We start from the raw sequence: 110,792 nt of genomic DNA, 5'->3' as shown, positions 1-110,792 counted from the left end.
GGCGGCCAGCCGCAGCCCGAAGCCGCGCAGCCAGCCGCGGTCGGGGATGGTCTCGACCAGTGCGACGAAGCAGCGGTCCCAGTAGCGGCCCACCGGGTTCATCACGCCGACCTGGCGCTGCACGCGCGCCGCGACCGCCATCCACACCTCGTTGAGGCCGGCCGCGCCCACCTGCGTGGCGATGCGCTCGGCGTCGAACACGGTCACGGCCAGCATGGCGCCTTCGCGCCGCGTGCGCAGCCGGCGCTGCTGCGACTGCACCAGGCGCTGCACCAGCGCCGCGCTGCTGTGCAGCCGGGTGACCGGGTCCACCGCCGGGGCGCTGCCCGTCTCGCGGGTGCGCCACACGTGGCGCTCGCGCTGCCACAGCATGCGGCCGGTGAGCGCGTTGCCCAGGGTGACGGCCAGCGCGACGACCCCCTGTGCGACGGGCCACCACACGCCCGGGTGCATGGCGATGGCGTACAGGCCGCCCAGGGCCGGCAGCGCGAGCAGGCAGCCGGCCGTCATGACCAGGGCCAAGCGGTCGCCGTGCATCCAGGCACGGAAGGCCAGCCAGCAGGTCACGCCGCTGCCGGCCAGCGACAGCGCCAGCGCCATGGGCAACTGCAGTTCCTGCGGCACCACCCACGGCACGGCGAGCGCGAGCAGCGGCAGGGCGAAGGCGGAGCAGCGCAGCACGCCGGCCATGAGCCGATCGCGTTGCGCCGCTGCGAGCCAGCCGTGGATCCAGAAGTTGGCGAGGCCCACGCACACCGGGCCGGCCAGCACCTGCAGCGCCTGCAGCCAGCGGGCGCCCGGGTGCACCGCCTGGCGCAGCACCCCGCTGAGCACGAGCACCAGCAGGAACACGCTCAGGTGGTAGCCGACCGCCCGCAGCTTGGCCAGGCTGGGGCGGGCCGCCAGGTCGCCCATGCGGGCGAGCGCCACCGCGCCGATCGCGCCCAGGGCCATGCACCACAGCATCAGCATCAGCGTGTCCATCGCGGCTCCTTGCAGGAGGCGCGATGTTCGCGCCGTCCCGCGCGCGGCGCCGTAGCAGAATGCGGCCTGAACCTTGTGACCTTTCCCCCATGACGCACCGGAGCGACCTGCTGCAAGCCTTCGACACCCTGCTGGCGCCGGAGCGCTTCAAGGACTACGGCCCCAACGGGCTGCAGGTCGAGGGCCGCGAACAGGTGGGCCGCATCGTCTCGGGGGTCACCGCCAGCCGGGCGCTGATCGAGGCGGCCATCGCGCGCGAGGCGGACGCGATCTTCGTGCACCACGGCCTCTTCTGGCGCGGCCAGGACGGGCGCGTCACCGGCTGGATGAAGCAGCGGCTGGCGCTGCTGCTGGCGCACGACATCAACCTGTACGCCTACCACCTGCCGCTCGATGCGCATCCCGAGCTGGGCAACAACGCGCAGCTCGGCCGGCAGCTCGGGCTGGCGGCGAGCGCGCGCTTCGGCGAGCAGGACCTCGGCTTCCTCGGTGAGCGCAGCGACGGCGGGGCCTTCGCGGACAACGAGGCGCTGGCCCGGCATGTCGGCGCGGCACTCGGCCGCTCGGTCACCTGCGTGGCCGGCGCGCCCGGGCCGCTGCGGCGCATCGCCTGGTGCACGGGCGGTGCGCAGTCGTACTTCGAGGCGGCCATCGCCGCCGGCGCGCAGGCCTTCCTCACCGGCGAGATCTCCGAGCCGCAGGCGCACTACGCGCGCGAATGCGGCGTGACCTTCATCGCCTGCGGCCACCATGCGAGCGAGCGCTATGGCGCGCCGGCGGTGGCGGCGCACGTCGCGCGGCAGTTCGGGATCGCGCACGAGTTCGTCGACATCGGGAATCCCGCGTGAAGCCGCTCGCGATCACGATCGGCGATCCGGCGGGCATAGGCCCGGAGATCATTGCCAAGGCTTTCGCGGAACAGGCGCTCACTGCAGGCTGTTTCGTCGCCGGCGACGTGGCCTGCATGCGCCGCGGCGCAGCCGCGATCGCGGGCGGGGGCCCGCCGCTGCCCATCGCGCTGATCGCTTCCGTGCCCGAGGCTGCGCAGGTGCCGCCGCGTTGCATCCCGGTGCTGCAGGTCGGTGCGCCGCTCGATCCGCTGCCCGCCTGGGGCGTCGTGAGCGAAGCCGCCGGGCGCGTGGCGGCGAAGGCGGTGCTGTGGGCCGCGAGCGCGGCGCTGCGCGGCGAGATCGCCGGAGTGGTCACGGCGCCGCTGCACAAGGAGGCGCTGGCGGCCGCGGGCCTGCCGTACCCGGGGCACACCGAGCTGCTGCAGGCCGAGGCGGCCGCCCATGCCGGCGTCGGGCTGGACCGGATGCCGGTGCGCATGATGCTGGCCAACGATGAACTGCGCACGGTGCTGGTGAGCATCCACGTGGCGCTGCGCGCTGCGCTCGAGGCCGTGACCTTCGCCAACGTGCGCGAGACGCTGCGCATCACCGATGCGGCGCTCGCGGCCATGCTGGGCCGGCGTCCGCGCATCGCCGTTGCCGGCCTCAATCCGCACGCGGGCGAAGGCGGTCTGTTCGGCCGCGAGGAGATCGAGGTGATCGTGCCGGCGATGCGCGATGCGCAGGCCGCCGGCCTCGATGTCCACGGCCCTTTCGCACCCGACACGGTGTTCATGCGCGCGCGCCGCGGCGAGTTCGACGTCGTGGTCGCGATGTACCACGACCAGGGCCTGATCCCGGTGAAGTACCTGGGGGTGGAGAAGGGCGTGAACGTGACGCTGGGGCTGCCGCTGGTGCGCACGAGCCCGGATCACGGCACGGCGTTCGACATCGCGGGCACGGGCACGGCGGATGCGGCGAGCCTGTGCGCGGCGATCGGGATGGCGCGGAGGCTGGCGGGGAATTCGTGACTGCGTGATGGGGTGATTGCGTAGGCTGGCGGTGAGCGCGCGCGCAGCGCGCCGCGAACCCCAGCGCTTCGCGCCATCGCTGGGGTTCGCGCGCTGCGCGGCTCACCGCCAGCCTACGCGCACCGCCAGCCCGTGCGAGCCGCTCCAGCCTACACCCGCACCCTCAAGCTGTCCCGGATCTCCCGCAGCAGCAGCACGTCCTCCGGCGGCGGCGCCGGTTCCTCCGCCGGGGCGGGCGCGGCCTCGCCGGTGTGCAGGCGCCGCAGCCGGTTGATCTGCTTGACCATCAGGAAGATCACGAACGCCAGGATCAGGAAGTTCAGCGCCACGGTGATGAAGTTGCCCCAGGCCAGCACGGGGACGCCGGCCTTCTTCAGCGCGTCCAGCGTCATCGGCGTGCCTGCGGGCACGTCCCCCAGCAGGAAGAAGCGATTCGAGAAATCCAGGCGGCCGATGATCCGGCTGATGACCGGCATGATCACGTCGCCGACCAGCGAGTCCACGATCTTGCTGAACGCGGCGCCGATGATGACGCCGACGGCCAGGTCGACCACGTTGCCCTTGACCGCGAACTCGCGGAACTCGTTCAGCAGCTTCATGGAGGCTCCTCGCGTTGTCATGGGACGCGAGTATGCGTCAACCCGGTGCGCTGTCAGCGTGGTGCAAGTGTCGGGCGCCGGCGGGGGCCTTGACACGCTCCGCTACAATCGCGGGTTGACCCTTAAACAGCAAAAGATCCTCGAGGACCCCATGAGCAACTCCACGGTGGACGCCAGCAAACGGACGTGGCTGATCGCGTCCAGCTGCGTCGGGGCGGTGGGCGCAGGTTTCACTGCGGTGCCCTTCGTCAGCAGCTTCCAGCCCTCCGAACGCGCCAAGGCTGCCGGCGCCCCCGTCGAAGTCGACATCTCGGCGCTGCAACCCGGCCAGAAGATGACCGTGGAATGGCGCGGCAAGCCGGTGTGGATCGTGCGCCGCACCCCCGAGCAGATCGCCGGCCTGAAGAAACTGGACAGCGAGGTCGCCGACCCCGAGTCCAAGCGCACGGCCTACCCGATCCCCGACTATGCCAAGAACGAAGGGCGTTCGATCAAGCCCGAGTACCTGGTGGTGGTCGGCATCTGCACGCACCTCGGGTGCTCGCCGACCGACAAGTTCCAGCCCGGCCCGCAGCCCTCGCTGCCGGACGACTGGCAGGGCGGCTTCCTGTGCCCGTGCCACGGCTCCACCTTCGACCTGGCCGGCCGCGTCTTCAAGAACAAGCCCGCGCCGGACAACCTCGAAGTGCCTCCGCACATGTACCTGTCGGACTCGCGCATCGTGATCGGCGAAGACAAGAAGAGTGCCTGAAGCCATGGCTGCTGAATTCAAGGAAATCTCCCCGAACGCCAGCGTCGGCCAGAAGGTCAACAACTGGCTGCACAACCGCTTCCCGACCGCGTACGACTCGTACAAGGTCCACATGTCGGAGTACTACGCTCCGAAGAACTTCAACTTCTGGTACTTCTTCGGCTCGCTGGCGCTGCTGGTGCTGGTGATCCAGATCGTCACCGGCATCTTCCTGGTGATGCACTACAAGCCGGACGCGGCGCTCGCCTTCGCGTCGGTCGAGTACATCATGCGCGACGTGCCGTGGGGCTGGTTGATCCGCTACATGCACTCCACCGGGGCGTCGGCGTTCTTCATCGTCGTGTACCTGCACATGTTCAAGGCGCTGATCTACGGCAGCTACCGCAAGCCGCGCGAGCTGGTCTGGATCTTCGGCTGCACCATCTTCCTGATGCTGATGGCCGAAGCCTTCATGGGCTACCTGCTGCCCTGGGGCCAGATGTCCTACTGGGGCGCGCAAGTGATCGTGAACCTGTTCTCCGCCGTTCCCTTCATCGGCCCCGACCTGGCGCTGATGATCCGCGGCGACTACGTGGTCTCCGACGCGACGCTGAACCGCTTCTTCAGCTTCCACGTCATCGCGGTCCCGCTCGTGCTCCTGGGCCTGGTGGTCGCGCACCTGCTGGCGCTGCATGACGTCGGCTCGAACAACCCCGACGGCATCGACATCAAGGGACCGAACTATCCGAAGGACGCGCAGGGCCACTCGGTCGACGGCATCCCCTTCCACCCGTACTACAGCGTGCACGACATGGTCGGCGTGGCGGTGTTCCTGATGGTGTTCAGCGCGATCGTCTTCTTCGCGCCGGAACTCGGTGGCTATTTCCTCGAGTACAACAACTTCATCCCGGCCGACCCGCTGAAGACCCCGCCGCACATCGCACCGGTGTGGTACTTCACGCCCTTCTACTCGATGCTGCGGGCCACGACCGACCCGATGGTCAACGTGTTCGCGATCGTCATCGCGCTGGCCGCGGTCTGGGCCTTCTTCCGCAGCCGCATGTCCTTCATGGCGAAGATCGTGACGGTCGTGGTCGCCGCGATCGCGATCGTGCTGCTCAAGACCTTCGACGCCAAGTTCTGGGGCGTGGTCGTGATGGGCGGCGCCGTCATCATCCTGTTCTTCCTGCCCTGGCTGGACCACGCGCCGGTGCGCTCGATCCGCTACCGCCCGCGCTGGAACTACTGGCTGTACGGCGTCTTCGTCGTCTTCTTCGTGATCCTCGCGTACCTCGGCATCCAGCCTCCGTCGGAAGGCAAGACGCTGCTGGCGCAGGTCGGCACGATGTACTACTTCGGCTTCTTCCTGCTGATGCCGTGGTGGAGCCGCCTCGGCGAGTTCCGCCCGGAGCCCGAGCGCATCACCTTCGCGCACTGAGAGGCCGAGCGGAGTCCAACATGAAAAAAATCATCCTGACCCTGATGCTGGCGCTGGGCTGCGTGTACGGCGCCCACGCCGCCGAAGGCGGCGAGGTCGCCTGGGACAAGGCGCCCAGCCGCACCAACGACCTGCCGGCCCTGCAGAACGGCGCCAAGCTGTTCGTCAACTACTGCCTGAACTGCCATTCGGCGGCCTTCATGCGCTTCAACCGCCTGCAGGACATCGGCCTGTCGGAGCAGCAGATCAAGGACAACCTGCTGTTCGTGGGCGACAAGGTCGGCGACACGATGAAGTCGCCGATCGACCCGAAGGAAGCCAAGGAATGGTTCGGCGCGGTGCCGCCGGACCTGACGCTGGTCGCGCGCTCGCGCGCGGGCCACGGCGGCACGGGCGCGGACTACCTGTACACGTACATGCGCTCGTTCTACCGCGACGACACCCGGCCCACGGGCTGGAACAACCTGGTGTTCCCCAACGTCGGCATGCCGCACGTGCTGTGGGAACTGCAGGGCGACCGCGAGCCGCAGTTCGAGAAGACCGAGGCCCACGGCCACGAGCTCGAGGTGTTCAAGGGCTGGAAGCAGGTCACGCCGGGGCAGATGAGCTCCGTGCAGTACGACGAGGCCGTCGGCGACCTGGTGGGCTACCTGCAATGGATGGCCGAGCCGGCCCAGAACCACCGCGTGCGCGTCGGTGCCTGGGTCATGCTCTTCCTGGGCCTGCTGCTGGTCGTCGTGTGGCGGCTCAACGCCGCCTTCTGGAAAGATATCCACTAGGAAGCGGCGGTCCGGCCTACTGCCGGACGCGCGCCCTGGGGTTAGAGTGGGTTGCCTTCGCACCCACTCTTTTTGGTTTTAGAGGACTTTCAAAATGATGGTGCTGTACTCGGGAACGACCTGCCCCTTCTCGCATCGATGCCGCTTCGTGCTGTTCGAAAAGGGAATGGATTTCGAGATCCGTGACGTCGACCTGTACAACAAGCCGGAAGACATCAACGTGATGAACCCGTACGGCCAGGTTCCCATCCTGGTCGAGCGCGACCTCATCCTGTACGAGTCGAACATCATCAACGAGTACATCGACGAGCGCTTCCCGCACCCGCAGCTGATGCCCGGGGACCCGGTCGACCGCGCCCGCGTGCGCCTGTTCCTGCTCAATTTCGAGAAGGAACTGTTCGTGCACGTCTCCACGCTGGAGTCGCGCGCGGCCAAGAGCAACGAGAAGGCGCTGGAGAAGGCCCGCTCGCACATCCGCGACCGCCTGACGCAGCTCGCGCCCGTGTTCCTGAAGAACAAGTACATGCTGGGCGAGAACTTCTCGATGCTCGACGTCGCCATCGCGCCGCTGCTCTGGCGCCTGGACTACTACGGCATCGAGCTGTCGAAGAACGCGGCGCCCCTGCTGAAGTATGCCGAGCGCATCTTCTCGCGGCCGGCCTACATCGAGGCGCTGACACCCTCCGAAAAGGTGATGCGCAAGTAGCGCATACTTGTCGGGCTGAAGTACACGCCCCACGCATGAACGCACTGGAATCGACGTCCACCCGCCCGTACCTGATCCGGGCCCTTTACGAATGGTGCACCGACAACGGCTTCACGCCGTACGTGGCGGTGCTGGTCGACGACACGGTGCAGGTGCCGCGCGAGTACGTGAAGAACGGCGAGATCGTCCTGAACATCAGCTACGACGCGACGAGCTCGCTGAAGCTGGGCAACGACTTCATCGAGTTCAAGGCCCGCTTCGCCGGCAGCGCGCGCGAGATCATGGTCCCGGTGAACCGGGTGATCGCGATCTACGCGCGCGAGAACGGCCAGGGCATGGCCTTCCCGGTCCCGGTGCCCGGCGCCCCGCCGGAGGAGACCAAGCCGTCGCCTCTGACGAGCGTGCCCGCCGCGGCGGAAGGCGAGAGCAAGGTGGTGCAACTGGTGCCCGAGCCCGGTGCGCCCACCCCGCCCGAGGAGCCGCCGCGCCCGCCCAGTGGGCCACGGCCGGCGCTCAAGCGCGTGAAGTGATCGCGCCTAGAATCGTCCCCGGGCCGATTTAGCTCAGTCGGTAGAGCAACTGTCTTGTAAACAGTAGGTCGTCCGTTCGATTCGGACAATCGGCACCATCTCCCGCCTTCCCTTCAACGGTCGCGGAACAGCGCATTCAGCTCGGCGCCGGATGCTGCTGCGGCGAAGCCGTCGAACTTCCCTTCGCTGGCAATCATCTGTGCGGCCCGCATGAAGCCGCCCCACGCGCTGCGCGCCAGCGCACCACCCACGCTGACGCGCCGCACACCCAGCGCCGCCATGTCGGCCAGCGTGAGCTCGGAGGCGAAGCCGACCAGCAGGTTGACGGGCTTGGGCGCCACGGCCGCCACCACGGCGGCGATCTGCTCACGGGTGCGGATGCCCGGCGCATAGAGGCAATCGGCACCGGCTTGCGCATAGGCCTGCAGCCGCCGGATCGTGTCTTCGAGGTCCGGCCGGCCGACATAGAAGTTCTCCGCCCGCCCGACCAGCAAGGTCTCGCCGCCGGCCTCGTCGATGGCCGCGCGGGCGGCCCGCATGCGCTCGACGCTGCTGGCGATGTCCCGCAAGGGGTCGTCCGGGTTGCCGGTGGAATCCTCGATGGAGAGCCCGGCCACGCCGGTCTCCAGCGCCAGGCGCACGTTGCGGGCCACGCCGGCCGGATCGTCCGCGTAGCCGGCTTCGAAGTCCGCATTCACCGGCAGCATGGTGGCTTCGACGATCTCGCGCAGGTGCACCAGCACTTCCTCCAGCGTCATGCGGCCGTCGGCCTTCGCGTGCCGCCAGGCGGCGCCGGAGCTGGTGGAAGCCAATGCCTTGAACCCGAGCTGCGCGAGGTACCTGGCACTGCCGGGATCCCACGGGTTCGGGATCACGAAGCAGCCGGAGGCATGGAGCTGGCGGAAGGTGCGCCTGCGGTCGGACACGTCTTCGGGTGAGGGCATGCGGGCTCCGTGCGGCAAAGGAAGCCGCCATTCTGCGACCTTGCCGGCCGGCTGTCTGCATTGCCTGCGCCGCCCCGGAGCCCGGCGTAGCATCCGCCCATGGACGGCGCGGATCGCACCACCCAGTGCTGCATCGCGGGCGGCGGGCCGGCGGGCATCATGCTCGGCTACCTGCTCGCGCGGGCCGGCGTGCGCGTCACGGTGCTGGAAAAGCACGACGACTTCCTGCGCGACTTCCGCGGCGACACGATCCATCCTTCCACGCTCACGATCCTGGAAGACGTCGGCCTGCTGGAAGCCTTCCTCGCGCTGCCGCACCAGGAGATCGCGGAACTCGGCGGCGACGTGTACGGGCAGCTCGTCACGCTTGCCGACTTCCGCCACCTGCCCGCGGCGCGACCCTTCCTGGTGCTGATTCCGCAGTGGGACTTCCTGGACTTCCTGGCCCGCGAGGCGCGGCGCTTCCCGGGCTTCACTCTGTGCATGGGCGCGCGCGCCAGCGCCGTGATCGAGGAGGCGGGGCGCGTGGTGGGCGTGCAGGTGGAGTCGCGGGTCGGCAAGGCGCCTCTGCGTGCCAACCTGGTCGTCGCTGCTGACGGGCGTCACTCGTCGATCCGGCCGGACGCCGGGCTGGAGAGCGTGGACACCGGCGCGCCGATCGACGTGCTCTGGTTCCGGCTGCCCCGCGACGCGGCAGGCGATCCGGCGCGCACCGGCGGCATCATCCGCCCGGGCGTGATGCTGGTCACGCTGAACCGCGACACCTACTGGCAATGCGCGTTCGTGATCCCCAAGGGCTCGCTGGAACGCCTGCAGCAGGAGGGCATCGCAGCCTTCCGCGAACGCATTGCGGCCACCGCGGAGTTCCTCGCCGACAGCGTGGCCACGCTGCGCAGCTGGGACGAGGTCAAGCTCCTGAGCGTGCAGATCAGCCATCTGACGCGCTGGTGGCGCGACGGCCTGCTGTGCATCGGCGATGCAGCGCACGCGATGTCGCCGGTGGGCGGGGTCGGCATCAACCTGGCCATCCAGGATGCCGTGGCTGCGGCGAACCTGCTCGCCGGGCCGCTGCGCGCAGGCACATTGCGCGCCGAGCACCTGCAGGCGGTGCAGCGCCGGCGCGAGTGGCCGGCGCGCGTGACGCAGCGGGTGCAGGTCGCGATCCAGAACGAAGTGCTGTCCCCCGTGCTCGCGCGCAGCAGCGCGCCGGCGGAAACGCCGCTACCGGTGAAGCTGCTGCAGCGCATCCCGCTGCTGCGGCGCCTGCCCGCGCGGCTCGTGGGCATCGGCGTGCGGCCGGAACGCGTGCGCACCGGCCAGTGAAAGGCGCCCGGTCGCCTCAGGGCCGCCGCAGCTCCACGCCGTAGCGCCCGTAGATCTGCGCCAGGGTGCCGTCGGCGGCGAGCTGCGACAACGCCGTGTTCACCGCTTCCAGCAGCGCTTCGTCGCTGCGCCGCAGGGCGACGGCGAGGTTCCAGTGCAGTTCGGGCTCGCTGTCGTAGGCGTGCGTGTAGTGCAGGCCGGACTCGGGGTGCTGGTGGATGTACCAGGCCACGCTGGCGGGCGACACGGCGCAGGCATCGAGCTCGCCCTTGGCGAGGTCCGCCACCATGTCCGCCTCGAACGCGTAGGGCACGGTGCGCAGCCCGCGCTGGTTGAGCGAGCGGCTGGCCAGCGAGTTGATCATCACGCCGACGCGCGTGTTGGCGGCGAGGTCGTCGAAGCGCTGGGCCTGCAGGCCGCGGCGCAGGGCCAGGGCCACGCCGCTCTTCTGGTAGGGCTGCGTCAGGCGGATGGGGCCGCGCTGCGCCGCCGGGTCGGAGATGGTGTCGAGCAGCATGTCGCAGTCGACCAGGTTGGCGCGCAGGCGCGGGATGATCCACAGCACCTGCAGCTTCACGCCCAGGCGCTGCGCCAGCGCGCGGCCGATCTCGACCTGGAAACCGGGCAGGTCGGCCTTGTCGCTGGCGTAGGGCAGGGCGTCGGGGTTGGCGCACAGCGAGAGTTCGCCGCGCGACTTGATCTCCGCCAGCGGCCTCGCGTGGGCCGCGGGGAACAGCGCCGGCAGCACTGCCAGCAGGACGCCGGCGGCGATCGCCCGCCCCCGGGTGCGCGCCGCGTCGCTCATGGGGATCCTCCTTCGGGCTTCAGGCCGCGGATGTAGTGCACGATGGCCTGGAGCTGGTCTTCGTTGAAGGCCGTGGAGAAGGCCGGCATCGCCCCCAACTTGCCGTTGCGGATGCGGGCGATGATCTCCGCGTCGGTGAGCTTCGTTTCCATCAGCTTGGGGCCGCGGCCCGCCACGCGCCCGCCGCTGCTGTGGCACCAGCCGCAGGTGGTGGCGAACAGCCGGTTGACGTCGAAGGCCTGCGCCGCGGCCGCCGGCGCGGCACCGGCGGCAGCCGCGTTCGCCGGGGGGGCGCTCGCGGCCGGCGCGCTCGCAGCGGGCTGCGGCGTCGACGACATCGGCCCGTTCAGGTCGGCCGCGGCGGCGGCCAGCGCCAGCCAGCCTGCCAGCGCCGAACCCACCGCCCCTTGCAGCCGCATCGTCGCCTACAGCCCGAACACCACGAGCGCGCCCTGGTCCGTCGGCATGCTCGCGAAGGGCTCGCCGTACAGCACCTTGTAGTCGTCGCCCGCCAGGCCGCCCCAGCCGGTGGCCACGGCGATGTACTGCCGGCCCTTGGCCATGTAGCTGATGATGCCGCCGTTGTGGCCCTGGCCGTTGTTGTGCTTCCAGAGCTCCTTGCCGGTGCGGGCGTCGAGCGCGCGCAGGTAGCCGCGCGCATCGGGCACGAACACCAGGTTCCCCTTGGTGGAGAGCAGGCTGGCGAGCGGCGGCTCCGTGTAGTCGACCTGCCACTTGATCGCGCCGGTGAGCGGATCGCGGGCCGTGACGTGGCCGCGCGCCTTGCCGCCGTCGGGCGTGGTCTTGAGCACGGTGAAGTTGGAGCCGATGTTCAGCTGCGCCATCGGTTCCAGCACCGGCGTGGTCTTGATCACCTCGAGGTCCATGCACCATTCGTTGCCGACCTTGTAGTACAGGCCGGTGTTCGGGTTGTAGGTGCCCGCGTTCCAGCTGTACCCGCCCGCGATGTACGGGCACAGGGCCTGGTGCTTGCCCTCGGCCATGTCGCGCCGGCCGATCAGCTCGCCGGTCTTCGGGTCGATGTTCTGCACGAAGTTGATGTTCTTGACGCCGCGCCAGACGTTCTGGATCTTCAGGTTGCGGTCGTACACGAACACGAAGCCGCCCTTGTTCGGGTGGACGATGTATTCCTTGCCGCCGCGCTCGAGCATCACGAACTCGCCGACGGCGCTGTCGAAGTCCCAGGCGTCGTGCGGCAGTTCCTGGTGGTAGGACTTGAGCTTGCCGGTCTCGGGGTCGAGCGCGATCACCGAGGTGGTGTAGAGGTTGTCGCCGGGCCGCGCGCCCTTGGTCTTCCACTCGGAGCCGCCCCAGTCGTACAGCGGCGCGGGGTTGGCGGTGCCCCAGTACACGGTGTTGGTCTTCGGGTCGTAGCCGCCGGCCATCCAGCCGCCGCCGCCGCCGGTCTTGAGCGAGTCGCCGCCCCAGGTCTGCCGCGCCGGATCGTTCTCGTCGTTGCCGCCGACGGTCAGGAAGGTCCAGGCCAGCTTGCCGGTGGCGGCGTCGACGCCGAAGATCGGGCCGCGGTACGGCCATTCGCCGCCCTGCGAGCCGATGATCACCTTGCCGTTGACGAACAGCGGCGCACCGGTGAAGCCGACGGTGAGCTTCTTCGAGTCGACCAGCGGGGTCTCCCATTTGAGCTGGCCGGTGCGGGCGTCGACGGCGATCAGCTTGCCGTCGAGCGTGCCCATGTAGATGTTGCCCATGCCCAGCGCGATGCCGCGGTTGTAGGGCGAGTGCGTCTGCTTGGAGACCAGGTCGTCGTCGAGCTTCTGCTTGAAGGACCAGATCAGGTCGCCGCTGGCGCCGTCGAGCGCGAACAGCTGGTTGTACGCGCCCGAGTAGTAGAGGATCCCATCCGCCACCAGCGGGAAGGTCTGCAGTCCGCGCGTCGACTTGGGCGTGGCATGCGACCAGGCGACCTTGAGCTTGCCCACGTTGGACGCATTGATCTGGTCGAGCCCGCTGTAATGCCAGGACTTGTAGGTACCGTGGTACGTCAGCCAGTCGGCGGGCGTCTTGTCGGCGTCCACCAGGCGGCGGTTGTCGACGTCCGCTGCGCGGGCCGCCGGCGCGAGCAGCGCCGAGGCCACCAGGGCCAGGCCTGCCAGACCGGACATCTTCATCTTCGACATGGTCATCTCCTCGTCATCGTGATCCTGGGCGAATCCGCCCGGAAGATCGTCGCGATCGCCCCGCGACGTGGGGCACAGGCGCTGCGCCACCGCGCGCCCGGCAGGCCACGCGACAGCGCGAAGGCGCGAAAGGAGTTCCAGGGCGCGCCGCAACGGCGGCGCGCCAGTGGCGAGCATCGGCGCGCAAGGCGCGATCCCGCCGGCCCACGACGGCATGACTGCGGACGCGGCCCAGGCCCGGCCTGTGGTGGTGGTCCGCTTGCCCTCGGCGCGGGTGCACGCGCGTAGGCAGGTTTGTTGGTGGGCCGGAGGCTATTCCCGCGTCTGCCCCTTGTCAACAACGGTGGCACGGGCCCGGCATCGGTGCTTCACCGCGCGGCCTTAGGGATCTTTCTGCCTGGGCGCCGGCGCGCCGCTGCTAACCGCGTGCGCGGGCGGGCGGGCGGGCCGGCACGCTAATGCACAACTAAGACGACGGTGCTAGTGTGCGGGCCAGGAGTGGCGAACATGCGCGTGCTGCTGGTCGAGGACGACGAGATGATCGGCCATAGCCTGAAGGAGGCGCTGTCCTCCCAGGGCTGGTCGGTCGACTGGGTGAAGGATGGCCTGCTGGCGCAAAGCGCCTGGGCCGATGGCGACTACGCCTGCGTGCTGCTGGACCTGGGCCTGCCCAAGCGCGATGGCGTCGAGGTGCTGCGGCATGCGCGCAGCCGCGGCGACGCCACGCCCGTGCTCGTGCTCACGGCCCGCGATGGCGTCGACGACCGCGTCAACGGCCTCGACCTCGGCGCCGACGACTACCTGCTCAAGCCCTACGAGATGCGCGAACTGGTGGCCCGCATGCGCGCCGTGATCCGCCGCCGCGACGGCAGCGCGCATTCGCTGATCGGCAATGCGGCACTGCAACTGGACCTGACCACGCGCGAGGTGATGGTGCAGGGCGAGCGCTCGCAACTCTCGGCCCGCGAGTTCGCGCTGCTGCATGCGCTGCTCGAACGCCCGGGCGCCATCCTCTCGCGCGAGCAGTTGGAGAACCGCATCTACGGCTGGGGCGAGGAAGTCACCAGCAACGCGGTCGACGTCCTGATCCACGGCATGCGCCGCAAGCTCGGGCCGGACAGCATCCGCAACGTGCGCGGGCTGGGCTGGCGCGTGACGACCGGCGCGCAGGGGCAGGCATGAAATACCACGTGTTCCCCCGCATGTGCTCGCTGCGCCGGGCCCTGCTGCTGTGGCTGCTGCCGCTGTTCCTGGTGGTGGGCGCCGTGGGCGCGGTGATCTCCTACTGGTCCTATGCGCGCATGGTCAGCACCTTCATGGACGACCAGATGCAGCAGCTGGCCTCCGTCGTCGCCGACAACAGCGCGATCCAGCCGATGCCGCAGAACGCCGAGCGCGTCTTCAAGTGGGGCGCCTACGTGGTGCAGACCTTCGAGGGCGGCGCGCTGAAGGTGACCTCGTGGCCGGACCTGAAGCTGGGGCTGCAGCCGCGCGCGGGCTTCCACGACGTCGAGGGCGGCGGGCAGTCGTGGCGCGTCTACACCTTGCCGGCCGCCACGCCCGGTGGCCACGCGGTGCAGGTGGTGCAGAGCGGCAGCTTCCGCTCCACCCTGGCGGCGGAGCGCGCGGGTGCGGCGGCGCTTCCCATCCTGCTGCTGCTGCCGCTGTCGATGCTGGCGCTGTGGGGCGTGGCGCGGGCCATGTCGGCCGCGCTGCGGGACATCGGCCGCCAGACCTTGCAGCAGGACGAGCACAACATCGCGGAGCTGTCCCTCACCAACGTGCCGGCGGAGATCGCGCCGCTGGTGCACTCGTTCAATGCGCTGCTGCGCCGCCTGCGCGATGCGTTCACCACGCAGCGGCGGTTCGTGCAGGACGCCGCCCACGAACTGCGCACGCCGATCACGGCCATCGGGCTGCAGCTGGAAAACATGCGGCAGGACGTCAACTGCGTGGCCAGCGCGAGTCGCTTCGCGCAGCTCGAAGCCGGCGTGAAGCGGGCGCAGCGGCTGGTGGACCAGTTGCTGCGCCTGTCGCGCCAGGAGGCCGCGGGCGCCGACGGGCCCGCGATCATCGACTTGCAGGTGCAGCTGCGCGAAAGCATCAACACGCTGATCGGGCTGGCCGACCAGCGCAACATCGACCTGGGCCTGGTCGGCCCGGCCAGGCCCGCCGGTCCCATCACGCTGCACTGCGCGCAGGGCGACCTGCGCAGCCTGGTGGACAACCTGATCGAGAACGCGCTGCGCTACACGCCCGAGGGCGGCATGGTGGACGTGCGCGTGCTGCAGGAGGAACCGGGGCGCGTGGCCGTCGAAGTGGTGGACACCGGCCCGGGGATTCCGCAGGAACTCCTGCCGCGCGTGTTCGACCGCTTCTTCCGCGTGCCGGGCAACGGCGCCAACGGCAGCGGCCTGGGCCTGTCGATCGCGCAGGCGGCGGCGCGGCGCGCGGGTCTCCTGCTCACGCTGCGCAATCGCGAGGACCGCAGCGGCCTGATCGCGCGGATCGAATCGGTGTGAACCTGCGCGCGCTCACGGCCAGCTAAGAAAGCGCTCAGGCTCACCTAAAGAGGCCTGCCTACAGTGAGAGCACGGTTGACGCGGAGGAGAAAAGGCCCTCCGCGGCGGCCGGCGAACCCTGTCCCCTGCTCACTGTTCGAAAGGTCCGTCATGAACGCCAAGCTCCTGTTTGCCGCCACTGCCCTCGCCGCCATCGCTGCTGCCGCCTCCGGCATCGCGCAAGCCGACGAAGCCGATGGTTCCCAGTTCGCGCTGCGCATCGACGGCAGCCGCACGCGCGCGGAAGTCGCTGCCGAAGCCGCGCGGGTGCCGCTGACGCGCAGCCAGGAACCGGCCGGTTCGCGCGTGCTTGCGCCGCTGCGGTCCGACCTGCAGACGCAATCGGTGCGCGCGCAGGCCATCGATGCGCTGCGCCTGGGCAAGATCCCGTCCGGCGAGCGCAGCCTGTAATCGGCGGCGCTGTTTTTCTTGCTCGAAGGGCTGCAGTCATGCAGCCCTTTCCGTTTGTTCGTCGCCGATCGTTTGGGAGCCCTCTTCGGAGGGCGGGGTCTGTCGCGGCAGGCGCTGCGCCTTCGAGCGTCCCAGGGGGCAGCCGTCTCCCACCGGCACGTTGCAGGACCAGGACGGGTCCCTGTCCGACTCGGCGACATAAAGGGGGAGGCGCGGGCGCAACATCAGCACGGGCCACGCGGCTCACCCGCGCCGGAGGACAGTCGCTGAGGCGGACAGGGACCCGTCCTGGTCCGGTCCGGAGGCCACTGCCTGCGATGCGCTTTCCGCGACAACACTTTTCTGCCATCGCACGCCCGCCACCACGCGCTCGTTTCGTGCACTTTCCCCGCCCTCCGGACAACCGGCTCTTGACGCAGGACAAGCGGGCGCCCGGTTACGCCTTGTGGCTTCCGAGCTTCAGCCGGATCGCGGTAACCTGCCATCCGCTGCTGTTGAGCCGCGATTGAAGAACAGGCAACAACTGCCGGAGCTTCGCGGCAGCGGCGCTGCTGTCCACCAGCAGGCACCAGGTGGTCCCGTCGATGGGGCCGGGGCGCACGGAGGCGCGCAGCGGTGCAGGGATGCACGGCTGGATCGCCTTCAGGCGTTCGCCGGATTCGCGCGCCAGCTGCGCGAGTCGCGCCAAGGTCGGCGCTTCCTCGGCGGCCTGGTGCACGTGCACCGGGTGGTGGCGGCGGTTCATGACAAGTGGAGGAGGGGAAACAAGTGCATTTGATTATCACGGATGGGTGGCTGGCGAAGAGTCGCGCGGTCCACCTGAGCGGAACGAAGATGGTCCTGGCCTTCGTCGCCGCATCGCTCGCGCTGATGCTGATGGCGGCCGGCCTGTACCACTGGGTGTTCCTCAAGGGCGCCCGCGAAGGCTGGCCGGTGATCGGCAGCGTGGTGCGGCTGATGGTGCAGGACGAATTCGAGCAGCGTGACCGCTTCATGCGCGAGAACATCGATGCGATGGCGAAGCGCCTGGGACAGATGCAGGCCCGCATGCTGCAGGTGGAGGCGCTCAGCGAGCGCGTCTCGGGCCTGGCGGGCGTCAATCCCAACGACCTGAAGCTGGCCGGCGGCCGCGGCGGCGCGCTGGTCGAGGGCCGGCCGCTCACGCTGGAGGAACTGCAGGCCACGCTGAACGACCTGGAGCAACTCACCGGCGAGCGGACCGACCTGCTCACCGTCATGGAGTCGCGCCTGCTCGATCAGCGCCTCAAGACGATGATGATCCCCACCCAGCAGCCGCTGCCGGGGCATGGGGTCGGCTCGCGTTTCGGCTGGCGCATCGATCCGTTCACCGGGCGCCAGGCGCTGCACACGGGCCTGGACTTCCAGGGCGGCATCGGCACGCCGATCCTCGCGGCCGCGGGCGGCGTGGTGGTCACGGCCGAACTGCACCCGGCGTACGGCAACATGGTCGAAGTGGACCACGGCAACAACCTCGTCACCCGCTATGCCCACTCCTCGAAGCTGCTGGTGAAGAAGGGCGACCTGGTCAAGCGCGGCCAGCGCCTGGCCCTGGTGGGCACCACCGGGCGCTCGACGGGCCCCCACCTGCATTTCGAGGTGCTGGTGCAGGGCGTGCCGCAGGATCCGCACAAGTTCCTGGCGGCGGCGCGGGGCAATGAGCAGCTGGCGGCGGCGAGCCATTGAGGAAGGGTTCCCCCGCACGGGCGGGAGTCGGAAAAGCCCCGCTGAGCGGGGCTTTTCGCATCCGGAAGCCCTGGATTCCCGCCTCCGCGGGAATGACGGCAGGGCCTCCGCGGGAATGACGGAACGCCGGCGTGTGAAGGACGGCTCAGGGAGACTGCCGAAAAGCTAAAATCCGGGGCTTTGGCTGCCGCGCTGGCCTTGTTCGGGCGCGCGGCGCCTCCACCTGCTGAAACGAAAAGGACTGCGCCGTCCGGCGCGCCGCAAGGTGCACCGTGACCTCCACCGCGCCCATGGCCACCACTTTCCTGACCAAGATCTTCGGCTCCCGCAACGACCGCCTGCTCAAGCAGTACCGCCGTACCGTGGAGCAAATCAATGCGCTCGAGCCCCCGCTCGAGAAGCTCTCCGACGAGCAGTTGCGCGCCAAGACCCAGGAATTCCGCGAGCGCGTGGAAAAGGGGGAGTCCCTCGACGACCTGCTGCCCGAAGCCTTCGCCGTCGTGCGCGAGGGCTCCAAGCGCATCATGAAGATGCGCCACTTCGACGTCCAGCTGATGGGCGGCATCGCGCTGCACCAGGGCAAGATCGCCGAGATGCGCACCGGCGAGGGCAAGACGCTCACCGCCACGCTGCCCGTGTACCTCAATGCCCTCAGCGGCAAGGGCGTGCACGTCGTGACGGTCAACGACTACCTGGCCAATCGCGACGCCCTCTGGATGGGCAAGCTGTACAACTTCCTGGGCATGTCGGTCGGCGTGAACCTGCCGCAGATGCCCAAGGACCAGAAGCAGGCCGCCTACGGGTCCGACATCACGTACGGCACCAACAACGAGTACGGCTTCGACTACCTGCGCGACAACATGGTCTACGAGACCGGGGACCGCGTGCAGCGCCACCTGAACTACGCGATCGTCGACGAGGTGGACTCGATCCTGATCGACGAGGCGCGCACGCCGCTGATCATCAGCGGCCAGGCCGAGGACCACACCGAGCTGTACATCACGATGAACAAGGTCGTGCCCCTGCTGACGAAGCAGGAAGGCGAGGCCGATCCGCGCACCGGCGAGGGCGTGACCAAGCCGGGCGACTTCACGGTGGACGAGAAGACGCACCAGGTGTTCCTCACCGAGCAGGGCCACGAGCGGGCCGAGAAGGTGCTGGCCAACCTGGGCCTGATCGCCGAGGGCGCGACGCTGTACGACCCGGCCAACATCGCGCTGATGCACCACCTGAACGCGGCGCTGCGGGCCAACCACCTGTACCACCGCGACCAGCACTACGTGGTGCAGAACGGCGAGATCATCATCGTCGACGAGTTCACCGGCCGCCTGATGCAGGGCCGCCGCTGGAGCGACGGCCTGCACCAGGCGGTGGAGGCCAAGGAAGGCGTGGAGATCCAGGCCGAGAACCAGACGCTCGCCTCGATCACCTTCCAGAACTACTTCCGCCTGTACGGCAAGCTGGCCGGCATGACGGGCACGGCCGACACCGAAGCCTACGAATTCCAGGAGATCTACGGCCTCGAGACCGTGGTGATCCCGCCCAACAAGCCGAGCCGCCGCGACGACCAGCTCGATCGCGTCTACAAGACCACCAAGGAAAAGTACGACGCGGCGATCGAGGACATCCGCGAATGCTTCGAGCGCGGCCAGCCGGTGCTGGTGGGCACGACCTCGATCGAGAACTCGGAACTGATCTCCAACCTGCTGCAGCAGCACGACCTGCCGCACCAGGTGCTCAACGCCAAGCAGCACGCGCGCGAGGCGGACATCGTGGCGCAGGCCGGCCGGCCGAAGATGATCACGATTGCCACCAACATGGCGGGCCGCGGCACCGACATCGTGCTGGGCGGCAACGTGGAGAAGGCGATCGAGGCCATGGAGGCCGACGAGGCGATCGACCCGGCCACCAAGCAGCAGCGCGCGACCGAACTGCGCGCGCAATGGCAGCAGGACCACGAGAGGGTCGTGGGGCTGGGCGGCCTGCGCATCATCGCCACCGAGCGCCACGAGTCGCGCCGCATCGACAACCAGCTGCGCGGCCGCTCCGGCCGCCAGGGCGACCCGGGCTCCTCGCGCTTCTACCTGTCGCTGGACGATCCGCTGATGCGCATCTTCGCGGGCGACCGCGTGCGCGCGATCATGGACCGCCTGAAGATGCCGGAAGGCGAGGCGATCGAGGCCGGCATCGTCACGCGCTCGATCGAGAGCGCGCAGCGCAAGGTCGAAGGCCGCAACTTCGACGTGCGCAAGCAGCTGCTGGAATACGACGACGTCGCCAACGACCAGCGCAAGGTGATCTACCAGCAGCGCAACGACATCCTCGACGCGAAGGACCTGTCGGCGCAGATCGCCTCGCTGCGCGAAGGCTGCTTCACGGACCTGGTGCACCAGTTCGTGCCGCCGGAATCGGTGGAGGAGCAATGGGACCTGGCCGGCCTCGAGAAGGTGCTCTCCGACGAGTGGAACATCGTCGTGCCGCTGCGCCAGGAGGTGGAGGCCGCCACCGCGATCACCGACGAGGACATCGTCGAGCGCGTGGTCGCCGAGGCGCACAAGGCCTTCAAGGCCAAGGTCGACATGGTCGGCGAGGAGAACTTCACCCAGTTCGAGCGCATGGTGCTGCTGCAAAGCATCGACTCGCACTGGCGCGAGCACCTCGCGGCGCTGGACTACCTGCGCCAGGGCATCCACCTGCGCGGCTACGCGCAGAAGCAGCCCAAGCAGGAATACAAGCGCGAGGCCTTCGAGCTGTTCGGGCAGATGCTCGACGCGGTCAAGAACCAGGTGACGCGGGTCCTCACCACGGTGAAGGTGCAGTCCAGCGAGCAGATCGAGGAAGCCGCCGAGGAGATGGAGCAGCGCGCCGAGCGCGTCGCCAACGTCACCTACACCGGGCCCACCGACACCGGCGAGGTGGAAAGCACGCTGGACACCGCCACCGCGCAGGCCGCCCAGCGCCGGCCGATGGCCGGCGCCATGGCCGCTGCCGTCCCGCGGGTGGGCCGCAACGACCCGTGCCCCTGCGGCAGCGGCAAGAAGTACAAGCACTGCCACGGCCAATTGAGCTGAGCCGAGGCTCCGCCGGCCCCCTATAGGCCGGTGGTTGTCACCCGTTGTGGTGATATCGTCACAGCTCGTCACAAGCCCCTGTCAGAAATGACAGGGGGTGGTTGGCCAGGCTCTAGTCCTGCACGTGCCGCCGCGGTTGCCGGGCCAGCCAGCGGCTGTAGCTGTTGTCCGGGTCCGGGCCGTTGGGCGCGTCGACCGGGAACACGGCGCCGAGCAGGGCGCCGCCCTCGCCGATCGGGAAGGCATTGACCAGGGCCGGCGACTGGCCCGAGGAAAGCGCCTGGCGCAGCTCGATGTCGGCCAGGCGCAGGCCCTTGCGGATGTCCTCGACGCCGGCTGCGGGCACGCCCGCCACCTCCGCCAGTTCGGCCAGCGCCGGCAGGCCCTGGGGCGTTTCGAGCTGGAGCCAGCCGATCTTGCCGGCGGCATCCATGCCCAGCACGCCGAACGGGGCGCCGATCGCCACGTGCTCGACCCAGTTCTTGGCGCAGAAGCTGGCCAGCCAGCCGTCGACGCCGGGTGCGCGCAGCAGTGCGCTCTGTTCCTGGGTGAGCGTGGTGCGCCAGATCTGGGCGTGCCGCGAGTGCGACGTGAACAGCAGGTGCTCCACGGCCTCGATCAGGCGGCGCGAGATGTCCTGCGTCTGCTTGGCGATGAACTGGTCGATCAGCCCGCGGTTGAAGGCCCGCACGGCGACCTGCTCGTCGGCCTGGCCCGTGAGCAGCACGCGCGCGCCCGGCCAGTCGCCCAGCTCGGACAGCACCTGCAGGCCGTCCATGCCCGGCATCGAGAAGTCCACCACGCAGACGCGCGAGAGCGCGTAGCGCTCGGTGTAGCGCGACCAGTAGGCGAGGATCTGCGGGATCAGCGGCTTGCCTTCGCGCCACAGTGCGATCAGCTGCTGCTGGTTCCATGCGTCCGCTTCCCAGAAGGGCGGTTCCTGCAGCAGGTGGGCGATGCAGTCCGTCGGCCGCAGGAACAGCTTCAGGTGCCACTGCCGGGGCAGCACCAGTGCCAGCATCTCCAGGTAGTCTGGATCGTCATCCAGGAAGACGACGGTGCCGGGGCGGTGGAACAGGGGAAAGGTCATGGATGGGTTGGTGCCTGCGGCATTGTGCTACGCCACCGGCAGTTCGACCGTGAAGACCGCGCCGTGGTGGCGGGCGGACTTCACGCGGATCGTGCCTTGCGCGGCCTGGACCACGCGCTGGCAGAAGGCCAGGCCGAGGCCGTGGCCCGTCCCGCGGTCCGTGGAGAAGAAGGGTTGGAAGATGCGCGCCTGCAATTCGGGTTCCATGCCGACGCCATTGTCGGTGAAGACGATGCGGCCCCGCGCGCCATGGGCGCCGATCTCGATCAGCAGGTCGCCCGGCCGAGTGGCCGAAAAGGCCGCCGCGAGGGAGCGCAGCGCGTTCTTGGTCAGATTGTCGATCACCTGCAGGAACAGGCGCTCCGAGCCGACGAAGTGGAAGTCGCCGTAGACGCGGATCACCACGCACTGGCGCTCGCGCGAGCTGCGGAACGGATAGTTGGTGATCGCCCGCTGCACCAGTTCGGCCGCCGAGAGGCGTTCGGCATGCGCGGCCAGCCGCATCAGGCGCGCATTGGTCATCTGCATGTCGATCTGGTGGTTCATGTTGCGCACCAGGTTGTGCACGCGCTGGGCGAGCTGCTCGAGCCGCTCGCCGGCTTCGCCGGGATGCGCCGGCGCCTCGTTGCGCAGCGCCTCGCCGATCAGCTGCATGGTGGCCAGCGGCGTGCGCAGCTCGTGCGCCATGATGCCCATGGTGTCCAGCGTCGAATTGAGCTGCTCGCGCCGCACGTTGGAGGTGGACACGCCCAGGATGATGCTCATGAACCAGCAGAAGGCGAGCACCACCGTGTTGGCCGCATCGGAGGGTACGGGCGGCACGCTGGGGCCGAAGTTGGCGAACGCCAGCCACGCCAGGAGCACGCCGCCGGCAGCGCCCACGGTGGCCAGGCGCCAGTCGGTGAGCTGGTAGTAGATCAGGAGCATGGCGGCCATGCTGGCCAGCCAGACCGCATTGCCGCTGTTGCAGAAATACATCCAGGTGAAGAACCAGGGCAGCGTGAGCCAGAAGATCCCCGATAGCGCGATGCCGGCGGCGCGACTGGGCGGGGAGTGGGTCATCATCGCGATCGCCAGCAGGGCGGCGCCGCCCACGGCCATCAGCAGGCGCAACCAAAGGTTCTCATAAGGCTGGGGCAGCCAGAACGCCCAGATCCCGTAGAACAGCGGATGTCCCACCAGGGTGCAGAAGCCCAGGGCGCGGATGCGCCAGTGCGACGGATGCAGGATCGAATCCGCAATGGGGGCCAGCACCTCCGCGGTCGCCCACTTCCGCAGGCGATAGCGCAGGTTGTCGAACACTGCGCGCGCGGGCGTCGGGCTGAAGCTGGGCCGGTGCAGGTCCTCGTTCATGGATGATGGTCGGTTGATGCTATTGTCACAGCCCGGCGGTGCCACCAACCAAGACCCATGGGGATCCCTGCTAACTTTGACAGTGTCGGCCTCGATGGGATCCTCAGCGACTGGGTGGCGGCGCTGCGGGAATTCTCCGTCGAGGCCGTGGTCGTGCTCGGGCCCGACCCTTTCGGCGGCAGTGACGACCGCCAGGTGGTCGCCGCGCACCCGCCCCTCGTGGCCGAAGCGGCCAACGCCCTGGCCGAAAGCAGCGACTTCGGCGCCCGCTGGCGCGACTCCGACGCGCCGCTGGTGGCCTGGCAGACCATCGCCAAATCGGACCCGCAGCGCGCCAGCCGCTGGCGCCTGCTCTGGCTGGCGCACGGCTACCAGACCATGGTGCGGGTCGAATTCTCCCTGCCCGCAGGCCGCGCCTTCGAATGTTTCATGTTCAGCCCGCGCGAGCTGACCGACCGCGCCGAGGCGGCGCTCATGGCGTGGTCGGCCCTGAACATCTGGCCGCTGGTGAAACGCTCGATCGCCAGTGCACGCTCCATGCTCAGCCCGCGCGAGCTCGAATGCCTGGAACTGGCGTTCCGCGGCCTCACGGCCCGCGAGACCGCGCAGACGCTGCAGTGCTCCGAGCGCACGGTCAACTACCACCTGGCCAATGCCATGAACAAGCTGCGGGTGGACAACAAGCTGGCGGCGATCCAGCGGGCGTGCTGGCTCGGTGCGCTCTAGGTCCGGGTTTATAGTCGCGAACCAACTCATCCTCGCATGACCTTCCTCGCGGTCGACATCGGCAACACGCGCCTGAAATGGGCGGTCTACCCGCACGCGCACCAGGGCGCGCAGCCCATCGCCGGCGGCGCCGAATTCCTGGAGAACATCGACAAGCTGTCCGACGGCGAATGGTCGCGGCTCAGCCCGCCGGAACGCATGCTCGGGTGCTGCGTGGCCGCCGACGCGGTGAAGCGCCGCGTCGAGGAGCAGATGGAGGAACTGTGGGTCGCGCCCGCGCACTGGGTGGTGGCGAGCGCCGCCGAGGCGGGGGTGATCAACGGCTACGACCACCCGACGCGCCTGGGCGCGGACCGCTGGGTGGCCATGATCGGCGCGCGCCATCGCATGCTGGCGGCCGGCCCGGCGCGGCCGATGGTGGTCGTGATGGTGGGCACCGCCGTCACCGTGGAAGCGGTCGACCCGCACGGGCGCTTCCTTGGCGGCTTCATCGTGCCGGGGCACGGCATCATGCTGCGCGCCCTGGAAAGCGGCACGGCGGGCCTGCACGTGCCCACCGGCGACGTGCGCGAGTTCCCGACCAACACCAGCGACGCGCTCACCAGCGGCGGCACCTTCGCCATCGCCGGCGCGATCGAGCGCATGGTGCAGCACGTGCGCCGCCGCTGCGGCAGCGAGCCGGCCTGCTACATGACGGGCGGCGCGGGCTGGAAGATGGCGCCGCACATGCTGGAGCACTTCGAGCTGGTGGAGAGCCTGATCTTCGATGGGTTGCTGGTGATTGCGAGTACGCGCGCGGCGGCTTTGTAAGCGCTGGGGTTCGCGCTTCGCGGCTCACCGCCAGCCTACGGAAACCCGCTGGCGCTGAATGGCGCGGCCTCTTGTAGGCTGGCGGTGAACGGCGAAGCCCGTGAACCCCAGCGTTCTAAGCGCCCAGACCCTCCACCGCCTGCAGCAACGCCTCGCGCGCCTGCGCCACCACCTGCTCGCGCCAGGCATCCGTGTCCGTATAGAACGCCTCGAACACCTGCCGCCGGATCGCATCCTTCTGCGCCTGGGATGCCTCCGGGTGCCGGCGCAGCCACTGCTCCGCCCGCAGCGCCTGGAAGGTCTCCAGCACCGGCACGGTGCCGTACTCCAGCGCAATGCCGGTGTACTCCGCCTGCGGGCACTCGTCGTACGCCGCGCCGAACATCAGTCCGGTGAGGAAGGCCGACGTCGACGAGCCGTCATAGATCGAGGTCACCGGCGTGCGGCCGCCGCCGCTCCACCACGCCCCCGCGCGCGCCTTGCACGCCTCGTCGTCGCGCGCGGCCAGGATGCGCTCGCCGACGCCGCTCGGGCCCAGCCCGGTGTGGATGTCGATCCACGCGATGCGGCCCGCGCGCCGGCCGTGCGTGCGCAGCACTTCGCGCAGGGCGAGGTTGCTCCAGCACGGCGCCACGCCGCCGTAGAAGAGGCCGTCGGGATACTCGTACTGGCCGCGCGACATCACGGCCTGGTAGTAGGCGACGCCGCGTTCGGCGACGTACTGGCCGATCGCGCGCTGGTTGTCCGGGCCGGGCGGCCAGGTGGCCGGCACCAGGATCTCGTGCAGCTCGCGGTAGGGCTCGTTCACGGGCAGCGGCTGCGCGAAGTCGTGGAAATTGCGGTTCAGGTCGACGTTCTCGTGCGTCGTGCGGCCCACGTGCGAGAAGCCGTAGGGATTGAGCGCGTGCACGTACAGGAGGGCGACGCCCGCTTCGGCGGCCCGCCGGCGCAGTTCGGCGTCGCGCAGGGCGGCCACCTGCACGCCGCTGCCGCAGAAACCTTCGACGCCATGGCAGGCGCTGGTGAGGATCAGGAGCCGCGCGGCATCGGGGTGGCCGTCGCGCGCCACGTCCATGGCCAGCGGCTCGCCGTGCAGGCCGGGTTCCGGATGCAGCTTGGCTTCCACGGGCAGGCCGGCCTGCGCCGCCGCGGCCAGGAACTTCTGCCGTGCCTCGGCATAGCTGTTCGCGAAGGCGTCCTTCATGCCGCCGCCTTCGCCAGCCACTCCTCCGCCAGCCGCACCCAGTAGGTCGCGCCCAGCGGGATCAGTTCGTCGTTGAAGTCGTAGCTCGGGTTGTGCAGGGTGCAGGGTCCCATGCCGTGGCCGGCGGCGCGATGGCTGCCGTCGCCGTTGTAGAGGAAGGCGTAGGCGCCGGGCCTGGCCTGCAGCATGTACGCGAAGTCCTCCGCGCCCATGGTGGGTTCCTGCACCAGGAGGTTGTCCTCGCCGACGATGGAGGCCATCACCCTGCGGGCGAATTCGGCCTCGCGCGGCGAGTTGACGGTGGGCGGGTAGTTGCGCACGAATTCGAATTCGCACTGCGCCTCGTGCGCCGCGCACACGTGCTGCGCCACCTGGCGCATGCGCCGCTCGATCAGGTCCAGCACCTCGATGGTGAAGGTGCGCACGGTGCCCTGCAGCTCGCAGACGTCGGGCACCACGTTGGTCGCCTCGCCGGCGTGGATCATGGTCACGGAGATCACGCCGGGGTCGATCGGCTTGCGGTTGCGGCTGATGATGGTCTGGAAGGCCTGCACCATCTCGCAGGCGATCGGCACCGGGTCGATGCCGAGGTTGGGCATGGCGCCGTGGCTGCCCTTGCCGCGGATGACGATCCTGAACTCGTTGGTCGACGCCATCACCGGCCCGGGACTCACGGCGAACTTGCCGGCCGCGGCGCCCGGCCAGTTGTGCATGCCGAACACGGCTTCCATCGGGAAGCGCTCGAACAGGCCGTCGCGGATCATCTCCTGCGCGCCGGCCCCCTTTTCTTCGGCGGGCTGGAAGATCACGTACACGGTGCCGTCGAAGTTGCCGTGCTGCGCCAGGTGGCGCGCGGCGGCCAGCAGCATCGTCGTGTGGCCGTCGTGGCCGCAGGCGTGCATCTTGCCGGGGTTGCGGCTCGCATGCGGGAAGGTGTTGGCCTCCGGCACGGGCAGGGCGTCCATGTCGGCGCGCAGGCCGATGGTGCGCGTCGACGTGCCCTTGCGGATGGTACCGACCACTCCGGTCTTGCCGAGACCGCGGTGGATCGGGATGCCCCATTCGGTGAGGCGCTGCGCCACCAGGTCGGAAGTGCGCGTCTCCTGGAACGAGAGTTCGGGATGGGCGTGCAGGTCGTGGCGCACGGCCACCATCGAGGCGGCTTGGGTGACGATGGAATCCAGGAGCTTCATGGCGACTGACTGCGGGATGGGAAAACGAGTCTAGCCGGCTGGCGCGCCGCTTGCATGCGGGATATCCGGGACAATGCGGCGCATGCCTGTTCCCTCCGCGACACCGCGCGCCCTGGAGTTCGCGCGCACCTTGGTCGGCTTCAACACCGTGAGCGCCAACTCCAACCTGGCGCTCATCCACTGCATCCGCGACGAGCTGGCGCGCCTGGGCGTCCCAAGCCGGCTGAGCTGGAACGCCGAGCGCACCAAGGCCAACCTCTTCGCCACCTTGGGCGAAGGCAAGCCCGCCGGGCTGATCCTGTCCGGCCACACCGACACCGTGCCCTGGGACGGGCAGGACTGGTCGGTGGACCCGCTGGGCGGCGTGGTGCGCGACGGCCGCCTCTACGGCCGCGGCTCGGCGGACATGAAGGGCTTCATCGCCACGGCCGTGGCGCATGCGCCGCTGTTCCTCGAAGCGGACCTGCCGTTCGCGATCCACCTGGCCTTCAGCTACGACGAGGAGGTGGGCTGCTTCGGCGTGCGCGAGCTGATCGCCGACCTGCGCGAAGCCGGCGTCGCGCCGCTGGCCTGCATCGTGGGGGAGCCGACCAGCATGGTGCCCGCCATCGCGCACAAGGGCGTCTACCGCTACCGCTGCTGCGTGCGCGGCAAGGAGGCGCATTCCTCGCTCACGCCGCAGTCGGTCAACGCGATCGAGATGGCGGCGCGCGTGGTCGGGCGGGTGCGCGACATGGCGGAGGCCTTCGAGCGCGAGGAGCCGCCGTATGCCGGCTTCGACGTGCCCTTCTCCACCGCCAGCGTCGGCCAGTTCCACGGCGGTATCGCCGACAACGTGGTGCCGCGCGACGCCGAATTCCGCTACGAGTTCCGCGACCTGCCCACGGCGGACGCGCGCGGGATGCAGGAGCAGGTGGTGGCGTATGCCCGCTCGCTGGAACCCGCCATGCGCAAGGTGGCGCCGGAGACGGGCTTCCGCTTCGAGACGATCTGCGAGATCCCCAGCTTCCTGGGCTCCGCCGACGAGCCGGTGACGCGGCTGGCGCTGCGGCTGGCCGGCGAGGATCGCACGACGCTGGTGGCCTTCGGCACCGAGGCCGGCCTGTTCAAGAACGCCGGCATCCGCACCGTGGTCTGCGGGCCCGGGAGCATCGTGCAGGCGCACCAGCCGGACGAATACGTGACGCTGGAGCAGTTGCTGCGCTGCCAGGCCTTCATGGAGGGGCTGGCGCAGGTGCGTTCGCTGGGGTAAATGCCTCGCGCTGCTTCAGGAAAAAACAATACGGACGCAGAGGTCGGGAAGGGTACGCAGAGGACGCAAAAGGTTCAGGAGAAAAGGACAAAGGGTAGAAGAGGGACACCTGTTCTCCTCGTCGTTCCTTTCCTTTGTTATTTTTTGCGTCCTCTGCGTACCCTTTGCGCCCTCTGCGTCCGGCTGTCCGGCTTCCGACTCCTACGTCCGCACCCGCCCGTCCCCCGTGAGCATCGACAGCTCCACGAACTTCGAGGCGACGTGGTCGGTGGGGGAGAAGCTGATGTTGAAGCCGCCGAAGTTCTCGCTGCCGATCGCCTCGAGGCCGGCGATCAGGCCCTCGCGCGTGGGTCGCGCGGGGCCCCGTTTCAAGCCTTCCACGAACACCCGCGCGGCGAGGTAGCCCTCCATGCTGGAGAAGTTGGCCTGGTAGTCGGCGCCGCCCTTCTTCACCGCTTCGAGGAACTCGCGCACGATCGCCTTCGTCGTGGTGTAGGGCGAGGGCATCACCTGCGAGACGACCACGCCCGCGCCGTCCTTGCCGAGTTCGTCGGCGAGCGCCTGCGTGCCCACGAAGGACACGTTGTAGAAGGTGCCGCCGTAGCCCGCCGCCCGCGCCGCGCGGATGAAGGCGGCGCAGGACTTGTACGCGCTGATCTGCACCACGGCATCCGGCTTGGCGGCCACCAGCGTCTTCACCGCCTGCGCCACGTTGACGGAGTTGCGTTCCACGGTGGCCTGCGCCACGGGCTTGAGGTTCTGCGCCCCCAGGGCCAGTTCCACGCCGTCCAGGCCGGCCTTGCCGTAGGCATCGTTCTGCCAGAAGACGGCGATCCGGTTCAGGCCCAGCGAGGTGAGCTGCCGGACGATCAGCGCCGTCTCGTCGTTGTACGAGGCGCGCAGGTGGAAGGCGTAGCGGTTGAAGGGCTGGCGCAGGCCCATCGCCCCGGTGAAGGGCGCGAAGAAGGGCGCCTTGGCCGCGGTGGCCAGCGGCAGGGCGGCCAGGCTGGTCGGCGTGCCGATGTAGCCGAACAGGGCGAGCGGGTCGTCGCCCAGCAGCTTCTTCGTGTTCTCGACGCAGCGATCGGGCTCGTAGCCGTCGTCCAGGCGGACCAGCTCGATGGGGCGGCGGTTGGCGCCGCCATGGGCGTTGACCTGCTCGAACACGAGCCTGGCGCCCTGGTGGAACTGGATCCCGAGTTGGGCGGCCGGGCCGGTGAAGGGGGCGGACTGGGCCAGCAGGATGCGATCGGCCTGCGCGCGCAGGCCGGGCGCCACGACCAGGGCCGCCGCGCCGGCCAGGGTGCGGTGGAAAGTACGACGGTTGAGCATTCCCCGATTCTCCCGGCCAGCGCCTGCCGAACGACTGTCCCTGGGGCGTGAATCGCTAATGCATTTCCCTAAAACCTCGCGGTGCGTGTCGCGCGCCGGCGGCACGCCGTGACGCAGTGCACGAAAATCGACCCCATGGATGCTTCCTCGCCCGTTCCCGTTCCGGCCCGGCAGGTCCGGGGCGCCTGCCCCCACGACTGCCCGGATACCTGCGCGCTGATCACCACCGTGCAGGACGGCGTGGCACTCCGCGTCCAGGGCAACCCGGAGCACGCGGCGACCGCGGGCGTGCTGTGCAACAAGGTCTCCCACTACCCGGAGCGCACCTACCACCCCGAACGACTGCTGCAGCCGATGCGCAGGGTGGGGCCCAAGGGCTCCGGCCGCTTCGAGCGGGTGGCCTGGGACACGGCGCTAGCCGACATCGCCGCGCGGCTGAAAGCGATCGCGGCGCGCGACCCGCAGGCCATCCTCCCCTACAGCTACTGCGGCACGATGGGCCTGGTGCAGGGCGAGAGCATGGCGGGGCGCTTCTTCCACCAGCTCGGCGCCTCGCTGCTCGATCGCACCATCTGCGCGTCGGCCGGGGCGGAGGCGCTCACGTACACGCTGGGCGGCAAGGTCGGCATGAAGGTGGAGTTCTTCGCCGAGGCCAAGCTGATCCTCGTGTGGGGCAGCAACTCGATCGCCAGCAACCTGCATTTCTGGCGCCTGGCGCAGGAGGCGAAGCGCAACGGCGCCAGGCTGGTCTGCATCGACCCGCGCCGCAGCGAGACCGCCGAGAAGTGCCACGAACACGTGCAGCTGCTGCCCGGCACCGATGCCGCGCTGGCGCTCGCGCTGATGCACGAGCTGATTGCCAACGACTGGCTGGACCACGAGTACATCGCCAGCCACACCGTGGGCTTCGAGGCGCTGCGCGAGCGGGCCCAGCGCTGGAGCCCGGAGCGCACCGCCGCCGTCTGCGGCGTTCCGGCGCAGCAGATCCGCGACCTGGCGCGCGCCTACGGCACGACGCAGCCGGCGGCCATCCGCCTGAACTACGGCATGCAGCGCGTGCGTGGCGGCGGCAACGCGGTGCGCGCCGTGGCCTGCCTGCCGGCATTGACCGGCGCCTGGCGCCATCGTGCCGGCGGCGTGCTGCTTTCCAGCGGCGGCTTCTATCCCGCGGACCGGGCGGCGCTGCAGCGGCCGGACCTGCTGGCGGGCCGCACGCCGCGCACCATCAACATGGTGCAGATCGGCGATGCGCTGCTGCACGCCGGCTCGGCGCAGTTCGGCCCGCGCATCGACGCGGTGGTGGTCTACAACAGCAACCCGGTCGCGGTGGCGCCCGAATCGGGCCGGGTGGTGCGCGGCTTCGCGCGCGAGGACCTGTTCACCGTCGTGATCGAGCAGTTCCGCACCGACACCGCCGACTACGCAGACTACCTGCTGCCCGCCACCACGCAGCTCGAACACTGGGACATCCATGCGTCCTACGGCCACACCGACGTGCTGCTGAACCGGCCGGCGATCGCGCCGCTCGGCGAGGCCCGGACCAATACGCAGGTGTTCCGCGACCTGGCGGCGCGCATGGGCTTCGACGATCCGCTGTTCCGCGAGAGCGACGAGAGCCTGTGCCGGCTCGCCTTCGGGGACCAGGTCGATTTCGACGTGCTGCTGCAGCAAGGCTTCGCCAGCCTGCGCGTGCCGGATGCGCCCTTTGCCGAAGGCCGCTTCCCCTCGCCCTCGGGCCGCTGCGAATTCTTCAGCGAGCGGCTGGCGCGCCAGGGCCTCGACGGCCTGCCGGACCACGTGCCGAATCACGAGGTGCCGGGCAGCTCCGCGCACTACCCGCTGGCCATGATCTCGCCGCCGGCGCGCAATTTCCTCAACTCCACCTTCGTCAACGTGCAAAGCCTGCGCGACATCGAGGGCGAGCCGATCCTGGAGATGCACGCCAGCGACGCGGCCGCGCGCGGCATCCAGGATGCGCAGGTGGTGTGCGTGTTCAACGACCGGGGCGAATACGTCTGCAAGGTCCGCGTCTCGCCGCGGGCGCGCCCGGGGGTGGTCAACGGGCTGGGCATCTGGTGGCGCAAGGCGGGCCTGGCCGGGACCAACGTCAACCAGCTCACCAGCCAGAAGCTCACCGACATGGGCCGCGCGCCCGTGTTCTACGACTGCCTGGTCGAAGTCCGGCCGGCGTGAGGAAGAAGGCACTCCTGATGGGCGTTGCGGCAGTGGCGGGGGTGGCGGTGGCGGCGACGCTGTGCCTCTCCGGTTGTGCGAACCTGGGCTACTACTGGCAGTCGGTCACCGGCCACCTGAAGATCATGGGGGCGGCGCAGCCGGTCGAGGAACTCGTGACGGAGCCGCAACTTGCGCCGCGGCTGCGCGAGAGGCTGCTGCTGTCGCAGCGCATCCGCCAATACGCCAGTCGCGAGCTGAAGCTGCCGGACAACCCGAGCTACACGCGCTACGCCGACCTGCATCGAAGCGCTGCGATCTTCAACGTGACGGCCGCGCCGATCTATTCGCTGGACCTGAAGACCTGGTGCTTCCCGATCACCGGCTGCATCGGCTACCGCGGCTACTACGACGAAGGCAAGGCGCGGGCGGAAGCCGCGGAGCTCTCGCAACAGGGCTACGAGGTCAACGTCTATCCGGTGACGGCCTATTCCACGCTGGGCTACATGAACTGGGCCGGCGGCGACCCGCTGCTCAACACCTTCGTGAACTATCCGGAGGGCGAACTGGCCCGCCTGATCTTCCACGAGCTGGCGCACCAGGTGGTCTACGCGAAGAATGACACGACCTTCAACGAGTCCTTCGCCACGGCCGTCGAGCGCCTGGGCGGCGCGCGCTGGCTGCAGACGCACGCGACGGAACAGGCGCGCCAGGAATACGCGGACTTCGATGCGCGGCGCCGCATGTTCCGCGAGCTCTCGCGCACGGTGCGCGAGCGGCTGAAGGCGCTGTACGAAACGCCGGGCCTGTCGCCCGACGCCAAGGCCGACGGCAAGCGGCGGATCATGGAGCAGTTCCGCGCCGACTACGAGGCCATGAAGGCGCGCTCCGGCTTCGATGCGGCGCGCTGGCGCGGCTACGACCGCTGGGTGCGCGAGGCGAACAACGCGTTCTTCGGTGCCCAGGCCGCCTACGACGAACTGGTGCCCGGGCTCGAGGCGCTGTTCCATGCGAACGGCGACGACTGGCAACGGTTCTATGATGCCGCCCGGCAGCTGGCCAGGCTGCCCAAGGAAGAACGGCACCGCAAACTCAAGGAGATCTCGGTTGGCTGACATCCACATCGTCCGCGAGCACGCGCTCGGCCTCGAAGCGGCGCGCAAGCTCGCGTTCCGCTGGGCCGAGGTCGCGGAGAAGAAGCTGGACATGGATTGCACCTACGTCGAGGGCGACAGCGCCGACGTGGTGCGCTTTCGCCGTCCCGGCGCGCACGGCGAGCTGAAGGTGGGGGCGGAGCGCTTCCAACTGGATGCGCGCCTGGGCCTGTTGCTGGGCGTGTTCAAGCACAGGATCGAAACCGAGATCGTGAAGAACCTCGACCAGCTGCTCGCCCACGCCGATCCGCTGCATGCCTTCGAGCAGGGGCTGGCGAAGCACGAAGGCCGGCACGCGGCGAAGCACGCGCCCAAGCACGCCAAGCCGCACCACGAGGCGCCCAAGCCGGCGACCCGGCCGGTGGCCAAGTCCAAGGCGGCGCCGGCGAAGAAGGCGAAGTAGGGGAGCCCGTCGGGGGGCGCCGAAGCGCTTCCCGTCATTCCCGCGGAGGCGAGTAGCCGTCATTCCCGCGGAGGCGGGAATCCAGGGCTTTCGAAGCGACGCGCTGCGCGCGTTCCCTGGGTCCCCGCCTGCGCGGGGATGACGGGAATCAACTCAGCGAGTTGATCAGGTCCACGTACTGCTGCTTGGCATCCTCGCTCGAGGTCCCCTTGCAGGCCGCCCACGCGTCCCATTTCGCCCGGCCCACCATGTCGCCGAAGCCCGGCTTCTTCTCGGTGTTGTCGCCCGCCGTGGCCTGCTTGTACAAGCCGTAGATCTTCAGCAGCGTGGCGTTGTCCGGACGCTGGGACAGTTTCCTGGAATTCGCGACGGCGGCTTCGAAGTCCGCGTTCAGATCGGCCATGGATGCTCCCTGGGTTGAATCCGGTTATCTTAAGCGGCGGACAACGAGGAGAGGCGATGGAGCTGGCCGGCGAGAGCATGTCCAAGGTCGATACCGCGTGGCTGCGCATGGATTCGGCCAGCAACCTGATGATGATCCTGGGCGTGTGGACGCTGCGCCCGGGGATCCGCTGGGGCGCGCTGTGCCGCCGCGTCGAGGAAAGGCTGCTGCCCTACGACCGCTTCCGCCAGCGCGTCGAGGAGCACGCGGGTGCCCCGCGCTGGGTGGACCACGACGTCGACATCGCGCAGCACGTGGTGCGCGAGAAGCTGGCCCGCACGAAGGGCGGCGCCCAGGTCGCCTTGCAGCAGCGCATCGGCGAACTCGCGATGCAGCCCCTGGACCCCGGCCGGCCCCTGTGGCAGATCCACCTGGTGGAGAACTACGAGGGCGGCAGCGCGCTGATCTTTCGCATCCACCACTGCATCGCCGACGGCATCGCCCTGATCCGCGTGACGCTCTCGCTCGTGGATGGCGGGGAGCCGCCGCCGGCGAACCGCGCGCACGGGGGCGGCAACGAGGCGCCGGAGTGGCTGAGCGAGACGCTGTTCAAGCCGTTCGCCGGCCTGGTGCTCCGGATGTTCGAAGCCGCGGGCGACGGCGCGGCGCGCTCGCTGGCGCTGCTGCAGCAGCCCACCCGCGGCGTGAAGGGTTCGCTCGATCTCGCGCACGACGCGTGGCAGCTCGTTGCCGACGCGGCGGCACTGCTGCTGATGCCGGACGATTCGCCCACGCGGCTCAAGGGCCGGCCCGCGGGCAGCAAGCGCGTGGCCTGGTGCCCGCCGCTGCCGCTGGCGGAGGTCAAGGCGATCGGCAAGGCGTTGAACTGCTCGATCAACGACGTGCTCCTGAGCTGCGTCGCGGGAGCGATCGCGCAGTACCTGAAATCGCAGGGCGACGACGTGGCCGGCGTGGAGATGCGGGCGATGGTGCCGGTCAACCTGCGCCCACCCGCGCAGTCGCAGGCGCTGGGCAACCACTTCGGCCTGGCGCCGCTGGTCCTGCCGGTGGGCGTGGAGAACCCGATCGAGCGCGTCTACGCGGTGCGCCAGCGCATGGATGCATTGAAGGGCAGCAGCCAGCCGCTGCTGGCCTTCGCGGTGCTGGCGCTGGCGGGCCTGTTGATCAAGCCGGCGCAGGACGCGATCATGGACCTGTTCCGCAGCAAGACGACGGCGGTGATGACCAATGTCCCGGGGCCGAACGGCCAGCTGGCCTTCCTGGGCTCCGCCATCGAGCAGATCATGTTCTGGGTGCCGCAGTCGGGCGACATCGGCCTGGGCGTGTCGATCCTGAGCTATGGCGGCAAGGTGCAGTTCGGCGTGATGGCCGACACGCAGCTGTGTCCCGACCCGCAAGCGATCATCGAGCACTTCGCGCCCGAATTCGCGAAGCTGTCGCTGGTGACGCTGATGCTGCCTTGGGGGGAGGAGGGGTAGGAATACCGAACGCGGACAGCCGAACGCAGAAGCCGCGAAAGTAACGCAAAGACCGCAAAAGAACATCCTTCAGCTTGATATTCCTTTCGCGGCTTTTGCGTAACCTTTGCGGCTTTTGCGTTCTGGAAGTCCTTGTCTTCCTTAGGCCTCCTGCTTGATCCGCAGCGTGGTGAATTCCGCCTCGTAGTCCTTCGCGAGCTGCAGCTTCTGGTCGTCGTTCAGCACCTCGCCGGCCTGGGGGAAGAACTTCTGTTCTTCCTCGTCCAGGTGGTGCTCGATCTTGTCGCACAGCTTCTGGCAGCACTCCTGCCATTCCGCCGCGTGCGGGTCCACCTGCTCCAGGTGTTCGATCATTTCGTCCATCACGTGGTGTTCGGCGATGGCGTGCCGCGACAGGTCGACGGATTCGTCGTGCTGCATCAGCGGGATGTAGAAGCAGCGTTCCTCGGCGGTCTCGTGCGCGGCCAGTTCCGATTTCAGTTCCTCGAACACGTGCTGCCGCTCCTCGGTGGCCGGCTTGCTCGCGAGCAGGCGGGCGTACAGCTCGCGCTGCGTGCGATGGCTCACCAGCAGGGCCTGGAAGATGTTCATGGGGTCCATGGCCGCGATTGTTGCGGCAGCCCATGGTCGAGCGTGTAGTCCTAGGTCGCCAGTTCGGCGCGCGCGAGTTCCACGTCCAGTCGCTCCATCGCGTCGCAGGGCTCCAGGGCCGCGGCCTGTTCGTAGAGCCGGGTCGCTTCCTTCAGCTTGCCCTCGCCCTCCAGCATGACGAGCCCGTTGGCGTATTCGATCAGTGCGATCGGCGAGCGCGGGTGCAGGTGCAGCGCCTGCTGGAACATCTTCAGGCCGGTGTCCTTCTTCGCGCCATAGGTCATGCCGCCGATCAGGCCGCCGACCTTGTCGATCACTTCGGCGTGGAAGGCGCCCAGGGCGATGTGCGCGTCGGCATGGCGCGGCTGCAGCGCGATCGTGCGCTCCAGGGCCTCCTTCACCCGGCTGCCCAGTCCCTGCGCCAGCGCCTTGGCCACGCTGATGCCCTGGCTGTAGCGACCGAGCGCGTACGCCTGCCAGTACCACGCGGCGGGATCGTCCGGGTGCTCCGCCGCGCGCAGGTGGGCGCGTTGCGCGGCTTCCTGGAAGATGGCCAGCCGCACCTTTTCCTTCTTCTCCAGGTAGTTCGCGTAGATGCAGGCCGCCTTGTTGGCGACGTTGATGCCGGTGTCCCCGGCGGCCAGCCCCGCCTCCACGGCGTGCTCGAATTCACCGTTGTGGAACAGCACCCATGCCTGCAGCACGCGTGCATCGGACGGCAGGGGCTCCGCGTCCCCTGCATGGAGGCGATGCCACTCCCGCGCGACGCTGGCCGCGTCGAACTGGTATTCGCCCAGTCGCGGGAAGGCCGTCCACTTGGCCATCTTTTGTCTCCCGTGCCCGCGCTCAGCTCCCGGGTGCGGTGCCGGCCTGGTAGGCCCCGGCCAGGTGCAGCAGGTGCTCCCGCTGCGCAGGTTCCAGATAGGGTACCAGCAGATGCAGCACGTGGTGCGCTCCGCGCAGCAAGGCTTGCTGCGCGCCCTCGGGTTCGAGCGCGCGGCGCGGATCGCGGACGTACTCGAAGCTCAGCCAGTAGGCCAGCAACACCACCATGCTGGTGGCGGTGGCCTCGACCTGGCGCGAATCGATCTCGATCGCGCCGGAGCGGCTCATGCCAGCTAGCATCGCGCGGATCGCTCGCGTCTTGTTCTTCAGGACCGTCTGGAATTCGGTCTCGAGGCGACGATTGCGCGAGAGCAGGTCGTTGAGATCGCGGTACAGGAAACGGTACTGCCAGATCAGCTCGAACAGCGTGTGCAGGAAGAACCAGGCGTCCTCCACGTCGCGCACGCCGCCGGCGGCGCCCAGCAACTCGGCGAGCGATTTCTCGTAGCGATCGAACAAGGCGTTGATCAGCTCGTCTTTCGCCGGGTAGTGGTAGTACAGGTTGCCCGGGCTGATGTTCAGCTCGGAAGAAATCAGCGTGGTGGAGACGTTGGGTTCGCCGAAACGGTTGAACAGCTCGAGCGTCACTTCGAGGATGCGTTCGGCCGTCCGGCGCGGGGCCTTCTTCCTGGCTGCGGTCATGCGCGCTGCAGCGTGGAGTCGAGCATGTCGAGCACGCCGCGCAGCCGGGCGAGGGCGGGCGACAGTCGCCGCGGCGGCGTCAGGGCGACCAGCTGGCGGTCGGCATCGTGCAGGACGTCCAGTCGCAAACCCAGGCCGTGCCTGGCCAGCGCGGCGGCGAGCTGCGGCGCCTGCGCACGCAGCCAGCTGCGCGTGCGCTGGTAAGCGTGCTCGGCGAGCATGCGGCGCTGCGCGTAGCCGAAAGGGTGCGCCTGCTGCAGCACGGTGTCGTGCGGCTCGGGCTCGAGCAGCACGATGTCGGTGTGCGGATAGGCCTGTGCGTAGTGGCGCATGCCGAGCGCCAGGCGCGAATGGATCATCGTGCGGATCGCCTGCCCGAGCAGCGCCGGCAGGCCGGCCGCGACGGTGCCGGGCAGCTCGAAGGGGACCAGCGGATGGAGGCACAGCATCAGGTCCACGCCCTCGTCCAGCGCCACCGAGGCATGCAGGGTCTTGGTCAGCGCGCCGTCGACGAACAGGCGGCCTTCGATCTCCACCGGCGGGAACAGGCCGGGCAGGGCGCAGGTGGCCTGCACCCCACGCGAGATCGGGACGTGGTCCCAGCCGGGGCCGCCGAAGGCCACGGCGCGCCCCCGTTCGACCTCGGTGGCGACCAGGGTGAGCCGGGTCCCCAGGCTGCGGAAATGGTTGCTGCGGCCCGGGCGCGAGAACACCTGCGACAGCCGACGATGGATTTCCTCGGAGGAGAACAGGCCCGCGGGCAGCGCGCCCGCCAGCGGCTCCAGGGCGTGCAGCAGCGGCTCGCGTCGCACGGCTGCACGCCAGGCGCTGGTTGCCGCCAGCCAGGGCAGGCGCGCCGCGCGGCGCAGGTATTCGCCCCAGGCGGGCACCGTGAGCCAGGCCGGATCGAACACGTCACCGGGATCGCCGCGGTTCTCGATGAAGGCGGCACACAGAGCGCGGGGCGCGATGCCGTTGGCCAGGCCCGCCGCGATGAAGCCGCCGGCGGAGACCCCCACGTAGTGATCCAGCCGCGTGAGCTCGATGCCCTCGAGGGCCTCCTCCAGTGCGCAGAGGGCGCCGATCTCCCAGATCGCGCCCAGCGGGCCGCCCCCGGCGAGCGCGAGCGCGATGCGCGGCGCGCGGGCGGGAGTCACTGGCTGCCGGTCTTGCGCCCCGGCGCGCGCTTGCGCACCGCCTTCGCGACCGGCCGCTTCACGGCTTCGGTGCGCGCCGCCGACTTGCGCGCTGCCTTGCGCGCGGCCACCTGGCCGCCGCCCAGGGCCGCGACGGTGCGATTCAGTTCCTCGATGCGCGACACCAGCTCCTCGATCTCGCGCGAGGTGGGCACGCCCAGCTTCTTCAGTGCGCGCGCCACGCGTTCCTCGAAGATCGTTTCCAGCTTGTCCCACTGGCCCGAGGCCTTGTTCGACAGGTCGCTGGCCATCGAGGCCATGCGGCTGGTCGCGTCCGTGAGTTTCTCGCCGGCCGCGACCTGGGTGCGCTTCTGGATGGTGAGGCCTTCCTTGACCAGGGTCTGGAACACCTTGCCGCCTTCGGCCTGCGCCTTGGAGAAGGCGCCGAGGCCGGCCAGCCAGATCTGCTGCGCCGATTCCTTCACCGTGCCAGCCAGGTCGGACGCTTCGCCCGGCGCCGTGGCCTGCTCTTCGCCGGTCTTCCGCAGTTTCGTGACCATTGCATCTCCTTTGCGTGCCTTCGAAGCTACTTTAGCTCCGCCGCAGCGTTTTTGTAGACGAACTGCACTAAACGGAGGAGCCGGTTCGCAGGTGCGTCCATGCAGGTCGCTGATGCAGAATCGCCTGCAGACACGAACCGGAAGGAGGACAGGCATGCACTACTTCGTCACGGGCGCGACCGGGTTCATCGGCCGCCGGCTGGTGAAGAAGCTGCTGGAACGCGAAGGCGCGGTGGTCCACTTCCTCGTTCGCCCCGACAGCGCAGCCAAGGTGGAAGCGCTGCGCGAAGGCTGGGGCGCCGGCGCCGCGCGCGCCGTCCCGGTGTTCGGCGACCTCACGCAGGAGAACCTGGGCGTGGCGGCCGAAGACCTCGCACAGCTGCGCGGCGTGGTGCGGCACTTCTACCACCTGGCCGCCGTGTACGACCTCGGCGCCGATGCGCAAACGCAGCTGCAGGTCAACGTCGACGGCACCCGCAACGCGGTGGAATTCGCGCAGGCGATTGCCGCCGGCCACTTCCACCACGTGTCCTCGATCGCTGCGGCGGGCCTGTACGAAGGCGTGTTCCGCGAGGACATGTTCGAGGAAGCCGAGAACTTCGACCATCCCTACTTCCTGACCAAGCACGAAAGCGAGAAGGTCGTGCGCGGCGCCTGGGGGCTGCCGTGGACGGTGTACCGGCCCGCCATGGTGGTGGGCGACAGCCGCACCGGCGAGATGGACAAGATCGACGGACCCTACTACTTCTTCAAGTTGATCCAGCGCATGCGGCAGGTGCTGCCGCCGTGGATGCCTTCGATCGGCATCGAGGGCGGGCGCATCAACATCGTGCCGGTGGACTATGTCGTCGACGCGCTGGACCACATCAGTCACCAGGACGCGATCGGCGGCCGCTGCTTCCACCTGGTGGACCCGCACGGCTTGCGCGTCGGCGACGTGCTGGACATCTTCAGCCGCGCGGCCCACGCGCCCCGCATCGGCCTGTTCGTGAATGCGGCCTTGCTCGGTTTCATTCCGCGCGGGATCCGCAAGAGCCTGCTCGCGCTGGCGCCCCTGCGGCGCATCCGCGCTGCGGTGATGAAGGACCTGGGGCTGCCGGACGACATCCTGGAGTTCGTCAACTACCCCACGCGCTTCGACGATCGCGAGGCCCGTGCCTTGCTGAAAGGCAGCGGCATCGCCTGCCCGGACCTGAAGGACTATGCGTGGCGCCTGTGGGATTACTGGGAACGCCACCTCGACCCGGAACTGCACACGGACCGCACGCTGCGCGGCACCGTCGCCGGCAAGGTGGTGCTGGTCACCGGTGGCTCCTCGGGCATCGGCCTGGCCGCGGCCCACAGGTTTGCCGAAGCGGGCGCCACCACCATCATCTGCGGGCGCGACCCGGGCAAGCTGGACGAAGCCTGCGCGCAGGCGCAGGCGCGCGGCCACGCCTTCATTGCGTATCCGGCGGACCTGGCCGACATGGCGGACTGCGAGCGCCTCGTGCAACTCCTGCTCGAAAAGCATGGCGGCGTGGATTTCCTGATCAACAACGCGGGCCGCTCGATCCGCCGCGCGATCGAGGCGAGCTACGACCGCTTCCACGACTTCGAGCGCACGATGCAGCTCAATTACTTCGGCGCGCTGCGCATCACGATGGGGCTGCTGCCCTCGATGGCGGCGCGGCGCGGCGGCCATGTGGTGAACATCAGCTCGATCGGCGTGCTGACCAACGCGCCGCGCTTTTCCGCCTACGTCGCGTCGAAGGCGGCGCTCGACGCCTGGACGCGCTGCGCCGCCAGCGAGTTCCAGGACCAGGGCATCACCTTCACCACCATCCACATGCCGCTGGTGCGCACGCCCATGATCGCCCCCACCAGCCTCTACAACAACGTGCCGACGCTCTCGCCCGAGGAGGCTGCCGAGCTCGTGGCGCGGGCCTGCGTGGAAAAGCCGGTGCGCATCGCGACCCGGCTGGGGACCTTCGGCGAGGTGCTGCACGCGCTGCTGCCGCGCGTGGCGCAGATCGGGATGAACACCACGTTCCGGATGTTCCCGGATTCGGCGGCGGCGGCAGGGGCACGCGAGGCGGGCAAGCCGCAGTTGTCGGCCGAGGCGGTTGCCGTGCAGCAGATGCTGCGGGGGCTGCACTTCTAGCCGGGGCGGCGCGGAGCTTGTCCCTGTCGTCGGCGGCTCAGGTCGCGATGCGATAATCGCCGGCTTGCCGCAGGCTGCTGGTGCGGCCGCGGGCACTGGAGCTTGCTGCATGATTCTCGTGACGGGAGGGGCCGGTTTCATCGGCTCGAATTTCGTGTTGGACTGGATCGCCGCGACCGGCGAGCCGGTGATCAACCTGGACAAGCTCACCTACGCGGGCAACCTGGAGAACCTGCGCTCGCTGCAGGGCGACGAGCGCCACCAGTTCGTGCACGGCGACATCGGCGACGGTGCGCTGGTCGAATCGCTGCTGGCGCGCCACCGCCCGCGCGCGGTGCTGAACTTCGCCGCCGAATCGCACGTGGACCGCTCCATCCACGCGCCCGGCACCTTCATCGAGACCAACGTGGTCGGCACCTTCCGCCTGCTGGAGGCGGTGCGCGCGTACTGGGGCGGCCTGCAGGGCGCCGAGCGCGAAGGCTTCCGCTTCCTGCACGTCTCCACCGACGAGGTCTACGGCTCGCTCGCGCCCGCCGAAGCGGCGTTCACCGAGGAGCATCGCTACGAGCCCAACAGCCCTTACTCGGCCAGCAAGGCGGCCAGCGACCACCTGGTGCGGGCCTACCACCACACCTACGGGCTGCCGGTGCTGACCACCAACTGCTCCAACAACTACGGGCCCTACCACTTCCCCGAGAAGCTGATCCCGCTGATCATCGTGAATGCGCTGGCGGGCAAGCCGCTGCCCGTGTACGGCGACGGCCAGCAGGTCCGCGACTGGCTCTACGTGGGCGACCACTGCAGCGCCATCCGGCGCGTACTGGAGGCCGGGCGCCTGGGCGAGACCTACAACGTGGGCGGCTGGAACGAGAAGGCCAACCTGGACGTGGTGCACACCGTGTGTGCGCTGCTCGACGAACTCGCGCCGCGTGCCGCGGGCGGCAGCTACAGCGGGCAGATCACTTTCGTGAAGGACCGCCCGGGGCACGACCGCCGCTACGCCATCGATGCGCGCAAGCTCGAACGCGAACTGGGCTGGAAGCCGGCCGAAACCTTCGAGACCGGCTTGCGCAAGACGGTGCAGTGGTACCTGGCCAACGGCGAGTGGGTGCAGCACGTGCAAAGCGGCGCCTACCGCGAGTGGATCGCCACGCAGTACGCGCCGGCGGCCTGAATACCGTGAAGATCCTGCTGTTCGGCGCCAACGGGCAAGTCGGCTGGGAACTGCGCCGCAGCCTGGCTCCGCTGGGAGAAGTCGTGGCGCTTGGCTCTGCGGGCGAGGGCGCGCTGGCCGGCGATTTCCGCGATCCGCAGGCCGTCGCCGCGTCGGTGCTGCAGGTACGGCCCGACCTGGTGGTCAATGCTGCCGCCTACACGGCCGTCGACAAGGCGGAAAGCGATTCCGAGTCAGCGCGTACCGTCAACGCACTCGCGCCGGAGGCGATCGCCCGTGCGGCCCGCGCAGTCGACGCGCCGGTGATCCATTACTCCACCGACTACGTCTTCGACGGCAGCGGCAGCCGGCCCTGGCGCGAGGACGACGCCACCGGCCCCTTGAGCGTCTATGGCCGCACCAAGCTGGAAGGCGAACAACGCCTGGCCGCCGCGCAGCCGCAGCACCTGATCCTGCGCACCAGCTGGGTCTATGCCGCACGGGGCGGCAATTTCGCCAGGACCATGCTGCGGCTGGCGGGCGAACGCGAGCGCCTCACCGTGATCGACGACCAGTTCGGCGCGCCAACGGGGGCAGACCTGCTGGCCGACGTGACCGCGCACGCTGCGCGCGCGCTGCTGCGCGATCCCGCACTGGCGGGCACCTACCACGTGGCCGCGAGCGGCGAGACTTCTTGGCACGGCTACGCCCGCTTCGTCGTGGGCAAAGCGCAGCAACTCGGGGAAGAATTCAAGGCTGGGCCATCGGCAATCGCTCCGGTGCCCACCTCCGCCTTTCCGACCCCGGCGCGCCGTCCCCATAATTCCCGGCTGGACACCGAGCGCTTCCGCACCGCCTTCGGCCTGGCGCTGCCCCCATGGGAATGGGGCGTGGCCCGCATGCTTCAAGAAATCCTGGAACGTTCATGACCCGACGCAAAGGCATCATCCTCGCCGGCGGCGCCGGCACGCGCCTGCATCCCGCGACCATCGCGGTGAGCAAGCAGCTGCTGCCCGTCTACGACAAGCCGATGATCTATTACCCGCTGGGCACGCTGATGCTGGCGGGCATCCGCGACATCCTGGTGATCAGCACGCCGCAGGACACGCCGCGCTTCCAGCAACTGCTGGCCGACGGCCGCCAGTGGGGCCTGAACATCCAGTACGCCGTGCAGCCCAGCCCCGACGGTCTGGCGCAGGCCTTCATCATCGGCGACAGGTTCGTGGGCAACGATCCCAGTGCGCTGGTGCTGGGCGACAACATCTTCTACGGCCACGACCTCGGTCCGCTGATGCAGTCGGCCGATGCGCAGCCCTCGGGCGCCACCGTGTTCGCCTACCACGTGCAGGATCCGCAGCGCTATGGCGTGGTGGCCTTCGACGCCCAGGGGCGCGCCACCAGCATCGAGGAAAAGCCCGCGCAGCCCAAGAGCCACTACGCGGTGACCGGCCTGTACTTCTACGACAACCAGGTGGTGGACATCGCCAAGGCCGTCAAGCCCAGCGCACGCGGCGAGCTGGAGATCACCGCCGTGAACCAGGCCTACCTGGAGCGCGGCCAGCTGGAGGTGCGCATCATGCAGCGCGGCTACGCCTGGCTGGACACCGGCACCCACGACAGCCTGCTGGAAGCCGGCCAGTTCATCGCCACGCTGGAACACCGCCAGGGCCTGAAGATCGCCTGCCCGGAGGAGATCGCCTGGCGCGCCGGCTTCATCGACGACGGCCAACTGGAACGGCTGGCACAGCCGCTGCAGAAGAACGGCTACGGCCAGTACCTGCTGCACGTGCTGCGCGAGGGAAGGAAGGCAGCATGAAGGTCACGCCCACGGCGATCCCCGACGTGCTGGTGCTGGAGCCGAAGGTCTTCGGCGATGCGCGCGGCTTCTTCCTGGAAAGCTTCAACGCCAAGGTCTTCCGCGAGGCGACGGGCATAACCACCGAGTTCGTGCAGGACAACCATTCACGATCGGCCAAGGGCGTGCTGCGCGGGCTGCACTACCAGATCAGGCAGCCGCAGGGCAAGCTCGTGCGGGTGGTGCGCGGCGCCGTATTCGACGTGGCCGTGGACGTGCGACGTTCCTCGCCGACCTTCGGCAAGTGGGTCGGCGAGGTCCTGAGCGAGGAGAACCAGCGCCAGTTGTGGATTCCGCCGGGGTTCGCGCACGGGTTCGTCGTGCTCACCGAACTGGCCGATTTTCTTTACAAGGCGACGGATTACTACGCGCCGGAGCATGAGCGGTGCATCGTGTGGAACGACGCGGAGATCGGCGTCGACTGGGGCTTGGCGGCAGCGGGGATCCAGGAGCTCAGGCTTTCCGGCAAGGACTTGCAAGGAAGTCCCCTGGCCGGCGCGGAATTGTTTCCGTAAGCAAAGCAGGTCGAGCGCAGGCCGGGGACGCTAAAATGCAGGGTTTTCCCGGCTACCTCTTCTGACGCTCCGGGATCGCGCGCCCGCTTCCTCTGGCGGGCCTCCTGCGCGTCGCTATCCATTGATTCCAGACGGCAGGCTCGTGAGGGCCGGCGCGTTTCCAGCATGACCAGAAAAGTTGCTTTGATCACCGGTGTGACCGGCCAGGACGGTGCCTATCTTGCCGAGCTCCTGCTTGACAAGGGCTACGAGGTGCACGGAATCAAGCGCCGCACGTCGCTGTTCAACACCGACCGCATCGACCACCTGTTCCAGGATCCGCACGTCTCCGATGGCCGTTTCGTGCTGCACCACGGCGACATGACGGATTCGTCCAGCCTCATCCACATCATCGCCAAGGTGCGCCCCGACGAGATCTACAACCTCGCGGCCCAGAGCCATGTGGCCGTGTCGTTCGAGGAGCCGGAATACACGGCCAATTCGGATGCCCTGGGGCCCCTGCGGATGCTGGAGGCGATCCGCATCCTCGGGCTGGAGAAGAAGACGCGCTTCTACCAGGCCTCCACCTCCGAGCTGTATGGCCTGGTGCAGGAAGTGCCGCAGAAGGAAACCACGCCCTTCTACCCGCGCAGCCCCTATGCGGTGGCCAAGCTGTACGCGTACTGGATCACGGTGAACTACCGTGAGGCCTACGGCCTCTACGCCTGCAACGGCATCCTGTTCAACCACGAGTCGCCGGTGCGGGGGGAGACCTTCGTCACCCGCAAGATCACGCAAGCGCTGGCGCGCATCAAGCTGGGGCTGCAGGAGCGGCTGTACCTGGGCAACCTGGGCGCACTGCGCGACTGGGGGCATGCGCGCGACTATGTGGAGATGCAATGGCTGATGCTGCAGCAGGACCGGCCGGAGGATTTCGTCATCGCCACCGGGGTGCAGTACAGCGTGCGCGAATTCGTCGACGCGACGGCCGCCGTGCTGGGCATGAAGCTGGAGTGGAAGGGCGAAGGCGTGGATGAAAAGGCGTTCGATCCTGCCGGCCGCTGCGTGGTGGAGGTCGATCCCCGCTACTTCCGTCCGACGGAAGTCCAGACCCTGCTGGGCGATGCGAGCAAGGCGCGGCAGAAGCTCGGATGGACTCCGCGTACCCCCTTCAAGGAACTCGTGCGCGAGATGGCGGAGGCCGACCTGAAGGCTGCCCAGTTCGACCTCGAGGTCCAGGCCCGCGGCCACAAGGCGCTGCGCAACCAGGGTTGAACGCGATGAACAGGCAGAGAGGGACCGTCCTGCTGACGGGCGGCAGTGGCATGGTGGGTCGCAACGTCCTGGAATTCCCGGCCGCCAGCCACTGGAACGTCGTCGCGCCGAGCAGCCGGGAACTCGACTTGCGCGATGCGCGGGCGACAGCGGATTTCATTCGCAAGCTGCAACCGGAGATCGTGATCCACGCGGCCGGCCGGGTCGGCGGCATCCAGGCCAACATTGCAGCGCCGGTGGATTTCCTCGTCACGAACCTCGACCTGGGCCGCAACATCGTGATGGCCGCCCGCGAGGCCGGCGTGCCGCGGCTGCTGAACCTCGGCAGTTCCTGCATGTACCCGCGCGAAGCGCACAACCCGCTGACGGAAAGCGCGGTCCTGCAGGGGGAACTGGAGCCCACCAACGAGGGCTACGCGCTGGCCAAGATCGCTGTGGCGCGGCTGTGCCAGTACGTCGGCCGCGAACGCCCCGAGCTCTCGTACAAGACCCTGATCCCCTGCAACCTGTACGGTCCGCACGACAAGTTCGATCCGAAGCACTCGCACCTCGTGCCCGCCATCATCCACAAGGTCCACACCGCCAAGGTACAGGGCCGGGCGGAAGTGGAGATCTGGGGCGATGGCAGCGCGCGCCGCGAGTTCATGTTTGCGCCCGACCTCGCGGACGCGATCTGGCGCGCGGTAGGCGCCTTCGACCCGCTGCCGCAGATGATGAACGTGGGCGTCGGCCGTGACCACTCGGTAAACGACTACTACCGGATCGCGGCTGAGGTGATCGGCTGGGACGGCCGCTTCGTGCACGACACGAGCAAGCCGGCCGGCATGAAGCAGAAGCTGGTCTCCACCGAGCTTCAAGCGGCCTGGGGATGGGCTCCGGCCACGAGCCTGGAAGACGGCATCCGGGCCACCTACAACCACTACCTGAGCCTTGACGGGGTCGCACGATGAACAAACCGTATCCGCTGGCAACGACCACCTGGGACCAGCAGGAGATCGATGCGATCCAGTCGGTGATCGCCTCGGGCATGTATTCCATGGGGCCGCGCGTCGCCGACTTCGAGCGCCAGTTCGCCGAGTACGTGGGCAGCCGCTACTGCGTGATGGCGAACTCCGGCTCCTCGGCCAACCTGCTGATGGTCGCGGCGCTGCGCTTTCGCAAGGACAGACCGCTGCTGCCGGGTGACGAAATCATCGTGCCGGCCGTCTCCTGGAGCACCACCTACCACCCGCTGCAGCAGTACGGGCTGAAGCTGAAGTTCGTCGACGTCGACCGCGAGACGCTGAACTACGACCTCGAGGCGCTGCAGGGCGCCGTGGGCGCGGCGACCCGCGCCATCATGGCGGTGAACCTGCTGGGGAACCCGAACGACTTCGAACGCATCGAGCGCATCGTCGCCGGGCGGGACATCGTCGTGATCGAGGACAACTGCGAGTCGCTCGGCGCGCGCCTGGGGGGCAGGCAAGCCGGTACCTTCGGCGCGATGGGCAGCTACAGCGCCTTCTTCAGCCACCACATCTCCACGATGGAAGGCGGCATGGTCGTCACCGACGACGAGGAGCTGTACCACCTGATGCTGTCCTTGCGCGCCCACGGCTGGACGCGCAACCTGCCGAAACACAACAAGGTCACCGGAACCAAGAGCGACGACGCCTTCGTCGAGTCGTTCAAGTTCGTTCTGCCCGGCTACAACCTGCGGCCGCTGGAGATGAGCGGCGCGATCGGCACGCAGCAGCTGCGCAAGCTGCCCGCGATGGTGGAGGCGCGCCGGCGCAATGCTGCCCGCTTCCTGGACCTGTTGGCCCGCTACCCGCAGTTGCGCACGCAGCGCGAGATCGGGGAGAGCAGCTGGTTCGGCTTCAGCATGATCGTGCAGCCGGACGCGCCTTTCACGCGGGCCGACGTGGTGCGTGTCTTTACCGCACACGGCATCGACTGCCGGCCCATCGTCGCCGGCAACTTCGCCAAGAACGAGGTGCTGCGCTGGTTCGACTACAGCATCCACGGCACGCTGGCGAACGCGGACGACCTGGACGCCAGCGGCCTGTTCATCGGCAACCATCATTACCCCCTTGACGACGAGTTCCGGACCTTGCGTGCGGCGCTGGACGAGCTGACCGGGCGATGAACGATCACGTGATCCCGAGCACGGAGGCGACCCCGGTGCCGGCGGCGGGCGCCGCGCCGGACCAGCGCCCGGTCGTCACCATCACGTCCGAACCGGACGGCACCCAGTACTGGCGCGAACTCTGGGCCAGCCGGGAACTGCTCGGGATGATCGTCTGGCGCGATGTCGTGGTCCGCTACCGGCAGACGGTCATGGGCCTGAGCTGGGCGCTGCTGCGTCCGCTGGCGACCATGCTGGTGTTCACGTTCATCTTCGGCCGGCTCGCCAACATGCCGTCCAACGGCGCGCCTTACGCGCTGCTGGTGTTCGCCGGCCTGCTGCCCTGGTTGTTCTTCTCCGCCAGCTTCTCGGATGCCAGCAACAGCGTCATCGGCAACGCGAACATCGTCTCCAAGGTGTACTTCCCGCGGCTGATCATCCCGGTCAGTTCGGTGCTGGTGGGACTGGTGGACTTCCTGATCGCCATGGTGGTGTACGTGGTGATGTCGCTGGTGTTCCGCCACTCACCGGGGCCGCAGGTCCTGTTGCTGCCGCTGTTCCTGGCGCAACTGTGCCTGCTGATCCTCGCCTGCGGCCTGTGGGTCTCCGCTCTGGGGGTTTGGTACCGCGACTTCCGCCACCTGCTGCCGGTGGTGCTGCAGCTGGGCGCCTACCTGTCGCCGGTCGGATTCGCGAGCACCGTCGTGACGGGCAAGTGGGCCCTGGTCTACGCGCTCAATCCCATGGTGGGCATCATCGACGGATTCCGCTGGTGCCTGCTCGGCGACTCCCAGCCGCTGCGCTGGCCCGCAGTGGCCCTGTCGGTGTGCATCACCTTCCTGCTTCTGCTGCCCGGCCTGCGCTTCTTCCGCCGCAGCGAGCACCATTTCGCCGATGCCCTGTAAATCGTGAGCAAATCCGTCGTCGTCGAAGGCATTTCCAAGAAGTTCACCCTCCACCACGAGAAGGAGCGGGCGAACGGCGGACGCGGGCCGCTCGGTCGTCTCACGGGCCTGCTGCGCAAGCAGACCACCGAGGCGCCCGACGAGGTGTTCTGGGCGCTGCGCGACGTCAACTTCGAAGTGGAAGAGGGCGAGCGCCTGGCCATCGTCGGCCGCAACGGTGCCGGCAAGTCCACGCTGCTGAAGATCCTGTCGCGGGTGATGAGCCCCAGCGAAGGCCGCATCCAGATCCGCGGCCGCATGAGCAGCCTGCTGGAGGTCGGCACCGGCTTCCATCCGGAGCTCACCGGGCGCGAGAACATCTACCTGAACGGCGCCGTGATGGGCATGTCGCGCTCCGAAGTCCGCCGGAAATTCGACGCCATCGTCGATTTCGCGGAGGTGGAACGCTTCCTCGATACGCCCGTGAAGCATTACTCCAGCGGGATGTACGTGCGCCTTGCGTTCGCGGTGTCCGCCTTCCTGGAGCCCGACATCGTTGTCCTCGACGAGGTGCTCTCGGTTGGCGACGCGGGGTTCCAGCAGAAGTCGTACGCGAAGATGCGCGAGCTGGCGGCGCAGGGCCGCACGGTGCTGTTCGTCAGCCACAGCATGGGCGCGGTGAAGGAACTGTGCGAAACCGCGATCCTGATGGAAAAAGGGCGCATCCAGGAAAAGACCAGGGTGGAGCAGGTGGTCGGCGACTACATGCGCCACGTCGTGCGGTCCCAGGGCGCGAACTTCCCGATCCACACGGACGAAGTCGACCTGCTGGGGATCACGATCAGCCAGGGTGGCGAGCCCACGCGCACGTTCACCGTCGACGGGGGCGCGGCGGTCGACCTCGATCTGGTGTACCACGTGCACGAGCCACTCTCCAATTTCCGCTTCGGCTTCTATGTCAAGACGATCACCGGCGAGATCGTCACCCGCGCACTGCTCGCCGATCGTGCGCCGCAGCGCGAGCACGTCGAGCGCGGCACGTACCGTGCGGCGGCTTCCTTGCCGGCCGAGTTCCTGGTCGCCGGCGACTATGTGCTGGAGGTCCACTGCAGCGAATTCGGGGTGCGCGATTTCTTCGGCAGCCGTGCAGTGCAGCCGTTCCGTGTCAGCCGGCCCGCTCTGTACAACGTGCAGCACGCGCGCGAGCAGTCCTTCGGCTACGTGTACCTCGATCCCGCCTGGCGGGTGGAGCGGCTGGCGAACTGAGATGCTGAACGTGAGGATCACCACCTGCGCGCCCCACTGGCCGTGGGCGCGCCAGACCCCCGGCGGCACGCTGGTGTGGGGCGACCTGCGCTTCCATGTGGACACCGAGGTGGAGCGCTGCGACGCCTGGATCGTCTTCGAATCGATGGCGGCACCGCAGCAGTCGGTCTGTTCGCCGGAGCGCACGGTCTTCATCAGCGGCGAGCCGGATGGCATCGGTCGCTACGAAGAACGTTTCCTGGCGCAGTTCGCCCGCGTGGTGAGCGCCCGCCAGGACATCACCCATCCCGGGCTGGTGCGGCGGCAGCAGGGCCATCCCTGGTTCGTCGAGAAGAGCTACGACGAACTGCTGTCGCTTGCGCCACCGGCCAAGCGCGCCGACGTCTGCCTGATCACGTCCGACAAGGTCTTCACGCCGGGCCATCGCGAGCGCCTGCAGTTCGCGCTGGGCCTGAAGGCGCGACTCGGCTCGCGCGTGGACGTCTGGGGCCGGGGGCTGCGCGATTTTTCCTCCAGCTGGGACCTGTTGTCCCGCTACCGCTATGCGGTGGTGCTGGAGAACCATCGCTCGGCCGACTGGCTGACGGAGAAGCTGCCCGACGCACTGCTCGCGTGGTGCGTTCCGCTGTACCACGGCTGCACGAATGTCGCCGAGTACCTCCCGGAGGGGGGCTGGATCGACCTCCCGGGGCTGGATGCGGGTGCCGCCGCCGAACGCATCGAGGCGCTGCTCGCGGATCCCGGCGACTACGAGGCACGCCTGCCGGCGATCGGACGGGCCCGGCGCCACTATCTCGATCATCTCCAGTTCTTCGCCAACGCGGAGCAGATCGTGCGCGAACTCGTCACGCAACCCGCTTCGGCCGCCCGGATGCTGCGTCTCTATCCTGACGGCGCCGTGCCCGAACCGGCGCCGGCAGTGGAAGCTTCGCCGCCGGTTCCGGTTGCGACGGCGCCGCTTTCGGAAGAGCGCCCGAAAGGGGTGGGACGGCTCGTCGCGGGCGCGCTGCGCGTTTCCGGCTGGGGCCTGCTGGAGTTCGCGGACGGTTTGAGCCCCCTCCCACCGCCACCGCCGCCGCGTCCTCCGCCACCGCCCCCACCACCCCCGCCGCCCCCCCCGTTGCCGACGCTCAAGCAGGTCGCGCATGGCAGCTGGGTACGCGCCAACGGCGACCACACGCTGCGCCTGGACTACGCCATTGCTCCCGGCGAGGTCGTGCTGGACGTCGGCGGCTTCGAAGGGCAGTGGGCCAGCGACATCTTCGGCCGCTACCTGTGCAAGGTCCATGTGTTCGAGCCGGTGCCGCACTTCGCCGAGGCGATCCGCCGGCGCTTCGCGGGCAATCCGAACGTCCAGGTGCACGAGGCTGCGCTCGGCGCCGCCGACGGCACGATCACCATCTCGGTCGACGGCGACGCCTCCTCCACGCTCGTTTCAGCGGCGCAGAGCGTGCCGGCGCGCGTCCAGGGCTTGCGGCACGTGATCGAGGAGAACGGCTGGAACGAAATCGCCCTGATGAAGGTGAACATCGAGGGGGGCGAATATGAATTGCTCGACCACCTGCTCGATTGCGGCCTGGCCGGGCGCGTGCGCAACCTGCAGGTCCAGTTCCATGACTTCGTTCCGGACGCGCGCGAGCGGATGCTGAAGATCCAGGAGCGGCTGCGCGCCACCCACGACCAGACCTACTACTTCCCCTTCATCTGGGAAAACTGGCAACGCAAGGACCCCGCGTCATGATCGTCTCCCGTCTCATCGGCGGTCTCGGCAACCAGATGTTCCAGTACGCCGCCGGCCGGGCCCTGGCCCTGCGCCGCGGGGCGCCGTTGCGCATCGACCGGCGGGCCTTCGCCGAGTACAAGACGCACGCCTTCGGCCTGGACAGCTTCCGCGCTGAACTGGTCGATGCACCGGCCGACCAACTGCCCGGCGCGGTCAACGAAAGCCGGCTGAACCGCCTCCTCAGGCCCTTCATGCGCACGCCGCTGCGCCTGGTGACCGAGCGCGCGTTCACCTTCGACCCCGAGATCGCCTCCCTGCCGGACGGCGTGTACCTCGATGGGTATTGGCAGAGCGAGAAGTACTTCGCGCATTGCGCGGAGGCCATCCGCCAGGACTTCACCGTGCGCCACGCGCCGAGCGCGGAGAACGCGCGCTGGCTGGAGCGCATCGCCGCCACTCCCTCGGTCTCGCTGCACGTGCGCCGCGGCGACTACGTGACCAATCCTTCCGCCAACGCGGTGCACGGCACCTGCGACCTGGGCTACTACCGGCGCGCCGTGGAGCACGTTCGGCAAGCGCTCGGCACTGAGCCGGTATTGTTCGTGTTCTCCGACGATCCCGATTGGGTGGCGGCCAACCTGCGCCTCGGCTGCGAGATGCACCTGGTGCGCAACAACGACGCGGCCACCAACTACGAAGACCTGCGCCTCATGAGCGCATGCCGCCACCACGTGATCGCCAACAGCTCCTTCAGCTGGTGGGGTGCGTGGCTCGATGCCAGGCCGGGCGCGATCACGGTCGCGCCGCAGCGCTGGTTCGCTGCCGGCACGCCCGACGCGCGCGACCTGGTCCCCGAACGATGGGTGCGACTGTGACGCAGCAAACATCGACCCCGGCGCTCAGCGTCGTGGTGCCCACCTACAACGCTGCCCGCTACGTGCAGGAGGCGCTGGCGAGCGTGCTCGCCCAGGACTTCGACGACTTCGAGCTGCTGGTGGTCGACGATGGGTCGACCGACGAGACCGCGCGCCTGCTCGAACCTCTGGCGCAGGACCCGCGCGTGCGGCTGCTGCGCAACGAGCGCAACATGGGCCTGATCGCGACGCTGCACCGCGCGTACGCCCAGTGCCGCGCGCCGCTGATCGCGCGGATGGACGCCGACGACGTCTGCGAACCGACGCGCTTTCGCCGCCAGGTGGAATTCCTGCGCGCCCATCCGCTCGTCGGCATCGTCGGCGGCGCGATCCGCTTCTTCGGCAACATTCCGCAGCCGAACGTTTTCCGTTTCCCGCAGGCGCACGAGGGCATCCGCCCCGCGATGCTGTTCTATTGCCCGCTGGCGCATCCCGCACTGATGTTCCGCCGCGAACTGGTGGACCAGGGGCTGTTCCGTTACGACGATGCGTTCAAGCATGCCGAGGACTACCACCTGTGGAGCCGGCTGCTGCTGCAGGTCCGGGCGGCCAACCTGCCGGACGTGGTCCTCGACTACCGGCTTCATCCGCAGCAGGTCAGCTCCGATTCTTCGGCGAGGCAGTACGAGGCCTCGCTGCGCGTGCGGCGCCAGATGCTGCAGGAGGCCGGCATCGACCCGACGCCGGAGGACGTCGCCCTGCACGAAAGCGTCATCCTGGAGCGACCGCTGCCGCGCGCGGACTACCTCGCAGCCCTGGCTGACTGGCTGGGGCGGCTCGAGGACGCCAACGCGGGCACCGCCTACTGGGATGCCGGCGAGCTGCACCAACTCCTGCGCGGCAAGTTCCGCGAAGCGGCGCAGCGGGTCGGTGCCGACCTGGGCGCACTGGCCGCCGCACAAGCCAGCGCGCGCTACGTTGCGCCCGGCGAGGCGGCAGCGGCCGCCGCGCCGGGCGCGACCGGCTTGCGGGCGCGGCTGAAGCGCCGGCTCAAGCCCTTGCTGTGGCGGCTGTCGATGATGAGGGGGCGTTGATGGATACGGGTGTGCCCGTCACCCTGGTGATGCGGACGGTCGGGGGGCGGCCGCGCGAGATCCGGCGTGCTCTCGGCAGCGCGGCCGCGAACACCTGGCGACCACTGGAAGTCGTCGTGGTGTACCAGGGCCCCGAAGGCGCCGACTGGGACGACATGCAGCGGCTGCCCGGCGAATTCGCGCGGCTGCCGGTGCGCGTGCTGCGCAATCCCGGCTGCGGCGACCGCCGTGCCGAAAACCTGAACATCGGCTGGGCGGCGGGGCGGGGGCGCTATCTCGGTTTCCTCGACGACGACGACTCGCTGGAACCGGAGCACCTGCGCCTGCTGGTCCAGGCGATGCAGTCCACGGGGTCGGCCTGGGCGTATGGCCAGGCGGTGCTGCGCAAGGAGGACGATGCGCTGGCAACGGTCAGCGAGAGCCGTCCCTTCCGGCGCCATCGCTTCTCGCTGCAGTCCTTGTGGAACGAGAATTTCCTGCCGATCCACAGCGTGCTGATCGACCGGGAGCGCCTCGTGCCCGCCTTGCGCGAGCGGCCCTTCTGCGAAGACCTGGACCGGTCGGAAGACTGGGACTTCCTGCTGCGCCTGGCGTTCCATCATGAGCCGGCCGTGGTCGAGGAGTTCACCTGCACGTACCACGTGAGCACCGGCGCGCGCAACACGAACCTCTCGCTCATGGGCGGCGAGGGAGAAGGGGAGCGCCAGCGCCGCAACCGCGAGGCGTGGGCCCGCTGCAAGTCGCTGGTCGAACAGCGCAAGGCCGAACTGCTGGCGTCGCTGTGGTGGGCGCGTGAGCACTTCGGCGTGGTTCCGGCGCAGGCCGGCGAGACGCCGGCCGCGCCCGCGCCCGCCCTGGTCACGCCCCCTGCGGGATTGCGGCAGCGCGCAGTGCGCAAGGTCATCCGGGTGTTGGAGCGCATGCTGTGAAGGTCTCGATCTGCATTCCTGCGTACCGCCAGGTGGAGTACCTGCGCGAGACGCTGCGCAGCGTCGCCGAACAGGAATTCCAGGACTATGAGCTGATCGTCAGCGACGATTCGCCCGACGACAGCGTGCGTGCGCTGCTGTCGGAGTTCGATTTCGGAGATCGGCTGACCTATGTGCGCAACGAGCCGGCGCTCGGTTCGCCGGAGAACTGGAACGCCTCGATCCGGCTTGCGCGGGGCGAGTACGTGAAGATCCTGCACCACGACGACCACTTCACGCGGCCGGATGCGCTGCGGCGCTTCGTCGAACTGCTCGACGCCGATCCTGAGGCGGATTTCGCTTTTGCCGGCAGTCGCGTCGTGCACGTGGACTCGGGCGTGCAACGCGTTCACGCCGCCAGCGCGCAACAACTGGCGGACCTGCGTGCGGACCCCGCTACGCTGTTCCTGGGCAACTGCATCGGTGCGCCGAGCGCGACGATCTGCCGGCGGCGGGTCGGCATCGACTATGACCGCCGCATGAAGTGGCTGGTGGATGTCGACTACTACTACCGCCTGCTGATGCGCAATGGCCGCTTCGCCTGCACGGGCGATGCCCTGATCAGCACGCCGACCAATGCGTCGCACCAGGTCACGCAGGTGTGCCGTGACGACGCGCGGGTGGAGCTTGGCGAAGCCCTCATGATGTTCGCCAAGTTCACTCCGGCGCAACGCGAGCTGCCGCAGGTGCGACGCGGCTGGCACCACCTGTTCCGGCGGTTCCGGATTCGCCAGGTGGGGGACTTCGTGCGCTACGGGGTCGCGCTGCCGGCCGATCCTACCTGCCTGGAGGAGATGCTTCGGCGTGCCCCTCACGGCTGGCGCCTGCTGCTTGCGCGCGTGCGCGCCCATCCGCCCAAGCAGCTGGCCCTGAAGGCGTTCTACCGCCTCTACCCGCATGTGCCCGCGGCCATCCGGCAACCACTCAAGCGCATCGCGAGGTCCCTCGGCTACCTCGGGGGGCAGCGATGAACCGGCCGACCATCTCCGTGTTGCTGCCGGTGCGCAACGGCATGCCTTACCTCCGCGATGCACTTCTCTCGCTCCTGGGGCAGACCTTCGGTGACTTCGAGGTCCTGGTGCTCGACGACGGCTCCGATGATGGCGGCCCCGCAATGGCGCGCACTCTCGGAGACGGGCGCATCCAGGTGCACGAGGATGCCCGGCGGATCGGGCTTGCCGCGCGGCTGAACCAGGGCGTGCGGCTCGCGCGTGGCGAGCTCATCGCGCGGATGGATGCCGACGACATCTGCCTGCCGCGGCGCTTCGAAGTGCAGAGCACGTACCTCTCGGCGCACCCGGAGGTGGACCTCGTGGGCTGCCGCGCCGCGGTCTTCCGGCAAGCTGGCGAGGTCCTCGGCTTGCTTCCCTTTGCCGCCTCGCACGAGGCGCTGTGCGCCCGCCCCTGGCACACCATTCCGCTGCCGCATCCGACGTGGCTCGGCAGGCGCGAGTGGTTCATGCGGAATCCGTACCGCATCCCGGAGGTGGTCCGGGCCGAAGACCAGGAACTGCTGGTGCGGGCGAGCGTCACGAGCCGCTATGCCTGCGTGCCCGAAGTCCTGTTGGCGTATCGGTTGGCCGCGCCGGACCTGCGCAAGCTGCTGGTGGCGCGGCGTTCGCAGTTGCTGGCGCAGGTGCGGCTGCTCGCGCTGCGGCGGGAGTGGAGCGGGGTCATGCTGGCGCTGGCCTGCGGCGCCCTGAAGTCCGGTCGCGACGTCGCCGCCGCGGCGGGGCGGCGCTCCGGCTACCGTGTGCATCCCCACCACGCGCAGCTCGATCCGGCGACGCTGCGGGAACTCGCCCTGGCCCTGGAGGGACGCGCATGAACCGGCCCCCTCGCAAGCTGCTGTTCCTCGTCGTCGAGGACGCCTTCTTCTATTCGCATTTCCTGCCGCGGGCCCGCGCTGCGCGCGACGCCGGGCTGGAGGTGGTGGTCGTGACCAACATCCGCCAGCACGGCGCGCGCATCCGTGCCGAAGGTTTCCGCGTGCTGCCCCTCAACATGGCGCGCGGCAGCCTTCACTGGCTCGAGGAGCTCGCCTCGCTGGCCCGCATCCGCGCCATCTACAAGCGCGAGAAGCCGGACATCGTGCACCAGATCGCGATGAAGCCGGTGCTGTACGGCGGGTTCCTGGCGCACACGCTGCCGCCCATGCACGTCGTCAACGCGCTGGTGGGCATGGGCTGGGTGTTCACGTCGAACCAGCTCAAGGCACGCCTGCTGCGTCCGCTGGTGAAGGCGGTGCTGCGTTTCACACTCCAGGTCGGAGACGGCATGGCGGTGTTCGAAAACCCCGACGACCTGCGCCATTTCGTGGCCACCGGCGCGGTGGACCCCGAGCGGGCGGTGCTGATCCGCGGCGCAGGCGTCGATGTGCGCCACTTCCGGCCGGTGCCGCCGAAGCCACGCACGCCCGTGGTGTCCCTGGTGGCGCGCATGCTGTACGACAAGGGCGTGGCCGAATTCGTCGAGGCTGCGCGCCTGCTGCGCGCGCGCGGCGTGCCGGCGCACTTCCGGCTGGTGGGCGGGCTCGATGCGGTGAATCCTTCGTGCGTGCCGGAGGCCGTGCTGCGGGAATGGATGCGCGAAGGCCTCATCGAGTGGCTCGGCCACCAGCAGGACATCCTGCGCGTCTGGCAGGACACCGACATCGCGTGCCTGCCGTCCTACCGCGAAGGACTGCCGAAGTCCTCGCTGGAGGCGCTGGCCTGCGGGCTGCCACTGGTCACCACCGATGTCCCCGGCTGCCGTGAAACGGTCACGCACGAGGAGAACGGCTTGCTGGTGCCACCCAAGGACGCCGTAGCCCTCGCGAACGCGCTGGAACGCCTGGTGCGGGACGCTGCGCTGCGTCGTCGCTTCGGGCAGCGGGGGCGCGAACGCGCCGTTCGGGAGTTCTCCGACGACGTCGTGATTGCCGCGACGCTCAAGGTCTACCACGTGCCTGCGCCCAGCGCATCTCCTGCCCCGCCGCCGTCGCAGAAACGGCGCGAACTGGCGCCGCCCACCCCATGACCCTCGTCCTCATCCTCTGCGCCGCCGCGGCAGCGCTCTGCTGCGGCCTGGTGATCCGACTCGGCGAGGAGAACGGCCGACGCTACAGCGAGTGGATGCCGCAGCGCTTCCACAGCGGCCACGTGCCGCGCCTGGGCGGTGCGGCCATGTTCCTCGCCTGCAGCATGGGCTGGGCCTGGCTGGCGCTGGCGCAGCCGCTGTTCGGCGTCGACCACGGCATTCCGTTCGACGGCGGGCTCGCGGGCTCCTGGTGGATCGTGGCGCTCGCGGGCTGCGCCTCCGGCGTGGTGGAAGACCTCACGCACCGCCTGCCGGCGCGCCTGCGCTTCGTCAGCACCGGGCTGGCCGCCTTGCTCGCGGTGCTGCTGTTCGGACTGCTGGTGCCGCGCACCGGGCTGCCGGTGCTCGATGGCCTCTGGGCGCAGGCGCACTGGCTGCAGGTGGCCGTCGCCGTGCTGGCGCTCGCGGGACTGCCGCACGCCTTCAACCTGATCGACGGCTACAACGGGCTGGCCGGCACGGTGGCCCTGATCTGCTGCGCCGCGCTGGTGCACATCGCGATGCAGCTCGGGGACCGGCAGCTGGCCGCCAGCGTGACGGTGCTGGCCGGCGTCACCCTGGGCTTCCTGGTGTGGAACTACCCGCACGGGATGATCTTCGCCGGCGACGGCGGCGCCTACCTGTGGGGGCTGGTGCTGGGCATCTCGGGCGTGCAGCTGGTGCAGCGTCATCCGGAGGTCTCGCCCTGGTTCCCGATCCTGCTTCTGATCTACCCGATCTGGGAAGCGATCTTCTCGATCTACCGCAAGGTGGTGCGCGGGCAGTCGCCCAGCCTGGCGGACGCATTGCATTTCCACCAGCTGATCTACCGCCGCCTGGTGCGCCAGGTGTTCCACGACGACGCGTCGCGCCGCATGCTGATGCGCAACAACCGCACCTCGCCCTACCTGTGGGGCTTCACCCTGCTGACGGTGCTGCCGGCGATCCTGTTCTGGCGCCACACCGCCGTCCTCGCGGGCTTCACGCTGCTTTTCATCGTGAGCTATCTCTGGGCGTACCACAGCATCGTGCGTTTTCGCATGCAGCGCTGGCTGCGCCGCATCCGCATGCTGTACCCGCGCTGACAGGCTGCCGCGCCGCATCGGGCAAAATCGGGGATTCCGAGCCGCCCGCCCATGAACGACGTCCTCCACATCGCACCCCGTGACAAGGCCGAGATCCTGGCCCAGGCGCTGCCTTACATCCGCCGCTTCCATGGCAAGACCATGGTGATCAAGTACGGCGGCAACGCCATGACGGATCCGGCCCTGCAGGCGGACTTCGCCGAGGACGTGGTGCTGCTCAAGCTGGTGGGCATCAACCCCGTGGTGGTCCACGGCGGCGGGCCGCAGATCGAGCAGGCCCTCAAGCGCCTGGGCAAGCAGGGCCAGTTCATCCAGGGCATGCGCGTCACCGACGCCGAGACGATGGAAGTGGTCGAATGGGTGCTGGCCGGCGAGGTGCAGCAGGACATCGTCGGCTTCATCCACTCCGCCGGCGGCCAGGCCGTGGGGCTCACCGGCCGCGACGGCGGGCTGATCCGCGCGCGCAAGCTCAAGATGGTCGACAACAAGGACCCGAACATCGAGCACGACGTGGGCCAGGTGGGCGACATCGTGGAGATCAACCCCGGCGTGGTGAAGGCGCTGCTGGAAGACAACTTCATCCCCGTGGTCAGCCCGATCGGCTTCGGCGACGAGAACGAAAGCTACAACATCAACGCCGACGTGGTGGCGAGCAAGCTGGCGCAGACGCTGCAGGCGGAAAAGCTGGTGCTGCTGACGAACACGCCCGGCGTCCTGGACAAGTCGGGCCAGCTGCTGACCGACCTCACGGCCAAGGAGATCGACGGCCTGTTCGCGGACGGCACGATCTCCGGCGGCATGCTGCCGAAGATCGCCGGCGCGCTGGAAGCCGCGCGCTCGGGCGTGAATGCGGTCCACATCATCGACGGCCGCGTGCCGCACGCCATGCTGCTGGAGATCCTCACGGACCAGGCCTACGGCACCATGATCCGGTCCCACTGAAGAACCCATGCGATTGCTCCTCGTCGAAGACGATGTGATGGTGGCCAGCGGCATCAAGCTGGGGCTGGCCAATGCCGGTTACGCGGTCGACTGGGTCGGCAGCGGCGAGCGCGCCGAGGAAGTGCTGCGCACCGAGTTGTTCGACGCGGCCATCATCGACATCGGCCTGCCCAACATGGACGGCCTGGAGCTCACGCGCCGCCTGCGCCGCCCCGAGATGGCGAGCCAGCACACGCCGGTGCTGATCCTCACCGCGCGCGATGCGCTGCACGACCGCGTGCAGGGCCTGGACCTGGGCGCCGACGACTACATGATCAAGCCCTTCGAGCTGCCGGAACTGCTGGCGCGCCTGCGCGCCCTGCTGCGGCGCTCGCAGGCGGCGACGTCGGCCGTGCTCACCTTCGGCCCGATCGAGCTCGATACGGCCAACCGGCGCGCCAGCGCCCAGCGCAATGGCCAGGCGATCCCGATCGAGCTCGGCCCGCGCGAGTGGACGGTCATGGAGTACCTCCTGATCAACGCGCCCAAGCCCGCCAGCAAGGAAAAGCTGCTGCAGGCCCTGACCGGCTGGGACAAGGAGATCACGCCCAACGCGGTGGAGGTCTACATCTCGCGCCTGCGCTCCAAGCTCGAGCCCTATGGCGTGGCGCTGCGCTCGATCCGCGGCTTCGGCTACCGGCTGGAACTGCGTCCCGCGGACGCCGGCTGATGCAGTACTTCGTCCCCGAGGCCGGCCGCCGGCTGCGCGCCAGCACGGTCCTGGGTGTCACCTCGGGCCTGCAGCGCCGGCTGCTGGTGATGCTGATCGTGCCGCTGGTGCTGCTGGCGGCGCTGAACGCCTGGTTCGAGTACCGCTCCGCCGGCAACGCCGCCCTGCAGCAGGACCACCGCCTGCAGGCCCTGGTGCCGCTGGTGGCGGACTCCATCGTCGGCGACGCCGGCGGCCGGCCGCTGCTGATGCTGGCGCCGCCGGTGCAGGAGTTCCTGAAGGACGGTCCCTCGGCGGCGGCCTATGCGGTGACCGACATCGACGGCAACGTGCTGCAGGGCGACGCCTGGCTCAACGACGAACTGCCGCCGGCCGACGCCGAACCGCAGTTCCACAGCGAGGAGCACAGCGGGGCCACCTGGCGCATCGTGCGCCAGCGCCAGCAGACCATCTTCGGCGAGGTGGTGGTGGCGGTGGGCGACGGCACCGATCCGCGCCAGCAATGGGCGCGCTCCATCCTGTTCAAGGTGCTGCTGCCCAACCTGGTGCTGATCGCGGCCGCCGCCTTCGCGGTGGGCTGGGCGGTGGAGCGCGCCCTGCGACCGCTGCGCGCGCTCAAGGAGGCGGTGGAGCGCCGCTCGCCGCGCGACCTGAGCGCGATCGACGAATCCGCTTCGCCCGAAGAAGTGCGCCCGCTGGTGGATTCGCTCAATCGGCTGTTCGGGCTCGTCAACGCGCAGGCCGACGGCCAGCGCCGCTTCGTCGCGGATGCGGCCCACCAGCTGCGCACGCCGCTGGCCGGCCTGCAGGCGCAGGTGGAGGCCTGGGCGCAGGCCGCCGGCGCGAGCCCGCAGGAATGCACGCTGGCCCTGCCTACCGAGCAGGTCTACAAGCTGCGCAACGCGACCCGCCGCACCTCGCAGCTGGCCAACCAGCTGCTGGCGCTGTCGCGGGCCGACGCGCGGGGCATGCACTCGCAGCCGCAGCAGCGGGTGGATCTCAAGGCCCTGTGCGAGGACACGCTGGAGCAGCAGCTCGATGCGGCCACCGCGCGCGGCATGGACCTCGGGCTCGACGCCGAGCCGGTGCACGTCATGGGCCACGACTGGCTGCTGCGCGAGCTGCTGGCCAACCTGGTCGATAACGCGGTGAAGTACAGCCACGAAGGCGGCTGCGTCACGATCCGCTGCGGCCAGCGCGGCACCGAGCCCTTCCTGGAAGTCGAGGACGACGGCCCCGGCGTCTCGGCCGCGGAGCGTCCGCGCATCCTGGAGCGCTTCTACCGCGTCCAGGGTACGCAGGGAGAGGGCAACGGGCTGGGCCTGGCGATCGCGGAGGAGATCGCCCGGGTGCACCATAGCCACCTCCAACTGTCGTCTGGCGCCGGCGGGAGTGGCTTGAAAGTCACACTTCCGCTCCCGGGGTAAGCACCTACTCGGCGCCTGCGCCGTCGCTTCCGGTGGTTGGGTTGGCTAAAAGCCACGGTTGGGTATGCGAGAATGATTCGAACCGCTGACCTTCCGCCCTTATGTCCCACGCCGAGCTCGACTCCCCCGAACCCACCCCCGGCGCCGAAGCCGCCGTGGCACCGGCCGTGGTGCGCAAGCGCCCCAAGCCGGGCGAGCGGCGGGTGCAGATCCTGCAGGCGCTGGCGACGATGCTGGAGCAGCCGGGGGCGGAGCGCATCACCACCGCGGCGCTGGCGGCGCGGCTGGAGGTGAGCGAAGCGGCCCTGTACCGCCATTTCGCCAGCAAGGCGCAGATGTTCGAGGGCCTGATCGAGTTCATCGAGCAGAGCGTGTTCACGCTGATCAACCAGATCACCGAGCGCGAGCCCGCGGGCTCCGCGCAGGCCGGCCGCATCGTCGGCATGCTGATCCAGTTCGCCGAGAAGAACCCGGGCATGACCCGCGTGATGGTGGGCGACGCGCTGGTGTTCGAGAACGAGCGCCTGCAGCAGCGCATGAACCAGTTCTTCGACAAGGTGGAAGCCTCCTTGAAGCAGTGCCTTCGCAGCACCGGCGAGGCGGCCACGCCCACGGTCGATGCGGCGGTGCGCGCGTCGGTGCTCACGGCCTTCATCGTGGGCCGGCTGCAGCGCTTCGCGCGCTCGGGGTTCAAGCGGGCGCCGTCGGAGCACCTGGAGGCATCGCTCGCGCGGATGCTCTGACGCGCCGTTCGCCTCGTGTAGGCTGGTGGTGAGCGCCGCAGGCCGCGAACCCCAGCGATGCGCGCCAGCGCTGGGGTTCATGCGCTGCGCGGTCCACCGGCAGCCTACGAAGACCACCCGATTCCCGTGTTGAAGATCCGCCTCGCCGGCGAGGATGCGCTGCTGCATCCGAGCGGCGCCCTGTTCCTCCCCGCGCACGCCACGCTGCTGGTGGCCGACGCCCACTTCGGCAAGGCCGTGAGCTTCCGGCGCCTGGGCGTGCCCGTGCCGCGCGGCACCACGAGTGACAACGTCGCCCGGCTGGACGCCGCCCTCGCCGAGACGCAGGCCCGGCGCCTCGTGTTCCTCGGCGACTTCCTGCATTCCGCGCGCTCTCACGCCACCGGCACGCTCGACGTCCTGCACGCCTGGCGCGAACGCCAGGGCGGCCTGGCCGTGACGCTGGTGCGCGGCAACCACGACGACCGCGCCGGCGATCCGCCCGCCAGCCTGGGCTTCGAGGTGGTCGACGAGCCGCTGCGGCTGGGGCACTTCGCCCTGTGCCACCATCCGCGCCCGGTCGGCGGGGCGTACGTGCTGGCCGGCCACTGGCATCCCTGCATCAGCTTGAGCGGCCGCGCCTTCGAGCGCCTGCGGCTGCCGTGCTTCTGGCTCGGCGACGAGACCGTGCCTGGGAACGCGGTGGGCATCCTCCCGGCGTTCGGCGCTTTCACCGGCATGCACCGCATCGAGCCGCGCTCCGGTGACCGCATCTTCCCCGTCGCCGACGGCGTGGTGCGCGCCTTGCCACTGGTGCCTGTGCAATAGCGCAAGCCCAGCGGGCGAAAGGGACTTCCCACGCGCCGTCGGTGACGTCGGTGCGAGGCCGACATGGAGCGTCGGTGTGCTCTGGCGAGCCGGCCGGCGGCTGCGCCATCCAATAGCTCGCACACCTCTTCGCGTAACCGTTCAAGGAGTCTCTGATGAACAAGCAATCCCTGGTCGTCGCCTTCGCCGCCTTCGCCTGCGTGTCCGCCTTTGCCGAAGGCGGCGCCGTCTCGTCGTCGTCCGGCAGCAGCGTGAGCTCCGGCACCGGCATGATCGTCGGCCAAGGCGCCCCGAGCAGCAGCGTGACCGTGCTGCCCTCGTCCAGCGTGGCCGTGACCACCGTCCCGGCCAATCGCGTCCTGCCGGGCTCGGCGCAGGTGCAGTCCAGCCAGACCACCGTGCTGGGCGGCCCGGCCGCCGGCGGCGTCAGCGGCAGCCAGACCGTCATCACGAACTACTGGACCAACGTGCCGGCGGGCGTCGAGCGCCGCGCCGACTTCCAGCGCTGGCTGAATCTGAAGCCGTAAGGCCGACTCGGGCTCTGTAGCCCGCAGTCAGCTGACCGTGGCGCCGACCTTGGCGCCCGCGGCGACGATCTCGGCCCAGGTCTGGTCGTCCAGCGCGATGCCCTCCACTTCGCGCTGGCGCCGGGCCTTGCGTTCCGGCTCGCCGGCCAGCAGCACGCCCTCCGAGGAGTCCGCCCCCGGCGGGCTCTGCTTCACCCAGTCCACGAAGGCCTGCGCCTCGCGCGCGAACGCTTCCTGCGTGCCCAGCTTGCGCGGGTCCACCAGGATGGTGAACATGCCGTTGATCACGGCGCGCTGGTTGTCCGCCGGGCGATGCCAGGTGCCGCTGCCGGTCAAGGCGCCGCCGAGCAGCTCGCACGCGACGGCCATGCCATAGCCCTTGTGCTCGCCGAAGGCGAGCAGGGCGCCGAACATGCCGCCCGGCTGCGGAACGACCACGACGCCGGGGTTCGTCGTCGGCTGGCCCTTCTCGTCGATCAGGTAGCCCGCCTCGACCTGGCGCCCCTCGTTGTGCGCGACGCGCATCTTGCCCTGCGCGACGCGGCTGGTCGCGAAGTCCAGCAGGAAGGGCGGCTGCCCCGGCAGCGGAATGCCGACGCAGAACGGATTGGTGCCGTAGCGGCCGTCGCCACCGCCCCAGGGCGCGACCACCGGGCGCGACTGCACGTTGACGAAGTGGATGGAGACCAGGCCGCGTTCCACCGCCATCTCGGCGAAATGGCCGATGCGTCCCAGGTGGTGCGCATGGGCCAGCGCCATCACGCAGCTGCCCGCTTCCTGGGCGCGCGTCATCGCCAGCGCCATCGCCTGCTCGCCGACGACCTGGCCGTAGCCGCGCTGGCCATCGAGCGCCAGCAGGCAACCGCCGTCGAACTTGATCTCGATCGAGGCGTTGGGCTTGAGCCCGCCCTCCAGCACCGCTTCGACATAGCGGGGCAGCATGCCGACCCCGTGCGAGTCGTGGCCGCTCAGGTTGGCGAGCACCAGGTTGTCGGCGACGGTGCGGCTTTCCTCGGGGGAGCTGCCGGCCTTCGCCAGCACCGTGCCGACGGTGGCGCGCAGTTGCGCGGCGGAGAACTTCCTTGTCATGGGGGTCCCTTGTTCGAGTGTTCGTTGTAGTTCGAGCAGTTCAACGCAGAAGCCGCAAAAGCTTCGCAACGCAGAAGCCGCAGAAAACAGCCATTTCAAGGATGCCTTCTGCGGCTTTGGCTGTTCCTTTTGCGGCTTCTGCGTTCAAATTCTTCGATCCCGCGCCGGCCTACATCACCGCCCCGACCTGCCACGGCACGAACTCGTTCTGCCCGTAGCCGTGCTGCTCGCTCTTGCTGCGCTCGCCGGATGCGGTGGCCAGCACCAGGCGGAAGATGCGCTCGCCCATCTCCTGGATCGAGGCCTGGCCGTCGATGATCTCGCCGCAGTTGATGTCCATGTCCTCCTCCTGCCGCTGCCACAGGGCCGTGTTGGTCGCGAGCTTGAGCGAAGGGGAGGGCGCGCAGCCGTAGGCCGAGCCGCGGCCGGTGGTGAAGCAGATCATGTTGGCGCCGCCGGCCACCTGCCCGGTGGCGCTCACCGGGTCGTAGCCGGGCGTGTCCATGTAGACGAAGCCGTGGGCGTCGACCTGCTGCGCGTATTCGTAGACTGCCTGCAGGTTGGTGGTGCCGCCCTTGGCGACGGCGCCCAGCGACTTCTCCAGGATCGTCGTCAGGCCGCCCGCCTTGTTGCCCGGCGACGGGTTGTTGTTCATCTCGCCGTCGTTCACCCTGGTGTAGTGCTCCCACCAGCGGATGCGCTCGACCAGCTTCTCGCCCACGGCGCGATCCATCGCGCGGCGCGTCAGCAGGTGCTCGGCGCCGTAGATCTCGGGCGTCTCCGACAGGATGGCCGTGCCGCCGTGCGCCACGAGGATGTCCACCGCGGCACCCAGCGCCGGATTGGCGCTGATGCCCGAATAGCCGTCCGAGCCGCCGCACTGCAGGCCGATCGTGATGTGCGCGGCGCTGCAGGGCTCGCGCGTCACGCGGTTGGCGGCGGGCAGCATGTCCTTGACCAGCGCGATGCCCTTTTCCACCGTCTTGCGGGTGCCGCCGGTGTCCTGGATGTTGAACACCTGCAGCGTCTCGCCTTCGCGCAGGCTGCTGTGCGCCAGCCATGCGTTGATCTGGTTGGCTTCGCAGCCGAGGCCGACCACGATCACCGCCGCGAAGTTGGCGTGCGTCGCGTAGCCGGCCAGGGTGCGCTCCAGGATCTGCATGCCCAGGCCCTCGCTGGCCATGCCGCAGCCGGTGCCGTGGGTGAGCGCGACGACGCCGTCGACGTTCGGGTACATCTCCAGCGCCTTCGGGTTGGTCTGGCGCGAGAAGTGGTCGGCGATGGCGCGGGCGGCCGTGGCCGAGCAGTTCACGCTGGAGAGGATGCCGATGTAGTTGCGCGTGGCCACGCGGCCGTCGGCGCGCCGGATGCCCAGGAAAGTCGCTTCGCGCCGGGCCGGCTCCGGCTTGACGTCGGCGCCGAAGGCGTAGTCGCGGTCGAACTCGCCCATCGCGAGGTTGTGCGTGTGCACGTGTTCGCCGGCGGCGATGGGCTTGCTGGCGAAGCCGATGATCTGGTTGTAGCGGCGCACCGGCTCGCCGGCGGCGATCGCGCGCGTCGCGATCTTGTGCCCCGGGGGGATGAGGCCGCGCGCGGTGACGTTCTCGACGGTCGTCCCGCCCACGAGCTGCGCGCGGGCGATGAGGACGTCGTCTTGGGGGTGGAGGCGGATGAAGGGGGTCATGTTCGTTCCCCGTCATCCCCGCGCAGGCGGGGATCCAGAAGCGAAAGCCCTGGATTCCCGCCTGCGCGGGAATGACGAATGCGTCAATAGAACAACTTCGGCAGCCACAACACCGTCTTCGGCATGTAGGTGATGACCACCAGCGAGACCAGCAAGGGCACCAGCCAGGGCAGGATCGCGATCGTGGTGCGCTCCACCGAGAGCTTCGCCACGCGGGCAAGCACGAACAGCACCATGCCCATCGGCGGGTGCAGCAGCCCGATCATCAGGTTCAGCACCATCACCAGGCCGAAGTGCACGGGGTCGATCCCCAGCTGCTGGCAGATCGGCAGCAGGATGGGCACCAGGATCGTGATCGCCGCGGTCGGCTCCAGGAAGCAGCCGACGAACAGCATCAGCAGGTTGGCCAGCAGCAGGAACACCCAGGCCTCGTGCGTGAAGCCGAGGACCCAGGCCGAGATCGCCGCCGTCACGCCGGTGGCCGTGAGCATCCAGCCGAAGATGCTGGCCGCGGCGACGATGAAGAGCACCGTGGAGGTCGTCTCCACCGTGTCCAGGCAGACCTTGACGAACATCTGCCAGGTCAGCGTGCGGTACCAGGCCAGGCCCAGCACCATCGCCCACAGGCAGGCGGCGATGGCGCCTTCGGTGGGCGTGAAGATGCCGGTGGTCATGCCGCCGATCAGCAGCACGGGCGTCATGATGGGCAGGACGGCCTGGAAGCGGAACAGCTTGTCGGCCACGAACAGCCCCACCAGGCCGGTCAGCACCGTCGGCTGCGCCGGCAGGCCAGCCTTGACCACCAGCAGCCACAGCGCGGTGGGCCAGCCCATGACGACAGCCAGTTCGCCGAGCGCCTTGAGCACGCGGGGCCATTCGAACTTCACGTCGGCGCCCCAGTTGTTCTTGTGGGCGTAGTAGGCCACCGTGAGCATCATCAGCACCGCCATCAGCGCACCGGGCAGGATGCCGGCGAGGAACAGCGCACCCACGCTCACGTTGGCCATCATCCCGTAGATCACGAACGGCAGCGAGGGCGGGATGATCGGGCCGAGCGTCGCCGACGCGGCGGTGACGCCGACGGCGAACTCGGTGCCGTAGCCGTGGTCCTTCATCGCCTTGATCTCGATCGTCCCCAGGCCGGCGGCGTCGGCGATGGCCGCACCGCTCATGCCGGCGAACACCACCGAGCCGACCACGTTCACGTGCCCCAGTCCGCCCTTGAGCCAGCCGACCAGGGCCAGCGCGAAGTTGTAGATGCGGTTGGTGATGCCGGCGTTGTTCATCAGGTTGCCGGCCAGGATGAAGAAGGGCACGGCCAGCAGCGGGAAGCTGTCGATGCCGCTCACCATCCGGTGGATCACGACGAAGGCCGGCAGGTTGCCGCTGAACAGGATGAACAGCAGCGAGGCGCCGGCCATGGCGATGGCGACGGGGATGCCGCCGGCCATCAGGACGAGGAAGAGGACTTTGAGCATGGGGGAAGCGCCTTCAGCGGTCTTCGATGGCCGACTCGGGCCGTTCCAGCACGGTGTAGCCGCGCTTCAGGTGGATGCGCATCACCTGCGTGGAGCGCACGGCCATGGCGGCGAAGGCCACGAGGCAGATGCCGTACACGTAGTTCATGGGCAGGTCGATCATGGTCATGCGCGAGGTGCTGCCCAGCTTGGCCATCATCAGCCAGGTGAGCACCACAGCGGCGGCGAAGAAGGCGACCCGCATGATGTCGACGCCGGTGGCCATCGCCCGTGCGAGCGCCCGCGGCATGAACTGGTAGAAGAAGTCGACCTGGATGTGGTTGTTCTTGACCACGCCGATCACGGCGCCGGTGAACACGGTGGCGATCAGCAGGTAGCGCGCGATCTCCTCCGTCCAGGCGGCGGAGTCGTTCAGCACGTAGCGCGTGAAGAACTGGTAGAACACCACCAGCCCCAGGATCCAGAAGAAGCCCAGGGCGATCCACGCTTCCGGCGCGGTGCCCGAGAGGTCGACGGCCTCGTCCTGGGCGTGGAACTCGCCGTCGTCGCCCATCACCTTGGGCAGGTCGTCAATCGTCGTCGTGTTTTCCATCGAAGGGATCCGGTTTGGCGGCGGGGTCGGGCGCAGCGGGCCGGCCGGCCCGCTGCAGGCGGCTTACTTGATCGCCTGGATGCGGTCGTAGTCGGCCTGGCGGTAGCCCTGCTCGGTGGGCTTGGTGGCCTTCAGCACCGCCTCGCGGAAGGCGTTCTTGTCCACGACGATGACGTTGTTGCCCTTCTTCTTGAACTCGTCGACCAGGCGCGCCTCGGAGGCGACGATCTCGCGGCCGGTCTTCTCGGCGGCCTCCTGCATCACCTCGGTGAAGATCTTCTTGTCGGCATCGGACAGCTTGTTCCACACGCTGCCGGAGACGACCGTCAGCAGCGAGTCGACGATGTGCCCCGTGAGGGAAATGTTCTTCTGCACCTCGAAGAACTTCTTGGCCTCGATCGTGGGCAGCGGGTTCTCCTGCGCATCCACGGTGCCGTTCTGCAGCGCGAGGTAGACCTCGGCGAAGGCGATCGGCGTCGGGTTGGCGCCCAGCGACTTCGGGAAGGCCAGGTAGGCGGGCGCGTCCGGGACGCGGATCTTCAGGCCCTTCATGTCCTCGGGCTTGGCGACCGCCTTGTTGGAAGTGACGTGGCGCGCGCCGTAGTAGCTCATGGCCGTGATGTGGTTGCCGCTCGCCTTGTCGTAACCTCCCGCGAGTTCCTTGAAGACGTCGCTCTTGGCGTACTTGAACTGGTGCTCGGCGTCACGGAAGATGAACGGGAAGTAGGAGATGGCCAGCGGCTGGTAGCTGCGGGCGGCGAAGCTGGCGCCGGTGAGGACGATGTCGACGGTGCCCAGCTGCAGGCCCTGGTTGATGTCGGATTCCTTGCCCAGCGTCGAGGCGGGGAACACCTGCACTTCGTAGCGGCCGTTGGTGCGCTTCTTGATTTCATCGCCGGCCCAGACCGACCACTTGTGGAACGGCTCCGAGGTTTCGTACACGTGCGCCCACTTCAGCTTGGTGGTCTGCGCGAAGGCCGGGCCGGCCACGGCGGCCGCGAGCGCGCAGGCGGCAATCAGTTTGACGGTGAGTCGTTTGCTCATGGAGTCTCCTTCAGGGTGGCTTGCTGTCAAGAATGGTTGGCACGCCGCCAGCTCGCGCTGTAGCGGCTGGTGGATTTCTTCAGGTGCTGCTGCATGGCGGCGCGTGCGGCGGCGGCGTCGCGCGCGCGGATCGCCTCCAGCACGGCGTCGTGTTCGACCAGCGCCGCGCTCCAGGAGGCGGGGTTCTCGAAGTGTTCGCCCAGGCGCAGGAACAGCGGACCGTGGCGTGCGCTCCAGTAGTTGCGCACGGTGTCGGCCAGGACCTCGTTGCCGCAGGCCTGCGCCACGGCGGTGTGGAAAGCCTCGTCGCCGGAGCGCGGTTCGGTGCCCGACTCGGCTTCCTCGCGCATCTGGGCCAGCGCGCTGGCGATCTGCGCGATGTGCGGCCGGCGTGCATGGCGCGCGGCCAGCGCCGCCACTTCGGCTTCGACCAGTTCGCGCGCGCGCATCAGTTGCAGGGGACCCCATTCAGCGCTCTCGCCCTCCTCGCTGCTGCCTGGCCGGGTCGCGATGGCGCCGATGCGTTGCCTGGGCGGCTGCACATAGATTCCGGAGCCGGTGCGCACCTCGACCCAGCCTTCGACCTCGAGGGCGATGAGCGCCTCGCGCACCGAGGGCCGGCTCACGCCGAGCTGGCGAGCGAGATCGCGTTCGGCCGGCAGCCGCGTGCCGGCCGCGAATTCGCCCTGCGCGATCAGGCCGCGCAACTGCTCCGCGATCTGGCGGTACAGGCGGCTGGATTCGACGGTCTGCAGGGGCATCGGTCATGCGTGGCAACGCCGGGGTTGCCACCGATTGGCCAAGTGGTCAGGCCAATTAATATCGGGCCCGCGCCCGTGCACCGCATCGGGATCATCCCGTAGGCTCGCGGTGAGCCGCGAAGCGCGCGCACGGTAGGCTGGTGGTGAGCCGCGAAGCGCAAACCCCAGCGCTCGACGACAAGGAGAAAACGACATGCGCCTCCAAGGCAAGACCGCCCTCGTCACCGCCGCCGGCCAGGGCATAGGCCGCGCCAGCGCGCTGGCCCTCGCCGCCGAAGGCGCGCAGGTGTGGGCCACCGACGTGAACCCGCGCCTCCTGGACAGCTACGAGGGCGTGCCCGGCATCCGCTGCGTGCAGCTCGATGTCCTCGACAAGGCCTCGCTCGCGGGCGTGATCGGCGCGATGCCGGCGCTCGACGTCCTGTTCAACTGCGCCGGCTTCGTCCACGGCGGCACCGTGCTGCAGGCCACCGACGAAGAGTGGAACTTCGCGCTGAACCTGAACGTGCGCGCGCAGTTCTGGGCCATCCAGGCCGCGCTGCCCCGCATGCTGCAGAACGCGGGCGGCGCGGGCCAGGGCAGCATCATCAACATGGCCAGCGTGTGCAGCAGCATCAAGGGCCTGCCGAACCGCTTCATCTACGGCACCACCAAGGCGGCGGTGATCGGCCTGACCAAGAGCGTCGCCGCGGACTACGTGGCCAACGGCATCCGCTGCAACGCGATCTGCCCCGGCACCGTGGACACGCCTTCGCTGCACGAGCGCATCAACGCCAACCCCGATCCGGTGGCGGCGCGCAAGGCCTTCATCGCCCGCCAGCCGATGGGCCGGCTCGCCACGGCCGAAGAGATCGCGCCGCTGGTCGTCTTCCTCGCCAGCGACGAAGCGGCCTTCGTCACCGGCCAGGCCTATTCCGTCGACGGAGGGATCACGATATGAACCAGCTCGATTTCCGCGGCCGCCATGCGGTCGTCACCGGTGGCGCGACGGGCCTGGGCTTCGCCATCGCGCAGCGCCTCGTGGCCTCCGGCGGCCGCGTCACGGTGTGGGACCGCGACGAGGCCGGGGCCGCGCGCGCCGCGCGCGAGCTCGGGGAAGGCAACGCCCACGTGGTGGTCGACGTGGGGAGCGAGAGCTCGGTGCGCAGCGCCGTGCAGGCGACGCTGGCGCACGCAGGCCGGATCGACGCGCTCGTGAACAGCGCCGGCATCACCGGGCCCAACACCAAGGTGTGGGACTACCCGGTCGATGCGTGGCGGCAGGTGATCGACGTCAACCTCACCGGCCTGTTCCTGTGCTGCCGCGAGGTGGTGCCGGCCATGCGCTCGGCCGGTTACGGCCGCATCGTCAACATCGCCTCCGTGGCCGGCAAGGACGGCAACCCGAACGCCAGCGCCTACAGCGCCAGCAAGGCGGCCGTGATCGCGCTGACCAAGTCGCTGGGCAAGGAGCTCGCCGACCAGGACATCCGCGTCAACTGCGTGACGCCGGCGGCGGTGAAGACCGCCATCTTCGACCAGATGACGCCGGAGCACATCCAGTTCATGCTGTCGAAGATCCCGATGGGGCGCTTCGGCACGCCGGAGGAGATCGCGGCGCTGGTCGGCTGGCTGTGCACGGAGGATTGCTCGTTTTCCACCGGCGCCGTGTTCGACCTCTCCGGCGGCCGCTCCACTTACTGACGACAACGACGAAGGAACCCGAATGAAACTGGTGCGCTATGGCAACCCCGGCAAGGAGAAGCCGGGCCTGGTCGACGACGAAGGCAGGCTGCGCGACCTGAGCAGCGTGGTGCCGGACATCGGCCCGGAGCAACTCGGGCAGGTGGGCCTGGCCCGCATCCGCAAGGTCAGTCCGGCCAAGCTGCCGGCGGTGCGCGGCAACCCGCGCTTCGGCTGCCCGGTCGCGCGGGTGCCCAAGTTCATCGCCATCGGCCTGAACTACTCCGACCACGCCGCCGAATCGAACATGCCGATCCCCGCCGAGCCGATCGTGTTCATGAAGGCCACCAGCTGCATCCAGGGCCCGAACGATCCGGTGATGCTGCCGCGCGGCTCGGTCAAGACCGACTGGGAAGTGGAGCTGGGCATCGTGATCGGCACCACCGCGCGCTACGTTCCGATGAACAAGGCGCTGGCGCACGTGGCCGGCTACACCATCTGCAACGACGTGAGCGAGCGCGAGTTCCAGCTCGAACGCGGCTCCCAGTGGGACAAGGGCAAGGGTTGCGACACCTTCGGCCCGATCGGCCCGTGGCTCGTGACCACCGACGAGATCGCCAACGTGCAGAAGCTGGACATGTGGCTGGACGTGAACGGCCAGCGCATGCAGACCGGCAACACCCGCACCATGATCTTCAACGCGGCCAAGCTGGTGAGCTACTGCAGCCACTTCATGACGCTGGAGCCCGGCGACGTGATCACCACCGGCACGCCGCCGGGCGTGGGCCTGGGCATGAAGCCGCCGAAGTACCTGAAGAAGGGCGACGTGATGACGCTGGGCATCCAGGGCCTGGGCGAGCAGCGGCAACTGGTGGTGCCCTACAAGGCCGCGGCCTGAACCGGCGGCCGGCGCGGGCCGGCCCTCAGGTGTACAGGCGCGCTCCGGCGGTGCGCACCCGCTGCGCGGCCTGCTCGCCGAGGGCGCGCACCACCGGCAGCCACAGGCTCTCGTAGGTGGGCATCGCCTGGGCCTCGAAGAAGGTGTGCGGCCAGTCGGAGCCCCACACCATGCGCTCGCCAAGGCATTCCGCCACGGCGCGCACCAGCGGCTGCACGGCGCCGTACGGCGGCTGCGCCTGCAGCCGGTACCAGCCGGACAGCTTGACCCAGGCGCCGCCTTGCGCCAGGGCGTGGAGCGCGGGCCACGCGTCCGCGTCGTCCGCATGCAGGGGCGTCAGCCCGGCCAGGTGGTCGAGCACGAAGGGCAGTCCGCAGCGCTCCTGCAGGCGCGCGAGCAGCGGCAGGTGCTGCGGATGCGCGTACCACTGCACATGCCAGCCGAGACGACGCAGCTCGGGCGCCAGCACCGGCAGCAGCGCCTCGGCGTCGGCAGCGGCACTGCCCACCGGCGACACCAGGTTGAAGCGCACGCCGCGCACGCCCGCCGCATGCATGGCCGCCAGTTCCGCGCTGCTTTCGCGCCCGTGCAGGACGACGATGCCGCGGTGCCTTCCCGCGCTGGCGCGCAGCGCGGCCAGCAGCAGCCGGTTGTCATGCCCGTACACGCTCGCCTGGACCAGCACGAGGTGGCCGCAGCCATGTTCCTGCGCCAGCCGCTCGATCTCGGACAGGGGCCGCGGCAGCGGAACGTAATGTGCGCCGGCGGCCGGCGCACTGCCGTCGAACACGTGCACATGGCAATCCCACCCTGGCGGTGGCTGCGGGGTCGAGGTCAATCGGTCAGCCCACGCTGATCCCGCGCTCGCGCACCACCGTCGCCCAGAGCGCCTGCTGCTTCTTCAGGAAGTCCGCAGCCTGCGCGGGCCCGCCGGCGAACACCTCGCCGCTGAGCGCGCGCACGCGCCCGAGCACCTCGGGTTCGGCCATGGCCCGGGCGATCGCCCGGGCGAGCCGGTCGCGCACGCCCGGTGCGATGCCTGCCGGTGCCAGCACCGGGTTCCATTCCAGCACCTCGTAGCCGGCCACGCCTGCTTCCTCCATCGTCGGCATCTCGGGCAGGGCGCGGGCCCGCCGCAGGCTGGTGACCGCCAGCGGCCGCAGCTTGCCGGCCTGGATGTGCCCGAGCGAGGACGCGACATTGGCGAAGAACAGCGGCACCTGCCCGCCCATCACGTCGTTGAGCGCCGGTCCGCCGCCCTTGTACGGCACGTGCACCAGCCGCACACCGGCCCGTTGCTCGAACAGGGCGCCGGCGAGGTGCTGCGCCGAGCCGTTGCCCGAGGACGCATAGGCGATCTGCGCCGGCTTCTCCTTCGCGAGCCGGATCACGTCGCGCACGCTCCTGGCCTCGTAGGAAGGCGTGCACACCATCACGTTCGGGAACAGCGCCAGCACGGCCAGCGGCGTGAACGCGGTGGCGCTGTCGTAGGGCAGCTTGGGGAACAGCGAGGGATTGACGGCGAAGTTCGATGCGTCCAGCAGCAGCTGGCTGCCGTCCGGCGTGGCGCGCGCGACCTGCGCCGCGGCGAGCTGCCCGCTGGCGCCCGGCTTGTTGTCCACCACCACGTTCTGCCCCAGCGCCTGCGCCATGTGCGGCGCGAGCAGCCGCGCCATCAGGTCGGCGCCGCCGCCGGCGGGATACGACACGACCAGCGTGATCGGCCGTCCGCCGGCGATGGTGTCCTGGGCGCGGGCGAGCAGCGGCGCGGCGATGGCGGCACCGGCGCTGGCCAGCAGCGTGCGGCGGGGGATGGGGTGCATGGCGCTTCTCCTGCGGCCGGATCGTGACGGCGCCGCGGCAGGCAGGGGGCGGGGAAAACCCGCTGACCGGGTTTCTAGAGGACTCCCTCCAAACCGCGGCCGCCGAAAATCGGTCAAAATCGCACGATCGTTCGTTTTATTCTGTCGAGCACCCGTACCCATGTCCGTCACCGACCTGCCGATGAAGCCCGGCCGCGCCCGCGAGGGCAAGGCGCTGCAGAAGGGCCAGCAGACCAAGGCGGCGATCGTCGATGCCGCCCTCGGGCTGGCCACCCAGATCGGCCTGGAGGGCCTGTCGATCGGCGCCCTGGCCGAGGTCACGCAAATGAGCAAGTCGGGCGTCTTCGCCCACTTCGGCTCGCGCGAGGAACTGCAGATCTCCGTCATCCGCGAGTACCACGCCCGCTTCGAGCAGGAGGTGTTCTATCCCGCGATGGGCGAGCCGCGCGGCCTGCCGCGGCTGCGCGCCATGTTCGCCAACTGGATGCAGCGCACCTCCATCGAGATCGATTCCGGCTGCATCTACATCAGCGGCGCGGTCGAATTCGACGACCGGCCCGGGCCGGTGCGCGACGCGCTCGCCTCGTCCGTGCAGAGCTGGCACGAGGCGATGAAGCGCGCCATCGCCCTGGCCAAGGAAGAGGGCCACATCGACGCCGGGACCGACGAGGAGCAGATGCTGTTCGAGATCCACGGCCTGATCCTGGCGCTGCACTACGAGGCCCGCTTCCTCAGGCTCCCCGACTCGATCGCCCATGCGAATGCGGGCTTCGAGAACATCCTGCAACGCTACGGCGCGAAACCCTCGCCCACCGTCCGATCCCTTCCCAGAACCGCCCGAGCGGCCAAGAACGCCAAGGAGTAGAAGATGCCCACGTACACCCCGCCGCTGCGCGACATGCAGTTCCTGATCCACGAGGTGTTCCATCTCGCCGAGGAACTCAAGCCCTGTCCCCGCCATGCCGACATCGACGCCGACACCATCAACGCGGTGCTGGAGGAAGGTGGCAAGTTCGCCAGCGAGGTCACCTTCCCGCTGAACCGCGTCGGCGACGAGCAGGGCTGCACGCTCGATGCGAAGACGCACGAGGTCACGACCCCCAAGGGCTTCAAGGAGGCCTACGCCAGGTTCATCGAGGGCGGCTGGCCCGCCCTCTCCTGCGACCCGCACTTCGGCGGCCAGGGCCTGCCGCTGGTGCTGAACCAGTGCCTGTACGAGATGCTCAATAGCGCCAACCAGGCCTGGACCATGTATCCCGGCCTGTCGCACGGCGCCTATGCGGCGCTCGAGACCCACGGCACCGAAGAACAGAAGCGGACCTACCTGCCGAAACTCGTGAGCGGCGAGTGGACCGGCACGATGTGCCTGACCGAGCCGCACTGCGGCACCGACCTGGGCCTGCTGCGCACGAAGGCCGAGCCGCAGGCGGACGGCACCTACCGGATCACCGGCACCAAGATCTTCATCTCCGCCGGCGAGCACGACATGACGCCGAACATCATCCACCTGGTGCTGGCCCGCCTGCCGGACGCGCCGCAGGGCAGCAAGGGGATCTCGCTGTTCGTCGTGCCCAAGTACATGGTGAACGCCGACGGCTCCATCGGCGAACGCAACGGCATCCACTGCGCCGGCCTGGAGCACAAGATGGGCATCCACGGCAATGCCACAGCGCAACTGGTGCTGGAAGGCGCCGTGGGCACGCTGGTGGGCGAGCCCAACAAGGGGCTGCCGGCGATGTTCGTGATGATGAACGCGGCGCGGCTGGGCGTGGGCAACCAGTCGCTGGGCCTGACCGAAGTCGCGTTCCAGAACGCGCTGGCCTATGCCAAGGACCGCATCCAGATGCGCTCGCTCAGCGGCGTCAAGGCCAAGGACCAGCCGGCCGACCCGATCATCGTGCACCCGGACGTGCGCAAGATGCTGCTCACGGCCAAGGCCTATGCCGAAGGCGGCCGGGCGCTGGCGATCTACTGCACCATGCTCCTCGACAAGGAGCTGTACCACCCCGACGAGAAGGTGCGCGCCGAGTCCGCGGAACTCGTGGCCCTGCTCACGCCCATCGTGAAGGCCTTCCTCACCGACAACGGACACGTCGCCACCAATGCCTGCCTGCAGGTGTTCGGCGGCCATGGCTACATCGAGGAACACGGCATGTCGCAGTTCGTGCGCGACAACCGCATCAACATGATCTACGAAGGCACGAACACCGTGCAGTCGCTGGACCTGCTGGGGCGCAAGGTGCTGTCGAACAACGGCGCCACGCTCAAGAAGTTCGGCAAGCTGGTGGCGCAGCTGGTGGAGGAAGAGGGCGTCAACGAGAAGATGGCGGAGTTCATCAACCCGATCGCCTTCCTGGGCGACCAGATGACGAAGTTCACGACCGAGATCGGCTTCAAGGGCTACCAGAACCCCGACGAGGTCGGCGCCGCGGCGACGGACTACCTGCGCGTGCTGGGCCACCTGGTGTTCGGCTACTTCTTCGCCCGCATGGCGCAGGTCGCGCTCAAGGAGATCGAGGCGGGCAACACCGACCCGTTCTACCAGGCCAAGCTGCAGACGGCGCGCTTCTACTTCGCGCGCCTGTTCCCCGAAACGGCGACGCTGATGCGCACCGCGCGCTCCGGCGTCAAGGTCCTCCTCGATACCGACGCGGCCCTGGCATGAAGAAGACACTCATCCTCCTCGGCGCCGCCCTGGCGTTTTCCAGCGCCTTCGCGCAGGTGTCGCCCGTCGGACTGTGGCGCAGCATCGACGACAAGACCGGTGAACCGAAGGCGGAGATCCGCATCACCGACAGCGGCGGCGTGCTGACCGGCCGCATCGAAAAGACCCTCAAGAAGGACGCCAAGCCGACCTGCGAGGAATGCAGGGACGAGCGCAAGGGCCAGGCCATCAATGGCCTGGAGATCATCCGCGGGGCGAAGAAGACCGAGGGCCAGGACGTGTGGGAGAACGGCAAGATCCTGGATCCCGAGAACGGCAAGGAATACACCTTGCGCCTGGCGCCCATCGAGGGCGGGCAGAAGCTGCAGGTGCGCGGCTACATCGGTCCGTTCTTCCGCACGCAGACCTGGGTGCGCGTCCAGTGATGAACAAGCAAGGAGCGGCGGTGTACAAGGAACATGAACAGGCGGGCGGGGGCGGCACGGCCGCTTCGGGCGAAGGCAGGGGCCGGACGGCGAACCGGTTCACGGTGAAGAAGGTGGCCGTGCTCGGCGCCGGCGTGATGGGGGCGCAGATCGCTGCGCACCTCGTCAACGTCAAGGTGCCCGTGGTGCTGTTCGACCTGCCCGCCAAGGAAGGCCCGAAGAACGGCGTCGTGACCAAGGCGGTGGAAGGGCTGAAGAAGCTCAAGCCCTCGCCGCTGGGCGTGCCCGAGGACGCCGCGCTGATCCAGCCGGCGAACTACGAGGAGCACCTGGCGCTGCTGGGCGAATGCGACCTCGTGATCGAGGCGATCGCCGAGCGCATGGACTGGAAGCTCGATCTCTACAGGAAGATCGCGCCGCACGTGGCGCCGCACGCGATCGTCGCCTCCAATACCTCGGGCCTGTCGATCACGAAGATGGCCGAGGCGCTGCCGGAGGCCCTGAAGCCGCGCTTTTGCGGCATCCACTTCTTCAATCCGCCGCGGTACATGTATTTGGTGGAGCTGATCGCGACGCCGACCACGAAGCCGCAGATCCTCGACGATCTCGAGACCTTCGTGACCAGCGGGCTGGGCAAGGGCGTGGTGCGGGCCAAGGACACGCCGAACTTCATCGCCAACCGGGTCGGCATCGCCGGCATGCTGGGCACCATGCGCGAGGTGGAGAAGTTCGGCCTGAGCTTCGATGTGGTCGACGATCTCACGGGCAAGAAGCTGGGGCGCGCCTCCAGCGGCACCTTCCGCACGGCGGACGTGGTGGGCCTGGACACGATGGCCCACGTCATCAAGACCCTGCAGGACACGCTGTCGGCCGAGACGGACCCCTTCTACGGCAGCTTCGCGACGCCCGAGGTGCTGAAGGTGCTGCTGGAACAGGGCAACCTGGGCCAGAAGACCAAGGCGGGCTTCTACCGCAAGGTCGGGCGCGACATCCTGCGCTTCGACCCGGCGCGCAAGGACTATGTGCCGGGCGGCGAGAAGGCCGACGAGGTCTATGGCCGCATGCTGAGGAAGCCGGCGGCCGAACGCCTGAAGCTGCTGCGCAATGCCAGCGGCGCGCAGGGCCAGTTCCTGTGGTCGATCCTGCGCAACGGTTTCCACTACGCGGCGGTGCACCTCGCGACGATTGCCGAGACGGCGCGCGACGTCGACCAGGCGATGCGCTGGGGCTTCGGCATGAAGCAGGGCCCCTTCGAGCTGTGGCAGGAAGCCGGCTGGCTGCAGGTGGTGCAGTGGATCCAGGAAGACATAGACGCCGGCAAGGCGCTGTCGAAAGCGCCGCTGCCCGAATGGGTGTTCAAGGGCCCGGTGGCCGAAGCCGGCGGCGTGCACACGGCGGAGGGCTCGTTCAATCCCACGAGCGGCCGGTTCGAGCCCCGGCGCGTGCTGCCGGTGTACCAGCGCCAGGTGTTCCCGGAACTGCTGCGCGGCGAGGCCGGTGCGCGCTTCGAGACGGCGGGCACGACGGTGCACGAGGACAGGAACGTGCGCCTGTGGACGCTGGACCACGAGGTGCTGATCGTCAGCCTCAAGACCAAGATGCACACCATCAGCCCCGAGGTCTGCGAAGGGCTGCAGCAGGCGATCGAGACCGCGGAGAAGGACTACCAGGGGCTGGTGATCTGGTCGGGCGACGAACCCTTCAGCGCCGGTGCCGACCTGGAGTCGACGCTGCCCGCCTTCGTCGCGGTGGGCGTGGCGGCGATCGAGGACGCCGAAGGCTTCATGCAGCAGACCATGCTGCGCCTGCGCTATGCGAGCGTGCCGGTCGTGTCCGCGATCCGCGGGCTGGCGCTGGGCGGCGGCTGCGAGCTGGGCCTGTATTCGGCGAAGCGCGTGGCGGCGATGGAAAGCTACATCGGGCTGGTGGAAGTGGGCGTGGGCCTGGTGCCGGGTGCCGGCGGCCTGACCTACATCGCGCGCCGGGCGGCGGAGAACGCGGCGACGAGCACCGACAAGGACCTGCTGAAGTTCCTGACCGAGGGCTTCACCGCCGCCGCGATGGCCAAGGTGGGCACCAGCGCGATCGAGTCGCGCAAGATCGGCTACCTGCTGGATAGCGATGTGATCGTGCCGAACAAGGACGAACTCCTGTACGTGGCCCTGCAGCAGGCGAAGGCCCTGTACGACGCCGGCTACCGTCCGCCGCACAGGCGCATGTTCCCGGTGGCGGGGCGCAGCGCGAAGGCGACGATCCAGGGCCAGCTGGTGAACCTGCGCGATGGCGGCTTCGCGAGCGCGCACGACTTCCACATCGCCTCGCTGATCGCCAACGTGGTCACGGGCGGGGATGTCGATGCGAACACCTTGGTGACGGAGGAGTACCTCATGGCGCTGGAACGCCAGGCCTTCTGCGAACTGGTGCAGCACCCGAAGACGCAGGAGCGGATCCTGGGGATGCTGAGCACGGGGAAGCCGGTGAGGAATTGACCGGCGGATGAAGCACGAAGCCCCACCCCTGCCTTCCTCCCTCTCCCGCTTGCGGGAGAGGGCTGGGGTGAGGGCGAGGGAGCTTCGCAAGGACGCCACCGACGCCGAAGCGCTTCTCTGGTATCGCCTGCGGAACCGCCAGTTGCTCGACCTCAAATTCCGTCGCCAGCGGCCGATCGGAAACTACATCGCCGATTTCGCGTGCCTGGAAATCGGCCTCGTGGTCGAACTCGATGGCGGACAGCATGCCGAGCAGCTCGCGTATGACGCGCAGAGGCAGAACGACATGCAGGCCTTGGGTTTCCGGACGCTGCGCTTCTGGAACCACGAAGTACTGACAGAAACGGATGCGGTGATGGAGAAGATCCGGCAAGTGGCCGAGACACTGACCCTCACCCCGACCCTCTCCCGCAAGCGGGAGAGGGAGCAAGACAAAGGGAATTCCCAGCCATGACCCGACAACTCCACGACGCCTACATCGTCGCCGCCACCCGCTCGCCCATCGGGCGCTCGCACCGCGGCTTCTTCCGCAACATGCGGCCGGACGACCTGCTCGCCAGCGTGCTGCGCTCCGCCATGGCGCAGGTGCCCAACCTCGACCCGCAAGCCGTCGAGGACGTGATCTGCGGCTGCGCGATCCCCGAAGGCGCGCAAGGCCTCAACGTCGCCCGCGTCGCGACCGTGCTGGCAGGCCTGCCGAAATCGGTCGGCGGCATCACCGTCAACCGCTTCTGCGCCTCCGGCCTCTCGGCCGTGCAGATGGCCGCCGACCGCATCCGCGTCGGTGAAGCCGACGTGATGATCGCCGCCGGCGCCGAGAGCATGAGCCTGGTGCCCATGATGGGCAACTCGCCCTCGCTGTCGCCTTCGATCTTCAGCAACCCCGACGACATCGAGAGCTACGGCATCGCCTACGGCATGGGCCTCACGGCCGAAAAGGTCGCGCGCCAGTGGAAGGTGAGCCGCGATGCGCAGGATGCGTTCGCCGTGCGCTCGCACCAGAAGGCGATCGCGGCCATGCAGGCCGGCGAGTTCGCCAGCGAGATCACCGAAATCGAAGTGCCCGAACGCTCGGTGGACCTCGAATCCGCCGAAGTCGCCGTCCAGACCCGCAAGGTCAAGCTGGACGAGGGTGCACGCGCCGACACCACCGTGGAAGCCCTGGCCCGGCTCAAGCCCGTGTTCGCCGCCCGCGGCAGCGTGACCGCCGGCAACAGCTCGCAGACCTCCGACGGCGCCGGCGCGCTGATCCTCGCCAGCGAAGCCGCCGTGAAGCGCTTCGGCCTGCAGCCGCTGGCGCGCTTCGTCAGCTTCGCCAGCCGCGGCGTGCCGCCGCAGATCATGGGCATCGGCCCGATCGAGGCGATCCCCGCGGCGCTGAAGGCCGCCGGCCTGAAGCAGGACGACCTCGACTGGATCGAGCTGAACGAAGCCTTCGCGGCGCAGTCGCTCGCCGTGATCGACACGCTGGGCCTCGATCCGGCGAAGGTGAATCCCATGGGCGGCGCCATCGCGCTGGGCCACCCGCTCGGTGCCACCGGCGCGATCCGCTCCGCCACCGTGGTGCACGCCCTGCGCCGCAAGAACCTGAAGTACGGCATGGTCACCATGTGCGTCGGCATGGGGCAGGGCGCCGCGGGGATCTTCGAACGCGTCTGAGCGCACGGCCGCGTACGCCAGCGCCAATGGAAATTGGAATCTGACCCCAATTAGCGCCAATTAGCGTTCGATAAGGAGGCATCGGCATGGCTGCAGACAACGCGCGTCCCGTGGCGCTGGTCGTGGGCGCGGGCGACGCCACCGGCGGCGCCATCGCCCGCCGCTTCGCCCGCGGCGGCTACACCGTCTGCGTCACCCGCCGCAGTGCCGACAAGCTGCAGCCGCTGCTGGAGCAGATCCGCGCCGAAGGCGGGCAGGCGCACGGCTTCGCCTGCGACGCCCGCAACGAGGACGAAGTCGGCGCCCTGTACGACGACATCGAGGGACGCCTCGGGGCCATCGAGGTGATGGTGTTCAACATCGGCGCCAACGTGCCTTCCAGCATCCTGGACGAGACCGCGCGCAAGTACTTCAAGGTGTGGGAGATGGCCTGCTTCGCCGGCTTCCTGAACGGGCGCAAGGCGGCGCGCTGCATGGCGCCGCGCGGCCAGGGCACGATCCTCTTCACGGGCGCGACGGCGTCCCTGCGCGGCTCGGCCAACTTCGCCGCCTTCGCCGGCGCCAAGCACGCACTGCGGGCACTGGCGCAGAGCATGGCGCGCGAGCTGGGGCCGCGCGGCATCCACGTCGCGCACGTCGTCATCGACGGCGCCATCGACACCGCGTTCATCCGCGAGAATTTCCCGCAGCGCTATGCGCTCAAGGAGCAGGATGGCATCCTGAACCCCGAGCACATCGCGGAGAACTACTGGATGCTGCACATGCAGCCCCGCGACGCCTGGACCCACGAGCTCGACCTGCGACCGTGGAGCGAGAAGTTCTGAACAGGAGACCTGCCATGACGAAAGCCGTCGAGTTCTACTTCGATGTCGGCAGCCCGGCCACTTACCTGGCCTGGACGCAGCTGCCCACGATCGTGCAGGAGACGGGCAGCGAGATCGAATACCGCCCGATGCTGCTGGGCGGCGTGTTCCAGGCGACCGGCAACCGCTCGCCGATGGAAGTACCGGCCAAGGGCCAGTACATGCAGGACGACCTGCAGCGCTTCGCCCGCCGCTACGGCGTGCCCTTCCGGCACAACCCGCATTTCCCGATCAACACGCTGGCCCTGATGCGCATGGTGCTGGGCCTGCAGTTGCGCGAGCCGCAGCGCATGGTGCCCTTCGTCGATGCGGTGTGTCGCGCGATCTGGGTGGATGGCCGCAACATGAACGATCCCGCCACGGTGGCCGAGGTGCTGCAACAGGCCGGCTTCGCGCCGGAGCAGATGCTGGCGCTGGCCAACGACCCCGCCATCAAGGACGACCTGAAGGCCGCGACGCAGGAGGCCGTGGCGCGGGGCGTGTTCGGCGCCCCCACCTTCTTCGTGGGCGGCGAGATGTTCTGGGGCCAGGACCGGCTCGATTTCGTGAAGGAAGCCTTGCAATGACGACCATCGACGAAGTGCTGGTGCACTCCGAAGCGGGCGTGATGACGCTCACGCTGAACCGCCTGGCGCGCAAGAACTCGATCACCGGCGCGATGTACGCGGCGCTCGCCGAAGCGGTGGCGCAGGCGCGCGAAGATGCCTCGGTGCGCGCGGTGCTGGTGCAAGGCCACGAGACCGTGTTCTGCGCCGGCAACGACATCGGCGACTTCCTCGACCAGCCCCCGGCCGGCGAGGAGTCGCCCGTGTTCCGCTTCCTGCACGGCATCGCCACCTTCCCCAAGCCGCTGCTGGCGGCGGTGTGCGGTCCCGCCGTGGGCATAGGCACGACGATGCTGTTCCACTGCGACCTGGTCTATGCCGGCGACAACGCGGCGTTCTCCATGCCCTTCGTGAACCTCGGCCTGTGCCCGGAGGCTGCGTCCAGCCTGCTCGCCCCGCAACTCCTGGGCTACCACCGCGCGGCGGAGGCGCTGCTGCTCGGCGAGCCCTTCATGGCCGAAGCGGCGCTGGAGGTCGGGCTCGTGAATCGCGTGCTGCCGCCCACCGAAGCGAATGGCTACGGCCAGGCGCAGGCGCGCAAGCTGGCGGCCCGCCCGCTGGCTTCGCTGGTGGAGACCAAGCGCCTGATGAAGAAGGGCCAGCAGCAAGCCGTGCTGCAGCAGATGGCCGACGAAGGCGAGAGCTTCCGCCGCATGCTGGTGGCGCCGGCGGCCCGGGAGGCCTTCACGGCCTTCATGGAAAAGCGCCGGCCGGATTTTTCGGGGCTGTAGCGAGCCGTCACCCCCGCGCCGGCGGGGGCCCGGCCGTTACCCCCGCGCAGGCGGGGGCCCAGAGTCGCCCGCTGCGCGGGCAGGGCAATGCGGGAGCCCTGGATTCCCGCCTCCGCGGGAATGACGACGTGAACCTCCAAGGCAAGACCCTCTTCATCACCGGCGCCTCGCGCGGCATCGGCCTGGCGATCGCCAGGCGCGCCGCCGCCGACGGCGCCAACATCGTGATCGTCGCCAAGACCGCCGAGCCCGACCCGAGGCTGCCCGGCACCATCTACAGCGCCGCGGAAGAAATCCGCGCCGCCGGCGGCCACCCCCTGCCGCTGCAGGTCGACATCCGCGACGAGGCGCAGGTGCTCGATGCCGTGCAGCGCGCGGTGCTCACCTTCGGCGGCATCGACATCCTGGTCAACAACGCCAGCGCGATCAGCCTCACCGACACCGAGCACACGCCGATGAAGCGCTACGACCTGATGAACGGGATCAACGCGCGCGGCACCTTCCTGTGCACGCAGGCCTGCCTGCCGGAGCTGAAGAAGTCGGCAGCCGCGGGGCGCAACGCCCACGTGCTGACCCTGTCGCCGCCGCTGTCGATGAAGACGCACTGGTTCGCCCCGCACACGGCCTACACGATGGCCAAGTACGGCATGAGCATGTGCACGCTGGGCCACGCCGGCGAACTGCGCAAGTACGGCATCGCCGTCAACAGCCTGTGGCCTCGCACCGCAATCGCGACCGCCGCCCTGCAGATGATCCCCGGCGTCGACCTCGGCGCCTGCCGCAAACCCGAGATCCTGGCCGATGCGGCCTGGCTGGTGCTCACGTCCGATGCGGCCGAGGCGCGCAACAGCGGCAACTTCCACATCGACGACGAACTCCTTGCGGCGCATGGGCAGACCGATCTCGAGCGTTATTCGGTGACGCCCGGCACCACGCGTTTCGTGCCGGACTTCTTCGTCGACTGAGCGCCTCGCCAGCTCGCTCTGTACGCGCCCGTACACAGCGCGACAGCGGCCCCCAGAACGTTGCGCGATGTGTAAACTGCGTCCCCATAAAAGCAGAGCCATTCGTGGCCGATAACAGTCGATGGAGTCCGCGCGCCGCGCGGCAGGAACAGGGGCTTCGTTCATTTCGTGGAGATGAAGTTGAGGCTTGCCTTGTCGTTCCTCGGGGCGCTCCTGTTCGCATCGGCCGTCGCGGCCCAGCCGGCCGATGACGGTGAATGGCGGACCGCCGGCAAGGACCCCGGCCTCAACCGCTTCAGCGGCCTCGCGCAGATCCATACCGGCAACGCCGCGCAGCTGAAGCTCGCCTTCCACTTCCCGACCAATCTCGACCGCGGCCATGAGGCCGCACCGATCGTGGCGGACAACACCATGATCGTGGTGGGGCCCTTCCCGAATCTCGTCTACGCCTTCGACGTCTCTAAGGCGCCGTTCACGCAGAAGTGGGCCTTCGACCCCAAGCCCGATTCCAGCTCGCAGGGCGTCGCCTGCTGCGACGTGGTCAACCGCGGCGGCGCCTACGCCGACGGCCGCTTCTTCTTCAACACGCTCGACAACCAGACCATCGCGCTCGACGCGAAGACGGGCAAGGAGTTGTGGCGCACCAAGCTCGGCGAGATCAAGCTGGGCGAAAGCATGACGGGCGCGCCCATGGTCGCCAAGGGCAAGGTGTTCGTCGGCAACGCCGGCGGCGAATTCGGCGTGCGCGGCTGGATCACGGCGCTCGACGCGGCCACCGGCAGGATCGCCTGGCGCGCCTACAGCACGGGCCCGGACAAGGACGTGCTGATCGGCCCCAACTTCAAGCCGTACTACCAGTCCGACCAGGGCAAGGACCTCGGCATCAAGACCTGGCCGGGCGAGGCCTGGCGCATCGGCGGCGGCACCGTCTGGGGCTTCATCTCCTACGACCCGCAGCTGGACCTGATCTACCACGGCACCGCCAACCCCGGCCCCTGGAACCCCGAGCAGCGCCCGGGGGACAACAAGTGGACGGCCGGCCTGTTCGCGCGCCGGCCCGACACCGGCGAGGCCGTGTGGTACTACCAGACCAGCCCGCACGACCTGCACGACTACGACGGCGTCAACGAGAGCATCCTGGCGGACCTCCCCATCGGCGGCGGCACGCGCAAGGTGCTGATGCGGCCGGACCGCAACGGCTACCTGTACGTGATCGACCGCACGAGCGGCCAGGTGATCTCGGCCACGCCCTTCGTGCACACGACGACCTCCACCGGCGTCGACCTGCAGACCGGCGCGCTCAAGTACAACCCCGCCAAGAACCCGCGCGCCGGCGAGACGGTGCGCAGCATCTGCCCGGCCTCGCCCGGCGCGAAGGACTGGCAGCCGGCCGCCTGGTCGCCGCGCACGCAGCTGCTCTACATCCCGCACCAGAACCTGTGCCAGGACGCAGTGACCAGCGAAGCCAGCTACATCGCAGGCACGCCCTTCGTCGGGCTCGAAGCCAAGATGTACCCCGGCCCTGGCGGCAACCGCGGCGTGTTCACCGCATGGGACCCGGTCAAGCAGCGCAAGGCTTGGGAGATCCAGGAGAAGTTCCCGGTCTGGAGCGGCGCCCTCGTCACCGCCGGCGACGTCACCTTCTACGGCACCATGGACGGCTGGTTCAAGGCCATCGACGCGCGCAACGGCAAGCTGCTGTGGCAGTACAAGACGGAGTCCGGGATCATCGGCCAGCCGGTGACCTTCCGTGGTGGCGACGGCCAGCAATACGTGGCCGTGCTGGCGGGCGTCGGCGGCTGGTCCGGCGCCATCGTCTCCGCGGGCCTCGACCCGCGCGACGCGACGGCCGCCCTGGGCTTCGTCGGCGTGATGCGCGACCTGCCCGCCGCCACGCGCAAGGGCGGGCATCTCTACGTGTTCTCGCTCCAGGGAGGCGCCCAGTGAGGCGCGCGCTCGCCTTGCTGCTCGCCGGCACGGTGTGCGCCGCGGCCGCGCAGGAAGCACCGCGCCCGCAGCAGCCGCAGCGGCAGGCCCTGCGCGTGTGCGCCGATCCCGACAACCTGCCGTACTCGCACCAGGACGGCAGCGGCTTCGAGAACCGGATCGCAAGGCTCGTGGCCAGCGACTTCGGCCTGCCGCTCGAATATGCGTGGCTGCCGGACCGGCGCGGCTTCGTGCGCAAGACGATGGGCGCAGGCCTGTGCGACCTGATCGTCGGCGTGCCGGCGGATTTCGAGCGCACGCTCAACACGCGGCCCTACTACCGTTCCAGCTATGTGCTGGTCGAGCCCGAGACGCATCTCTCGTCGCCCGCCAGCTTCGCCGATCCGCGGCTGCGCGAGTGGCGCGTGGGCGTGCAGCTGGTGGGAGACGACCTCGCCACGACGCCGCCGGGCCATGCGCTGGCGCTTTCCGGCGCCGTCGACCGGGTGGTCGGCTATCCGATCCCCGGGGCGCAGCCGGCGGCAGCGCGCATGGTGCACGCGCTGGAACGCGGCGACCTCGACGCGGCGTTCGTGTGGGGGCCGCAGGCGGGCTTCTACGCGAAGCACGCGTCCGTGCCGCTGCGCCTGCATTACGTGCCTCCGCCGGCCGCGCTGAAGGAGCAGCCCTTCGTGTTCGCCATCGCGATGGGCGTGCACCGCGGCGACCGCGCGCTGCGCGAGCGGCTCGACGACTTCATCGCCCGCCGCCAGCCGGAGATCGACCGCATCCTGGCCGACTACGGCGTGCCGCGGCTGCCGGAGGACGCGCGATGAGATCCGGCGTCGCCTGCCTGCTGATCGCTGCGGCCGCGCTGGCCGGCTGCGAGCGGGAGGAGCGGCACTTCCGCGCGGAAATCCAGAACGCCACCGGCGGCGAGACGGCACCGCGCCGCAGCAGCAACCAGCCGGCGGTGGCGCTGGGCGGCATGGTGAGGCTGGCGGACAAGAACATCAGCATGTACGACGACAACGCCTACGCGATCAGCGAAGGCAAGCGCCTGTACCACTGGTACAACTGCTCGGGCTGCCACGCCAACGGCGGCGGCGCGATCGGACCGCCGCTGATGGACAGCCAGTGGACCTACGGCAGCGACCCGCAGAGCATCTTCAACACGATCATGCAGGGCCGCGCCAACGGCATGCCTTCGTTCGGCGGCCACATCCCCGACGACCAGGTCTGGAAGATCGTCGCCTACGTCCGCTCCATGGGCGGCGCCGTGCGCACCGACGTGGCGCCCTCGCGCGGCGACTCCCTCTATCCGGGCAAGCCGGAGAACTTCCGCTCGCCGCAGCCGGCGGTGCAGAAGGGGGTGTCGGAGTCCGAACTGGCGCTGGAGCCGAGATGAACCCGGGCGTGCACGACATGCTGAGCGCCTGGGGCCCGCAGGCGGACCACATCGCGACGCTGTGGAACATCTTCCTGGCGATCTGCGCCATCGTGTTCGTTGCCGTGCTGGCCGGCCTCCTGCTGGCGCTGCGGCGCGCGCCCCGGATCGATGCGCCCGAGCCGCCGGACCTGGGCGCCGTCAACGTCCCCGAGCCGCGCCTGAGCCGCCCCGTGTCCATCGCCGTCGCCGTCACGATCCTCGGCCTGCTGGTGCTGCTGGGGGCGAGCGTGTTCACCGACCGCGCGCTGGCGCGCCTGCCGCTGCAGGATGCGGTGAACATCCAGGTGACGGGACACCAGTGGTGGTGGTCGGTGAAGTACCTCAGTGGCCCGGTGTCCGAGACCTTCGAGACGGCCAACGAGATCCACGTGCCCGTCGGCCGGCCGGTCGTCATGCAGCTCAATGCCGACGACGTGATCCACAGCCTGTGGATCCCGAGCCTCGCCGGCAAGCGCGACCTGATCCCGGGCCGCACCGCCACCCTTTCGTTCCGCGCCGACCGGCCCGGCATCTATCGCGGCCAGTGCGCCGAGTTCTGCGGCTTCCAGCATGCGTTCATGGGTTTCGAGGTGCATGCGCAGGCACCGGAGGATTACGAGCGCTGGCGCCGGCAGCAGCTGGCGACGGCCATCGAGCCCGCCGATGCCCGCGCGCAGCGCGGCAAGCAGCTGTTCCAGTCGGTGAGCTGCGCCATGTGCCACACCATCCAGGGGACGCTGGCCCAGGGCAAAAGGGCGCCCGACCTGACGCACCTGGCGAGCCGGCGCACCATCGCCGCGGGCACGCTGCCCAACGACGCCGGCAACCTGGCCAGCTGGATCGCCGATCCGCACCGGCACAAGCCGGGCGTCAACATGCCCGCCAACCCCATGTCCGGCGAGGACCTCGCCGCGATCGTCACGTACCTGGGAACGCTTCGATGAGGAATGGGCCGCTCGGCGAGAAGCCGCATCCCTACAAGGGCCAGACCAAGGACGGCCTGGCCGGCGGCGAGGTCGTCGCGCGCCTGCTGGACGAAACGTGGAAGGACCCGCCCGGCTTCTTCGGCTGGTTCTGCGCCGTCAACCACAAGGTCATAGGCAAGCGCTTCCTCGTCACCTGCCTGGTGTTCTTCGCGCTGGGCGGCCTGCTCGCCGCCACCATGCGCATGCAGCTCTCGCGCCCCGGCAACACGCTGGTCGGGCCGGACCTGTACAACCAGATCTTCACGATGCATGGGTCCACCATGATGTTCCTGTTCGCCGTGCCGGTGATGCAGGCGGTGGCGATCTACCTGGTGCCGCTGATGATCGGCGCGCGCGCGATCGCCTTCCCGCGCATGACCGCCTACTCGTACTGGATCTTCCTGTTCGGCGGCGTGATGCTGTACGCGGCCTTCTTCGTCAACTCGGGCCCGGACGCCGGCTGGTTCTCCTACGTCCCGCTGGCGGGGCCTGCCTACGGGGCCGGCAAGCGCAACGACTTCTGGGCCCAGATGATCACCTTCACCGAGGTGTCGGCCCTGCTGGACGCGATCATCATCATCTCCACGGTGTTCAAGATGCGCGCGCCGGGCATGACCCTCAACCGCATGCCGCTCTACGTGTGGGCGATGCTGGTGGTGGCCTTCATGATCCTGTTCGCGATGCCCGCCGTGGCGCTGGCCAGCACGCTGCTGATCCTGGACCGGCTGGTCGCGACGCACTTCTACAACCCGGGCGAAGGCGGCGACGTGCTCCTCTGGCAGCACCTGTTCTGGTTCTTCGGCCACCCCGAGGTGTACCTGATCTTCATTCCCGGGCTGGGCTTCATGTCCGCGATGATCCCGACCTTCGCCCGCCGGCCGATGTTCGGCTACACCGCGATGGTGCTGTCGATCATCGCCACCGGCTTCCTCTCCTTCGGGCTGTGGGTGCACCACATGTTCGCGACCAACGTGCCGGAACTGGGCAAGACCTTCTTCACCGCCGCCAGCATGCTGATCGCCATCCCGACGGCGGTGCAGATCTACTGCTGGATCGCGACGCTGTGGACGGGGCGGCTGAACTTCAAGGTGCCGCTGTACTACGTGCTGTCCTTCTTCGTGATCCTGGTGATCGGCGGCATGACGGGCCTGATGCTGGCCTCGGTCTCGCTCGATTCGCAGGTCCACGACAGCTACTTCGTCGTGGCGCACCTGCACTACGTGCTGCTCGGGGGCGCGGTGTTCCCGCTGTTCGGGGCGCTCTACTACTGGTACCCGAAGTTCACCGGCCGCCTCATGTCCGAGCGTCTCGGGCGCTGGAGCTTCTGGCTGATGTTCGTCGGCTTCAACGTCGCCTTCTTCCCGATGCACCTGCTCGGGATGAACGGGATGCCGCGGCGCGTCTACACCTATCCGGCGGAAATGGGCTGGGGCACCTTGAACCTGGTCTCCACGCTCGGTGCCGTGACGCTGGCCCTGGGCATCTTCCTCACGCTGGTGAATGCGGTGCGCAGCGCGCGGCACGGCGTGCTCGCGGGCGCGGACCCCTGGGGCGGCGGCACGCTGGAGTGGGCGACCGAGTCGCCGCCGCGCGTGTGCAACTTCCCGGCCACGCCGGTCGTGTACGGGCGCGACCCGGTGTGGCAGGGCGTGCCCGAAGGGCAGCCGGATCACGTCAGCGGCCTGGCGGCGGACGTGCGCGAAGTCCTGTGCACCACGGTCGCCGACGCCAGGCCGGACAGCCGCATGATGTATCCCGAATCCAGCGCCTCGCCCTTCCTCGCCGCGGTGGCGACCACGGTGCTGTTCATCGGCTCGATCTTCTCGCCGTGGGCCGTGGTGTGGGGCGTGATCCCGGTCACGATCACGCTGGTCTGGTGGTTCTGGCCGAACCGCCGCGAAGCCGAGGAAGAACTGGCGCTGGAGAAGCTCGACCCGGCGCTCGTCGCGGAGAAGGCATGAACCAGGCCGTCGCCAAGGGGCGGGCGCTCGACGTGGCGGAACTGCCCACCGTGGTCTTCTCGCACCGCAGCCTGATGTGGTGGGGCACGCTGGGCGTGATGGCGATCGAAAGCACGGTGTTCGCGCTGGCCGTCATGGCGTACTTCTACCTGCGCAGCCACCAGGAGACCTGGCCGATCACCTCGCTGCCGCCGGACCTGCGCTGGGGCACCATCAACACCGTGATCATGGTCGTGAGCTTCCTGCCCGCGCACCTGGCCAAGCGCGCGGCCGAGAAGATGGACCTGGACGGCGTGCGGATCTGGCTGGTGGCGAGCACGGTGTTCGGCATCGCCTTCACCTTCGTGCGCGCGCTGGAGTTCTCCACCCTCAACGTGCGCTGGGACAGCAATGCCTACGGCTCCGTCGTGTGGCTGCTGCTCGGGCTGCACACCACGCACATCGTGACCGACCTGCTGGACACCATCGTGCTGACCGTGCTGTTCTTCACCGGCCCGCTGGACGGCAAGCGCTACGTCGACGTGAGCGAGAACTCGTTCTACTGGTACTTCGTCGTGGCGGCCTGGCTGCCGATCTACTTCGTCATCTACTTCGGGGCGCGCGCGCCATGACCATCAAGAGCTGGGCGGCACTGGTGGTGGCGCCGACGGTGGCGCTCACGACGCAGAGCGTCATGTACGCCATGGTCACGCCGTCGTGCGGCACGCAGACGCGGCTGCAGCTGCACCTGTTCGCCGCCGTGGCGCTGGCGGTGGTGGTGGTGCTCGCGGTGCTGGCCTTCGGCGAGTCCTCCCTGCACCGCCCCGAGCCGGGCTCGATGGACAGCGACGAACACCACGCCCGCCACCGCTTCCTTGCCACCATGGCGACCGCGGTGGGCGCGTTCGCGGCGCTGGTGATCCTGGCCATGTGGTTCACCACCTGGGTGCTCACGCCTTGCGAGCCCTGATCGCGTTCGCGGCGGCCTGGCCGCTGCTGGCCCGCGGCCACGTCGCCGAGCCGGCGCCCGCCGCCGGCCCCTGGCGCTGGGACTTCGCGCCCTGGGTGCTGGCGCTTCTCGCCCTGTCGGCGGCCGGTTACGCCGTGGGCCTGCGGCGCTTGTGGCGCAACGCGGGCAGGGGCCGTGGCGTGGCGATGCACCAGGCCGGCTGCTTCGCGCTCGGCTGGTTCACGCTGCTCGCCGCGCTGGTCTCGCCGATCGATGCCGCCGGCGGCCACCTGTTCTCGATGCACATGGTGCAGCATGAACTCCTCATGGTGCTGGCGGCGCCCTTGCTGGTGCTGGGTCGCCCGCTCGCCACCTGGGCCTGGGCGCTGTCGCCGGCGCAGCGGCGCAGGGTGGGGAGCCTGTTCGCGCGCCGCGGCTGGTCGGCGGCCTGGTCGGCGCTGAGCGATCCGCTGGGCGCCTTCGCGCTGCATGCGATCGCGCTGTGGGCGTGGCACCTGCCGGCGGCCTTCGACGCGGCGCTGGCGCACGAGGGCTGGCACGTCGCGCAGCACGTGTCCTTCCTGGGCACCGCGCTGTTCTTCTGGTGGTCGGTGCTGGGGCACGATCCGCGCGGGCGCTACGGTCCCGGCCACGCCGCCGCATCGCTCTTCGCCACCATGATGCACACCGGTGCGCTGGGAGCCTTGCTCAGCCTGGCGCCGCAGCCCTGGTACGCGCCCTACGTGGCGAGCACGCTCGCGCTGGGGCTCGATCCGGCGCAGGACCAGCAGCTCGGTGGCCTGGTGATGTGGGTGCCGGCGGGCCTGGTGTACGTGGTCGCGGCGCTGTGGGTGCTGGGTCGCATGCTCACCCGCGTGCGCGCGTGACGCGGCCGTGGCGCGCCCCTATCATGGGGCGCATGGCTTACATGCTCGTGATTCTCGAAGATCCCGCCCAGCGCGGCACGCGCACCCGTGCGGAGGGCGAGGCGGTGTTCCAGCGCATGCTCGATTTCGCCGACTCCCTGCGCAAGCAGGACAAGCTGCTCGCGGTGGAATCGCTCGCCTCGCAGCAGAAGGCCGCCCGCGTGCGGGTGCGCGGCGGGCAGTCGCAGGTGCTGGACGGCCCGTTCGCGGAAGCCAAGGAGATGATCGGCGGCTTCTTCCTGCTGGATTGCGCCAGCCGCGAGGAGGCGGTGGCCATCGCCCGCCGCTGCCCCGCCGCCGAATGGGCGACGGTGGAAGTGCGGGAAACGGCCCCCTGCTACCTGTAGACCGCCAGGATCACTTGCCCGAGCCGGACTGCTGCGTGCGCTTCTGCGCGATGTAGCGCAGTTCCGCCTTGGCGACGGGGTCGTTCGGGTCGAGCTTCAGGCATTCGTTGTAGGTCTTCTCGGCGCCGTCGAGATCCTTCTTCTCCACCATCACGAAGGCCTGGCCGCGCAGCGCGCGCGCCAGCTCGCGATTGCGCACCGTGCTCGGCGAGAAGTCGCGCGCGTCCGTCTCGGCGCGCTTGAATTCCTTGACGGCGCCGTCGAAGTTCTTCTCCTTCAACAGCAGCTGCCCGAGCTCCGCGCGGTAGGCGGCGTTGTGCGGCGCCAGCGCCACGGCCGCCTCGATCGACTTCCTCGACTCGGGGTAGCGCTTCATCTCGGTCAGGATGAAACTCTTGAGGTAATAGGCATCGCCCCAGGTGGACGGGTACACGCCGGCCTCCGTGGCTTCCTTGCCCTGCGAGGGCTTGCGGCCGACTTCATTGAGGTAGGCCTGCGCTTCCGCGGGGCTGCGCGAGGCGAACACCTGCACCTTCCCGCGGCGATAGCGGTCCTCGTACGATTGCACCACCGCGTCGGCCAGCACCAGGGCTTCCTGCAGCTTGCCGGCGCGCATCAGGCGCGAGACCTCGTCGAGTTCGGCGGTGTTTTCGGTCGGGCGCGGCCCGGCAGCGGGTGCCGGGGCGGCGTTCGCCGCCGGCGCGGAGGCGGGTTTCGCGGCCGCCGCCGGGGGCGTGTTCTGGGCGAACGCGGCGCTCAGGCAGCAGGCGAGGATCGTGAAAGCAAGGTTACGTGCATAAGCCATTTCGGAGTCTCCCTCTCGTTGCAAATTGTGACTCTTGTACGCTTGAGTAGCGAGGCACTTTGGTGCCGGTTCGGGTTTTTCCTGATCGGCGACTGTCGAATTCCAACAGCCTCCATCGTCGTGGAAGCGAGGCCGATTGCGGCCTGCCACCAGGAGACCCGCGATGCGTTTCATGATCCTCGTCAAGGCCACCCCCGCCAGCGAAGCCGGCCGGTTCCCGGAAGACAGCGAGAAGGTCTTCCAGGCCATGGCCGGCTACCACGAGGAACTCGCGCGCGCCGGCGCGCTGCTGGATGCCGCCGGCCTGCAACCGAGCAGCAAGGGCTGGCGCGTGCACTACGAAGCCGGCCAGCGCAGCATCGTGGATGGGCCCTTCACGGAGACCAAGGAACTGGTCGCCGGCTACACCCTGATCCAGACCCGCACGCGCGACGAAGCCGTCGAGTGGTCGCGCCGCTTTCCCAACCCGATCGGTGAAGGCATCGCCTGCCACATCGAGGTGCGCCAGCTCTATGAACTGGAGGACTTCGCCGGCGTCGCCGATGCGGGCATCGCCGAGCGCTTCCGCGACATCGGCGTGGGCTGAATGCGCCGCGTCCCCTCGACCGCATCCCCCGACCCGACCGACCCCTGACCCAAGGAGCCCCCCATGGCCCGCCAGATCTTCGTCAACCTGCCGATCCGCCACATGGAGCGGGCCAAGGCCTTCTTCGCCGCGCTCGGTTTTTCCTTCAACCCGCAGTTCACCAACGAGCAGGGCGCCTGCATGGTGGTCTCCGAGACCATCTACGTGATGCTGCTGGTGGAGCCCTTCTTCCAGACCTTCACGAAGAAGCCCGTCGCCGACGCGCGCGCCGCGACCGAGGTGCTGATCTGCCTGTCGTGCGACAGCCGCGAGGAAGTCGACACGCTCGTGAGAAAGGCGCTGGCCGCCGGCGGCACCGCGCCCAACGCGCCGCAGGACCATGGCTTCATGTACGGCCATGGCTTCGAGGACCTGGACGGCCACGTGTGGGAGCTGATGTGGATGGACCCGAACGCGGCGCCGCCGCACGCCTGACGCGATGCACTCGGCCACGCACCAGGCGATCGCCGCGGTCTGGCGGCTCGATGCGGCCCGCATCACTGCCGTCGTCGCCCGCATGGTGCGCGATGTCGGCGTGGCCGAGGAACTGGCGCAGGACGCCCTCGTCGCCGCGCTGGAGCACTGGCCGCGCGAAGGCATCCCCGACAACCCCGCGGCCTGGCTCATGACGACCGCCAGGCGCCGCGCCCTCGATCACCTGCGCCACCGCAAGATGCAGGACGAGAAGCTGGAGGAGGTCGGCCATGACCTGGAAGCGCAGGAGGCGCTGGTCGTGCCCGACTTCGTCGACGCGCTCGATGCCGCACGGCAGGACGACATCGGCGACGACCTGCTGCGGCTGATCTTCACGGCCTGCCACCCGGTGCTGCCGGCGGAGGCGAGGGTGGCGCTCACGCTGCGCCTGCTGGGCGGCCTGACGACGCACGAGATCGCCCGCGCCTACCTCGTGCCGGAGCCCACCATCGCCCAGCGCATCGTGCGCGCCAAGCGTGCGCTGGCCCAGGCGCAGGTGCCGTACGAAGTGCCGCGCGGGGCCGAACTGGCACCGCGGCTCGCTTCGGTGCTGGAGGTGGTCTACCTGGTCTTCAACGAGGGCTACACCGCCACCACGGGCAGCGACTGGATGCGGCCCGAGCTGGCGCAGGAGGCCTTGCGCCTGGGGCGCATGCTGGCCGGCATCGCGCCGCGCGAGCCCGAGGTCCATGGCCTGCTGGCCCTGATGGAACTGCAGGCCTCGCGCATGGCCGCCCGCACCGATGCGCAAGGTCGCGCCATCCTGCTGGCCGACCAGGACCGCCGCCGCTGGGACCCGCTGCTGGTGCGGCGCGGCCTGGCAGCCCTGGAACGCGCCGAGGCGCTGGGCGGCGCCCGCGGCGTGTATGCGCTGCAGGCGGCCATCGCGGCCTGCCATGCGCGCGCGCCCTCCAGCGCCGAAACCGACTGGCACCGCATCGCGGCCCTCTACGGCACCTTGGCCGAAGTCGCGCCCTCGCCGGTGGTCGAACTCAATCGCGCGGTGGCCGTCGCGCAGGCGCAAGGGCCGGCGGCGGCGCTGGCGATCGTCGAGCGGCTGCGCGCCGATCCGGCGCTGCGGCGCTATCCGTGGTTGCCGGGGGTGCATGGCGATCTGCTGGAGAAGCTGGGGCGTGGTGAAGAGGCGCGGGTGGCGTTCCTGGAGGCGTCAGCGCTGGCCGGGAATGCGCGCGAGCGGGAGTTGATGCAGGAGCGGGCGGAGCGGCTGAAGGGGTCTTCGTCGGCTGGTGTTGACGGTTCGTCGGCTGGCGTTAATTCGTAGGCTGGCGGTGAGCCGCGTCAGCGCGCGAACCCCAGCGATGGCGCGAAGCGCTGGGGTTCCGGCGCTGGCGCGAAGCGCTGGGGTTCCGGCGCTGGCGCGCGTCACCGCCAGCCTACGCATGCCGCCCGGTGTGCGCATCCAGCCCGCCTACTTCAGCGCCGCGCCCAAAGGCTTCACCGGCACCTCCACCGCGACATCATCGAGCTCTCCCTTGCGGTCCTTCAGCAGCAGCGTCAGGCGCACCTTCTCGCCGGGCTTCAGCGTGTCCTTCAGGTCCATCAGCATCACGTGGTAGCCGCCGGGCTTCAGGGGCACGGCCTTGCCCGCGGGCAGCTCGATGCCCTTCACGGCACGCATCTTCATGGTCATGTTCTCGTCCATCGCCATCTCGTGGATCTCCACCACGCCGGCCGCGGGCGAGCGCGCGCCGACCAGCGTGACGTCGCTGGTCGACGTGAGCTGCATGAAGGCGCCGCTGGTCTTCTGCCCCGGCACGGTGGCGCGCACCCACGCATCCTGCACCGTCACGTCCGCGAGGGCGCAGGTGGTGGCGAGCAGGCCCGCGAGGGCGATCAGCGATCTGTGCATCGCGCCCTCCTCAGGCCAGCAACTGGCGCAGGTCGTGCACGCAGTCCTCGGCCGCCATGTTGTGGCGCAGGGCCACGCGCAGCACGCCGTTCGGATCGAAGGCGTAGGACAGCAGCGAGTGGTCCAGCGTGTACGAGGACCCGGTGGGCACCTTGCGGTAGAACACCTTGAAGCTGTCCGCCGTCTTCTTCGTCGTCTCGAGGTCGCCGAACAGCGGCACGAAGGTCGGGTCGAAGGCGGCGGTGTAGGCCTTGAGCATCTCCGGCTTGTCGCGCTCCGGGTCCAGCGTCACGAACAGGACCTGCAGCAGGTCGCGGTCCTTGCCCAGGAGGGTGCGGATCTGCGCCGCGCGGGCCAGCGCCGTGGGGCAGGCGTCGGGGCACTGCGTGAAGCCGAAGTGCAGCAGCACCACGCGGCCGCGGTAGTCCGCGATGGTGCGCTCGCGGCCTTGCGCGTCCTTCAGGCGGAATTCGCCCTTGTAGGTGGCATCGGCCAGGTCGACGCCCTTGAAGCTGGCGCGCGGCTGGTGGTCGCAACCGGCCAGCAGGGCCAGGCCCCCCAGGAGAACGGTACGACGGGTGGGGGTGGTCAGGCGATTCATCGGGTGGCTCCCGGTTCTGTGATGAAACCAATCTTGCGCAGTCCTGCGCGCTGCGCGGCCGCCATGGCACGGGCGACCTTCTCGTAGCGCACGGACTTGTCGCCGCGGATGTGCAGCTCGGGCTGCGGGTCCTTCGAGGCCTCGAGGCTGAGCACCGACTCCAGCTCGGAGTCGTCCAGCTTCGCCTCGTTCCAGTAGTAGGTGCCCTGCGCGTCGACGCTCAGGCGCACGGTGTGCGGCTTCGTCTCCTGCGCGTGGTTCTGCGCGCGCGGCAGGTCGATGTTCACCGCGTGCTTCATGACGGGCACCGTGATGATGAACACGATCAGCAGCACCAGCATGACGTCCACCAGCGGGGTCATGTTGATCTCGTTCATCACCTCGGAGGTGTCGTCCTGGGTGCCGAAGGACATGGCGTTCTCCTCAGGCCTTCTTCAGGTGGACGACCTTGCGCTCGGTGGCGGCGACGCGGGCGCCGGTCACGAAGTACGCATGCAGGTCGTGGGCGAAGCGATTGAGCTTGTGCAGCACGCGCTTGTTGCCCCGGACCAGGGCGTTGTAGCCCAGCACCGCGGGGATGGCGACCGCCAGGCCCAGCGCCGTCATGATCAGCGCCTCGCCGATCGGGCCGGCCACCTTGTCGATGGTCGCCTGCCCCGCGGAGCCGATCGACATCAGCGCGTGGTAGATGCCCCAGACGGTGCCGAACAGGCCGACGAAGGGCGCGGTGGAACCGACCGAGGCCAGGATCGCGAGCCCCGCCTGCAGTTGCGCAGTGCAGTCGTCGATCGCATTGCGCAGGCTGCGCGTGACCCAGTCGCTGGCGTCCATGCCGTCCTGCAGCCGGCCGCGGCCTTCGCCGTGGCGAATGTGCGCCGAGGCGTCGCGGCCTTCCAGCGCCAGCGTGCGGAACGGGTTCTCCTCGTCGGTGCCCAGTTCCGCGAGGCCGCCGGCGAAGTCGGGCGCGGCCCAGAACCTGTCGGTGGCCTTGGCGTGCTTCGCGCAGCGGCGCTGGTCCAGCGCCTTGATGGCCATCACGCCCCAGGAGGCGAGCGACATGCCCCCCAGCAGCAGGAACACGCCCCGGGTGACGAGATCGCCCTGGGTCCAGACGTTGACGAGGCCGAAATGGGGATGCATGGCGTTCACTCCAGGACGAAATTGAGGGGGACACTGAACCACATGGCCGTCGCCACGCCGCCCTTCTTGCCGGGGACGTAGCGCCAGCGCTGGACCGTCGCGAGCGCGGCGGCGTCGAGGCGGTCGAAACCGCTGGAAGACTGGACCTTGGCCTGCTGTGCGGACCCATCGGGGCCGATCAGCACGTCGACGACCACCTTGCCCTGCTCGCGCAGCTTGCGGCTGATCGACGGGTAGGCGGGCCGGGGGTTCTGCAGGTACTCCGCGTCGCTCACGGGCAGTTCGATGGGCGTCGGCGCGGCCGGCACGGCCTTGGCCACCACGACGGGGGCCGGCGGTGCGACCGGCGCGGGCGGCGCGGCGGCGACCACCGGCTGCGTGATCGGCGCCAGCGCCACCTGCGTGGGTGCGGCCAGCGGCGCTTCGGGCGCCGGCTGCGGCGCGGGCTTCGCCACCGGCATCGGCGCTGGCGCCGGCGCGGGACGCGGGGCCGGCGGCGGCGCGTGCTTCACCACCTTGTGCGCCACCGGGGGTGGGGGCGGGGCCTGCACCGGTTTCGGGGGCGTGATCACCTGCGGCGGCTCGGGTTCGATCAGCACCGCCATGATCGTCTCGGGCAGCACGCTTTCGACGGTGCGCCGCACGAGCCCGCTCTGCAGGGCCCACACGCCACCCACGTGCAGCAGCAGCACGCTGCCGGCGACGAGGAGGTTGCGTTGCGTCTTCATGGTGTTCAACCCTGCGCAAGAACCATGCGCGCCGTGCGCTCGCGCCAGACCAGGACGATCTCGAAGATCGCGACGAGGGCGGCCGTCCACGCGAACAGCGGCATCGCCACCAGCAGCAGCGCGGTGGCGATCCAGCCGCCCACGGGCATGGCCGTCCACGCGCCCGGCAGCAGCCGCGGCAGCATGGCGCTGCCCTGGCGCAGGCGCAGCACGAACATCACCCAGCCGGACACGAGCGAGAACAGCACGCCGGCGCCGAACAGGAACAGCAGCACCTGGTTCCAGACGCCGAACTCGCCGCGGTGGAAGGGGATGCCGATCGCGGTGGCCTTGCCGAAGGCGGTCTGCTGCTCCCAGCCGGCCTGGAACAGGGCCTGGCCGCTGTAGGCATCGAGCACCAGGTTGACCTTCTTCGCCGGCGCGGTCTGCTCGGAGGTGTTGATGCGCCACGTGCCCTGCTCGTTGCGCGGCGGGGTCAGCAGCAGGGTGACGTCGGGTGCGCTCCTGCGCGCGCTCTGCAGGATCGCCTCCCAGCCCAGGGCCACGCGGCCTTCGACGGTGGCGGACTGCAGTCCCTTCGGCGGCAAGGGCGGCGCCTGGCCGATCGCATCGCGGAAGGTGCGGATCTGGTCGCCGGCGTTCTTGCTCCAGGTCAGGCCGGTGCTGAGGATGGCCAGGCTCATGACGGAGAGCGCGACGCCGAGGAAACCGTGCCACTGTTTCCACGCATTGCGGCCGCGGGCGCTGCCCTCCGGCAAGGCACGCGCCTGGCCGCGCGGCCACCACAGCCAGATGCCGGTGAGCAGCATGACCATCAGCCAGCTTGCCGAGAGCTCGATCATCCAGCGCCAGCCGTCGCCCTGCAGCAGCGAGGAGTGCAGGCGCTTGGACCAGGTGCCGAAGCGCTCCATCTCGCCCTGGCTGCCCAGGACCTTCGCCGTGTACGGATCGACGTAGACGATGGTGCCGCGCGGCAGGCGGTCGCCGGCCGTCGCGGTGGAGGTCACGGCGGCGACCGGTGCCGGGATGCTCTCCGGGGTGACACCGGCCGCGCCATGGCCGGCGTGCGCCGCGTGGCCCGCGTGGCCGGCGTGATCGGCATGCCCGGCGTGATCGGCATGCCCGGCGTGCGTGATCGGCGCGGCCGGCGCCGCCGGGGCAGGAGCTGCCGCCGGAGCCCCGTGGCCCGCGTGCTCGCCGAGCGCGTGGCGCGCCGGGCTGAACACCACCTGCACCGAGGCGTCGGCGCGGCCCGGGACGATCACGTTCTTCAGGTGCTGGCCGGCCGGCGCCACCGCCTGCGCCGCCCGCACCACTTCGTCGAGCGGGCGGGCGTGGCCGACCACCGCGACCCGGTCGAGGTCGCCGTGCAGCACGGCTTCGACCTGCGGCGTGAACACGTAGAGCAGCCCCGTCAGGGCGGCGAGGATCGCGAACGGCGAGGCGATCAGCGCAGCCCAGAAGTGGACACGCAGGAACAGGCTGCGGCGGCGGGCGATCACGGTCTGGGGCGTGCGCATGGCGGCTCCTTACAGGTCGAACTTCACTTCCGCCGTGTACGTCCGCTGCGGATACGGGTGGAAGTTCCAGTACTTGTCGTTGTTGACGTTGTCGATGCCGAAGGCGAGCGAGGTCGTCTTCGTCGCCTGGTAGTGCACGCGCAGGTCGACGACGAAGAACTTGCTGACGCCCTGGTAGGTGGTGCCGTTGACGTCCTCGTTGTTCAGCGTGCGGAACTGGTTGCCGCTGTAGCGCGCCGCGATGCTCGTCGTGAGCTGCGGGTTCCAGTGGTACGCGGCCTGCACCGTGGCGCGCCAGCGCGGCACGTTCGGCTGGCGCTTGCCGATGGTGTCGCCGGGGGCACGGATGAAACCCGCGTTCTCCTCGATGATCGAATGCGCGTAGGTCACGCTGCCCTGCAGGTCCAGGCCCTGCATCCCGACGTCGCTGCCGCTGGCGGCGAACTCGAGGCCCTGGGTGTCGATGCGGCCGACGTTCTGGACGCGGCTCACGTTCTGATTGGCGGCCGGGTCGAACACCGACTGCGAGAAGATGGCGTCGCGGGTGCGCTCGGCAAACCAGGTCAGGCGCGTGAGCACGTTGCCGTACGGCTTCTCGCCACTGAGCTCGAAGGTCCAGGAGCGCTCGGGCCGCAGGTTCGGGTCGTTGAGGAACAGATTGTTGAGGGTGTTCGTCGCCCCGTACAACTCCTGCACCGTGGGAAAGCGCACCGCGCGTCCGAGGGCCGCCTTGATCACGGTCTCCTTCTGGAACTGCCAGGAGAGCGCGGCCTTCGGCGAGAAGGCGTTCTCGGAACGCGAAGGCTGGTTCGTCGCGAGCGCGGCGGTGCGGGTGCGCCCGTCGTAGGCCTGCCAGTGCTCGAACCGGCCGCCCAGCACCGTCTTCCAGGCCGGCGCGAAGGACCACGCGTCCTGCGCCCACACGCTGCGCAGGCGCGTGCGGCCGCCGACATCGCTCACCAGCGTTCCGGGCGCGCCATCGAGCCAACTGCCCAAAGCGTTGCGGGTGACGTAGTCCAGCTTGTAGCTGTCCTGCTGTACGCCGGCCTCGACGATGTGCGGGCCCTTCAGGCCGCCCGGGCGCCACGTGCCCTTGAGCGCCAGCGTGTTCCAGCCGGTGCCGCTGCCGTCGGCGATGGTGCCGGCGCCGCCGGTGCGCGCGCCGGGCAGCGTGTTGCCCGCGCCGTTCTGGCGCTTGATGTCCTTGTCGTAGTCGTACAGGCTGCCCGCCAGTTCCCAGTCGAAGAGGCCCTGCGTGTGGCTCTTGACGGAGAGACCGTGCATGAAGTGCGTGAGGCGCTCCTCGGTCAGCGGGAAGTCGCCGGCGCCGAGGGCCGGGAAGTTCAGGCCGTCGATGCTGACGGGGCCGCTGAACACCGGCTGGCCGCCGGCGTCGCGCAGGTAGCTGTCCGAGTTGCCGGACGACCTGTTCTGCCACACGCCCACGGTGTAGGCCGCGCGGACGGCCGGTGTGATGTCGTACGAGACCTTCGCCTTCAGGTGGTCCTGGCGCGTGTGGAACTGGGTCTGCGTGCCCAGCACGAACCACGGATCGTTGAGGTTGTTGCGATCGAGCACGGCGCCCGTCACGGCTGGCGCCAGGGTCGGGGCCTGCGCATTGGGCGCGGCGCCCTGGCGGACCAGCCGCGTCGCGAACGTCAGCGGCTGGCTTTCGCTGTCGGTGCGGTTGACGTTGAACCACCAGGCCCAGTCGCCCGCCTTGTTGCCGGCGCCGGCCGCGAGTTCGTGCGCGTGGAAGGTCCGGTCGGTGTTGTAAAGCTCGAAGGGCTGCACCGAGTAGCTCGCGCGGGCGTGCGCCTCGAACTTCTCCGGCATCCGCGTCGTGTACTCCACCACCGCGCCGACCGAGTTGCCCGGGTAGGCGGCGGAGAACGGGCCGTACATCACGTCGACGCGCGCGATCTCCTCCGGCGTCACCAGGCCCCAGCGGGGCGGGAAGCTCAGGCCGCCGACGCCGTTGCCCAGGTAGTTGGACAGCAGGATGCCGTCGGCATAGACGGCGGAGCGGGCGCTGTTGCCGGTGCCGGAGGCGCGGCTGGAGAGGATGGCGTGGTTGTAGTCGCCGGTGTAGCGCTTGCGAACCAGCAGGCTCGGGAAGTACTTCAGCGCGTCTTCGCTGTCGGTCGCGTTGATGGTCTGGTCGATCTGCTCGCGCGTGATCCCTTCCATGGTGGCGGGGATCTGCGTGGGCAGCGAGGTGGGCTGGTCGCCGGTGATGGTGACCACGCCGAGGGTCTTGCTCGGCGCTTCCTGGCCGGCGGCGAGGAGCGGGAAGGCCATGGCCAGGGCCAGGGCCATGCGGTTCTTGCGCATGTGCGGTTCTCTTCTTCTGACGATCGGTGCCGGCGCGCAGGCTCGCGCCGCGGGCGGTTCAAGGCGTGAACGGCGTCAGAGAAGGGGAGGACCGCGTTGCTGGAAGGGGACGGGCGCCTGGCTGGGAACCGGGACCGGGAGGTGCAGGACGGGCGTGTCGGCGGGCGCCGCGTGGGCGACGACGACCAGGGGCACCGGCGGCGCGCCGACCATCACGCACAGGCGGCAGTCGTGGTCGTGGCCGTGGCCGGAGGAGGGCGTGCCGCCGTCGTCGGCCGGCATCGGCATCAGCGCGCCGGAGCCGGAGCACACCACGTCGTCGCCGTGGGGCTGCAGCACCGGGGAGGCCACCGCGACGCCGACGGACAACGCGAACCAGACCAGCAGCAGCCGGCAGGTGAGGCGTTGGAGGCGACGCAGGGTTTCCATGACGAGGGAAAAGTAGCAAGGGGCGGGCCACGGCCGCGCAGCGGGCTCCATCGCCTCTGTCACAGACGGAAACAACGCCCTCGCTGGCCGCAGCACGCCGTGGGGATTGGGGGGGAATCCCCAACCTTGGGGCGCGGGGTCCCCACAGGCTGGCCGCCCTTCCTCTGGGGACGGTCCTACAAAAGTTTGCGACGCTTCCCACGGACCGACCGCCGGCCTGCCTCTACCGTTTCGCTTCCATGGGAAAAGAACGATCCGCCGCCGGCCGCGGCGACCGCGAGCGGGAGGAAGCACCGGCGACCCGGGCCGGCTTCGTGCGCGTGCGCGGCGCCCGCGAGCACAACCTGAAGGATGTCGACGTCGACGTGCCGCGCGACGCGCTGGTCGTCTTCAGCGGCGTCTCCGGCTCGGGCAAGTCCTCGCTGGCCTTCGGCACGATCTACGCCGAGGCGCAGCGGCGCTACCTCGAGTCGGTGTCGCCCTATGCCCGGCGCCTGATCGACCAGGCCGGGGTGCCCGACGTGGATGCGATCGAGGGCCTGCCGCCGGCCGTCGCACTGCAGCAGCAGCGCGGCACGCCCAGCACCCGGTCCTCGGTGGGCAGCGTGACGACGATCTCCAGCCTGCTGCGCATGCTCTATTCCCGCGTCGGCCACTATCCGCCCGGGCAGGCGATGCTGTACGCGGAGGACTTCTCTCCCAACACGCCGCAGGGCGCCTGCCCGCATTGCCACGGCCAGGGCCGCGTCTACGACGCCACCGAGGCCTCCATGGTGCCGGACGACGCCCTCACCATCCGCGAGCGCGCCATCGCCGCCTGGCCGCCCGCGTGGCACGGGCAGAACCTGCGCGACATCCTCGTTTCGCTGGGACACGACGTCGACAAGCCCTGGCGCGAGCTGCCGCGCAAGCTGCGCGACTGGATCCTGTTCACCGACGAGACGCCGACGGTCCCCGTGTACCCGGGCTTCACGCCTAAGGAGACGAAGGCCGCCCTGCGCAGGCGGATGGAGCCCGCCTACATGGGCACCTTCACCAGCGCCCGCAACTACGTGCTGCAGACTTTCGCCACGACCCAGAGCGCGATGATGCGCAAGCGCGTCGCCCGCTTCATGGTGAGCACGGCCTGCCCGGTGTGCGCCGGCAAGCGGCTCAAGCCGCAGGCGCTGTCGGTCACCTTCGCAGGCCACGACATCGGCGCCCTGTCGCAACGGCCGATCGACGAGGTGGCGCAGATCCTCGCCCCCGCCGCCGAAGGCCGCCTGCAGGACGTGATGCCGGCCGGCGAGCGCCTGTCGCGCGCGGCCTCGCGCCGGGCCACGCAGGCGCGGGTGGCGCAGGGCGGCTCGGCCCATGCCGCCGCCCCCGACGTGCGCCTGACCTCCGGCGTGTCGGAGGAAAAGCGCATCGCCGCCGAACGCCTGGCGCAGGACCTGATCGGCCGCCTGCGGGTGCTGCAGGAACTGGGGCTCGGCTACCTGTCGCTGGAGCGCAGCACGCCGACCCTGTCGCCCGGCGAACTGCAGCGGCTGCGCCTGGCGACCCAGCTCTCCTCCCAGTTGTTCGGCGTGATCTACGTGCTGGACGAACCCTCGGCCGGCCTGCACCCGGCCGACGGCGAGGCCCTGCTGGCCGCCCTGCAGCGTCTGAAGGCCAGCGGCAACTCGGTCTACGTCGTGGAGCACGACCTGTCCCTGATGCGGCGCGCCGACTGGCTGGTGGACGTCGGGCCGGCCGCCGGCGAGCGGGGCGGCCGGGTCCTGTACAGCGGCCCGCCCGCCGGCCTGGCGCAGGTGCAGGAGTCGCAGACGCGGCCGCACCTGTTCGGGCAGGTGGAACTGGCGCGCAAGCCGCCGCGCCCGCCGCGCGGATGGCTGCGCCTGTCCGGCGTGACGCGCAACAACCTGCAGGAGGTCGATGCGGAGATCCCGCTCGGCTGCCTCACCGCGGTCACCGGCGTCTCCGGCTCCGGCAAGTCGACGCTGGTCACCCGCGCGCTGCTGGAACTGGTGGCGCAGCACCTCGGGAGCCCGGTCGGCGACACGGAGGAGGAGGTCGAGGACGAACTCGATCCCGACGCCCGCGACGGCACCTGGTCGGGGCGGCTGGCCGGCGACGTGGCCGCGATCCGGCGCCTGGTGCAGGTGGACCAGAAGCCGATCGGCCGCACGCCGCGCTCCAACCTGGCCACCTACACGGGCCTGTTCGATGCCGTGCGCAAGCTGTTCGCGGCGACGCCGGCCGCGCGCAAGCGCCGCTACGATCCCGGCCGCTTCTCCTTCAACCTGCCCAAGGGCCGCTGCGCCACCTGCGAGGGGGAGGGCTTCGTCTCGGTGGAACTGCTGTTCATGCCGAGCGTCTACGCGCCCTGTCCGGACTGCCACGGCGCGCGCTACAACGGGCAGACGCTGGAGATCCGCTGGCGCGAGCGCAGCATCGCGCAAGTGCTGGCCATGACGGTGGAAGAGGCGGCCGACTTCTTCGCCGGGGAAGCGGCGATCGCGCGACCGCTGCAGGTGCTGCTGGAGATCGGCCTGGGCTACCTGCGCCTGGGCCAGCCGGCCACCGAGCTTTCCGGCGGCGAGGCGCAGCGCATCAAGCTGGCCACCGAGCTGCAGCGCACCCACCGCGGCGACACCCTGTACGTGCTGGACGAGCCCACCACCGGCCTGCATGCCTGCGACGTCGACCGGCTGATGCTGCAGCTGCAGCGCCTGGTGGACGAAGGCAACACCGTGGTCGTGGTGGAACACGAGATGCGGGTGGTGGCCCAGAGCGACTGGGTGATCGACATGGGCCCCGGCGCCGGGGCGCAGGGCGGCCGGATCGTCGCGGCGGGGCCGCCGCCGGAGGTCGCCGCGTCGCGCGCCAGCATCACCGCGCCCTATCTGGCCGAATGCCTGCGTGCCGCGACGCGGGCTGCCGGTTAGACTGATTCCACATGGCCGCCACCCCCACCGTCATGTTCGCGGACCTCACCGGCAGCACCGGGGTGTTCGAGAAGTTCGGCAACGAGGCCGCCACCCGCACCGTCACCGCGCTGACCGACTGGATCGCGGAGGTCTGCCGCGCGCATGGGGGCCGCGTGGTCAAGACGCTCGGCGACGGCGTGCTGGCCACCTTTCCCGCCGGCGCCGACGCCATCGAGGCGGCCGTCCAGATGCAGCGCGAGCACGCCCGCCGCAGCACGCGCCATGGCCTGGTCCACCGGCTGCAGTTGCAGGTGGGGCTGGCCTGCGGCGAGGTCGTCGAAGTGGCGGCGGACTGCTTCGGCGATGCGGTGAACGTCGCCGCCCGGCTGTCGAACCTCTCGGGGGCGCGCCAGATCCTCGCCACGGAGTCGGTCGTGCAGCAGGTGGCATCGCCGGCGCCGGGCACGCGGTTCCATCCGCTCGGCAGCGTGCCGGTGCGCGGGCGCGAGCAGGAGATCCCGCTGTTCCGCATCGACTGGGAAGAAGACGCCTCGACCGACATGATGACGATCCCGGCCTTCGACGGCCCGGCGCCCACGCCGTTCGCGCGGCCCGCCGTCGGTGCCATCGAGCTGCACTTCCTGGAGAACGGGCGCGTCTTCAGCAGCGACCAGCTGCCGGTGCACCTGGGGCGGGCCCGGGAAGCGGAGTTCCTGGTGCCCGATCCGCGCGTGTCGCGGCTGCACGCGCGCATCGTGCGCCACTACCGCAGTTTCGTGCTCGTCGACCTGAGCAGCAACGGCACCTGCGTGCGCTTCCAGGGCGCCCCGACGCCCGTGAGCCTGCGCCGCAACGAATGCGTGCTGCACGACAGCGGGGAGATCGCCCTGGGCCCCGACTTCGGCGACTGGTCGGTGCCGACGGTGCGCTTCGAACTCCGGCTGCGCTGAGCGCCCCGCGCCCCGCGGTCGGGCGCGCGCCGCTTGCCCGCGCGCAGCCGCTCTGCCATCATCGCCCGCCATGACGGCGCACTACCGCCCGGCGCACTCGCCGCAGCCCGAGGACGGCCGCCCGTGAGCGCTGTCTTCCGCGGCGCGTGGGACGCGCGATCGCCCGTGGCGCAGCAGCGCCGCGAAGCGATGCTGCAACGCATCGCGCAGTGGCGCGCGCTGGAACAGCGCAGCGCGGACAAGTCGGCCGAGGCGCGGCCCGTGTTCGACCGCCGCGGCCAGTTGCTGCCGCGCGAGCGCGTGGGCCTGCTGCTCGATGCGGGGCGGCCCTTCCTGCCCCTGTGCAGCCTCGCGGGCTTCCTGCAGGACCAGAAGGACCCGGCCGCGTCGGTGCCCGGCGGCGGCATCATCGCCGGCATCGGCTTCGTCGCCGGCGTGCGCTGCATGGTGGTGGCGAGCGACTCGGGCATCGATGCGGGCGCGATCCAGCCGATGGGGCTCGAGAAGATCCTGCGCGTGCAGGAGATCGCCCTGGCCAACAAGCTGCCCTTCGTGCACCTGGTCGAAAGCGCAGGCGCGAACCTGATGCGCTACCGGGTCGAGACCTTCGTGCAGGGGGGCGCGCTGTTCCGCAACCTGGCGCTGCTTTCCGCCGCGGGCATCCCCGTGATCACCGTGCAGCACGGATCGGGCACCGCCGGCGGCGCCTACATGCCGGGGCTCTCGGACATCGTGATCATGGTGCGCGGCCGCTCGCGCGCCTTCCTGGCCGGACCGCCGCTGCTGAAGGCCGCGACGGGCGAGGAAGCGACCGAGGAGGAACTCGGGGGCGCGGAGATGCACACGCAGGTCTCGGGGCTGGGCGAATACCTGGCGGAGGACGACCGGCATGCCCTGGGCATCGCGCGCGAGGTGCTGGCGCACCTCGGTCCGGCGTTCAGCGCCGGGCGTTCAGCGGAATTCCACGCGCAACGCCCGACGCCCGACGCCCGACCGGAGGAGGAACTCCTCGGGCTGATGCCGTCCAACCTGCGCGAGCCGGTCGACCTGCGCGAGGTGATGGTGCGGCTGGTCGACGCCGGCACGCTGCTCGAATTCAAGCCGGGCTACGGCGCGGCCACGGTGTGCGCGCAGGCCGTGCTCGCGGGGCATGCGATCGGCTTCATCGCCAACAACGGGCCGATCGACGTGGCCGGCGCCAACAAGGCCACGCACTTCATCCAGTGGCTGTGCCAGCTCGGCCAGCCGATCGTCTACCTGCAGAACACGACCGGCTATATCGTCGGCCGCCAGAGCGAGCGCGACGGGATGATCAAGCATGGCAGCAAGATGATCCAGGCCGTGACCCACGCGACGGTGCCGCAGATCACCATCCAGTGCGGCGCCTCCTTCGGGGCCGGCAACTACGGCATGTGCGGCCGCGCCTACGGGCCGCGCTTTCTCTTCAGCTGGCCCAGCGCGCGCACCGCCGTGATGGGCGGCGAGCAGGCGGCGCGCACCATGCAGATCGTGGGCGAGGCGGCGCTGGCGCGCAAGGGCACGGCACCGGATCCGGCGCAGGCCAAGCTGCAGTACGAGCGCATCGTGCAGATGTTCGAGGCGCAGGCGGATGCCTTCCACACCTCGGGCCTGCTGCTCGACGACGGCATCATCGACCCGCGCGACACCCGCGCCGTGCTGGCGTTCTGCCTGGATACGGTGGCCCAGGCGCAGGCGAGGCCGTTGCGGACTATCCAGTTCGGCGTCGCGCGCATGTGAGGAGCGGTCCATGCACTACAGCCACGAACACCTCGCGATCCAGCAGACCCTGCAGCGCTTCATCGCCGAGGAGATCAATCCGCACGTGGACGCATGGGAAGCGGCGGAGATCTTCCCGGCCCACGAAGTGTTCAAGCGCCTCGGCCAGCTCGGCCTGCTCGGATTGACCAAGCCCGAGGCGTACGGCGGCGCGGGGCTGGACTACTCGTACTCCGTGGCCATGGCGGAGGCGCTGGGCCACATCGATTGCGGCGGCGTGCCGATGGCGATCGGCGTGCAGACGGACATGGCGACGCCGGCGCTGGCGCGCTTCGGCAGCGACGCCCTGCGGCGCGAGTTCCTGGCGCCGGCGATCGCGGGCGACATGGTGGCCTGCATCGGCGTGAGCGAGCCGGCGGCCGGCAGCGACGTGGCGGGCATCCGCAGCCGCGCGCGCAAGGACGGCGACGACTACCTGATCACCGGCCAGAAGATGTGGATCACCAGCAGCCTGCAGGCCGACTGGATGTGCATGCTGGTCAACACGGGCGAAGGGCCGGTGCACCGCAACAAGAGCCTGGTGATCGTGCCGCTGCGCGAGAACGGCAAGCTGCGCCCCGGCATCGAGGTGGCGCGGAAGATCCGCAAGA

At 69.3% G+C, this 110,792-nt stretch carries 108 protein-coding genes and 1 tRNA gene (2 of these 109 running past the window's edge); 74 read left to right on the top strand and 35 right to left on the bottom strand.

The genetic code is table 11. The features are described from left to right. A protein-coding gene (locus tag JI746_RS02120) for a 7TM diverse intracellular signaling domain-containing protein (RefSeq protein ID WP_201687118.1) crosses the window boundary here: on the bottom strand, positions 1-984 show its 5' portion. It extends 285 nt beyond the left edge of the window; only the first 984 of its 1,269 coding nucleotides appear in the window; it begins with the start codon at positions 982-984; the stop codon falls past the left edge of the window. Between the two features lie 89 nt (positions 985-1,073). Here JI746_RS02120 and JI746_RS02115 point away from each other — a divergent pair, with 89 nt between their 5' ends. Together JI746_RS02115 and pdxA are read left to right on the top strand one after the other, a co-directional pair. Continuing rightward, positions 1,074-1,832, top strand: a complete 759-nt coding sequence (locus tag JI746_RS02115; RefSeq protein ID WP_201687117.1) for a Nif3-like dinuclear metal center hexameric protein — start codon at positions 1,074-1,076, stop codon at positions 1,830-1,832. Continuing rightward, positions 1,829-2,845, top strand: a complete 1,017-nt coding sequence (gene pdxA, locus JI746_RS02110) for a 4-hydroxythreonine-4-phosphate dehydrogenase PdxA (protein ID WP_201687116.1) — start codon at positions 1,829-1,831, stop codon at positions 2,843-2,845. Before JI746_RS02115 ends, pdxA begins: the two co-directional genes overlap by 4 nt. A gap of 149 nt (positions 2,846-2,994) precedes the next feature. Here the strand turns inward: pdxA and mscL are convergent, their stop codons facing one another. Further along, complete coding sequence (gene mscL / locus JI746_RS02105) at positions 2,995-3,444, bottom strand: large conductance mechanosensitive channel protein MscL (protein WP_201687115.1); 450 nt, start codon at positions 3,442-3,444, stop codon at positions 2,995-2,997. A 151-nt stretch (positions 3,445-3,595) separates the two neighbouring features. Here mscL and petA point away from each other — a divergent pair, with 151 nt between their 5' ends. From petA to JI746_RS02075, 6 genes are all read left to right on the top strand, one after another. Next, positions 3,596-4,195 (top strand): ubiquinol-cytochrome c reductase iron-sulfur subunit, encoded by a 600-nt coding sequence (gene petA, locus JI746_RS02100; RefSeq protein WP_201687292.1) that lies wholly within the window; start codon positions 3,596-3,598, stop codon positions 4,193-4,195. 4 nt (positions 4,196-4,199) lie between these two features. Next, positions 4,200-5,612 (top strand): cytochrome b, encoded by a 1,413-nt coding sequence (locus tag JI746_RS02095; RefSeq protein ID WP_201687114.1) that lies wholly within the window; start codon positions 4,200-4,202, stop codon positions 5,610-5,612. A 20-nt stretch (positions 5,613-5,632) separates the two neighbouring features. Then, positions 5,633-6,391, top strand: coding sequence for a cytochrome c1 (locus JI746_RS02090; RefSeq protein ID WP_201687113.1), 759 nt, complete (start codon positions 5,633-5,635; stop codon positions 6,389-6,391). A 94-nt stretch (positions 6,392-6,485) separates the two neighbouring features. After that, positions 6,486-7,097: a glutathione S-transferase N-terminal domain-containing protein gene (locus JI746_RS02085; RefSeq protein ID WP_061500777.1), complete on the top strand. Its 612-nt coding sequence runs from the start codon at positions 6,486-6,488 to the stop codon at positions 7,095-7,097. Positions 7,098-7,132: 35 nt separating this feature from the next. After that, entirely contained in the window at positions 7,133-7,627 is a 495-nt protein-coding gene (locus JI746_RS02080) for a ClpXP protease specificity-enhancing factor (protein WP_201687112.1), read from the top strand. Positions 7,628-7,649: 22 nt separating this feature from the next. Then, a tRNA-Thr gene (locus JI746_RS02075) sits at positions 7,650-7,725 on the top strand. A 15-nt stretch (positions 7,726-7,740) separates the two neighbouring features. Here JI746_RS02075 and JI746_RS02070 read toward each other — a convergent pair. Continuing rightward, on the bottom strand, positions 7,741-8,571 hold the full coding sequence (locus JI746_RS02070) for an isocitrate lyase/PEP mutase family protein (RefSeq protein WP_201687111.1): 831 nt from the start codon (positions 8,569-8,571) through the stop codon (positions 7,741-7,743). A 99-nt stretch (positions 8,572-8,670) separates the two neighbouring features. Here JI746_RS02070 and JI746_RS02065 point away from each other — a divergent pair, with 99 nt between their 5' ends. Beyond that, positions 8,671-9,894 carry an FAD-dependent oxidoreductase gene (locus JI746_RS02065; protein WP_201687110.1) on the top strand — a complete coding sequence of 408 codons (1,224 nt, stop codon included), beginning with the start codon at positions 8,671-8,673 and terminating at the stop codon, positions 9,892-9,894. 16 nt (positions 9,895-9,910) lie between these two features. On the opposite strand, the gene JI746_RS02060 is transcribed toward JI746_RS02065, so the two are convergent. From JI746_RS02060 to JI746_RS02050, 3 genes are read right to left on the bottom strand one after another with little or no spacing between them, the layout of a single operon-like run. After that, a complete protein-coding gene (locus JI746_RS02060) occupies positions 9,911-10,699 on the bottom strand; it encodes a substrate-binding periplasmic protein (RefSeq protein ID WP_201687109.1) in 789 nt (262 codons plus the stop codon). Then, positions 10,696-11,118 (bottom strand): c-type cytochrome, encoded by a 423-nt coding sequence (locus JI746_RS02055; RefSeq protein ID WP_201687108.1) that lies wholly within the window; start codon positions 11,116-11,118, stop codon positions 10,696-10,698. The genes JI746_RS02060 and JI746_RS02055 overlap by 4 nt, the downstream gene beginning before the upstream one ends. 6 nt (positions 11,119-11,124) lie before the next feature. Then, a complete protein-coding gene (locus JI746_RS02050; protein WP_201687107.1) occupies positions 11,125-12,858 on the bottom strand; it encodes a pyrroloquinoline quinone-dependent dehydrogenase in 1,734 nt (577 codons plus the stop codon). A 507-nt stretch (positions 12,859-13,365) separates the two neighbouring features. Between JI746_RS02050 and JI746_RS02045 the strand changes: the two genes are divergently transcribed. The 3 genes from JI746_RS02045 (at position 13,366) to JI746_RS02035 (ending at position 15,830) form a co-directional block, all read left to right on the top strand. Then, positions 13,366-14,040 (top strand): response regulator, encoded by a 675-nt coding sequence (locus tag JI746_RS02045; RefSeq protein ID WP_201687106.1) that lies wholly within the window; start codon positions 13,366-13,368, stop codon positions 14,038-14,040. After that, complete coding sequence (locus JI746_RS02040) at positions 14,037-15,380, top strand: sensor histidine kinase (protein WP_201687105.1); 1,344 nt, start codon at positions 14,037-14,039, stop codon at positions 15,378-15,380. Before JI746_RS02045 ends, JI746_RS02040 begins: the two co-directional genes overlap by 4 nt. A gap of 150 nt (positions 15,381-15,530) precedes the next feature. Then, positions 15,531-15,830, top strand: coding sequence for a DUF4148 domain-containing protein (locus JI746_RS02035; RefSeq protein WP_201687104.1), 300 nt, complete (start codon positions 15,531-15,533; stop codon positions 15,828-15,830). A gap of 436 nt (positions 15,831-16,266) precedes the next feature. Here the strand turns inward: JI746_RS02035 and JI746_RS02030 are convergent, their stop codons facing one another. Then, positions 16,267-16,575, bottom strand: coding sequence for a DciA family protein (locus tag JI746_RS02030; RefSeq protein ID WP_201687103.1), 309 nt, complete (start codon positions 16,573-16,575; stop codon positions 16,267-16,269). Between the two features lie 23 nt (positions 16,576-16,598). Here JI746_RS02030 and JI746_RS02025 point away from each other — a divergent pair, with 23 nt between their 5' ends. Both JI746_RS02025 and secA read left to right on the top strand, forming a co-directional pair. Next, entirely contained in the window at positions 16,599-17,534 is a 936-nt protein-coding gene (locus tag JI746_RS02025; RefSeq protein WP_201687102.1) for a M23 family metallopeptidase, read from the top strand. 290 nt (positions 17,535-17,824) lie between these two features. Then, positions 17,825-20,605, top strand: a complete 2,781-nt coding sequence (secA, locus tag JI746_RS02020) for a preprotein translocase subunit SecA (RefSeq protein WP_201687101.1) — start codon at positions 17,825-17,827, stop codon at positions 20,603-20,605. A gap of 112 nt (positions 20,606-20,717) precedes the next feature. On the opposite strand, the gene JI746_RS02015 is transcribed toward secA, so the two are convergent. Beyond that, entirely contained in the window at positions 20,718-21,695 is a 978-nt protein-coding gene (locus JI746_RS02015) for a response regulator (protein WP_201687100.1), read from the bottom strand. 27 nt (positions 21,696-21,722) lie between these two features. Beyond that, positions 21,723-23,048 carry a sensor histidine kinase gene (locus tag JI746_RS02010; protein WP_201687099.1) on the bottom strand — a complete coding sequence of 442 codons (1,326 nt, stop codon included), beginning with the start codon at positions 23,046-23,048 and terminating at the stop codon, positions 21,723-21,725. Positions 23,049-23,105: 57 nt separating this feature from the next. Here JI746_RS02010 and JI746_RS02005 point away from each other — a divergent pair, with 57 nt between their 5' ends. Further along, positions 23,106-23,774 carry a helix-turn-helix transcriptional regulator gene (locus tag JI746_RS02005; RefSeq protein WP_201687098.1) on the top strand — a complete coding sequence of 223 codons (669 nt, stop codon included), beginning with the start codon at positions 23,106-23,108 and terminating at the stop codon, positions 23,772-23,774. Positions 23,775-23,810: 36 nt separating this feature from the next. After that, positions 23,811-24,584, top strand: a complete 774-nt coding sequence (locus JI746_RS02000; RefSeq protein ID WP_201687097.1) for a type III pantothenate kinase — start codon at positions 23,811-23,813, stop codon at positions 24,582-24,584. Between the two features lie 115 nt (positions 24,585-24,699). On the opposite strand, the gene JI746_RS01995 is transcribed toward JI746_RS02000, so the two are convergent. Both JI746_RS01995 and JI746_RS01990 read right to left on the bottom strand, forming a co-directional pair. Further along, a complete protein-coding gene (locus JI746_RS01995) occupies positions 24,700-25,788 on the bottom strand; it encodes a M14 family metallopeptidase (protein ID WP_201687096.1) in 1,089 nt (362 codons plus the stop codon). Beyond that, positions 25,785-26,981, bottom strand: a complete 1,197-nt coding sequence (locus tag JI746_RS01990; protein ID WP_201687095.1) for a M20 aminoacylase family protein — start codon at positions 26,979-26,981, stop codon at positions 25,785-25,787. The genes JI746_RS01995 and JI746_RS01990 overlap by 4 nt, the downstream gene beginning before the upstream one ends. A gap of 82 nt (positions 26,982-27,063) precedes the next feature. Between JI746_RS01990 and argE the strand changes: the two genes are divergently transcribed. Continuing rightward, positions 27,064-28,233, top strand: a complete 1,170-nt coding sequence (argE, locus tag JI746_RS01985; RefSeq protein ID WP_201687094.1) for an acetylornithine deacetylase — start codon at positions 27,064-27,066, stop codon at positions 28,231-28,233. Between the two features lie 201 nt (positions 28,234-28,434). On the opposite strand, the gene JI746_RS01980 is transcribed toward argE, so the two are convergent. Beyond that, entirely contained in the window at positions 28,435-29,565 is a 1,131-nt protein-coding gene (locus JI746_RS01980) for an ABC transporter substrate-binding protein (RefSeq protein ID WP_201687093.1), read from the bottom strand. 135 nt (positions 29,566-29,700) lie between these two features. On the opposite strand from JI746_RS01980, the gene JI746_RS01975 reads away from it, so the two are divergent. Genes JI746_RS01975 through JI746_RS01965 form a run of 3 tightly spaced genes read left to right on the top strand, consistent with a single transcriptional unit; the run spans position 29,701 to position 33,294 of the window. After that, on the top strand, positions 29,701-31,758 hold the full coding sequence (locus JI746_RS01975; protein ID WP_201687092.1) for a molybdopterin-containing oxidoreductase family protein: 2,058 nt from the start codon (positions 29,701-29,703) through the stop codon (positions 31,756-31,758). A gap of 17 nt (positions 31,759-31,775) precedes the next feature. Then, entirely contained in the window at positions 31,776-32,852 is a 1,077-nt protein-coding gene (locus tag JI746_RS01970) for an aminopeptidase (protein ID WP_201687091.1), read from the top strand. Beyond that, positions 32,845-33,294: a polyhydroxyalkanoic acid system family protein gene (locus JI746_RS01965; protein WP_201687090.1), complete on the top strand. Its 450-nt coding sequence runs from the start codon at positions 32,845-32,847 to the stop codon at positions 33,292-33,294. Before JI746_RS01970 ends, JI746_RS01965 begins: the two co-directional genes overlap by 8 nt. Positions 33,295-33,442: 148 nt before the next feature. Here the strand turns inward: JI746_RS01965 and JI746_RS01960 are convergent, their stop codons facing one another. Further along, positions 33,443-33,697: an acyl-CoA-binding protein gene (locus tag JI746_RS01960; protein ID WP_201687089.1), complete on the bottom strand. Its 255-nt coding sequence runs from the start codon at positions 33,695-33,697 to the stop codon at positions 33,443-33,445. Positions 33,698-33,753: 56 nt separating this feature from the next. Between JI746_RS01960 and JI746_RS01955 the strand changes: the two genes are divergently transcribed. Next, positions 33,754-35,175 (top strand): wax ester/triacylglycerol synthase family O-acyltransferase, encoded by a 1,422-nt coding sequence (locus tag JI746_RS01955; protein WP_236599479.1) that lies wholly within the window; start codon positions 33,754-33,756, stop codon positions 35,173-35,175. A 141-nt stretch (positions 35,176-35,316) separates the two neighbouring features. Here JI746_RS01955 and JI746_RS01950 read toward each other — a convergent pair whose 3' ends face one another. The 5 genes from JI746_RS01950 to JI746_RS01930 are packed head-to-tail and all read right to left on the bottom strand — an operon-like array spanning position 35,317 to position 38,989. Then, positions 35,317-35,775, bottom strand: a complete 459-nt coding sequence (locus JI746_RS01950; protein WP_330892878.1) for a hemerythrin domain-containing protein — start codon at positions 35,773-35,775, stop codon at positions 35,317-35,319. A gap of 41 nt (positions 35,776-35,816) precedes the next feature. Then, the gene (locus tag JI746_RS01945) at positions 35,817-36,590 is read right to left on the bottom strand and encodes a tetratricopeptide repeat protein (protein WP_201687088.1); all 774 of its coding nucleotides are present in this window, start codon (positions 36,588-36,590) and stop codon (positions 35,817-35,819) included. 22 nt (positions 36,591-36,612) lie between these two features. Beyond that, on the bottom strand, positions 36,613-37,293 hold the full coding sequence (locus JI746_RS01940; protein ID WP_201687087.1) for a TetR/AcrR family transcriptional regulator: 681 nt from the start codon (positions 37,291-37,293) through the stop codon (positions 36,613-36,615). Continuing rightward, entirely contained in the window at positions 37,290-38,450 is a 1,161-nt protein-coding gene (locus JI746_RS01935) for a patatin-like phospholipase family protein (RefSeq protein ID WP_201687086.1), read from the bottom strand. The genes JI746_RS01940 and JI746_RS01935 overlap by 4 nt, the downstream gene beginning before the upstream one ends. Continuing rightward, a complete protein-coding gene (locus JI746_RS01930) occupies positions 38,447-38,989 on the bottom strand; it encodes a phasin family protein (protein WP_201687085.1) in 543 nt (180 codons plus the stop codon). Before JI746_RS01930 ends, JI746_RS01935 begins: the two co-directional genes overlap by 4 nt. Before the next feature lie 154 nt (positions 38,990-39,143). Here JI746_RS01930 and JI746_RS01925 point away from each other — a divergent pair, with 154 nt between their 5' ends. From JI746_RS01925 to JI746_RS01810, 24 genes are all read left to right on the top strand, one after another. Then, positions 39,144-41,132 (top strand): SDR family oxidoreductase, encoded by a 1,989-nt coding sequence (locus JI746_RS01925; RefSeq protein WP_201687084.1) that lies wholly within the window; start codon positions 39,144-39,146, stop codon positions 41,130-41,132. 109 nt (positions 41,133-41,241) lie between these two features. Next, positions 41,242-42,306 (top strand): dTDP-glucose 4,6-dehydratase, encoded by a 1,065-nt coding sequence (gene rfbB, locus JI746_RS01920; RefSeq protein WP_201687083.1) that lies wholly within the window; start codon positions 41,242-41,244, stop codon positions 42,304-42,306. Between the two features lie 5 nt (positions 42,307-42,311). After that, the gene (rfbD, locus tag JI746_RS01915; RefSeq protein ID WP_201687082.1) at positions 42,312-43,214 is read left to right on the top strand and encodes a dTDP-4-dehydrorhamnose reductase; all 903 of its coding nucleotides are present in this window, start codon (positions 42,312-42,314) and stop codon (positions 43,212-43,214) included. Beyond that, on the top strand, positions 43,211-44,101 hold the full coding sequence (rfbA, locus tag JI746_RS01910) for a glucose-1-phosphate thymidylyltransferase RfbA (protein ID WP_201687081.1): 891 nt from the start codon (positions 43,211-43,213) through the stop codon (positions 44,099-44,101). The genes rfbD and rfbA overlap by 4 nt, the downstream gene beginning before the upstream one ends. Then, entirely contained in the window at positions 44,098-44,655 is a 558-nt protein-coding gene (gene rfbC / locus JI746_RS01905; protein ID WP_201687080.1) for a dTDP-4-dehydrorhamnose 3,5-epimerase, read from the top strand. Before rfbA ends, rfbC begins: the two co-directional genes overlap by 4 nt. Positions 44,656-44,820: 165 nt before the next feature. Continuing rightward, positions 44,821-45,909 carry a GDP-mannose 4,6-dehydratase gene (gmd, locus tag JI746_RS01900; protein WP_201687079.1) on the top strand — a complete coding sequence of 363 codons (1,089 nt, stop codon included), beginning with the start codon at positions 44,821-44,823 and terminating at the stop codon, positions 45,907-45,909. A gap of 5 nt (positions 45,910-45,914) precedes the next feature. Then, positions 45,915-46,859, top strand: a complete 945-nt coding sequence (locus JI746_RS01895; protein WP_201687078.1) for a GDP-L-fucose synthase family protein — start codon at positions 45,915-45,917, stop codon at positions 46,857-46,859. Beyond that, positions 46,856-48,037, top strand: coding sequence for a DegT/DnrJ/EryC1/StrS family aminotransferase (locus JI746_RS01890; protein ID WP_201687077.1), 1,182 nt, complete (start codon positions 46,856-46,858; stop codon positions 48,035-48,037). The genes JI746_RS01895 and JI746_RS01890 overlap by 4 nt, the downstream gene beginning before the upstream one ends. Further along, positions 48,034-48,921, top strand: a complete 888-nt coding sequence (locus tag JI746_RS01885) for an ABC transporter permease (protein ID WP_201687076.1) — start codon at positions 48,034-48,036, stop codon at positions 48,919-48,921. The genes JI746_RS01890 and JI746_RS01885 overlap by 4 nt, the downstream gene beginning before the upstream one ends. Positions 48,922-48,924: 3 nt before the next feature. Next, positions 48,925-50,166: an ABC transporter ATP-binding protein gene (locus tag JI746_RS01880; protein ID WP_201687075.1), complete on the top strand. Its 1,242-nt coding sequence runs from the start codon at positions 48,925-48,927 to the stop codon at positions 50,164-50,166. A 10-nt stretch (positions 50,167-50,176) separates the two neighbouring features. Continuing rightward, complete coding sequence (locus tag JI746_RS01875; RefSeq protein WP_201687074.1) at positions 50,177-51,907, top strand: FkbM family methyltransferase; 1,731 nt, start codon at positions 50,177-50,179, stop codon at positions 51,905-51,907. Continuing rightward, a complete protein-coding gene (locus JI746_RS01870) occupies positions 51,904-52,764 on the top strand; it encodes an alpha-1,2-fucosyltransferase (RefSeq protein WP_201687073.1) in 861 nt (286 codons plus the stop codon). The genes JI746_RS01875 and JI746_RS01870 overlap by 4 nt, the downstream gene beginning before the upstream one ends. Then, positions 52,761-53,837 carry a glycosyltransferase family 2 protein gene (locus JI746_RS01865; protein WP_201687072.1) on the top strand — a complete coding sequence of 359 codons (1,077 nt, stop codon included), beginning with the start codon at positions 52,761-52,763 and terminating at the stop codon, positions 53,835-53,837. Before JI746_RS01870 ends, JI746_RS01865 begins: the two co-directional genes overlap by 4 nt. Continuing rightward, complete coding sequence (locus tag JI746_RS01860) at positions 53,837-54,766, top strand: glycosyltransferase family 2 protein (protein WP_236599477.1); 930 nt, start codon at positions 53,837-53,839, stop codon at positions 54,764-54,766. The genes JI746_RS01865 and JI746_RS01860 overlap by 1 nt, the downstream gene beginning before the upstream one ends. Beyond that, on the top strand, positions 54,763-55,776 hold the full coding sequence (locus tag JI746_RS01855) for a glycosyltransferase family 2 protein (protein WP_201687070.1): 1,014 nt from the start codon (positions 54,763-54,765) through the stop codon (positions 55,774-55,776). The genes JI746_RS01860 and JI746_RS01855 overlap by 4 nt, the downstream gene beginning before the upstream one ends. Then, on the top strand, positions 55,773-56,633 hold the full coding sequence (locus JI746_RS01850; protein ID WP_269129380.1) for a glycosyltransferase family 2 protein: 861 nt from the start codon (positions 55,773-55,775) through the stop codon (positions 56,631-56,633). The genes JI746_RS01855 and JI746_RS01850 overlap by 4 nt, the downstream gene beginning before the upstream one ends. After that, positions 56,630-57,823, top strand: coding sequence for a glycosyltransferase family 4 protein (locus JI746_RS01845; RefSeq protein WP_201687068.1), 1,194 nt, complete (start codon positions 56,630-56,632; stop codon positions 57,821-57,823). The genes JI746_RS01850 and JI746_RS01845 overlap by 4 nt, the downstream gene beginning before the upstream one ends. Then, positions 57,820-58,947 carry a glycosyltransferase family 4 protein gene (locus JI746_RS01840; protein ID WP_201687067.1) on the top strand — a complete coding sequence of 376 codons (1,128 nt, stop codon included), beginning with the start codon at positions 57,820-57,822 and terminating at the stop codon, positions 58,945-58,947. Before JI746_RS01845 ends, JI746_RS01840 begins: the two co-directional genes overlap by 4 nt. Before the next feature lie 51 nt (positions 58,948-58,998). Further along, positions 58,999-59,889 (top strand): acetylglutamate kinase, encoded by an 891-nt coding sequence (gene argB / locus JI746_RS01835; protein ID WP_201687066.1) that lies wholly within the window; start codon positions 58,999-59,001, stop codon positions 59,887-59,889. A 7-nt stretch (positions 59,890-59,896) separates the two neighbouring features. Continuing rightward, positions 59,897-60,598 carry a response regulator transcription factor gene (locus JI746_RS01830; RefSeq protein ID WP_201687065.1) on the top strand — a complete coding sequence of 234 codons (702 nt, stop codon included), beginning with the start codon at positions 59,897-59,899 and terminating at the stop codon, positions 60,596-60,598. After that, complete coding sequence (locus tag JI746_RS01825) at positions 60,598-62,025, top strand: sensor histidine kinase (RefSeq protein ID WP_201687064.1); 1,428 nt, start codon at positions 60,598-60,600, stop codon at positions 62,023-62,025. The genes JI746_RS01830 and JI746_RS01825 overlap by 1 nt, the downstream gene beginning before the upstream one ends. A gap of 101 nt (positions 62,026-62,126) precedes the next feature. Next, complete coding sequence (gene slmA, locus JI746_RS01820) at positions 62,127-62,768, top strand: nucleoid occlusion factor SlmA (protein WP_201687063.1); 642 nt, start codon at positions 62,127-62,129, stop codon at positions 62,766-62,768. 126 nt (positions 62,769-62,894) lie between these two features. Continuing rightward, entirely contained in the window at positions 62,895-63,575 is a 681-nt protein-coding gene (gene pdeM, locus JI746_RS01815; protein WP_330892865.1) for a ligase-associated DNA damage response endonuclease PdeM, read from the top strand. Positions 63,576-63,730: 155 nt separating this feature from the next. Continuing rightward, positions 63,731-64,102, top strand: a complete 372-nt coding sequence (locus JI746_RS01810) for a hypothetical protein (protein ID WP_201687061.1) — start codon at positions 63,731-63,733, stop codon at positions 64,100-64,102. 27 nt (positions 64,103-64,129) lie between these two features. On the opposite strand, the gene JI746_RS01805 is transcribed toward JI746_RS01810, so the two are convergent. The 6 genes from JI746_RS01805 to JI746_RS01780 form a co-directional block, all read right to left on the bottom strand. Beyond that, positions 64,130-65,191: a malate/lactate/ureidoglycolate dehydrogenase gene (locus JI746_RS01805; RefSeq protein ID WP_201687060.1), complete on the bottom strand. Its 1,062-nt coding sequence runs from the start codon at positions 65,189-65,191 to the stop codon at positions 64,130-64,132. A gap of 169 nt (positions 65,192-65,360) precedes the next feature. Then, positions 65,361-66,875 carry a UxaA family hydrolase gene (locus tag JI746_RS01800; RefSeq protein WP_201687059.1) on the bottom strand — a complete coding sequence of 505 codons (1,515 nt, stop codon included), beginning with the start codon at positions 66,873-66,875 and terminating at the stop codon, positions 65,361-65,363. Positions 66,876-66,958: 83 nt separating this feature from the next. Continuing rightward, positions 66,959-68,353 carry a TRAP transporter large permease gene (locus tag JI746_RS01795; RefSeq protein WP_201687058.1) on the bottom strand — a complete coding sequence of 465 codons (1,395 nt, stop codon included), beginning with the start codon at positions 68,351-68,353 and terminating at the stop codon, positions 66,959-66,961. 13 nt (positions 68,354-68,366) lie between these two features. Then, positions 68,367-68,945, bottom strand: coding sequence for a TRAP transporter small permease (locus tag JI746_RS01790; protein ID WP_201687057.1), 579 nt, complete (start codon positions 68,943-68,945; stop codon positions 68,367-68,369). 63 nt (positions 68,946-69,008) lie between these two features. Beyond that, a complete protein-coding gene (locus tag JI746_RS01785; protein ID WP_201687056.1) occupies positions 69,009-69,989 on the bottom strand; it encodes a sialic acid TRAP transporter substrate-binding protein SiaP in 981 nt (326 codons plus the stop codon). A 26-nt stretch (positions 69,990-70,015) separates the two neighbouring features. After that, the gene (locus JI746_RS01780) at positions 70,016-70,750 is read right to left on the bottom strand and encodes a FadR/GntR family transcriptional regulator (protein WP_201687055.1); all 735 of its coding nucleotides are present in this window, start codon (positions 70,748-70,750) and stop codon (positions 70,016-70,018) included. 193 nt (positions 70,751-70,943) lie between these two features. Here JI746_RS01780 and JI746_RS01775 point away from each other — a divergent pair, with 193 nt between their 5' ends. Genes JI746_RS01775 through JI746_RS01765 form a run of 3 tightly spaced genes read left to right on the top strand, consistent with a single transcriptional unit; the run spans position 70,944 to position 73,310 of the window. Continuing rightward, a complete protein-coding gene (locus tag JI746_RS01775) occupies positions 70,944-71,690 on the top strand; it encodes an SDR family oxidoreductase (RefSeq protein ID WP_201687054.1) in 747 nt (248 codons plus the stop codon). Beyond that, positions 71,687-72,433 (top strand): SDR family NAD(P)-dependent oxidoreductase, encoded by a 747-nt coding sequence (locus JI746_RS01770; protein ID WP_201687053.1) that lies wholly within the window; start codon positions 71,687-71,689, stop codon positions 72,431-72,433. Before JI746_RS01775 ends, JI746_RS01770 begins: the two co-directional genes overlap by 4 nt. Positions 72,434-72,455: 22 nt before the next feature. Then, positions 72,456-73,310 carry a fumarylacetoacetate hydrolase family protein gene (locus tag JI746_RS01765; protein ID WP_201687052.1) on the top strand — a complete coding sequence of 285 codons (855 nt, stop codon included), beginning with the start codon at positions 72,456-72,458 and terminating at the stop codon, positions 73,308-73,310. A 25-nt stretch (positions 73,311-73,335) separates the two neighbouring features. Here JI746_RS01765 and JI746_RS01760 read toward each other — a convergent pair whose 3' ends face one another. Both JI746_RS01760 and JI746_RS01755 read right to left on the bottom strand, forming a co-directional pair. Next, complete coding sequence (locus tag JI746_RS01760) at positions 73,336-74,106, bottom strand: amidohydrolase family protein (RefSeq protein ID WP_330892857.1); 771 nt, start codon at positions 74,104-74,106, stop codon at positions 73,336-73,338. 46 nt (positions 74,107-74,152) lie between these two features. Further along, positions 74,153-75,133 carry a tripartite tricarboxylate transporter substrate binding protein gene (locus tag JI746_RS01755; RefSeq protein ID WP_201687050.1) on the bottom strand — a complete coding sequence of 327 codons (981 nt, stop codon included), beginning with the start codon at positions 75,131-75,133 and terminating at the stop codon, positions 74,153-74,155. 160 nt (positions 75,134-75,293) lie between these two features. On the opposite strand from JI746_RS01755, the gene JI746_RS01750 reads away from it, so the two are divergent. From JI746_RS01750 to JI746_RS01660, 19 genes are all read left to right on the top strand, one after another. Further along, a complete protein-coding gene (locus tag JI746_RS01750) occupies positions 75,294-75,998 on the top strand; it encodes a TetR/AcrR family transcriptional regulator (RefSeq protein WP_201687049.1) in 705 nt (234 codons plus the stop codon). Between the two features lie 3 nt (positions 75,999-76,001). After that, complete coding sequence (locus JI746_RS01745) at positions 76,002-77,798, top strand: acyl-CoA dehydrogenase C-terminal domain-containing protein (RefSeq protein WP_201687048.1); 1,797 nt, start codon at positions 76,002-76,004, stop codon at positions 77,796-77,798. After that, positions 77,795-78,223, top strand: coding sequence for a DUF2147 domain-containing protein (locus tag JI746_RS01740; RefSeq protein ID WP_201687047.1), 429 nt, complete (start codon positions 77,795-77,797; stop codon positions 78,221-78,223). Before JI746_RS01745 ends, JI746_RS01740 begins: the two co-directional genes overlap by 4 nt. Then, the gene (locus JI746_RS01735) at positions 78,223-80,712 is read left to right on the top strand and encodes a 3-hydroxyacyl-CoA dehydrogenase/enoyl-CoA hydratase family protein (RefSeq protein ID WP_201687046.1); all 2,490 of its coding nucleotides are present in this window, start codon (positions 78,223-78,225) and stop codon (positions 80,710-80,712) included. The genes JI746_RS01740 and JI746_RS01735 overlap by 1 nt, the downstream gene beginning before the upstream one ends. A gap of 7 nt (positions 80,713-80,719) precedes the next feature. Beyond that, positions 80,720-81,166, top strand: a complete 447-nt coding sequence (locus JI746_RS01730) for an endonuclease domain-containing protein (protein ID WP_201687045.1) — start codon at positions 80,720-80,722, stop codon at positions 81,164-81,166. Beyond that, positions 81,163-82,371, top strand: a complete 1,209-nt coding sequence (locus JI746_RS01725; RefSeq protein ID WP_201687044.1) for an acetyl-CoA C-acyltransferase — start codon at positions 81,163-81,165, stop codon at positions 82,369-82,371. The genes JI746_RS01730 and JI746_RS01725 overlap by 4 nt, the downstream gene beginning before the upstream one ends. A gap of 86 nt (positions 82,372-82,457) precedes the next feature. Beyond that, complete coding sequence (locus JI746_RS01720; protein WP_201687043.1) at positions 82,458-83,195, top strand: SDR family oxidoreductase; 738 nt, start codon at positions 82,458-82,460, stop codon at positions 83,193-83,195. 14 nt (positions 83,196-83,209) lie between these two features. Further along, a complete protein-coding gene (locus tag JI746_RS01715) occupies positions 83,210-83,800 on the top strand; it encodes a 2-hydroxychromene-2-carboxylate isomerase (RefSeq protein ID WP_201687042.1) in 591 nt (196 codons plus the stop codon). Continuing rightward, a complete protein-coding gene (locus tag JI746_RS01710; protein ID WP_236599474.1) occupies positions 83,797-84,570 on the top strand; it encodes an enoyl-CoA hydratase in 774 nt (257 codons plus the stop codon). The genes JI746_RS01715 and JI746_RS01710 overlap by 4 nt, the downstream gene beginning before the upstream one ends. A 128-nt stretch (positions 84,571-84,698) precedes the next feature. After that, positions 84,699-85,535, top strand: a complete 837-nt coding sequence (locus JI746_RS01705; protein ID WP_201687041.1) for an SDR family oxidoreductase — start codon at positions 84,699-84,701, stop codon at positions 85,533-85,535. 174 nt (positions 85,536-85,709) lie between these two features. Next, positions 85,710-87,482: a methanol/ethanol family PQQ-dependent dehydrogenase gene (locus JI746_RS01700; RefSeq protein WP_201687040.1), complete on the top strand. Its 1,773-nt coding sequence runs from the start codon at positions 85,710-85,712 to the stop codon at positions 87,480-87,482. Next, complete coding sequence (locus JI746_RS01695) at positions 87,479-88,297, top strand: quinoprotein dehydrogenase-associated putative ABC transporter substrate-binding protein (RefSeq protein ID WP_330892850.1); 819 nt, start codon at positions 87,479-87,481, stop codon at positions 88,295-88,297. Before JI746_RS01700 ends, JI746_RS01695 begins: the two co-directional genes overlap by 4 nt. Further along, on the top strand, positions 88,294-88,869 hold the full coding sequence (locus tag JI746_RS01690; RefSeq protein WP_201687039.1) for a c-type cytochrome: 576 nt from the start codon (positions 88,294-88,296) through the stop codon (positions 88,867-88,869). The genes JI746_RS01695 and JI746_RS01690 overlap by 4 nt, the downstream gene beginning before the upstream one ends. After that, positions 88,866-89,834, top strand: a complete 969-nt coding sequence (coxB, locus tag JI746_RS01685) for a cytochrome c oxidase subunit II (protein ID WP_201687038.1) — start codon at positions 88,866-88,868, stop codon at positions 89,832-89,834. The genes JI746_RS01690 and coxB overlap by 4 nt, the downstream gene beginning before the upstream one ends. Beyond that, complete coding sequence (ctaD, locus tag JI746_RS01680; RefSeq protein WP_201687037.1) at positions 89,831-91,816, top strand: cytochrome c oxidase subunit I; 1,986 nt, start codon at positions 89,831-89,833, stop codon at positions 91,814-91,816. Before coxB ends, ctaD begins: the two co-directional genes overlap by 4 nt. Continuing rightward, positions 91,813-92,427: a cytochrome c oxidase subunit 3 gene (locus tag JI746_RS01675; protein ID WP_201687036.1), complete on the top strand. Its 615-nt coding sequence runs from the start codon at positions 91,813-91,815 to the stop codon at positions 92,425-92,427. The genes ctaD and JI746_RS01675 overlap by 4 nt, the downstream gene beginning before the upstream one ends. Beyond that, on the top strand, positions 92,424-92,765 hold the full coding sequence (locus JI746_RS01670) for a hypothetical protein (RefSeq protein WP_201687035.1): 342 nt from the start codon (positions 92,424-92,426) through the stop codon (positions 92,763-92,765). The genes JI746_RS01675 and JI746_RS01670 overlap by 4 nt, the downstream gene beginning before the upstream one ends. Continuing rightward, positions 92,753-93,631, top strand: coding sequence for a cytochrome c oxidase assembly protein (locus JI746_RS01665; RefSeq protein WP_201687034.1), 879 nt, complete (start codon positions 92,753-92,755; stop codon positions 93,629-93,631). The genes JI746_RS01670 and JI746_RS01665 overlap by 13 nt, the downstream gene beginning before the upstream one ends. Before the next feature lie 32 nt (positions 93,632-93,663). After that, positions 93,664-94,017, top strand: coding sequence for a YciI family protein (locus JI746_RS01660; RefSeq protein ID WP_201687033.1), 354 nt, complete (start codon positions 93,664-93,666; stop codon positions 94,015-94,017). A gap of 10 nt (positions 94,018-94,027) precedes the next feature. Here JI746_RS01660 and JI746_RS01655 read toward each other — a convergent pair whose 3' ends face one another. After that, positions 94,028-94,822 carry a tetratricopeptide repeat protein gene (locus JI746_RS01655; RefSeq protein WP_201687032.1) on the bottom strand — a complete coding sequence of 265 codons (795 nt, stop codon included), beginning with the start codon at positions 94,820-94,822 and terminating at the stop codon, positions 94,028-94,030. A gap of 163 nt (positions 94,823-94,985) precedes the next feature. Here JI746_RS01655 and JI746_RS01650 point away from each other — a divergent pair, with 163 nt between their 5' ends. The 3 genes from JI746_RS01650 (at position 94,986) to JI746_RS01640 (ending at position 97,203) form a co-directional block, all read left to right on the top strand. Next, on the top strand, positions 94,986-95,408 hold the full coding sequence (locus JI746_RS01650) for a YciI family protein (RefSeq protein WP_201687031.1): 423 nt from the start codon (positions 94,986-94,988) through the stop codon (positions 95,406-95,408). A 63-nt stretch (positions 95,409-95,471) separates the two neighbouring features. Continuing rightward, a complete protein-coding gene (locus JI746_RS01645; protein WP_201687030.1) occupies positions 95,472-95,882 on the top strand; it encodes a VOC family protein in 411 nt (136 codons plus the stop codon). Positions 95,883-95,886: 4 nt separating this feature from the next. Next, a complete protein-coding gene (locus JI746_RS01640) occupies positions 95,887-97,203 on the top strand; it encodes an RNA polymerase sigma factor (RefSeq protein WP_201687029.1) in 1,317 nt (438 codons plus the stop codon). A 147-nt stretch (positions 97,204-97,350) separates the two neighbouring features. Here the strand turns inward: JI746_RS01640 and JI746_RS01635 are convergent, their stop codons facing one another. The 8 genes from JI746_RS01635 to JI746_RS01600 form a co-directional block, all read right to left on the bottom strand. Next, a complete protein-coding gene (locus JI746_RS01635; RefSeq protein WP_201687028.1) occupies positions 97,351-97,791 on the bottom strand; it encodes a copper chaperone PCu(A)C in 441 nt (146 codons plus the stop codon). A gap of 10 nt (positions 97,792-97,801) precedes the next feature. Continuing rightward, entirely contained in the window at positions 97,802-98,392 is a 591-nt protein-coding gene (locus JI746_RS01630; RefSeq protein ID WP_201687027.1) for an SCO family protein, read from the bottom strand. Then, positions 98,389-98,805, bottom strand: coding sequence for an ExbD/TolR family protein (locus tag JI746_RS01625; RefSeq protein WP_201687026.1), 417 nt, complete (start codon positions 98,803-98,805; stop codon positions 98,389-98,391). The genes JI746_RS01630 and JI746_RS01625 overlap by 4 nt, the downstream gene beginning before the upstream one ends. A 10-nt stretch (positions 98,806-98,815) precedes the next feature. Continuing rightward, complete coding sequence (locus JI746_RS01620) at positions 98,816-99,532, bottom strand: MotA/TolQ/ExbB proton channel family protein (protein ID WP_201687025.1); 717 nt, start codon at positions 99,530-99,532, stop codon at positions 98,816-98,818. Between the two features lie 5 nt (positions 99,533-99,537). Next, complete coding sequence (locus JI746_RS01615) at positions 99,538-100,260, bottom strand: energy transducer TonB (RefSeq protein ID WP_201687024.1); 723 nt, start codon at positions 100,258-100,260, stop codon at positions 99,538-99,540. Between the two features lie 5 nt (positions 100,261-100,265). Next, entirely contained in the window at positions 100,266-101,780 is a 1,515-nt protein-coding gene (locus JI746_RS01610) for a PepSY-associated TM helix domain-containing protein (RefSeq protein ID WP_201687023.1), read from the bottom strand. Positions 101,781-101,789: 9 nt separating this feature from the next. Further along, a complete protein-coding gene (locus JI746_RS01605; RefSeq protein WP_201687022.1) occupies positions 101,790-104,114 on the bottom strand; it encodes a TonB-dependent receptor in 2,325 nt (774 codons plus the stop codon). Between the two features lie 75 nt (positions 104,115-104,189). Next, complete coding sequence (locus JI746_RS01600) at positions 104,190-104,543, bottom strand: DUF2946 family protein (RefSeq protein WP_201687021.1); 354 nt, start codon at positions 104,541-104,543, stop codon at positions 104,190-104,192. 239 nt (positions 104,544-104,782) lie between these two features. On the opposite strand from JI746_RS01600, the gene JI746_RS01595 reads away from it, so the two are divergent. The 4 genes from JI746_RS01595 to JI746_RS01580 form a co-directional block, all read left to right on the top strand. Next, complete coding sequence (locus tag JI746_RS01595) at positions 104,783-107,473, top strand: excinuclease ABC subunit UvrA (protein ID WP_201687020.1); 2,691 nt, start codon at positions 104,783-104,785, stop codon at positions 107,471-107,473. A gap of 11 nt (positions 107,474-107,484) precedes the next feature. Next, positions 107,485-108,405, top strand: coding sequence for an adenylate/guanylate cyclase domain-containing protein (locus JI746_RS01590; RefSeq protein WP_201687019.1), 921 nt, complete (start codon positions 107,485-107,487; stop codon positions 108,403-108,405). Between the two features lie 189 nt (positions 108,406-108,594). Further along, a complete protein-coding gene (locus tag JI746_RS01585; RefSeq protein WP_201687287.1) occupies positions 108,595-110,163 on the top strand; it encodes an acyl-CoA carboxylase subunit beta in 1,569 nt (522 codons plus the stop codon). 10 nt (positions 110,164-110,173) lie between these two features. Next, on the top strand, positions 110,174-110,792 hold the 5' portion of the coding sequence (locus JI746_RS01580; RefSeq protein ID WP_201687018.1) for an acyl-CoA dehydrogenase family protein. It continues 560 nt past the right edge of the window; only the first 619 of its 1,179 coding nucleotides appear in the window; its start codon is at positions 110,174-110,176; its stop codon lies off the right edge, out of view.

This window comes from Ramlibacter alkalitolerans, from assembly GCF_016722765.1.
In the GTDB taxonomy this organism is placed as follows: Bacteria; Pseudomonadota; Gammaproteobacteria; order Burkholderiales; family Burkholderiaceae_C; genus Ramlibacter; species Ramlibacter alkalitolerans.
Note: the sequence above shows the minus strand (reverse complement) of the source record. Positions and strands in the feature narration are given on the sequence as shown.

What these genes read in the sequence shown, in the direction of transcription:
- JI746_RS01675 (WP_201687036.1), top strand. Translation starts at nt 91,813, where the DNA reads ATGAACCAGGCCGTCGCCAAGGGGCGGGCGCTCGACGTGGCGGAACTG.
- JI746_RS01925 (WP_201687084.1), top strand. Translation starts at nt 39,144, where the DNA reads ATGCACTACTTCGTCACGGGCGCGACCGGGTTCATCGGCCGCCGGCTG.
- slmA (WP_201687063.1), top strand. Translation starts at nt 62,127, where the DNA reads ATGTCCCACGCCGAGCTCGACTCCCCCGAACCCACCCCCGGCGCCGAA.
- JI746_RS01830 (WP_201687065.1), top strand. Translation starts at nt 59,897, where the DNA reads ATGCGATTGCTCCTCGTCGAAGACGATGTGATGGTGGCCAGCGGCATC.
- JI746_RS01645 (WP_201687030.1), top strand. Translation starts at nt 95,472, where the DNA reads ATGGCCCGCCAGATCTTCGTCAACCTGCCGATCCGCCACATGGAGCGG.
- JI746_RS02055 (WP_201687108.1), bottom strand. Translation starts at nt 11,118, where the DNA reads ATGCGGCTGCAAGGGGCGGTGGGTTCGGCGCTGGCAGGCTGGCTGGCG.
- JI746_RS01610 (WP_201687023.1), bottom strand. Translation starts at nt 101,780, where the DNA reads ATGCGCACGCCCCAGACCGTGATCGCCCGCCGCCGCAGCCTGTTCCTG.
- JI746_RS01850 (WP_269129380.1), top strand. Translation starts at nt 55,773, where the DNA reads ATGAACCGGCCGACCATCTCCGTGTTGCTGCCGGTGCGCAACGGCATG.
- JI746_RS01625 (WP_201687026.1), bottom strand. Translation starts at nt 98,805, where the DNA reads ATGTCCTTCGGCACCCAGGACGACACCTCCGAGGTGATGAACGAGATC.
- JI746_RS01605 (WP_201687022.1), bottom strand. Translation starts at nt 104,114, where the DNA reads ATGCGCAAGAACCGCATGGCCCTGGCCCTGGCCATGGCCTTCCCGCTC.
- JI746_RS02035 (WP_201687104.1), top strand. Translation starts at nt 15,531, where the DNA reads ATGAACGCCAAGCTCCTGTTTGCCGCCACTGCCCTCGCCGCCATCGCT.
- JI746_RS02005 (WP_201687098.1), top strand. Translation starts at nt 23,106, where the DNA reads ATGGGGATCCCTGCTAACTTTGACAGTGTCGGCCTCGATGGGATCCTC.
- JI746_RS01715 (WP_201687042.1), top strand. Translation starts at nt 83,210, where the DNA reads ATGACGAAAGCCGTCGAGTTCTACTTCGATGTCGGCAGCCCGGCCACT.
- JI746_RS01600 (WP_201687021.1), bottom strand. Translation starts at nt 104,543, where the DNA reads ATGGAAACCCTGCGTCGCCTCCAACGCCTCACCTGCCGGCTGCTGCTG.
- JI746_RS01845 (WP_201687068.1), top strand. Translation starts at nt 56,630, where the DNA reads ATGAACCGGCCCCCTCGCAAGCTGCTGTTCCTCGTCGTCGAGGACGCC.
- rfbB (WP_201687083.1), top strand. Translation starts at nt 41,242, where the DNA reads ATGATTCTCGTGACGGGAGGGGCCGGTTTCATCGGCTCGAATTTCGTG.
- JI746_RS01640 (WP_201687029.1), top strand. Translation starts at nt 95,887, where the DNA reads ATGCACTCGGCCACGCACCAGGCGATCGCCGCGGTCTGGCGGCTCGAT.
- JI746_RS01620 (WP_201687025.1), bottom strand. Translation starts at nt 99,532, where the DNA reads ATGCATCCCCATTTCGGCCTCGTCAACGTCTGGACCCAGGGCGATCTC.
- JI746_RS01635 (WP_201687028.1), bottom strand. Translation starts at nt 97,791, where the DNA reads ATGCACAGATCGCTGATCGCCCTCGCGGGCCTGCTCGCCACCACCTGC.
- JI746_RS02040 (WP_201687105.1), top strand. Translation starts at nt 14,037, where the DNA reads ATGAAATACCACGTGTTCCCCCGCATGTGCTCGCTGCGCCGGGCCCTG.
- JI746_RS01710 (WP_236599474.1), top strand. Translation starts at nt 83,797, where the DNA reads ATGACGACCATCGACGAAGTGCTGGTGCACTCCGAAGCGGGCGTGATG.
- coxB (WP_201687038.1), top strand. Translation starts at nt 88,866, where the DNA reads ATGAACCCGGGCGTGCACGACATGCTGAGCGCCTGGGGCCCGCAGGCG.
- JI746_RS01660 (WP_201687033.1), top strand. Translation starts at nt 93,664, where the DNA reads ATGGCTTACATGCTCGTGATTCTCGAAGATCCCGCCCAGCGCGGCACG.
- JI746_RS02090 (WP_201687113.1), top strand. Translation starts at nt 5,633, where the DNA reads ATGAAAAAAATCATCCTGACCCTGATGCTGGCGCTGGGCTGCGTGTAC.
- argE (WP_201687094.1), top strand. Translation starts at nt 27,064, where the DNA reads ATGCCTGTTCCCTCCGCGACACCGCGCGCCCTGGAGTTCGCGCGCACC.
- JI746_RS01895 (WP_201687078.1), top strand. Translation starts at nt 45,915, where the DNA reads ATGAACAGGCAGAGAGGGACCGTCCTGCTGACGGGCGGCAGTGGCATG.
- JI746_RS01930 (WP_201687085.1), bottom strand. Translation starts at nt 38,989, where the DNA reads ATGGTCACGAAACTGCGGAAGACCGGCGAAGAGCAGGCCACGGCGCCG.
- gmd (WP_201687079.1), top strand. Translation starts at nt 44,821, where the DNA reads ATGACCAGAAAAGTTGCTTTGATCACCGGTGTGACCGGCCAGGACGGT.
- JI746_RS01755 (WP_201687050.1), bottom strand. Translation starts at nt 75,133, where the DNA reads ATGCACCCCATCCCCCGCCGCACGCTGCTGGCCAGCGCCGGTGCCGCC.
- secA (WP_201687101.1), top strand. Translation starts at nt 17,825, where the DNA reads ATGGCCACCACTTTCCTGACCAAGATCTTCGGCTCCCGCAACGACCGC.
- JI746_RS01585 (WP_201687287.1), top strand. Translation starts at nt 108,595, where the DNA reads ATGCTGCAACGCATCGCGCAGTGGCGCGCGCTGGAACAGCGCAGCGCG.
- JI746_RS01745 (WP_201687048.1), top strand. Translation starts at nt 76,002, where the DNA reads ATGCCCACGTACACCCCGCCGCTGCGCGACATGCAGTTCCTGATCCAC.
- JI746_RS01595 (WP_201687020.1), top strand. Translation starts at nt 104,783, where the DNA reads ATGGGAAAAGAACGATCCGCCGCCGGCCGCGGCGACCGCGAGCGGGAG.
- JI746_RS01670 (WP_201687035.1), top strand. Translation starts at nt 92,424, where the DNA reads ATGACCATCAAGAGCTGGGCGGCACTGGTGGTGGCGCCGACGGTGGCG.
- petA (WP_201687292.1), top strand. Translation starts at nt 3,596, where the DNA reads ATGAGCAACTCCACGGTGGACGCCAGCAAACGGACGTGGCTGATCGCG.
- JI746_RS01990 (WP_201687095.1), bottom strand. Translation starts at nt 26,981, where the DNA reads ATGAAGCTCCTGGATTCCATCGTCACCCAAGCCGCCTCGATGGTGGCC.
- JI746_RS01775 (WP_201687054.1), top strand. Translation starts at nt 70,944, where the DNA reads ATGCGCCTCCAAGGCAAGACCGCCCTCGTCACCGCCGCCGGCCAGGGC.
- JI746_RS02095 (WP_201687114.1), top strand. Translation starts at nt 4,200, where the DNA reads ATGGCTGCTGAATTCAAGGAAATCTCCCCGAACGCCAGCGTCGGCCAG.
- JI746_RS01950 (WP_330892878.1), bottom strand. Translation starts at nt 35,775, where the DNA reads ATGGACCCCATGAACATCTTCCAGGCCCTGCTGGTGAGCCATCGCACG.
- JI746_RS01970 (WP_201687091.1), top strand. Translation starts at nt 31,776, where the DNA reads ATGGGCGTTGCGGCAGTGGCGGGGGTGGCGGTGGCGGCGACGCTGTGC.
- JI746_RS01630 (WP_201687027.1), bottom strand. Translation starts at nt 98,392, where the DNA reads ATGAATCGCCTGACCACCCCCACCCGTCGTACCGTTCTCCTGGGGGGC.
- JI746_RS01720 (WP_201687043.1), top strand. Translation starts at nt 82,458, where the DNA reads ATGGCTGCAGACAACGCGCGTCCCGTGGCGCTGGTCGTGGGCGCGGGC.
- rfbA (WP_201687081.1), top strand. Translation starts at nt 43,211, where the DNA reads ATGACCCGACGCAAAGGCATCATCCTCGCCGGCGGCGCCGGCACGCGC.
- JI746_RS01870 (WP_201687073.1), top strand. Translation starts at nt 51,904, where the DNA reads ATGATCGTCTCCCGTCTCATCGGCGGTCTCGGCAACCAGATGTTCCAG.
- JI746_RS01590 (WP_201687019.1), top strand. Translation starts at nt 107,485, where the DNA reads ATGGCCGCCACCCCCACCGTCATGTTCGCGGACCTCACCGGCAGCACC.
- JI746_RS02115 (WP_201687117.1), top strand. Translation starts at nt 1,074, where the DNA reads ATGACGCACCGGAGCGACCTGCTGCAAGCCTTCGACACCCTGCTGGCG.
- JI746_RS01805 (WP_201687060.1), bottom strand. Translation starts at nt 65,191, where the DNA reads ATGACAAGGAAGTTCTCCGCCGCGCAACTGCGCGCCACCGTCGGCACG.
- JI746_RS02030 (WP_201687103.1), bottom strand. Translation starts at nt 16,575, where the DNA reads ATGAACCGCCGCCACCACCCGGTGCACGTGCACCAGGCCGCCGAGGAA.
- JI746_RS02060 (WP_201687109.1), bottom strand. Translation starts at nt 10,699, where the DNA reads ATGAGCGACGCGGCGCGCACCCGGGGGCGGGCGATCGCCGCCGGCGTC.
- JI746_RS02045 (WP_201687106.1), top strand. Translation starts at nt 13,366, where the DNA reads ATGCGCGTGCTGCTGGTCGAGGACGACGAGATGATCGGCCATAGCCTG.
- JI746_RS01960 (WP_201687089.1), bottom strand. Translation starts at nt 33,697, where the DNA reads ATGGCCGATCTGAACGCGGACTTCGAAGCCGCCGTCGCGAATTCCAGG.
- JI746_RS01810 (WP_201687061.1), top strand. Translation starts at nt 63,731, where the DNA reads ATGAACAAGCAATCCCTGGTCGTCGCCTTCGCCGCCTTCGCCTGCGTG.
- JI746_RS01740 (WP_201687047.1), top strand. Translation starts at nt 77,795, where the DNA reads ATGAAGAAGACACTCATCCTCCTCGGCGCCGCCCTGGCGTTTTCCAGC.
- JI746_RS02010 (WP_201687099.1), bottom strand. Translation starts at nt 23,048, where the DNA reads ATGAACGAGGACCTGCACCGGCCCAGCTTCAGCCCGACGCCCGCGCGC.
- JI746_RS01730 (WP_201687045.1), top strand. Translation starts at nt 80,720, where the DNA reads ATGAAGCACGAAGCCCCACCCCTGCCTTCCTCCCTCTCCCGCTTGCGG.
- JI746_RS02080 (WP_201687112.1), top strand. Translation starts at nt 7,133, where the DNA reads ATGAACGCACTGGAATCGACGTCCACCCGCCCGTACCTGATCCGGGCC.
- JI746_RS01770 (WP_201687053.1), top strand. Translation starts at nt 71,687, where the DNA reads ATGAACCAGCTCGATTTCCGCGGCCGCCATGCGGTCGTCACCGGTGGC.
- JI746_RS01725 (WP_201687044.1), top strand. Translation starts at nt 81,163, where the DNA reads ATGACCCGACAACTCCACGACGCCTACATCGTCGCCGCCACCCGCTCG.
- JI746_RS02000 (WP_201687097.1), top strand. Translation starts at nt 23,811, where the DNA reads ATGACCTTCCTCGCGGTCGACATCGGCAACACGCGCCTGAAATGGGCG.
- JI746_RS01860 (WP_236599477.1), top strand. Translation starts at nt 53,837, where the DNA reads ATGGATACGGGTGTGCCCGTCACCCTGGTGATGCGGACGGTCGGGGGG.
- JI746_RS01975 (WP_201687092.1), top strand. Translation starts at nt 29,701, where the DNA reads ATGGATGCTTCCTCGCCCGTTCCCGTTCCGGCCCGGCAGGTCCGGGGC.
- JI746_RS01690 (WP_201687039.1), top strand. Translation starts at nt 88,294, where the DNA reads ATGAGATCCGGCGTCGCCTGCCTGCTGATCGCTGCGGCCGCGCTGGCC.
- JI746_RS02070 (WP_201687111.1), bottom strand. Translation starts at nt 8,571, where the DNA reads ATGCCCTCACCCGAAGACGTGTCCGACCGCAGGCGCACCTTCCGCCAG.
- ctaD (WP_201687037.1), top strand. Translation starts at nt 89,831, where the DNA reads ATGAGGAATGGGCCGCTCGGCGAGAAGCCGCATCCCTACAAGGGCCAG.
- JI746_RS01735 (WP_201687046.1), top strand. Translation starts at nt 78,223, where the DNA reads ATGAACAAGCAAGGAGCGGCGGTGTACAAGGAACATGAACAGGCGGGC.
- JI746_RS01980 (WP_201687093.1), bottom strand. Translation starts at nt 29,565, where the DNA reads ATGCTCAACCGTCGTACTTTCCACCGCACCCTGGCCGGCGCGGCGGCC.
- JI746_RS01955 (WP_236599479.1), top strand. Translation starts at nt 33,754, where the DNA reads ATGGAGCTGGCCGGCGAGAGCATGTCCAAGGTCGATACCGCGTGGCTG.
- JI746_RS01700 (WP_201687040.1), top strand. Translation starts at nt 85,710, where the DNA reads ATGAAGTTGAGGCTTGCCTTGTCGTTCCTCGGGGCGCTCCTGTTCGCA.
- JI746_RS01940 (WP_201687087.1), bottom strand. Translation starts at nt 37,293, where the DNA reads ATGACCGCAGCCAGGAAGAAGGCCCCGCGCCGGACGGCCGAACGCATC.
- JI746_RS02050 (WP_201687107.1), bottom strand. Translation starts at nt 12,858, where the DNA reads ATGTCGAAGATGAAGATGTCCGGTCTGGCAGGCCTGGCCCTGGTGGCC.
- JI746_RS01840 (WP_201687067.1), top strand. Translation starts at nt 57,820, where the DNA reads ATGACCCTCGTCCTCATCCTCTGCGCCGCCGCGGCAGCGCTCTGCTGC.
- JI746_RS01945 (WP_201687088.1), bottom strand. Translation starts at nt 36,590, where the DNA reads ATGGCCAAGTGGACGGCCTTCCCGCGACTGGGCGAATACCAGTTCGAC.
- JI746_RS01825 (WP_201687064.1), top strand. Translation starts at nt 60,598, where the DNA reads ATGCAGTACTTCGTCCCCGAGGCCGGCCGCCGGCTGCGCGCCAGCACG.
- JI746_RS01615 (WP_201687024.1), bottom strand. Translation starts at nt 100,260, where the DNA reads ATGAAGACGCAACGCAACCTCCTCGTCGCCGGCAGCGTGCTGCTGCTG.
- JI746_RS01785 (WP_201687056.1), bottom strand. Translation starts at nt 69,989, where the DNA reads ATGAGCAAACGACTCACCGTCAAACTGATTGCCGCCTGCGCGCTCGCG.
- JI746_RS01750 (WP_201687049.1), top strand. Translation starts at nt 75,294, where the DNA reads ATGTCCGTCACCGACCTGCCGATGAAGCCCGGCCGCGCCCGCGAGGGC.
- JI746_RS01995 (WP_201687096.1), bottom strand. Translation starts at nt 25,788, where the DNA reads ATGAAGGACGCCTTCGCGAACAGCTATGCCGAGGCACGGCAGAAGTTC.
- JI746_RS01795 (WP_201687058.1), bottom strand. Translation starts at nt 68,353, where the DNA reads ATGCTCAAAGTCCTCTTCCTCGTCCTGATGGCCGGCGGCATCCCCGTC.
- JI746_RS01765 (WP_201687052.1), top strand. Translation starts at nt 72,456, where the DNA reads ATGAAACTGGTGCGCTATGGCAACCCCGGCAAGGAGAAGCCGGGCCTG.
- argB (WP_201687066.1), top strand. Translation starts at nt 58,999, where the DNA reads ATGAACGACGTCCTCCACATCGCACCCCGTGACAAGGCCGAGATCCTG.
- JI746_RS01800 (WP_201687059.1), bottom strand. Translation starts at nt 66,875, where the DNA reads ATGACCCCCTTCATCCGCCTCCACCCCCAAGACGACGTCCTCATCGCC.
- rfbC (WP_201687080.1), top strand. Translation starts at nt 44,098, where the DNA reads ATGAAGGTCACGCCCACGGCGATCCCCGACGTGCTGGTGCTGGAGCCG.
- JI746_RS01890 (WP_201687077.1), top strand. Translation starts at nt 46,856, where the DNA reads ATGAACAAACCGTATCCGCTGGCAACGACCACCTGGGACCAGCAGGAG.
- JI746_RS02065 (WP_201687110.1), top strand. Translation starts at nt 8,671, where the DNA reads ATGGACGGCGCGGATCGCACCACCCAGTGCTGCATCGCGGGCGGCGGG.
- JI746_RS01780 (WP_201687055.1), bottom strand. Translation starts at nt 70,750, where the DNA reads ATGCCCCTGCAGACCGTCGAATCCAGCCGCCTGTACCGCCAGATCGCG.
- JI746_RS02015 (WP_201687100.1), bottom strand. Translation starts at nt 21,695, where the DNA reads ATGACCTTTCCCCTGTTCCACCGCCCCGGCACCGTCGTCTTCCTGGAT.
- JI746_RS01790 (WP_201687057.1), bottom strand. Translation starts at nt 68,945, where the DNA reads ATGGAAAACACGACGACGATTGACGACCTGCCCAAGGTGATGGGCGAC.
- JI746_RS02085 (WP_061500777.1), top strand. Translation starts at nt 6,486, where the DNA reads ATGATGGTGCTGTACTCGGGAACGACCTGCCCCTTCTCGCATCGATGC.
- JI746_RS01885 (WP_201687076.1), top strand. Translation starts at nt 48,034, where the DNA reads ATGAACGATCACGTGATCCCGAGCACGGAGGCGACCCCGGTGCCGGCG.
- mscL (WP_201687115.1), bottom strand. Translation starts at nt 3,444, where the DNA reads ATGAAGCTGCTGAACGAGTTCCGCGAGTTCGCGGTCAAGGGCAACGTG.
- JI746_RS01655 (WP_201687032.1), bottom strand. Translation starts at nt 94,822, where the DNA reads ATGGCTTATGCACGTAACCTTGCTTTCACGATCCTCGCCTGCTGCCTG.
- JI746_RS01650 (WP_201687031.1), top strand. Translation starts at nt 94,986, where the DNA reads ATGCGTTTCATGATCCTCGTCAAGGCCACCCCCGCCAGCGAAGCCGGC.